At 42.1% G+C, this 115,343-nt stretch carries 102 protein-coding genes and 3 tRNA genes (2 of these 105 only partly in view); 56 read left to right on the top strand and 49 right to left on the bottom strand.

Annotation, left to right across the window (positions count from 1 at the left end; genetic code table 11):
- The 7 genes from lepB to QUD85_RS02455 all read left to right on the top strand — a co-directional run.
- A protein-coding gene (lepB, locus tag QUD85_RS02425; protein WP_093330383.1) for a signal peptidase I crosses the window boundary here: on the top strand, positions 1-8 show its end. It extends 889 nt beyond the left edge of the window; 8 of the gene's 897 nt are visible here — the last part of the coding sequence; its start codon lies beyond the left edge, outside the window; its stop codon occupies positions 6-8.
- Positions 9-701, top strand: a complete 693-nt coding sequence (gene rnc, locus QUD85_RS02430) for a ribonuclease III (protein ID WP_093330381.1) — start codon at positions 9-11, stop codon at positions 699-701.
- On the top strand, positions 691-1,602 hold the full coding sequence (gene era / locus QUD85_RS02435; RefSeq protein ID WP_093330377.1) for a GTPase Era: 912 nt from the start codon (positions 691-693) through the stop codon (positions 1,600-1,602). Before rnc ends, era begins: the two co-directional genes overlap by 11 nt.
- Positions 1,603-1,607: 5 nt before the next feature.
- Complete coding sequence (recO, locus tag QUD85_RS02440; RefSeq protein WP_177168907.1) at positions 1,608-2,303, top strand: DNA repair protein RecO; 696 nt, start codon at positions 1,608-1,610, stop codon at positions 2,301-2,303.
- Positions 2,304-2,305: 2 nt separating this feature from the next.
- The gene (gene pdxJ, locus QUD85_RS02445) at positions 2,306-3,037 is read left to right on the top strand and encodes a pyridoxine 5'-phosphate synthase (protein ID WP_093330371.1); all 732 of its coding nucleotides are present in this window, start codon (positions 2,306-2,308) and stop codon (positions 3,035-3,037) included.
- 1 nt (position 3,038) lies between these two features.
- Positions 3,039-3,419, top strand: coding sequence for a holo-ACP synthase (gene acpS / locus QUD85_RS02450; protein WP_093330369.1), 381 nt, complete (start codon positions 3,039-3,041; stop codon positions 3,417-3,419).
- An 82-nt stretch (positions 3,420-3,501) separates the two neighbouring features.
- Positions 3,502-3,747: a hypothetical protein gene (locus QUD85_RS02455; protein WP_093330366.1), complete on the top strand. Its 246-nt coding sequence runs from the start codon at positions 3,502-3,504 to the stop codon at positions 3,745-3,747.
- A gap of 9 nt (positions 3,748-3,756) precedes the next feature.
- On the opposite strand, the gene barA is transcribed toward QUD85_RS02455, so the two are convergent.
- Positions 3,757-6,525, bottom strand: a complete 2,769-nt coding sequence (barA, locus tag QUD85_RS02460) for a two-component sensor histidine kinase BarA (protein WP_093330363.1) — start codon at positions 6,523-6,525, stop codon at positions 3,757-3,759.
- 197 nt (positions 6,526-6,722) lie between these two features.
- Between barA and relA the strand changes: the two genes are divergently transcribed.
- Both relA and mazG read left to right on the top strand, forming a co-directional pair.
- A complete protein-coding gene (gene relA / locus QUD85_RS02465; protein WP_093330360.1) occupies positions 6,723-8,918 on the top strand; it encodes a GTP diphosphokinase in 2,196 nt (731 codons plus the stop codon).
- Between the two features lie 2 nt (positions 8,919-8,920).
- Positions 8,921-9,718 carry a nucleoside triphosphate pyrophosphohydrolase gene (mazG, locus tag QUD85_RS02470; protein ID WP_093330356.1) on the top strand — a complete coding sequence of 266 codons (798 nt, stop codon included), beginning with the start codon at positions 8,921-8,923 and terminating at the stop codon, positions 9,716-9,718.
- A gap of 46 nt (positions 9,719-9,764) precedes the next feature.
- On the opposite strand, the gene QUD85_RS02475 is transcribed toward mazG, so the two are convergent.
- Positions 9,765-11,051 (bottom strand): metal-dependent hydrolase family protein, encoded by a 1,287-nt coding sequence (locus tag QUD85_RS02475; protein ID WP_093330548.1) that lies wholly within the window; start codon positions 11,049-11,051, stop codon positions 9,765-9,767.
- Between the two features lie 113 nt (positions 11,052-11,164).
- Here QUD85_RS02475 and QUD85_RS02480 point away from each other — a divergent pair, with 113 nt between their 5' ends.
- Positions 11,165-11,833, top strand: coding sequence for a hypothetical protein (locus QUD85_RS02480; RefSeq protein ID WP_093330353.1), 669 nt, complete (start codon positions 11,165-11,167; stop codon positions 11,831-11,833).
- A 65-nt stretch (positions 11,834-11,898) separates the two neighbouring features.
- Here the strand turns inward: QUD85_RS02480 and QUD85_RS02485 are convergent, their stop codons facing one another.
- The 3 genes from QUD85_RS02485 to QUD85_RS02495 form a co-directional block, all read right to left on the bottom strand.
- A complete protein-coding gene (locus tag QUD85_RS02485) occupies positions 11,899-12,630 on the bottom strand; it encodes a YebC/PmpR family DNA-binding transcriptional regulator (RefSeq protein ID WP_093330350.1) in 732 nt (243 codons plus the stop codon).
- 237 nt (positions 12,631-12,867) lie between these two features.
- Positions 12,868-13,365: a tetratricopeptide repeat protein gene (locus QUD85_RS02490; RefSeq protein ID WP_093330348.1), complete on the bottom strand. Its 498-nt coding sequence runs from the start codon at positions 13,363-13,365 to the stop codon at positions 12,868-12,870.
- 117 nt (positions 13,366-13,482) lie between these two features.
- On the bottom strand, positions 13,483-14,355 hold the full coding sequence (locus tag QUD85_RS02495) for a LysR family transcriptional regulator (protein ID WP_177168909.1): 873 nt from the start codon (positions 14,353-14,355) through the stop codon (positions 13,483-13,485).
- 682 nt (positions 14,356-15,037) lie between these two features.
- Between QUD85_RS02495 and QUD85_RS02500 the strand changes: the two genes are divergently transcribed.
- The gene (locus tag QUD85_RS02500) at positions 15,038-15,697 is read left to right on the top strand and encodes a hypothetical protein (RefSeq protein WP_093330343.1); all 660 of its coding nucleotides are present in this window, start codon (positions 15,038-15,040) and stop codon (positions 15,695-15,697) included.
- A 282-nt stretch (positions 15,698-15,979) separates the two neighbouring features.
- On the opposite strand, the gene QUD85_RS02505 is transcribed toward QUD85_RS02500, so the two are convergent.
- The 5 genes from QUD85_RS02505 to mutY form a co-directional block, all read right to left on the bottom strand.
- Positions 15,980-17,137, bottom strand: a complete 1,158-nt coding sequence (locus QUD85_RS02505; RefSeq protein ID WP_093330340.1) for a hypothetical protein — start codon at positions 17,135-17,137, stop codon at positions 15,980-15,982.
- A gap of 631 nt (positions 17,138-17,768) precedes the next feature.
- Positions 17,769-17,844, bottom strand: a tRNA-Thr gene (locus tag QUD85_RS02510).
- 86 nt (positions 17,845-17,930) lie between these two features.
- Positions 17,931-18,006: transfer RNA gene (locus QUD85_RS02515), tRNA-Phe, on the bottom strand.
- A gap of 203 nt (positions 18,007-18,209) precedes the next feature.
- Positions 18,210-18,482, bottom strand: coding sequence for an oxidative damage protection protein (locus tag QUD85_RS02520; protein ID WP_093330337.1), 273 nt, complete (start codon positions 18,480-18,482; stop codon positions 18,210-18,212).
- Positions 18,479-19,558, bottom strand: a complete 1,080-nt coding sequence (mutY, locus tag QUD85_RS02525) for an A/G-specific adenine glycosylase (RefSeq protein ID WP_093330335.1) — start codon at positions 19,556-19,558, stop codon at positions 18,479-18,481. The genes QUD85_RS02520 and mutY overlap by 4 nt, the downstream gene beginning before the upstream one ends.
- 226 nt (positions 19,559-19,784) lie before the next feature.
- Here mutY and trmB point away from each other — a divergent pair, with 226 nt between their 5' ends.
- Positions 19,785-20,507, top strand: coding sequence for a tRNA (guanosine(46)-N7)-methyltransferase TrmB (trmB, locus tag QUD85_RS02530; RefSeq protein ID WP_093330332.1), 723 nt, complete (start codon positions 19,785-19,787; stop codon positions 20,505-20,507).
- Between the two features lie 50 nt (positions 20,508-20,557).
- Here the strand turns inward: trmB and QUD85_RS02535 are convergent, their stop codons facing one another.
- Together QUD85_RS02535 and QUD85_RS02540 are read right to left on the bottom strand one after the other, a co-directional pair.
- The gene (locus QUD85_RS02535) at positions 20,558-22,447 is read right to left on the bottom strand and encodes a putative bifunctional diguanylate cyclase/phosphodiesterase (RefSeq protein WP_093330329.1); all 1,890 of its coding nucleotides are present in this window, start codon (positions 22,445-22,447) and stop codon (positions 20,558-20,560) included.
- A gap of 140 nt (positions 22,448-22,587) precedes the next feature.
- Positions 22,588-22,956, bottom strand: a complete 369-nt coding sequence (locus tag QUD85_RS02540) for a hypothetical protein (RefSeq protein WP_093330327.1) — start codon at positions 22,954-22,956, stop codon at positions 22,588-22,590.
- A gap of 112 nt (positions 22,957-23,068) precedes the next feature.
- Here QUD85_RS02540 and QUD85_RS02545 point away from each other — a divergent pair, with 112 nt between their 5' ends.
- From QUD85_RS02545 to lhpI, 7 genes are all read left to right on the top strand, one after another.
- Positions 23,069-24,097 (top strand): S1C family serine protease, encoded by a 1,029-nt coding sequence (locus tag QUD85_RS02545; protein WP_093330325.1) that lies wholly within the window; start codon positions 23,069-23,071, stop codon positions 24,095-24,097.
- Between the two features lie 418 nt (positions 24,098-24,515).
- Positions 24,516-27,293 (top strand): TonB-dependent receptor, encoded by a 2,778-nt coding sequence (locus QUD85_RS02550; RefSeq protein WP_093330322.1) that lies wholly within the window; start codon positions 24,516-24,518, stop codon positions 27,291-27,293.
- Positions 27,294-27,413: 120 nt separating this feature from the next.
- Positions 27,414-28,457 carry a helix-turn-helix domain-containing protein gene (locus QUD85_RS02555; protein ID WP_093330319.1) on the top strand — a complete coding sequence of 348 codons (1,044 nt, stop codon included), beginning with the start codon at positions 27,414-27,416 and terminating at the stop codon, positions 28,455-28,457.
- Between the two features lie 160 nt (positions 28,458-28,617).
- Positions 28,618-29,238: a c-type cytochrome gene (locus QUD85_RS02560; protein WP_093330317.1), complete on the top strand. Its 621-nt coding sequence runs from the start codon at positions 28,618-28,620 to the stop codon at positions 29,236-29,238.
- Positions 29,238-30,449 (top strand): cytochrome-c peroxidase, encoded by a 1,212-nt coding sequence (locus QUD85_RS02565; protein ID WP_093330314.1) that lies wholly within the window; start codon positions 29,238-29,240, stop codon positions 30,447-30,449. Before QUD85_RS02560 ends, QUD85_RS02565 begins: the two co-directional genes overlap by 1 nt.
- 25 nt (positions 30,450-30,474) lie before the next feature.
- Complete coding sequence (locus QUD85_RS02570) at positions 30,475-31,992, top strand: parallel beta-helix domain-containing protein (RefSeq protein WP_093330312.1); 1,518 nt, start codon at positions 30,475-30,477, stop codon at positions 31,990-31,992.
- Between the two features lie 118 nt (positions 31,993-32,110).
- Positions 32,111-33,058, top strand: a complete 948-nt coding sequence (lhpI, locus tag QUD85_RS02575) for a bifunctional Delta(1)-pyrroline-2-carboxylate/Delta(1)-piperideine-2-carboxylate reductase (RefSeq protein ID WP_093330309.1) — start codon at positions 32,111-32,113, stop codon at positions 33,056-33,058.
- A gap of 56 nt (positions 33,059-33,114) precedes the next feature.
- On the opposite strand, the gene QUD85_RS02580 is transcribed toward lhpI, so the two are convergent.
- On the bottom strand, positions 33,115-33,333 hold the full coding sequence (locus QUD85_RS02580) for an EF-hand domain-containing protein (RefSeq protein ID WP_093330306.1): 219 nt from the start codon (positions 33,331-33,333) through the stop codon (positions 33,115-33,117).
- Positions 33,334-33,550: 217 nt separating this feature from the next.
- Here QUD85_RS02580 and QUD85_RS02585 point away from each other — a divergent pair, with 217 nt between their 5' ends.
- A complete protein-coding gene (locus QUD85_RS02585; protein ID WP_093330303.1) occupies positions 33,551-36,526 on the top strand; it encodes a TonB-dependent receptor in 2,976 nt (991 codons plus the stop codon).
- 86 nt (positions 36,527-36,612) lie between these two features.
- On the opposite strand, the gene QUD85_RS02590 is transcribed toward QUD85_RS02585, so the two are convergent.
- The 6 genes from QUD85_RS02590 to lptD are packed head-to-tail and all read right to left on the bottom strand — an operon-like array spanning position 36,613 to position 43,198.
- A complete protein-coding gene (locus tag QUD85_RS02590; protein WP_093330301.1) occupies positions 36,613-37,422 on the bottom strand; it encodes a symmetrical bis(5'-nucleosyl)-tetraphosphatase in 810 nt (269 codons plus the stop codon).
- Positions 37,423-37,426: 4 nt separating this feature from the next.
- Positions 37,427-37,819, bottom strand: a complete 393-nt coding sequence (gene apaG, locus QUD85_RS02595) for a Co2+/Mg2+ efflux protein ApaG (protein ID WP_245732121.1) — start codon at positions 37,817-37,819, stop codon at positions 37,427-37,429.
- The gene (rsmA, locus tag QUD85_RS02600; protein WP_093330294.1) at positions 37,812-38,627 is read right to left on the bottom strand and encodes a 16S rRNA (adenine(1518)-N(6)/adenine(1519)-N(6))-dimethyltransferase RsmA; all 816 of its coding nucleotides are present in this window, start codon (positions 38,625-38,627) and stop codon (positions 37,812-37,814) included. Before rsmA ends, apaG begins: the two co-directional genes overlap by 8 nt.
- Before the next feature lie 8 nt (positions 38,628-38,635).
- On the bottom strand, positions 38,636-39,619 hold the full coding sequence (pdxA, locus tag QUD85_RS02605; protein ID WP_093330291.1) for a 4-hydroxythreonine-4-phosphate dehydrogenase PdxA: 984 nt from the start codon (positions 39,617-39,619) through the stop codon (positions 38,636-38,638).
- A gap of 10 nt (positions 39,620-39,629) precedes the next feature.
- Entirely contained in the window at positions 39,630-40,928 is a 1,299-nt protein-coding gene (surA, locus tag QUD85_RS02610; RefSeq protein WP_093330288.1) for a peptidylprolyl isomerase SurA, read from the bottom strand.
- Between the two features lie 14 nt (positions 40,929-40,942).
- Positions 40,943-43,198 carry an LPS assembly protein LptD gene (gene lptD / locus QUD85_RS02615; RefSeq protein WP_093330286.1) on the bottom strand — a complete coding sequence of 752 codons (2,256 nt, stop codon included), beginning with the start codon at positions 43,196-43,198 and terminating at the stop codon, positions 40,943-40,945.
- A 273-nt stretch (positions 43,199-43,471) separates the two neighbouring features.
- Between lptD and djlA the strand changes: the two genes are divergently transcribed.
- Positions 43,472-44,278, top strand: coding sequence for a co-chaperone DjlA (gene djlA / locus QUD85_RS02620; RefSeq protein WP_093330283.1), 807 nt, complete (start codon positions 43,472-43,474; stop codon positions 44,276-44,278).
- Here djlA and QUD85_RS02625 read toward each other — a convergent pair.
- Together QUD85_RS02625 and rapA are read right to left on the bottom strand one after the other, a co-directional pair.
- Positions 44,267-44,944 carry a pseudouridine synthase gene (locus tag QUD85_RS02625; protein ID WP_245732120.1) on the bottom strand — a complete coding sequence of 226 codons (678 nt, stop codon included), beginning with the start codon at positions 44,942-44,944 and terminating at the stop codon, positions 44,267-44,269. The genes djlA and QUD85_RS02625 overlap by 12 nt on opposite strands.
- A gap of 4 nt (positions 44,945-44,948) precedes the next feature.
- Positions 44,949-47,849, bottom strand: a complete 2,901-nt coding sequence (rapA, locus tag QUD85_RS02630) for an RNA polymerase-associated protein RapA (protein WP_093330281.1) — start codon at positions 47,847-47,849, stop codon at positions 44,949-44,951.
- A 427-nt stretch (positions 47,850-48,276) separates the two neighbouring features.
- Between rapA and QUD85_RS02635 the strand changes: the two genes are divergently transcribed.
- The 7 genes from QUD85_RS02635 to QUD85_RS02665 all read left to right on the top strand — a co-directional run bounded on the left by QUD85_RS02635 (position 48,277) and on the right by QUD85_RS02665 (position 57,551).
- Complete coding sequence (locus QUD85_RS02635; RefSeq protein WP_093330279.1) at positions 48,277-49,656, top strand: PhoH family protein; 1,380 nt, start codon at positions 48,277-48,279, stop codon at positions 49,654-49,656.
- A 62-nt stretch (positions 49,657-49,718) separates the two neighbouring features.
- Positions 49,719-52,586 (top strand): ATP-binding protein, encoded by a 2,868-nt coding sequence (locus tag QUD85_RS02640; RefSeq protein ID WP_093330276.1) that lies wholly within the window; start codon positions 49,719-49,721, stop codon positions 52,584-52,586.
- A gap of 154 nt (positions 52,587-52,740) precedes the next feature.
- Positions 52,741-54,522: an acyl-CoA dehydrogenase C-terminal domain-containing protein gene (locus tag QUD85_RS02645; protein WP_093330274.1), complete on the top strand. Its 1,782-nt coding sequence runs from the start codon at positions 52,741-52,743 to the stop codon at positions 54,520-54,522.
- A 54-nt stretch (positions 54,523-54,576) separates the two neighbouring features.
- Entirely contained in the window at positions 54,577-55,155 is a 579-nt protein-coding gene (locus QUD85_RS02650) for a glutathione S-transferase family protein (protein WP_093330271.1), read from the top strand.
- A 138-nt stretch (positions 55,156-55,293) separates the two neighbouring features.
- Positions 55,294-56,028, top strand: coding sequence for a response regulator transcription factor (locus QUD85_RS02655; RefSeq protein ID WP_093330269.1), 735 nt, complete (start codon positions 55,294-55,296; stop codon positions 56,026-56,028).
- A 112-nt stretch (positions 56,029-56,140) separates the two neighbouring features.
- Positions 56,141-56,488 (top strand): response regulator, encoded by a 348-nt coding sequence (locus QUD85_RS02660; protein ID WP_093330266.1) that lies wholly within the window; start codon positions 56,141-56,143, stop codon positions 56,486-56,488.
- Between the two features lie 10 nt (positions 56,489-56,498).
- Positions 56,499-57,551: an HD-GYP domain-containing protein gene (locus QUD85_RS02665; RefSeq protein WP_093330264.1), complete on the top strand. Its 1,053-nt coding sequence runs from the start codon at positions 56,499-56,501 to the stop codon at positions 57,549-57,551.
- Positions 57,552-57,556: 5 nt separating this feature from the next.
- Here QUD85_RS02665 and mgtE read toward each other — a convergent pair whose 3' ends face one another.
- The 12 genes from mgtE to QUD85_RS02725 all read right to left on the bottom strand — a co-directional run bounded on the left by mgtE (position 57,557) and on the right by QUD85_RS02725 (position 66,905).
- On the bottom strand, positions 57,557-58,915 hold the full coding sequence (gene mgtE, locus QUD85_RS02670; protein ID WP_093330261.1) for a magnesium transporter: 1,359 nt from the start codon (positions 58,913-58,915) through the stop codon (positions 57,557-57,559).
- Positions 58,916-59,187: 272 nt separating this feature from the next.
- Positions 59,188-59,463, bottom strand: a complete 276-nt coding sequence (locus QUD85_RS02675; protein ID WP_093330259.1) for an HPr family phosphocarrier protein — start codon at positions 59,461-59,463, stop codon at positions 59,188-59,190.
- Positions 59,464-59,465: 2 nt separating this feature from the next.
- On the bottom strand, positions 59,466-60,320 hold the full coding sequence (gene rapZ / locus QUD85_RS02680) for an RNase adapter RapZ (RefSeq protein WP_093330541.1): 855 nt from the start codon (positions 60,318-60,320) through the stop codon (positions 59,466-59,468).
- Positions 60,320-60,775 (bottom strand): PTS IIA-like nitrogen regulatory protein PtsN, encoded by a 456-nt coding sequence (gene ptsN, locus QUD85_RS02685; protein WP_093330256.1) that lies wholly within the window; start codon positions 60,773-60,775, stop codon positions 60,320-60,322. Before ptsN ends, rapZ begins: the two co-directional genes overlap by 1 nt.
- A gap of 4 nt (positions 60,776-60,779) precedes the next feature.
- A complete protein-coding gene (gene hpf, locus QUD85_RS02690) occupies positions 60,780-61,067 on the bottom strand; it encodes a ribosome hibernation promoting factor (RefSeq protein WP_093330253.1) in 288 nt (95 codons plus the stop codon).
- Positions 61,068-61,095: 28 nt separating this feature from the next.
- Complete coding sequence (locus tag QUD85_RS02695; protein ID WP_093330251.1) at positions 61,096-62,592, bottom strand: RNA polymerase factor sigma-54; 1,497 nt, start codon at positions 62,590-62,592, stop codon at positions 61,096-61,098.
- A gap of 35 nt (positions 62,593-62,627) precedes the next feature.
- Positions 62,628-63,356 (bottom strand): LPS export ABC transporter ATP-binding protein, encoded by a 729-nt coding sequence (gene lptB, locus QUD85_RS02700; protein ID WP_093330248.1) that lies wholly within the window; start codon positions 63,354-63,356, stop codon positions 62,628-62,630.
- A gap of 1 nt (position 63,357) precedes the next feature.
- A complete protein-coding gene (gene lptA / locus QUD85_RS02705) occupies positions 63,358-63,858 on the bottom strand; it encodes a lipopolysaccharide transport periplasmic protein LptA (protein WP_093330246.1) in 501 nt (166 codons plus the stop codon).
- Positions 63,809-64,390 (bottom strand): LPS export ABC transporter periplasmic protein LptC, encoded by a 582-nt coding sequence (lptC, locus tag QUD85_RS02710; RefSeq protein ID WP_093330243.1) that lies wholly within the window; start codon positions 64,388-64,390, stop codon positions 63,809-63,811. The genes lptA and lptC overlap by 50 nt, the downstream gene beginning before the upstream one ends.
- Positions 64,387-64,932 (bottom strand): 3-deoxy-manno-octulosonate-8-phosphatase KdsC, encoded by a 546-nt coding sequence (gene kdsC / locus QUD85_RS02715; RefSeq protein ID WP_093330241.1) that lies wholly within the window; start codon positions 64,930-64,932, stop codon positions 64,387-64,389. Before kdsC ends, lptC begins: the two co-directional genes overlap by 4 nt.
- Positions 64,932-65,900, bottom strand: a complete 969-nt coding sequence (locus tag QUD85_RS02720; protein ID WP_093330238.1) for a KpsF/GutQ family sugar-phosphate isomerase — start codon at positions 65,898-65,900, stop codon at positions 64,932-64,934. Before QUD85_RS02720 ends, kdsC begins: the two co-directional genes overlap by 1 nt.
- A gap of 24 nt (positions 65,901-65,924) precedes the next feature.
- Positions 65,925-66,905, bottom strand: coding sequence for a calcium/sodium antiporter (locus tag QUD85_RS02725; protein ID WP_093330236.1), 981 nt, complete (start codon positions 66,903-66,905; stop codon positions 65,925-65,927).
- Between the two features lie 317 nt (positions 66,906-67,222).
- Between QUD85_RS02725 and mlaF the strand changes: the two genes are divergently transcribed.
- Genes mlaF through murA form a run of 7 tightly spaced genes read left to right on the top strand, consistent with a single transcriptional unit; the run spans position 67,223 to position 71,818 of the window.
- Complete coding sequence (gene mlaF / locus QUD85_RS02730) at positions 67,223-68,014, top strand: phospholipid ABC transporter ATP-binding protein MlaF (RefSeq protein ID WP_093330233.1); 792 nt, start codon at positions 67,223-67,225, stop codon at positions 68,012-68,014.
- A gap of 8 nt (positions 68,015-68,022) precedes the next feature.
- Positions 68,023-68,802: a lipid asymmetry maintenance ABC transporter permease subunit MlaE gene (mlaE, locus tag QUD85_RS02735; RefSeq protein WP_407705085.1), complete on the top strand. Its 780-nt coding sequence runs from the start codon at positions 68,023-68,025 to the stop codon at positions 68,800-68,802.
- A gap of 39 nt (positions 68,803-68,841) precedes the next feature.
- Positions 68,842-69,312, top strand: coding sequence for an outer membrane lipid asymmetry maintenance protein MlaD (gene mlaD, locus QUD85_RS02740; RefSeq protein ID WP_093330230.1), 471 nt, complete (start codon positions 68,842-68,844; stop codon positions 69,310-69,312).
- Positions 69,313-69,317: 5 nt separating this feature from the next.
- Positions 69,318-69,953: an ABC transporter substrate-binding protein gene (locus QUD85_RS02745; RefSeq protein ID WP_093330227.1), complete on the top strand. Its 636-nt coding sequence runs from the start codon at positions 69,318-69,320 to the stop codon at positions 69,951-69,953.
- A 1-nt stretch (position 69,954) separates the two neighbouring features.
- On the top strand, positions 69,955-70,242 hold the full coding sequence (locus QUD85_RS02750) for an STAS domain-containing protein (protein ID WP_093330225.1): 288 nt from the start codon (positions 69,955-69,957) through the stop codon (positions 70,240-70,242).
- A gap of 22 nt (positions 70,243-70,264) precedes the next feature.
- The gene (locus tag QUD85_RS02755) at positions 70,265-70,522 is read left to right on the top strand and encodes a BolA family protein (RefSeq protein ID WP_093330222.1); all 258 of its coding nucleotides are present in this window, start codon (positions 70,265-70,267) and stop codon (positions 70,520-70,522) included.
- Positions 70,523-70,558: 36 nt separating this feature from the next.
- The gene (murA, locus tag QUD85_RS02760) at positions 70,559-71,818 is read left to right on the top strand and encodes a UDP-N-acetylglucosamine 1-carboxyvinyltransferase (RefSeq protein ID WP_093330220.1); all 1,260 of its coding nucleotides are present in this window, start codon (positions 70,559-70,561) and stop codon (positions 71,816-71,818) included.
- Between the two features lie 148 nt (positions 71,819-71,966).
- On the opposite strand, the gene zapE is transcribed toward murA, so the two are convergent.
- Entirely contained in the window at positions 71,967-73,082 is a 1,116-nt protein-coding gene (zapE, locus tag QUD85_RS02765) for a cell division protein ZapE (protein WP_093330217.1), read from the bottom strand.
- A 183-nt stretch (positions 73,083-73,265) separates the two neighbouring features.
- Between zapE and QUD85_RS02770 the strand changes: the two genes are divergently transcribed.
- From QUD85_RS02770 to QUD85_RS02785, 4 genes are all read left to right on the top strand, one after another.
- Entirely contained in the window at positions 73,266-73,721 is a 456-nt protein-coding gene (locus QUD85_RS02770) for a YhcB family protein (RefSeq protein ID WP_093330213.1), read from the top strand.
- A gap of 128 nt (positions 73,722-73,849) precedes the next feature.
- The gene (locus tag QUD85_RS02775) at positions 73,850-75,190 is read left to right on the top strand and encodes a DegQ family serine endoprotease (RefSeq protein ID WP_093330211.1); all 1,341 of its coding nucleotides are present in this window, start codon (positions 73,850-73,852) and stop codon (positions 75,188-75,190) included.
- A gap of 116 nt (positions 75,191-75,306) precedes the next feature.
- On the top strand, positions 75,307-76,644 hold the full coding sequence (locus QUD85_RS02780; protein ID WP_093332494.1) for an IS4 family transposase: 1,338 nt from the start codon (positions 75,307-75,309) through the stop codon (positions 76,642-76,644).
- A gap of 70 nt (positions 76,645-76,714) precedes the next feature.
- Positions 76,715-77,767 carry a trypsin-like peptidase domain-containing protein gene (locus QUD85_RS02785; protein ID WP_093332459.1) on the top strand — a complete coding sequence of 351 codons (1,053 nt, stop codon included), beginning with the start codon at positions 76,715-76,717 and terminating at the stop codon, positions 77,765-77,767.
- Positions 77,768-77,796: 29 nt separating this feature from the next.
- Here QUD85_RS02785 and yacG read toward each other — a convergent pair whose 3' ends face one another.
- Positions 77,797-78,033, bottom strand: coding sequence for a DNA gyrase inhibitor YacG (yacG, locus tag QUD85_RS02790; RefSeq protein ID WP_093332452.1), 237 nt, complete (start codon positions 78,031-78,033; stop codon positions 77,797-77,799).
- Positions 78,034-78,277: 244 nt separating this feature from the next.
- On the opposite strand from yacG, the gene QUD85_RS02795 reads away from it, so the two are divergent.
- Positions 78,278-78,916, top strand: a complete 639-nt coding sequence (locus QUD85_RS02795) for a YitT family protein (protein ID WP_093332446.1) — start codon at positions 78,278-78,280, stop codon at positions 78,914-78,916.
- Between the two features lie 235 nt (positions 78,917-79,151).
- Here the strand turns inward: QUD85_RS02795 and QUD85_RS02800 are convergent, their stop codons facing one another.
- Genes QUD85_RS02800 through pepA form a run of 3 tightly spaced genes read right to left on the bottom strand, consistent with a single transcriptional unit; the run spans position 79,152 to position 84,010 of the window.
- A complete protein-coding gene (locus tag QUD85_RS02800) occupies positions 79,152-82,007 on the bottom strand; it encodes a valine--tRNA ligase (protein ID WP_093332444.1) in 2,856 nt (951 codons plus the stop codon).
- 50 nt (positions 82,008-82,057) lie between these two features.
- The gene (locus tag QUD85_RS02805; protein WP_245732157.1) at positions 82,058-82,498 is read right to left on the bottom strand and encodes a DNA polymerase III subunit chi; all 441 of its coding nucleotides are present in this window, start codon (positions 82,496-82,498) and stop codon (positions 82,058-82,060) included.
- Positions 82,499-82,501: 3 nt separating this feature from the next.
- Complete coding sequence (gene pepA, locus QUD85_RS02810; RefSeq protein WP_093332438.1) at positions 82,502-84,010, bottom strand: leucyl aminopeptidase; 1,509 nt, start codon at positions 84,008-84,010, stop codon at positions 82,502-82,504.
- A gap of 409 nt (positions 84,011-84,419) precedes the next feature.
- Here pepA and lptF point away from each other — a divergent pair, with 409 nt between their 5' ends.
- Positions 84,420-85,544, top strand: a complete 1,125-nt coding sequence (gene lptF / locus QUD85_RS02815; protein ID WP_093332432.1) for an LPS export ABC transporter permease LptF — start codon at positions 84,420-84,422, stop codon at positions 85,542-85,544.
- Positions 85,541-86,611, top strand: coding sequence for an LPS export ABC transporter permease LptG (gene lptG / locus QUD85_RS02820; RefSeq protein ID WP_093332421.1), 1,071 nt, complete (start codon positions 85,541-85,543; stop codon positions 86,609-86,611). The genes lptF and lptG overlap by 4 nt, the downstream gene beginning before the upstream one ends.
- 174 nt (positions 86,612-86,785) lie before the next feature.
- Here the strand turns inward: lptG and QUD85_RS02825 are convergent, their stop codons facing one another.
- Positions 86,786-87,289 (bottom strand): RDD family protein, encoded by a 504-nt coding sequence (locus QUD85_RS02825; protein WP_245732156.1) that lies wholly within the window; start codon positions 87,287-87,289, stop codon positions 86,786-86,788.
- 181 nt (positions 87,290-87,470) lie between these two features.
- On the opposite strand from QUD85_RS02825, the gene QUD85_RS02830 reads away from it, so the two are divergent.
- From QUD85_RS02830 to QUD85_RS02845, 4 genes are all read left to right on the top strand, one after another.
- Positions 87,471-87,557: transfer RNA gene (locus QUD85_RS02830), tRNA-Leu, on the top strand.
- 307 nt (positions 87,558-87,864) lie between these two features.
- Positions 87,865-88,125, top strand: a complete 261-nt coding sequence (locus QUD85_RS02835) for a hypothetical protein (protein WP_143047984.1) — start codon at positions 87,865-87,867, stop codon at positions 88,123-88,125.
- Between the two features lies 1 nt (position 88,126).
- On the top strand, positions 88,127-88,435 hold the full coding sequence (locus QUD85_RS02840) for a DUF6988 family protein (protein WP_093332414.1): 309 nt from the start codon (positions 88,127-88,129) through the stop codon (positions 88,433-88,435).
- A gap of 43 nt (positions 88,436-88,478) precedes the next feature.
- A protein-coding gene (locus QUD85_RS02845) for an IS3 family transposase (RefSeq protein WP_286218627.1) occupies positions 88,479-89,629 on the top strand; the annotation gives its coding sequence in 2 pieces (ribosomal slippage) (positions 88,479-88,713 and positions 88,713-89,629; 1,152 coding nt in all).
- Between the two features lie 390 nt (positions 89,630-90,019).
- On the opposite strand, the gene QUD85_RS02850 is transcribed toward QUD85_RS02845, so the two are convergent.
- From QUD85_RS02850 to QUD85_RS02865, 4 genes are all read right to left on the bottom strand, one after another.
- A complete protein-coding gene (locus tag QUD85_RS02850) occupies positions 90,020-91,357 on the bottom strand; it encodes an IS4 family transposase (protein ID WP_093332494.1) in 1,338 nt (445 codons plus the stop codon).
- A gap of 261 nt (positions 91,358-91,618) precedes the next feature.
- Positions 91,619-92,119, bottom strand: coding sequence for a pilus assembly FimT family protein (locus QUD85_RS02855; RefSeq protein WP_093328040.1), 501 nt, complete (start codon positions 92,117-92,119; stop codon positions 91,619-91,621).
- A gap of 215 nt (positions 92,120-92,334) precedes the next feature.
- Positions 92,335-96,744 carry a thrombospondin type 3 repeat-containing protein gene (locus tag QUD85_RS02860; RefSeq protein WP_093328038.1) on the bottom strand — a complete coding sequence of 1,470 codons (4,410 nt, stop codon included), beginning with the start codon at positions 96,742-96,744 and terminating at the stop codon, positions 92,335-92,337.
- Between the two features lie 441 nt (positions 96,745-97,185).
- The gene (locus QUD85_RS02865; protein ID WP_093328037.1) at positions 97,186-97,659 is read right to left on the bottom strand and encodes an Lrp/AsnC family transcriptional regulator; all 474 of its coding nucleotides are present in this window, start codon (positions 97,657-97,659) and stop codon (positions 97,186-97,188) included.
- Positions 97,660-97,795: 136 nt separating this feature from the next.
- Here QUD85_RS02865 and QUD85_RS02870 point away from each other — a divergent pair, with 136 nt between their 5' ends.
- Positions 97,796-98,389, top strand: a complete 594-nt coding sequence (locus QUD85_RS02870) for an OsmC family protein (protein ID WP_093328035.1) — start codon at positions 97,796-97,798, stop codon at positions 98,387-98,389.
- On the opposite strand, the gene QUD85_RS02875 is transcribed toward QUD85_RS02870, so the two are convergent.
- Complete coding sequence (locus QUD85_RS02875) at positions 98,386-99,408, bottom strand: porin (RefSeq protein ID WP_286219623.1); 1,023 nt, start codon at positions 99,406-99,408, stop codon at positions 98,386-98,388. The two genes, QUD85_RS02870 and QUD85_RS02875, sit on opposite strands and share 4 nt — an antisense overlap.
- Before the next feature lie 196 nt (positions 99,409-99,604).
- Positions 99,605-100,366, bottom strand: a complete 762-nt coding sequence (arsH, locus tag QUD85_RS02880) for an arsenical resistance protein ArsH (protein WP_093328031.1) — start codon at positions 100,364-100,366, stop codon at positions 99,605-99,607.
- A gap of 199 nt (positions 100,367-100,565) precedes the next feature.
- Between arsH and QUD85_RS02885 the strand changes: the two genes are divergently transcribed.
- The gene (locus QUD85_RS02885) at positions 100,566-101,735 is read left to right on the top strand and encodes an alkane 1-monooxygenase (RefSeq protein WP_093328029.1); all 1,170 of its coding nucleotides are present in this window, start codon (positions 100,566-100,568) and stop codon (positions 101,733-101,735) included.
- A gap of 14 nt (positions 101,736-101,749) precedes the next feature.
- Positions 101,750-102,967, top strand: a complete 1,218-nt coding sequence (locus QUD85_RS02890) for a multidrug effflux MFS transporter (RefSeq protein WP_093328027.1) — start codon at positions 101,750-101,752, stop codon at positions 102,965-102,967.
- A gap of 2 nt (positions 102,968-102,969) precedes the next feature.
- Here QUD85_RS02890 and QUD85_RS02895 read toward each other — a convergent pair whose 3' ends face one another.
- The 3 genes from QUD85_RS02895 to QUD85_RS02905 all read right to left on the bottom strand — a co-directional run bounded on the left by QUD85_RS02895 (position 102,970) and on the right by QUD85_RS02905 (position 104,888).
- The gene (locus QUD85_RS02895) at positions 102,970-103,428 is read right to left on the bottom strand and encodes a VF530 family protein (protein ID WP_093328025.1); all 459 of its coding nucleotides are present in this window, start codon (positions 103,426-103,428) and stop codon (positions 102,970-102,972) included.
- Between the two features lie 66 nt (positions 103,429-103,494).
- The gene (locus QUD85_RS02900; RefSeq protein ID WP_245732060.1) at positions 103,495-104,124 is read right to left on the bottom strand and encodes a DUF2182 domain-containing protein; all 630 of its coding nucleotides are present in this window, start codon (positions 104,122-104,124) and stop codon (positions 103,495-103,497) included.
- 137 nt (positions 104,125-104,261) lie between these two features.
- Positions 104,262-104,888: a DUF1326 domain-containing protein gene (locus tag QUD85_RS02905; protein ID WP_093328023.1), complete on the bottom strand. Its 627-nt coding sequence runs from the start codon at positions 104,886-104,888 to the stop codon at positions 104,262-104,264.
- Between the two features lie 104 nt (positions 104,889-104,992).
- Here QUD85_RS02905 and QUD85_RS02910 point away from each other — a divergent pair, with 104 nt between their 5' ends.
- The gene (locus QUD85_RS02910) at positions 104,993-105,751 is read left to right on the top strand and encodes an SAM-dependent methyltransferase (protein WP_093328021.1); all 759 of its coding nucleotides are present in this window, start codon (positions 104,993-104,995) and stop codon (positions 105,749-105,751) included.
- 1 nt (position 105,752) lies between these two features.
- Here the strand turns inward: QUD85_RS02910 and QUD85_RS02915 are convergent, their stop codons facing one another.
- Positions 105,753-106,283 carry a CIA30 family protein gene (locus QUD85_RS02915; RefSeq protein WP_286219625.1) on the bottom strand — a complete coding sequence of 177 codons (531 nt, stop codon included), beginning with the start codon at positions 106,281-106,283 and terminating at the stop codon, positions 105,753-105,755.
- Between the two features lie 184 nt (positions 106,284-106,467).
- On the opposite strand from QUD85_RS02915, the gene QUD85_RS02920 reads away from it, so the two are divergent.
- From QUD85_RS02920 to QUD85_RS02945, 6 genes are all read left to right on the top strand, one after another.
- Positions 106,468-108,579 carry a TonB-dependent receptor gene (locus QUD85_RS02920; protein ID WP_177168845.1) on the top strand — a complete coding sequence of 704 codons (2,112 nt, stop codon included), beginning with the start codon at positions 106,468-106,470 and terminating at the stop codon, positions 108,577-108,579.
- A gap of 65 nt (positions 108,580-108,644) precedes the next feature.
- Positions 108,645-109,691 carry a hypothetical protein gene (locus tag QUD85_RS02925; protein ID WP_093328016.1) on the top strand — a complete coding sequence of 349 codons (1,047 nt, stop codon included), beginning with the start codon at positions 108,645-108,647 and terminating at the stop codon, positions 109,689-109,691.
- Between the two features lie 218 nt (positions 109,692-109,909).
- Complete coding sequence (locus QUD85_RS02930; protein ID WP_093328015.1) at positions 109,910-111,637, top strand: DUF4856 domain-containing protein; 1,728 nt, start codon at positions 109,910-109,912, stop codon at positions 111,635-111,637.
- Between the two features lie 84 nt (positions 111,638-111,721).
- Positions 111,722-112,957 (top strand): imelysin family protein, encoded by a 1,236-nt coding sequence (locus tag QUD85_RS02935; protein ID WP_093328013.1) that lies wholly within the window; start codon positions 111,722-111,724, stop codon positions 112,955-112,957.
- On the top strand, positions 112,957-115,188 hold the full coding sequence (locus tag QUD85_RS02940) for a TonB-dependent receptor family protein (protein WP_322787104.1): 2,232 nt from the start codon (positions 112,957-112,959) through the stop codon (positions 115,186-115,188). Before QUD85_RS02935 ends, QUD85_RS02940 begins: the two co-directional genes overlap by 1 nt.
- An 89-nt stretch (positions 115,189-115,277) precedes the next feature.
- A protein-coding gene (locus tag QUD85_RS02945; RefSeq protein ID WP_093328011.1) for a sterol desaturase family protein crosses the window boundary here: on the top strand, positions 115,278-115,343 show its 5' portion. The gene runs 918 nt beyond the window's last position; the window shows 66 of its 984 coding nt (coding positions 1-66); its start codon is at positions 115,278-115,280; its stop codon lies beyond the right edge, outside the window.

Here is a 115,343-nt window from a genome sequence, read left to right on the forward strand (position 1 = left end):
TCGAATAATTGAATAAGTCACAACACGATTTATCAACATTATACAAAAAGCTTGGCTACGAGTTTCGTAACCAAGCTTTATTGATTCAGGCACTGACACATCGCAGCGCCAAAGGTAATCATAACGAGCGCTTGGAATTTTTGGGTGATTCTATTCTAGGATTTGCAATCGCTAAACAACTGTATGCGCAGTTCCCTAAAGTTGCTGAAGGTGACTTAACTCGCATGCGTTCGACATTAGTGCGTGGTGTAACGCTCGCTGAATTAGGCAAAGCATGGGGGCTAGGTGAGTATCTTATTCTAGGGCCTGGCGAATTAAAAAGTGGTGGTCGCAGGCGTGAATCAACCCTTGAAGATGCAGTAGAAGCTATTGTTGGCGCCATTTTTTTGGACAGTGACAGTATCGAAACCACAACTGAAATCGTGTTAACTTGGTTTGAACAACGACTTGCCAATATAAAGCCAGGACAAAGCCAAAAAGATCCAAAGACACAACTTCAGGAATACCTACAAGGTCGAAAAATCGCGTTGCCATGCTATGAAGTAATCAAGGTGACGGGACAAGCTCACAACCAAGAGTTTACGATCAAAGGGACGACCGAAGTGCTTGACGAAGAAGTCATTACCAAAGGGTCTAGCCGCAGAAAAGCTGAACAGGCGGCTGCAAAGATTATTTTAGAGCGTATTACCCATGACAAATAACACAACACGCTGTGGCCTAATTGCCATAGTGGGCAGACCTAATGTCGGCAAATCAACCTTGTTAAATGCTTTGCTTGGGCAAAAGGTGAGTATTACCTCACGTAAGCCACAAACCACTCGTCATCGTATTTTAGGCATATTAACCGAAGAGTCCAATCAAGCGATTTTAGTTGATACTCCAGGCTTACATACGGAAGAAAAACGCGCTATCAATCGCCTTATGAATCGCGCAGCATCAAGCTCGATAGCAGAAGTTGAACTGATAGTGTTTCTTGTTGAAGGTACACATTGGACACAAGACGATGAACTGGTGCTACAAAAAGTTAAGCAAAGCGGCGCTCCTTGTATTTTGGTGGTCAATAAAGTCGATAATGTTGAAGACAAAGAAGCCTTGTTGCCTCATCTACAAAAACTAGGAGAGATGCATAGCTTTGAAACTATAGTGCCGGTATCAGCTCTTAAAGGTGATAACGTCGACACCATAAAACAGATGTGCTTTGACGCTTTGCCTGAAGGCGATTTTTGGTTTCCAGAAGACTACATTACTGATCGCTCTAGCCGTTTTATGGCCTCTGAAATCATGCGTGAAAAACTCATGCGTTTTACCGGTGACGAATTACCTTACTCTACCACCGTAGAAATTGAGCAGTTTAAACAAGATGAATATGGCACTTTGCATATAAACGCACTTGTTTTAGTTGAACGCAATAGTCAAAAGCGAATGATCATTGGTAACAAAGGTGAAAAGCTAAAAACAATAGGTCAAGAAGCACGTCGTGACATGCAAAATCTGTTTGGTCAGAAAGTCTTTTTAGAAACTTGGGTTAAAGTAAAATCTGGATGGGCAGACGATGAAAGAGCGCTGCGCAGCCTAGGTTATGGCGACGACTATTCAGGTTAATGACGATGGCGGTGTTAGCTCCTCAACTTGCTTATGTGCTTCATAGCCGCCCTTATAAAGAGAATCAGTACCTATTAACCTTGCTCACTGCCAATGACGGCAAAGTAGGTGCCGTTATTTCTATAGGTACCAGCAAAACTTCAGCGTACAAAAAAGCCTTAATTCAACCTTTCACGCAAATAAACGTTACCTTGAAAGGAGGCCATGGTCTGCAACGTGTTACACACATTGAAGGCCAAGTATCATCAAAGCTACTGCGTGGTAACTTTTTGTATAGCGGCTTTTATATCAACGAACTACTAACAAAATTGATGCCAGAGTTCGTGCCTTGTGAGTTATTGTTTGAGCGTTATGTAACAGCCATCGAAAACCTAGACCAACAAGCACCATTAGAACCTAACTTACGACAGTTCGAATTGCTGCTATTTGCCGAACTAGGGCAAGGATTAGATTTTACCTTTGCCTTATCGAACCCTGAGCTAAATTATTCCTTTGACCTAGAAAAAGGCTTTCGAGCCAGTGAATCAGGTAAGGAACACCTAATTATTCCAGGATATATACTTGCCGAAATAGCGCAGCAAACGGTATTATCTGCGCAGGCATTAAATGCGTTAAAAAACATTAATCGAACGGTTATCAATGACTTGTTACATGGTAAGCCATTAAACAGTCGTAAATTATTTTCCCAAGCGAGAAGTTAGGCATGAATGATATTTTACTAGGTGTAAATGTTGATCATATTGCAACATTACGACAAGCCAGAGGCGTCAATTACCCTGATCCAGCACATGCAGCTGCGGTAGCTGAACATGCTGGCGCCGATGGTATCACGATCCATTTAAGAGAAGACAGACGTCATATCCAAGACCGCGATGTTTACGTTATGAAGGAAACGTTGCAAACGCGCATGAATTTGGAAATGGCGGTTACCGAAGAAATGTTAAATATAGCGTTAGAGGTAGAACCTGTTTTCGTTTGTTTAGTGCCAGAAAAGCGTGAAGAATTAACGACAGAAGGTGGCTTAGATGTTGCCGGACAACTTGATAAAATTACCGATGCCGTAGCGCGCCTTTCACAAAAACATATCCAAACAAGTTTATTTATTGACGCTGATCCTGCTCAAATCGATGCGGCAGTTGCTTCGGGCGCGCCCTACATCGAGATTCATACCGGGCATTATGCCGACGCAGAAAGCGAAGAAGAGCAGCTAAAAGAATTAGCGCGTATCGAAAAGGGTATTAAATATGCCCATCAAAAAGGGCTGAAAGTGAACGCGGGTCACGGATTAACCTACCATAATGTTAAACCGATCGCTGCCATCCCAGAGCTTATAGAGCTCAACATTGGCCACGCCATTATTGCACGCGCTGCCATTGATGGATTAGAGAAAGCCGTCAGAGATATGAAACGTTTAATGCTAGAGGCGAGGGCTTAACTTGTCTGTTGTTGGCATTGGCGTAGACATAGTCGACGTTGATCGCATTAGAGCTATGTCTAATGCGGTTAAAACAAAATTGGCAAAACGCGTATTAGTTGAAAGCGAGCTTGTGCGATATGAGCAACACAAATTTCCCGACGCGTTTTTGGCTAAACGCTGGGCTGCAAAAGAGGCCGCAGCTAAAGCGTTAGGTACAGGGATTGCAAAAAATGTGTCGTTCCAGCACTTTGAAATTCTTGCCAATGACAATAATCAGCCAATACTAACTATGTCGGGCGAAGCTAAGGCTGTGATGCAAAGTAAAGGCGGGGAACAGTGCTTCTTATCGCTTTCTGACGAGGAAAAATACGCCATAGCTTACGTTGTATTGAGCAAGTAACCTCTATTCAATCGCCCTAAATATTGCCTGTTTTTTAATCTCTACTATACTTTGTTTACAGAGTTGCTCAGTGGCAGATGTTATGGCTGAAGATAACAATCCATTTATAGACCGCAGAACCAGTTCCCCTGATTCGGATTACTGGTGGAGTCGCTTGTCTCTCGCTCAAAAGTTTTCTGCCAGTAACCTGGGTAAATTTGGTTATGAACTCGCCTTTATTAGAAACATGCAACAATCTAGTCAGGCAGTATTACTGTGTGCTGGTGGCATAGCCGTGGTGACAGACGAAGGCGAAATAGACACTTCGCCAAACATTCAATTACGCTGATAAGAAAAGCTAGGCAGACTGATATAGGTACTGCTTTGCGTCTTGTTCAACGCGTTCCATTTGTTCAAATATCTCGAAAAATTCAGGCTCTAAGTCGGTAATGTTAGTGTTGCGTTTTAGCTCTGTTTCGATTTGATAAGCAATTTTTGCTAGTAGCGGCACGCCGGTGTAACAGCATGCACCATTAAGTTTATGAATAATCGCTTTTGCACTTTCCGCGTCTTTTGCCTCTAATGCTTGTTCAAGGCGCTGTTTGGTGTTGGGTAGCGACTTGATAAGCCCTTCGAGCATTTCTTGCGCCAGATCCGTTTTGTTTCCAACTTGCTTCAATGCTAGTTGCCAATCGACAGCTGACGATGATGGCGATTCAGTAACTTCACCATCGATAATCGTTCCTTCGCTAATGGCAAGCGATTTAAAATCTATATTATCCAGATCACAATGCTCATATATGGTATGTCGTAAGGTAGATTCATCAATCGGTTTGGTCATGTAATCAGCAAAACCTTTTTGCATTAATTTTTCACGTTCACCTGATAAAGCATGGGCTGTTACGGCCACAATAGGTGTTTCATCGTTAAAGGTTTCGGTTTTAATTTTGTGAAGCGCAGTGATACCGTCCATCTCTGGCATTTGAATATCCATATAAATGAGGGCAAACCTTTCTTGCTTGCATAACGATAAAGCCTCAATTCCATTGTTAGCGGTAGCCACTTCAAGCACTTGTTCTGACAAGAGGGCATGGATTAATTTAAGGTTTGCTTCGTTATCGTCTACGGCAAGGACTTTTATGGGGACTTTTTGTTTCGTTAAGCCTTCACTTTGCTGACTATCTAGATTAGGTGCAAAAGCTTTGGCCAGTTTCGGCGCAAAAATTGGTTTGCTTAGGCAGCTTTTTGCGCCTGCGGCAATTAGCACTTCTTGGATATTCGGCGAGTTACTATTGATACCCACATGTATACTTGCAATTTGTTGTTTAACAGAAGCAATTAACTCTTTAAGCTCGTTGAGCTTGGTTGGTGTAACTGCATGACTAATCAGCGCGTAATCAAAGGACTCTTGTTGGTTCAATGCCTCAGTAAATCCTTCAATATTGGCCACGGGAGTTACTTGCATTTTCCATTGCGTCAGTAATTCGCTAGTTGCAATACGAGTATGGGTTAATGGTTCTAAATACAAGACCGTTGCGCCAGCTAAGGTTGGTATATCGAGACTATGGTCGGATACAATACTATTGATTTCACACTGACAAGAGAAGGTAAAGGTAGAACCGCGGCCTTGTTCACTGATAAAGCTGATGTCACCTTTCATTTCTTGTGCTAAACGTTGAGATATTACAAGGCCAAGACCAGTACCACCATAAATACGGGTAATACTTTTATCTGCCTGATTAAATGCCTCAAATATTTTGTTTTGCTGTTCAGTTGTCATGCCAATACCGGTATCGGCAACAGCAAAACTTAATAGAATATTATTGTCGTCAGTTTGAGTTGCTTCCACGTCGATAGTGACATTACCTTCTGAGGTAAACTTGATTGCATTCCCCGCTAAGTTGGTAAGTACTTGCTTAATACGCATCGCGTCGCCAATTAAGTTGTCTGATATTTGAGGAGCGATTCGTAGAGAAATCTCAATGTTCTTTTTATGCGCACTACTAGCAAGTAAAGTGACCGCATCTTCAATGGCATCACGTAAATTAAACGGGATGTGCTCTATCGTCATTTTGCCCGCATCAAGTTTAGAGAAATCTAAAATATCATTGATGATGGTAAGCAAATTATTTGCTGAACGTTCAATAGTTTGTAGATAATCTCGTTGCGTTTCTGTCAGTGGCGTTTTTAACACTTGGCGGGTAAAGCCGATTACACCATTGAGCGGCGTTCTTAACTCATGTGACATGTTGGCAAGGAATTCTGACTTTACGCGATTCGCCTCTTGCGCCTTGCGCTTGGCAATACCTAATTCAACGTTTTGAATTTCAAACTGCTCGAGACTTTCTCGCAGGTCAATTGTTGCTTGTTCAATGCTCCGCGTCATCTCATCTCGGTAGTTACCAAGTGACTGCGCCATAGCGTTGATACCACTTTTGAGGAAATTTAACTCGCCAATTAGCTGGCCAGAAATTCGACTCTCTAGCTTGCCTTCTCTGATTCTGTCTACAGCTTGTACCATAGACGAAACAGGCCGTGTCACTTGTTGAATTAACCTTAATGAGAAAAAGCCACTGATGATGGTGCCGATAATCACAATAGCTATGGCAACGAATAACTCATTTTGCTGGAGAAACCATACTTGTTTTTTGTCAAAGGCGATGGCGACATAGCCAATGATTTGATTGTCTTGCGCTGCGTCTCTGTCGGCGCCAACCTTGATGATAGGGGAACGAATGATAATACCACTATCTTTTTCCTCGGCTTGAGTAAACGTAGGTATTTGACGGTTATTTACCACCCTGAGTGAAGACACAGAACCGTGATAGATACTGGTCGCAAGTAACTGGTTGTCTCGAGAGAAGATAGCGATACTTGAAATAATGTCGGAATGGTTGCGGTGGATAAAGTCTATTTTTGTACGCAACTGTTCTCTGTTTTTATCCTCCACCGCTCTAACGGCAGTAATGGCAATTGGCTCTATAATACTTTTACCGTGTGAGGTAAGCATTTCATTGAGCTCTATATGTCGGTTGTATGCAAAGAACGCAGTAATGCCGGCACCAATGAGTATGGTCGGCAAAATGGTCAATAAAATCACCCAATCTTTTAGGCTTAGCTTATTCATTGCGTTTCTTGTTATCCCGTTATTCGGCTAATCATGGCATAAACCAAGTTAAAATTATAGTTTAATAGGCGATTTTAATCAGCCGCAAAAACCCGTTACAAAGTTGTTTTAATTTGAGTTTAATGCTTAAAAGGCGGGAACTAGATGTGGTACTCTAGTGTCTTTAATTTTACCCCCTTTATGTAAGCGAAAAGATCATGGTAGCTGTACGTAAGTCTCATCAAATGACACAAGCAAATTTTGCTCAATGGTTAGAGACTTTGGAAATTAACCAATCAAAAAGTGATGCATTGCAATCTACCTGGCATGCATTAAAGCCATTGTTTGAGCAAGAACCACAGTGCCAACTAAAAGCACTGGAAATGGTTGAAATTCTGGCTGCCTTGAATCTAGATAAAGAATCGTTAATAGCGGCAATGTTGTCGCCTTTAGTTGAATATCAATTGATCTCGCGAGATCAAGTGGTAGAAGACTATCCAAAAAGTATTCATACACTTGTTGCCAGCGTTATCCAAATGGATGCGATTAAGTCGTTGCAACAAGGTTCTAATAGCCAAGTCGCGGTTAATCAGATAGACAACATTCGTAAAATGTTGCTTGCCATGGTGGAAGATGTTCGCGCCGTGGTTATCAAACTGGCAGAACGTTTGTGTCACCTGCGCATGGTTAAAGATAGCGATGAAGAAACGCGTGTGCTTGCCGCAAAAGAAACGACAAACATTTATGCACCACTGGCTAATCGATTAGGTATTGGTCAACTTAAATGGGAGCTTGAAGATATTGCGTTTCGCTATCTGCATCCAGATACCTATAAAACAATCGCCAAATTGCTAGATGAAAAACGTTTAGACAGAGAACGCTATATGACCGACTTTGTCGCTAATTTACAGCAGCAATTGGACGATACTGGCGTAACAGGGGAAGTCTATGGTCGTCCCAAGCATATCTATAGTATCTGGAAGAAAATGCAGAAGAAATCGCTCGATTTTGATCAGCTATACGATGTTCGTGCGGTGCGTGTTATCGTTGATAAACTGCAAGATTGCTACAGCGCATTAGGAATCGTACATACCAGTTGGAACCACCTGCCTAATGAATTTGACGATTATGTGGCGACACCAAAAGCGAACGGATACCAATCTATTCATACTGTGGTGCTAGGTCCTGAAGGTAAATCTGTTGAAGTACAAATTCGAACAGATCAAATGCATCAAGATGCGGAGCTCGGTGTCGCTGCCCATTGGCGTTACAAAGAGGGCATGGCTTCAGGAAAAAGCAGTTCAGGTTTTGATGAAAAAATTAACTGGTTGCGCAAAATCCTGCAATGGCAGGAAGACGTGAGTGAAAGCGGTGAACTTATCGATGAACTGCGCAGCCAAGTATTTGAAGATAGGATATATGTATTCACCCCAAGTGGCGATGTGATTGATTTACCACAAGGGGCGACGCCGTTAGATTTTGCCTATTATATCCACTCAAATGTTGGGCATTGCTGTATCGGAGCAAAGGTTTTTGGTCGCATTGTGCCATTTACGCACAAGCTAGAAACAGGTGACCAAGTGGAAGTGCTAACGAGTAAAACACCAAACCCGAGCAGAGACTGGTTAAACCCAAATCTAAACTACATACATACGGCTCGTGCTCGAGCAAAAGTGCAGCATTTCTTCAAGTTGCTAGATCGAGACAAACATATTGCATTAGGCAAAGAGCAACTAGAGCAAGAATTATCCCGCTTGGACTTGTCCGGTAGTGATTTAACGCCCGCGATTGGACGTTTTAATGTGAAAACACTTGATGACCTGTATGCGGCTATTGGTTCGGGCAATGCTAGGCTTCAGCAAGTCGCAAATTTCTTGTTGCAACTCAAAGAAAAGTCGCAGCCAAAACAAGATATCGATCCAAGCGATCTTGTGCGTCAACAAAGTGCGCAACGCTTAAAGTCAGATGCAAATGGTGTCACAGTGTCTGGTGTCGGTAATTTGATGACTCATATGGCTAAATGTTGCCAACCCGTGCCAGGTGATGCGATTCAAGGCTTTATAACTCAAGGCAGAGGTATCTCTGTGCATCGTGCGGATTGCGATCAATTGGCTAACTCGCTTAAGCAACAACCAGAACGTAGCGTTGATGTTCAATGGGGCTTGCAAGAACGTCAAAACTATCAGGCGCGCATCCAAATGCTAGGCACTGATAGACAGGGTTTGCTAAGAGATATATCTACTATCATCGCCAATGAACGAGTCAGTATTGTAGGTATTGAAAGTAGCACCAATCCACAAAATCAAAGTATGAAAATGATTATTAATGTCGAAGTGTCCAATAGTGAAGCATTGGACAGACTGCGTTCAAAGCTCATGCAACTAGATGATGTTGCAGAGGTAAAAAGGCTATAGCTATGTTAAATGCACCCGCTTCTATAGAAAAATTAACGTGGATAATGTCGAAGTTGCGAGATCCTGTGAACGGTTGTCCATGGGATATCAAGCAAAGTTTTGACACCATTGTGCCTCATACCATCGAAGAAGCCTATGAAGTGGCAGAAGCTATAGCGGAAAAAGATTTTGAAGAGCTTGAAAAAGAGTTGGGCGATTTACTCTTTCAAGTGATTTTCTATGCACAATTGGGCAAGGAAGATGAACGTTTTGATTTTGATTCCATTGTAGCTACTGTGTGTGAAAAGCTGATTAGACGACATCCTCATGTATTTGCCAATGAGCAGTTGCAAACCGATCAAGAAATAAAAGCCAATTGGGAAAATGAAAAAGCAAAGGAGCGCGCCCAAAAAGCAGGGTCTGAAGATATCAGTGTGTTAGCAGATATTCCAAAGGCGTTACCCGCGCTGTCACAAGCGGCAAAAATACAAAAACGTTGTGCTAATGTTGGTTTTGATTGGGACAACATCAATGATGTATTGGCAAAAGTGAAAGAAGAAGTACAAGAAGTTGAAGAAGAATTAGATACGCCCGGCGATGCTTTAAATGAAGAGCTTGGCGACTTACTTTTTGCGGTTGTTAACCTGTGCCGCCATGCAAAACAAGACCCTGAATATCTATTAAAACAAGCCAATCGAAAGTTTACTAGTCGATTTAAAACCGTCGAGCAATTGGCGCAAGATAAACAACAATCGCTTGACGCGATGTCTTTGCAACAACTCGATCAATTGTGGGATATTGCAAAAAAAACTAATAGCTGAACACTATGCACCTAATGGTGCAGTAGCTATTGCTAGTGGCTCGTCTTTATTGTTTAACAACAACGCCAGACTTCATTACAAAGTTTACTTGCATTACAGCGTCAATTTGCTCAAGTGGATTAGCTGATACAGCAATGATATCTGCCTTTAAACCCTCTTGAATTTGACCCCTGTCATCAACGCCTAGCAATTCTGCGCCATTAATGGTTGCCGCTTGTATCGCGTTAAGTGGAGTCATACCTCTATCAACAAGCGCGACGATTTCGGCGGCATTTTTACCATGAGGTATGATGGGGGAGTCACTACCGACGGCAATTTTTACATCAGCGTCAATTGCTTGCTTTAATCGTTGCTTGGCAAGTGGCAGTACATATTCTGCTTTGCGTTTCATGGTAGGATCCATTTTACTGAGTAAAGGCTGAATGTACTCAATAAGTCCAGTGGTAGGCACTAAATAAACGCCTCTGTCGATCATCAATTCAATGGCACGTTTATCTATTAAAGAGCCGTGTTCAATTGAATCTACACCAGCTCGTATAGCCGCAATGATGCCTTCAGTGCCATGAGCATGTGCGCCAACTTTTATATGATGCCTATGCGCTTCCTCAACTGCGGCACGCATTTCCTCGTCGCTTAGTTGTTGCGCGCCAACCGATTTTTCAAGTGAAAGAACGCCAGCAGTAGCATGTATTTTGATGACTTTTGCGCCGTGTTTAATCTGATATCGTACCGCTTCCACAACATCGTCAGGACTATTTACAACACCATGCTTTGCGCCTACCTCAATTAATCCCTCGCTATATGCCATGGTAATATCACCGTGGCCACCATTTATTGTCACCATGTGACCTGCAGCAAAAATATCTGGCGTGTTTACCCAACCTTCTTCTTTAGCTTCCTCCAAGGCAACGTTAATGAGTTCTTGTGTAATATGTCCTTGTCCCATGTTGCGCACGGTAGTAAAGCCCGCATTAAGCGTGAGCTCGGCATTGCGCAGTGCTCTAAGGGCACCCTTAGACGCGTTTTCTTTGGTAAAAATAGTGTCCCAGGTGCCGTCGAAGTCTAAATCTAGGTGGGTATGCATATCCATAAACCCAGGCAAAAGAATTTGATCATTTAGGTCAATGACGGTTGCTTCACTTGGCATCGGGGTTGGATTAATCGCTTTGATCTTGCCTTGTTCGATTTGGATAACCGCTGGCGAAACGACTTTGCCAGTGACCACGTCAAGGTATCCTTTTGCCTTTATTATCGTACTTTGCTGTTCAGCATTGCTAGGCAGGGCGATAATTGTGAGTACACAAATTAGTGTAACAACATAAGATTTAAACATGATCATGGTCTCTTTATCCTGATGGTGTTACTGTTTAGCGTATCAGAATTTGCGTTAAGTGCGATAAAATAACCGCCTTAAAATAATAAGTAGAGATTCATCGGTAGGACAACGTGGTAAAGAAGTACGCATTCATCGGCATGGAAAGCCAAGGAATTTTTCTAAAGGGGAGCATCCCCGCACAACAAGCCCTAAATTTAACTGAAGAGCCGCTCCCTTTTCGTTATACAGATACAAGCAAAGCACGGGTCAATTGTGCCCTGTTGGTTGTTCAAATAGATGCACTTAAGACCTGGAATATTCCGTTGCTGAAATGGAGCTACCCAGAAGCAGTTTGGCTATTAGAACTCGATTATGGATATCTAGCTGTGGCTGCCCAAACTCCCTTAAAAATGGTGCCGGCGCTTAGCTTTATGGACAAATACAACACAAGTATCGGTCAAATTGAGATAGCAAATCATGACATCAATGCAGAAACGTCAGTACACACTAATAAAGCGAGATTTTCTGTGGTTAGTCATTCCCCTCAACCATCAGAAGCCAAGCTGATATCAACGCTTTGGACGCGCAGCAGTCGAGGAAAGTATTATCGAATTCCTTGGGGTGACAATACCCCGCAGTCCACTTTTTTAGTCGACGTAGCGGTGAAAGAAAGTGCATTGGCTGAGCAAGTGTTTGGTTGCCAAGTCATGTGGCACAAACAAGGGATTGCTTTTGAAAACAGGGTACATGAATGTGCTCCTGCATACAAAGATCATCCAATGAATGGAGTGGGGCAATAAAAAAGCCAGTTAGAGACTAACTGGCTTTCATCGGCTTAACGCCTTCGATACTGAACAAACTTAAATTAAGCTTCTTCTGGCAACTCTGCATTGTGATAGATGTTTTGAACGTCTTCACAGTCCTCAAGCATCATTAAGAATTTTTCAAAGTTTGCTAAGTCTTCTTCACCTGAAATCTGCGTGTAGACTTGAGGAACCCAAGTAATTTCTTCAACATCGATAGCAACGTCTGGCATGTTATCCGCTAACGCTGTTTTAATCTTGAAAAACTCGGTATGCGGTGCATATACGGTAATAATGCCTTCTTCTAGTTCGACATCAGTCACGTCAATATCTTCCATCATCAAGGTTTCTAGCACAGCTTCATCATCGTCACCTTTAAATGAAAATACCGCTTGATGATCAAACATGTGAGAAACGGTGCCGGTAGAACCGATTTTTGAATTTGTTTTGGTAAAACATTGACGCACATCTTTGATGGTACGGTTACCGTTATCTGTTAAACAGTCGATAATCACCATAGTGTTGCCTGGACCGTAGCCTTCGTAGCGAGCTTCTGCATAGTCTTCGCCACCGGTTCCTTTTGCTTTTTCAATCGCTTTTTCAATCACGTGCGCTGGCACTTGATCTTTCTTTGCTTTGTCTATCGTTCTGCGCAATGACAAGTTGCCGTCAGGGTCTACACCACCGTTCTTTGCAATAACGTAAATCTCTTTACCGTATTTTGAATACAGTTTAGTTTTATGCGCAGCTGTTTTCGCCATAGACAGCTTTCTGTTTTGGAACGCTCTTCCCATCTTAATAGACCCTAAAAAAATAAAACGTCCTGATTTTATCAGGCTTATTGTGCTTTTTTCCAGCTTTGAAGGCGTTAAATCGAATGAAATTTGTTACAAGTATCGCAAAGAGGGGCGCAACGTGAAGAATGTAGCATTAACGGAGCAAAAAAATTGGCCTTTCTAACAAAGCGAGCACTCAGTTGAAAGGCCATTGCAGAAACACGTGTTACTGCGATTATTTAGCTTTTGCCATGTTTAGTCATCGGCAACAAGCGTTGAGTCTTGCTCAACTGTTGCTTGAATGACTGACAAGTTGTGTTTTGTTACGTCATTTTCTTGAATATGCATTGCATCAGTTAAATCATCAATAGCAGCGACTCTATCGTTGTTTAAGTAATGCAAAATAGCTCTATTACTGTAGGTAACGGCTTTAACATATTGATCTTTTCTACTACGACCACCGGTCGCTTCTGATAAGCTTACTGCTTGATCGCAGTGAGATTTTGCTTGCTCGAATTGATTGAGCTTGATGTTGGCAACGCAATTAGCCGTTGCGATAGCGATTTCATTGCTTTCGCTTGCATTGGATACTTCTTCGAGTCCTTTTTCATAGTTACCCGCCACTATTTTTTTAGTGCCTGGGTTATCTGAAAAAACAGCAACCTTTAAATTGTCTGAATTTGCGCTAGCAGTATACGAACATAAGGCGAATACTAGGGCTATCGATTTACTAAGTGTAGATGTACGGTTCATCTTTCGTCTCCTTTTAGTGTATGAACTATGTACACTTTAGAAGTGACGCCTAAAACTGACAAACGATAAAAAAACACTTACGAGGTGAAAAAAATTCACCTCGCTATCATTCGAGAATTATTGCTGAAATTCTTGTTTTACCCATTCAGCAAATGTCTGCAATTCTGGCGCTGATTCAATGTTTTTATGCTGAATCAAAAAGTAGCGATCTCGAGTAATGAGTTCTTCTTGAAATAGTTTGACTAACATTTCTTCTTTGAACCACGTTTTACTGATGGGCAAGGGCACAAGCGCAATCCCCATACCTTGTTGAGCCGCTTTGGCAACAGAATACATACTATCGAATTGAATGATTTGTTTCGGATCAAAATTAGGGATATCTAACTGATCGGCCCATTTATGCCATGACCAAGGTCTCGCTTGATGCAAAATGAGGGGGACTTGGCTAAGCGCGTCATAACCTTTTGCGGCCCACTTTTTGTAAATACTTTTGTTACACGCAGGCACATATCTGATTGGAAACAATTCATGCACTATGCTTGCATTTGGCTTACCGCTGGCAAGTACAATAGACAAGTAGGCATTTTTTACTGCCTGATTTCCTGACTTAACCGTTTCTAGTTGCAAATTGATGCTTGGATTTAGCTCTGCCCACTCACTGAGTTTGGGGACAAAAAGTTCGTTAGCAAAAAATTCTGGTAGGCTAACCGTAATCGTCTTATTGACCTCGCTTTGAGTAAATTCAGCGATGGTATTTTCTAAATTTTCAACAATAGGTTGTACCGCATGATAAAACTTATCGCCTGCTGCGGTAAGCTCTATAGCACGGGTGTTCCTTTTAAATAAGCTAAAGCCCAGTTGTTCTTCAAGTTGCTTTATTTGATGACTGACCGCAGAAGGCGTGAGGAAAAGTTGTGATGCGGCATGTTTAAAACTTAAACATTTAGCGGCTATACAGAAAGAGCGAAGTCCGCGAATAGGAGTTTGAATTGGCATAATAGTGTCTTATAAAATAATCCGAATAAGAGAAAGCAAGTCACGTGCCATTTATCTCATAACGTTTTTACTGGGCTAGGGTAGCAAGTCATAGTAACGCGCGCACCAATATGGTGCAGGCAAGAAAAACGGTGCCTTATTCAGGCACCTAATCAACAGTATGAGAAAGCAATGAAACCTCAAGGTTTCAGAGCGTCTATCACCTTATAGTTTAATTAAACTACCGACAAATGATTGATTTTCACCTGACATGTGAAAAATTCTCACGCGTTTTAGAACAACGGGCTCGTGTTTTGCGGGGTTGGGGTGGGTTAAATGGCTAGTGCAAAAAAAAAAGAGGCCTTCATTAGAAGGCCTTTACTAAAAACAGTATGAAAGCAAAGAAATCGGGGAGATTTCAAGCATGAATAAAGCATAAAAAGTTTAGAGCTTTTGTACAAACGAAAGGAATTCATGCAATAGGTGAATTCCTTTCATTTATCTTAATCTAAATAGAAAAGTGTCTGTTTTCTTTACACTTCTAGATACTACTATTTGTAATTTTTTATTATGCTATTGATTTATATATATAATTAACTAAAGGTGCGATTATTGCATAGCATTACCTTTGGGGGTATTCCTCTTTTGACTTGTCGTCAAACTGTTTTTAATAAAAGAAAAACAAGAAGGTAGTATTATGAAGTTTAAGTTCTTGAGCATCGCTTTATTATTGTTTGTTAGTAATGTTAGCAACGCAGGATTAATCACACTCGATTTTGAAGGGGCGGGCAACTTTGCCAGTATCGACCAATTTTATAATGGTGGTACTGATAGTCTAGGTAATGCCGGTGATAACCTCGGTGTCAACTTTTCACCTAACGCGCTTTCTTTGATAGACTTTGACGCAGGTGGTTCTGGGAATTTTAGTAATAATCCCTCAGGAGATACCATCCTGTTCTTTACCCAAGTACCTTCATATTTGAATTATGAGGCTGGCTTTACTACAGGCATGTCATTTTATTATGCGGCAGCGTCTGATGTGGTGATTAGCGTTTTTGATGGCCTTAATGGTTCAGGAAATCTATTAGCGAGCATTTCTTTTGGGGCCAACAATAATGGCTTTAATTGTGACATTGATGAAGGCTATTTCTGTCAGTGGGATCTTGTAGGGTTGCGATTTGACGGGCTTGCAAAGTCGGTAGACTTTAGCGGCGGATTAAATCAAGCGGGTTTTGATGACGTGACGCTTGGCGCGTTGGAACTTGTTTCTATAAGAGTACCAGAACCGTCTACTTTGATGATTTTATTGCTTACCATGGTAGGACTGGTTTCTCAGCGAATAGTAAAAGTTAAGTAAGATAATGCAAAAGAAAGAAGCTCGACAATGTCGGGCTTTTTTTTGCCTGTTTGTAATCGAAGACGAGGGAAAATAGCACATTCATTTAAGCCCCAACCGAAGTTGAGGCTTGAATGAATGGTGCCGACTCGATTCTGGCGTCCTGCTTCACTGGTTTGAGTTAAAGCTAGTATTGTACTTGGTGCTTTTGTTAACTTACCACTAAAAGGAGAGTTATTTCATGCGTACTTTTTTGTTTGTCTACCAATAGTATAGAGCCTAAGGGGTTCAATAAAATGAACTTTATTTATCTTCTGGTTTATCAGGTTTAAAAAATCCGCAACTAGTGAGCATAGTAAATGTTGTATATGTGCACTTAACACTTCCATTTGGGAGGGTAGAGCAGGTTTTCAATCGTCTAGGGACCTCACAGAATTTAATAGGATCTATGTTGGTATTTGCATCTGCGCCAGTGAATGGGTCATTAAATGATCCTGAACCACCTGCTGGTGGTAATTGGTCTTCTGGTACTTCTTCACTCTCTTCTTCTAAGAATTTGCGTAAACAGTTAGAGATACCTACTCCGGCTAAATCTACGTCAGAACCAAACAACTCTGAATACTTTAAACCGTCAATCTTAGTAAACGTTTTATTTAAAGTAAGACTAAACACTGCTACATTGTTACTAGTAACGTCTCCCGCTATGTTCACATCAAATGCTAAGCGATTATTAAAGTCAGTCCCACGAGTAACTATTTGGTTTGCTTGAAAATATTGGAAGTTTACCGATACTGCAGCACCATTTGTTGCTAAATTTAATCCGCCTCCGGTAGGTAGTGGCTCTTGAGTGAATTCAACCGCTGTACTTCCGTTTATCGCAGCAGTTATTCGAGCAGCTAATTCCGATCTTATGGCTCTTTTTTCGTTTAAGCCTCGAAAATACTGTGTGGGGTGGTTCTTACATTCATTTCCAGCACTAGTACCATTTTCTGGACTAAAGCTAGTTATGGTAAAATTTGGTTCGGGAAACATTTCAGACTCGTCTATACTAGCATTGCTAATTGCAGCCTGCATTTCTTCGTTAAAGTCAAAATACATATTCATTAAACTTGTTTGATCGGTTGTTAAAGGGAACCGAAACAAGTTCACTACTGGACGGTTTTGAGAGTCTATCGTAGTTGTTACGACAAATTTATAAACATATCTGGTGTTAGTAACTGGAATTAATATATCTTGTCTCACTGCTTCACAAAATGAAGCTGTGGAGCCATTCCTATATATATCACAGTCGTTAACTGGAGCATTTTCTATAGCAATAGTTTCTGCTTCGGTAAGGGTACAATCTTTACAAGCAAAAGCTATATTTGGCTTTTGAGTTGATTCATCACCTCCTCCTATAGCATGGAGCTGTGCTGATATTGCAGCAAACGTTAGTAAACTTAATAGTGTTAGTTTTCTCATTTTTAATCCTTTAAATTTTTAAATCCATAAAAACAAAGTTTGTCCAATTTTTTATGCAACATCCTTGCTTTCTTGAACTTATGTTTATTTTATATTAAGTAGTTGTTTGTGTAATTTTTAAACAACTGATTTAAAAGTTAATTCATAGTAATCTCTAATGCAATACTGTAAAAAAAAAACAGTTACTTAGGTCTGAAATGTAAAATTTGTTAAGTTACGTGTGAGTCAATAGTGATGTTATCTACACCTCGTTGTTATAAGTGCTAACCAAATACCCAGAGAGGATTATCAGCCAGAAACACTGATCTAAAATTTTTGCATATCTAAACCATTTTATAAAAGACAGCCGACAGCCGGACTAATATTTCAGGAAAATATTAGAGCACACTTGTGTGGCCCAACCGGTAAATTATAGGGAAGTAATTTATATTCGAAGACGAGGATAAATGGCACATACAAAAAAGCCCCAACCGAAGTTGAGGCATGAATGAATGGTGCCGACTCGATTCTGGCGTCCTGCTTCATTCTACCTCCTACATCCCTGTAGTCGTGCCGGAGCAGACTCTGTTGTCACTACCATTTATTTTGCACATACAAAAAAGCCCCGCGATTGCGAGGCTTTGATGATAAATGGTGCCGACTGCCGGAGTCGAACTGGCGACCTACTGATTACAAGTCAGTTGCTCTACCAACTGAGCTAAGTCGGCACACTAAACTGTGTGCGATAAACAATGTTTACCTTGGCACCAAGTTACCGTTTACTATATTAGTTAACCATAACTTTATTAAGAAGTGGTGCCCAGAGGCGGAATCGAACCACCGACACGGGGATTTTCAATCCCCTGCTCTACCGACTGAGCTATCTGGGCGATTTAAAGTTTCTCAACTATAGTTGTCTCGTTTGGGTGTGTCCCTTGAAGACGGGCGCTATTAAACTGTTTTTCTGGCTCAGCGTCAACACTTTTTTTCAAAAAAAATATCGTTTGATGAAAAAAAAACCGTTCTGTTCAAATTATCTATAGTTTAGCAACAAGCGTTACCCAACTGTAACTCAATTTGAATAAAATCTAAGCTATTTAGTTTCAGGCACATAGCCTTCAATTTCAGGCTCTTTTCCTTCAAAAAGAAATTCCACCATGGCTTTCTCTAAAAAAGCACGGTCGTCAGGGTTCATCATGTTCATTTTCTTTTCGTTGATCAGCATAGTTTGCTTCTTTTGCCAAAGCGTCCACGCTTCTTGGCTGATATTATCGAAGATACGTTTGCCTACATCACCTGGATAAAGTTGAAAACCTAACCCCGGCGCTTCTTTGTTTAAGTGCTGGCAAAATACTGTTCTGCTCATGATGTTTCCTGTTGTTGAATCTGTTGGATCAATTTTACACTACTGGCTGCTAAGCCAACATTGTTAGGTTGCGCTAGATCATACCACCTTTGCTCGAAACTTTCGTTAATTTGATGTTCCTTTGTATGTTCAACATCCACTAAGATGGCTGTTATGTCTAAATGGAAATGGCTAAACGTGTGCCTAAAACCCTCTAAGCTACGAGTCGCTTTTAATGAAAGCCCTAATTGCTTCATGGCACTTTTTACGTTGTCACTTGCTGTGAGCTCCTCAAAGCCCCACAAACCGCCCCATATGCCAGTAGGCGGACGCTTTTTCATAAGAATATGATTATTGTGTCTCGGTATGACATAGGTAACCGATTTAACCGGGATTTCTTTCTTAGGTTTTTTTTGAGGGTAGTTCGACTGATTGTCTGTTTGATAGGCTAAACATATGTCTTGCACAGGGCATTGCTCGCATAACGGCTTAGTTCGTGTACATATAGTCGCGCCTATATCCATCATTGCTTGATTATAGTGCTGCACACCTTTTACAGGTGTTAGCTGCTCGGCAACAGGCCAAAGTGCCTTTTCATACTTAGCCTGACCATTATAGCCAGAAATTAAAAAAGCTCTGGATAGCACTCGTTTAACATTGCCGTCTAAAATGGCGTGATGTTGCTTTAATGAAAGACTTAATATTGCACCTGCGGTAGAACGACCAATGCCTGGCAGGGCGATTACTTGCTCGATATCTGTTGGAAACTGCCCGTCAAAATCGGCGGCGATGATTTGAGCGGCTTTGTGTAGATTTCTCGCTCGTGCATAGTAGCCCAAACCTGTCCAATGGTGTAATACGTAGTCTTCCGTTGCATTTGCAAGCGCAGATATCGTTGGAAAGCTCTCCATGAACTTTTCATAGTATGGAATCACTGTTTTTACTTGTGTTTGTTGCAACATGATTTCAGATATCCAAACGCGATAAGGCGTTTTATCTTGTTGCCATGGCAAATGTTTTCGCCCTTTAGCCTGAAACCAATCTAATATTTGTTGTTGAAAAAGTGTTTCGGTCTTTTTAGAAAGTGATGTGTTCATGGATTTACTGCATTGTAATTGTGGCTTAAGTGTATCAAAAAACTTTGTTGTGAATAGACTAATGCCAGTATTTAATAATCAATTTTAATAGGCATTAGAGCGCTTAACAGCGTTAAGGGAAAAATGAGATCTAATTTGCTACAGTAGACATATTGTATTTAGACGCAACTATGCGCATAATACGCCGCTTTTTTAACCCAAATATATCGATCAAATAGAGACAGGCATGAGCGAAAGAACCCACAAATCTTTGGAACAGGCTAAACAAGAAGGTAAGTACATTCGTACTGTCCGCAGCTTTGTAAAACGCGAAGGCCGCCTTACTAAAGGACAAGCCGTTGCGCTTGAGAGTCATTGGCACGAAATGGGTCTAACCCATGAGCAAGGCTTAGTCGACTTCACTCAGGTCTTTGGTAATGATAATCCCGTTGTACTTGAAATAGGCTTTGGCATGGGTAAATCCTTGGTAGAAATGGCAAAGCAGGCACCCGAGCTAAATTTTGTCGGTATAGAAGTTCATCGTCCAGGTGTTGGCGCATGTATTGCTTTTGCAAAAGAGCAGGGCGTTGAAAACCTGCGCGTTTATGAACACGATGCAATTGAAATTTTGGCCGATTGTATTGCTGATGACTGTTTGCAAACCGTGCAATTATTTTTCCCCGATCCCTGGCACAAAAAGAAACATCACAAACGTAGGATCGTTCAACCAAGTTTTATTGAAGCAATTCGCAAAAAATTAAAACCTGGTGGGGTATTTCATATGGCAACGGATTGGGAAAACTATGCCGAGTGTATGGTTGAAGATATGCAGCAAGCCCCAGGGTTTGTTAATTTATCTGAAACTAATGATTATGTGCCTCGTCCCGACAATCGACCGCTAACTAAATTTGAACAGCGTGGCCAACGATTAGGGCACGGTGTATGGGATATACAGTACCAAAAACAATAAGTAAAAAAGCCGCTAACGTTAGCGGCTTTTTTGTACCTAGAACCCTTGTGCTACATTTCTGCGCGTTTTCTAATAAAGGTTAAGAACTCATCATTTGGCAGTGGCTTCGCCCAAAGGTAACCTTGACCTTGGTCACACTGCAAACCAGCAAGTAGGTTTTTCGTGGTTTCGTGCTCAACACCCTCGGCAATTGTTTTCAGGTTCAAGCTAGAAGCCATTTGGATAATAGCCGTTACAATTGCTTGGTCTTGTGGATCTTGTTGAATCTTCTGAATGAATGATTGGTCAATTTTAAGCGTACCAACTTCAAGTTTCTTCAAGTAACCAAGGTTAGAATAACCTGTACCAAAATCATCGATTGAAATTTTTACGCCCATATTAGTCAAATACTTAAGTGTGTTGTTTAACTCTTGCGTATCATCAACTAACAACGACTCAGTAATCTCAAGCTCCAATTGGTTTGCTTCCAAGCCGTGAATCTCTAATGCTTTTTGTACAACAGATTGAATATCAGAACGTCTAAATTGTTTCGGTGATATATTTACCGCAACCGTTAAGTCAAACCCTTGAAGCTGCCAGTTTTTACAGTCACAAACCGCTCTATCTAGCGCCCAACGACCAATATCAATAATTAGTCCTGAGCTTTCAGCGTGAGGAATAAACAAGTTAGGAGGAATTAGTCCTTTTTCAGGATGAATCCAACGGATTAGCGCTTCAGCACCAATGACCGTACTTGTTGTTAAATCAATTTGTGGTTGGTAATACAATACGAATTCGTCATTTTTAAGTGCCTTACGAAGGTCACTTACAATTTGCATATGTTCTTGCACATTGCTGTTCATATGACGGTCAAAGAAATGGAAACAGTTTTTACCCATATCTTTTGCATGATACATAGCTGTATCAGCATGCTTCATAATTGTATTAAAGTCATAACCATCTTGCGGCGCAATCGCGATACCGATTGAACATGAAGTAACTAAGTCTCTGTCACCGACGCGAATAGGCTTTATAACCGCTTGTCTTACACGCTCTGCTAATTCAGACATGTATTGTTCATTGTTGTTAAAGTCAGCAATGATTAGAAACTCATCGCCACCTAAACGACAAACAGTATCTGAATTACGGACAACATCTTGTAAACGATTTGCCAATTCAATAAGCAAAGTATCGCCCACTTGATGACCCATAGCATCATTCACCGACTTAAAACCATCGAGATCAATAAACATAACGCACATAGATTGCTTATTGCGATCTAGGTAGGTCATGCTTTGTTCGAAACGGGTTTTGGCAAGGATGCGATTAGGTAGGCCGGTGAGTGCGTCGTGATGCATCAATTTTTCAATTTCTGCTTTCGACTCTTTTACGCGAAGATACTCTCTCGAGAGTTGTCGTAATACTTTTCTAAAGTCTGCAGAAAGGCTCCAAACAGAAAAGCTGATTAACGCGATAATTAAGCTGACTAAGAGGGCAGCATTTTTATCGGCAACATTGACCTGATTTACGTAGATGCCGGTTTCATTTACGTAACCATTTGCGAAAACGACAATGATAATAAATGTAAATAAACCAACGAAGAGTCTGCCACTACCTATCATAGCAGCAAGGATTAACACACTGGGGTAGGCCAGCATAATTTCGTCACGTAGGCCTTGGAAACTCCACATAAAGAATGTCAGCAAAACCGTGACGGTGGACAAAAGAATCGTGGAGGCGAACTTCAAGTGGCCTTTTTTAGCAACGAAATAACATGAGGTTAAAAGTAACATCGCTACGAACAATGCGATGGCTTGCTCCCATGCTCCAATGGCAATTCGTTGTACTGCAATAACGCCAAGCGTGATTTCCACGGCCCAAAACACCTGGAAAATTCGCTCAATCTTGAATTTTAATTCCGATAAGATCTCATTTGAAGGCGAGTCTGTTGAATTATTCATTATTTACCCTACTACTAACTTCAAACTATCAAGGTATCACATAACTATGACACGATATTTTCGACATTGGTAGTAAAAAATTCGTATCAAAGCGGAGGTTGATTAATTTTTAAGTTATAAGTGATTGTAAGTAAATAATATTATGCAAGCGCTTTAGAGGGTTTAGAGGTGTTTAGCTGTTGATTAAGATACTGCTTTTGAATGAAATACAGATGCTGACAAAAGCGCCATTTTCCGGCTTTTTGAAGACTTTCTTGATTTAAGATCTCGTAATGCAACGCAAGTTGTAACACTCTCACACTATAGGCAGACCAGTACATTTTCGTTGCCTCTAAATGTGCATCGGTTTGTTGCTCTGGTGGTAAAGAGGATAGGTGTTTTTCTACAGCAAGTGGCGCTATTTCATTATTTAACCAGTCTTTAAATGCATTGAATCGACGTGCTCTAACAAGCTGATAAATCATAAAAATGACGACTAACAATGCCATACTGGCAACAACTTCCAACATAAACAGCTCGCTATTTATTAAATGGTAAAAAATAGGTTAAAAAGTAGTTAACTTTAATTCGCTATCAGGTAGACTGAAGACATATTCTTCACTCGCGCTTTCAGGGAATCTTATGAAGCATCTTATCAGTTTAGTGTTGGCAATGTCATTGTGCGCTTGCGCCACGGCAAATGATTCAATTAAGCAATTGTTTAAGTCCGTTAATCCAAGTGTTGTTGAATTGCATGTCAAAGCTTTGTCATCTCCGCAACCAGGAGAGGTTAAATTCCATGCGGCTACGGCGAGTTCGCTCGGTTCGGGAGCGCTGGTAACAAGTTCTGGTCGCATACTTACGGCCTCTCACGTAGTTGATAGGGCAACAAGTATCGAGGTGATTTACAGCGACGGTACAAAATCTCGTGGTCATGTTGTTTGGGTCGATCCAATCGTTGATCTGGCTATGATTCACGCGGAAAACGTGCCTGAAGGTATATCTCCGTTACCGCTGGCAAAATCTGACAGTTACAGCATTGGCGAGCAAGTCGTCGTCATCGGCGCACCTTTGGGCGTTAGTCATAGTCTGTCAGTGGGTTACTTAAGCGGTATTCGTGATGGTCAGGAAATTCCAGGTACCAATATAAAGCCACGCTTATTACAAACCGACGCTGCGATTAATAAAGGGAACAGTGGCGGCCCAATGTTTAACCTTAAAGGTGAAATCATCGGTATAGTGTCTTATATCTTGTCGCAAAGTGGTGGTAGCGAAGGGCTAGGTTTCGTGGTTTCCGTGGATACCGTACACGATGTAATTAATAGTGACCCGATGACATTTTTGGGCTTTATTCCTACCTTATTAAACCCAGAGCTTTCTCAAGCAATCAATAATCATGCAGGTTATGGCATTCTCATACAGCAAGTTATTCCAAATACGCTTGCAGATGTCCTTGGCTTCAAAGGCGGCACCATTAGTGTGTTGATCGGTAGAACCCCCATTTTATTAGGTGGCGATATTCTGCTTACCATTAACGGTATAGAGCTCAAAGACTTGGAATCAGTAATTAAGGCGAAGCAAGCTTTTGTTAGTACGCCAATCGGTCAAGAAATTACTTTCACCTACTTAAGAAACGGTGAAGTAGAAGAGCTAGTTTGGGTCAAAGACTAAGCTAACACACGTAAATAAAATGTAAAAAAGCACCATATGATTGGTGCTTTTTTGATCGTTTAACTGCTCCGATCTCTCCCGATTTTACAATTGTTTTACAAACATTTGCTGTGGTAATAGCTAGAATGCACGCCATCTACGACTAAATATGTGAATTTGCTTGATTAATTAATTTGTAAATATTTAATCAATGGCTTTAAACGCTCGTTTAAATTTAATAGAGTAAATGAGGCTAAAAATTCAAGTTTATGAAAAAAAATATACGCCTATTAAAAGATTAAATGGGGTTTTTTATAAATCCGTCAGTGTTTTTTAATATTAAATAAGTATTAATTTCTATCGGTCAATATAGTGGTTTCATGAGCAACTAAAATATAACAGCTCATGATTTCTAAAGAAGTCCTATTTGGGGGAGCGTATGTCTCAATACATGCATCAGAATAAAAAATTTAACATCAAGAAAAGCTTGATTACAAAAGCAGTAGTTTCTGCTCTAACACTATCAAGTTTTGCGGCTACAGCTGAAGAAGAGCAATCTACAGAAGCAACCGCAGCAGAATTAGATATTATTACTGTAACCGCGCAAAAGCGTGTTCAAAATGTCATGGAAGTACCAATTACAGTAGGAGCTGTCAGCGCCGATACAATAGAAGAAACTGGATCAATTACGTTAAGTGACATTGATAAGTTTATTCCAGGCTTTGAATTCGACGACGGAAATATGACGCAAGCAGGTATTACAATGCGTGGTATTTCAAGTCCAAACATTAGTGTTGGTGGCGATCCGTCATCTGCGTCATTCTATGATGATATATATATGCCTCGTGCTGCTCAAAACGTTATCTTTTCAGATATGGGACGCGTTGAGGTGCTAAAAGGACCTCAGGGTACGCTTTTCGGTCGAAATGCGGCGATGGGTGTGGTCAACATGGTACCAAACTCACCTACAGAAGATTTTGAAGGTTTTGTAAAGGGTACCTTTGGTACAGATGAGCTGCAACGATACGAAGGTATGGTAAACGTGCCATTGACGGATAGCTTTTACATGAGAGCTAATGCCCTTTGGAACATGCAAGGTGGTATCGTAGACAACGTTGCAGATCCTGCTTGGAACGACGAAGTTGATACATGGGATCTTGGCGAGAGAGATCACAAAGCAGGTCGTTTATCTTTCCTATGGGAAATGAGCTCTGCAACTGACTTCCAATTAAGTTATGACTTTGATGACCTGGCACAAGCTCCGCCTATGGCAATAGGTCTGAGTGAGTATGCATACAATGGCGGCCAAGACATCTTTGGTGACAAAGCTGCTAATGATGTTCGCAATGGTATTGAGTCGCGTGACATGCACGCAGTTACGTTCAAAATGAATCATGCATTCAGTGATGAATGGTCCATGAAGTACGTTGCAAGTTACCGAGCTTGGGAAACTGAAGCTAAGCAAGATGAAGACGGCACAGCAGATGCACGTCGCTATTTAGATACTAACAATATTGAAGATTCAAATATTTTCTACACTGAACTACAAGTAAACTATGTATCAGATCGCATCAATGCGGTAACAGGTTTCTCTTACTCGAAAGAAGATGTGAGCCAAACAACTGAACTAAATGTAACAAGCGATACCATTGCAACATTAGTAACAGGCGAGCTTAACAGTGCGATTGATGGCGTTGTACAAGCAGGTGTTGCAGGTCAACTTGGTTTAGATATCAACACAGCGACACAAGAACAACTTGATGCTGCAGCGTCTGCAGCATTTGGTCCTGACGTGACTTTCCAATCTGCCGTTGCAGCAATTAAAGATATCCAAGGTATCGAAGAAATGGAGCATATGTGGAACCCAGACGAATGGTCTGGCACTATCAATGCTCTTGACGCAGCAGCGCCAGAACTAGGTCTTGTAAACAGCTTATTAGGTTTGTTTGACCAACTTGGTATTCCACATGGTGGCGCTATTACACCTGAACTAGTCGCGGCAACAGGTAACTTGACTTACGACGCGATCTCAACGCAAGTGCCTGCGCTTGTAGGTTCTCCAAACTACTACATGCCAGAAGTATTTGGCCCAGGTTTTGGTGGTCTTTGGTACCAAGAAACCGTAAGCAATACGGGTGATTTTACTAACTGGGGTGTGTTTGCAGACGTAGACTTTGCAATTACAGACAAGTGGAATGTTATCGGTGGTATTCGTTATTCTAACGACAACAAGAAGTTTACTTGGGATATCCCATTAAACTCTTTCGCAACGGTACCAGTAAATAGCTTAATCGCTGCTCAAGGCTTACCGCCAATTCCAATTGAAAACCTTTTATTACCAGAGCAGTACTTTGCACTTAAACCATTTGGCGGTGTAATGGCTGCAGAAGATAGCTGGGACAAAATCACAGGTCGTTTAGTAACAAGCTATAAGCTTAATGACGATGAAATGATTTTTGCATCGTATTCAACTGGTTATAAGTCAGGTGGTTATGATTCACTTGATCCGCAGTTGGATGCTAATGGTGTGCCACAAGCATTCGATCCTGAAGATACAGCTAACTTTGAACTAGGTTATAAAGCGGTTCTTTGGGAGCAAGTTGTCGCGAATATCAGTGGTTATTACTTACAATTAAGCAACCAACAAGTATCAGTTAGCTCAAAAGAGCCGGGTGATACGGCTGCCGTACCGCGTATTATTAGTATTGACCGAGACCTAACAGGTTTTGAGTTTGATTTACGTTGGATGGCAACTGATAGCTTAACCCTTGGTGTGATTACAGAAATCCGTTCAACGGATTCGCATTTCCCAGAATACTACAACAGTACTGGCGATTTAATCGAAGCACAAACTACATCAAGTAATGCAGCGCTTAACTACACGTTAACGTTAGACTTCATGCCTGACTTTGGTGTTGGAACAACAAATTTCCATATGGATTATGTATTCCAAGAAAACACCAATGCATCTAACCCTGGTTTAGAAGATTATTTACTAGCGATTCCAGAGTACTTTGTTGACCGTCAAGATCTAAACATGCGTCTTTCTTGGGCGAATGATGATGACAACATTGAAATCGGTCTATGGGGTAAAAACCTACTAGATAAAGATTACTTAACAGGCGGTGGCGGTTTAGCTGCGTCAGAGTTAGGTACCCCTGTAGGTCGCATAAACCGAGGCTTAGAAGCTGGTATTGATCTTAAATACTCATTCTAGTTACGTTGTACATACAAAAAACCCGGCTATTTGCCGGGTTTTTTTATGCCTTTTCTTGCTTTTTAATCTGGTCGGTTTAACATGAGCGCTTTGTTTTCAATTGCTTAACGCCCAATTTTTATGATTGATTTTACCCTGTTTTTAAATCAGATCTCTTTTGCGCAAGTGCTACTATGTGGCCTGTTGTTGCTTCCCTATTGGCGTCAAAAAACATCAATTGCGTTGTTTGCTTTACTTATGTTTTGTGGAGCAGGCTACTTAGTTGATGACGTATACCCTTCGTCTAATTCTGCGGTAACCATTTTAGCGTTTCTAGCTGGCAATGCTTTACCTGGTGTATTTTGGTTAGCAGCGCTTAGTGTATTCGGTGAACAAACACAGCTTAAACTAAAGCATTATTTGTTTGCATCGTTAACACTTGTGGTGCCTACCATGGTGCGTGTTATTGAGTTTATCTTTGGCGTAAAAGTCGCTGATGACGAAACGCTGTATGGCGTAACAAAATATGGCATGTTGTTGTTTGAATTGTTGTTAGTTACCCATGCATTAGTAACGGCAGCCATTTTTTGGCGAGACGATTTAGTCGAAGAACGACGTTTAATCCGTGGTAGTGTAATTACCTTGTCGGCATTCTACATTTTACTGGTTATCGTATTTGAGCAATTGTTAAAGGTAGATTGGCCAATTTTAGGTTTAGTAAAAGCGTTAGCTTTGTTTGCATTGATGCTAACCATTACCTTGCTGCTGTTTAAGCTCAAAGAATCTAGCCTGTTTGAAACAGTTTCATTGGAAGACAAGACGAAAACTAATGTAGAAAAAACGCCGTCAAAGGAATTAGTTCGCATTGTCCATTCAATGGAAGAAGAAAAGCTGTACCGTCAAGAAGGTATCACTATCTCTTCATTGTCTAAGCACTTAGCTATCCACGAATACAAACTCAGAAATTTGATCAACGGTGAAATGAATTACCGAAATTTCAATGACTTCTTGAATCATTACCGCATTGTTGAGATAACAGAAAATCTGGCCGACCCTAAATTGGCTAGCACGCCGGTATTAACGCTTGCATTGGAAGCCGGATTTCGAAGTTTAAGTTCATTTAACAAAGCATTTAAAGCAAAACATGGCATGACGCCAACTGAATACAGAAAGAATCTTCCTTAATATTCAATAAGTTAAGGCTGACGTATTATTGCGTCAGCTATTTTCTAGATTACGTAAGCTTTATTTACACTATCCTTTTAGAATGCTAATACGTGTTGAGCTATAGTTTTCAATAAATGAAGCTAGCTCTAAACAACAAATTCTAAAAGGTGCGTAAGCTATGAACATTTCAAAAAATATTCTAATTACTATTAGCTTAGTAACGCTTTTTACCGTACTCGACTCGAAAGCGAATGAAGAGGCGAAAGCACTTTATCAACAATGTGTTGCTTGTCATGGTGAGAATGGCCAAGGTGTTGAAGCGTTAAAATCTCCACAAATTGCCGGGCAAGAAGACTGGTATATTGAGAGGCAACTATTAGCCTTTGCTAACGGTCATCGAGGCGCTGATGCAAAAGACAGCTATGGCGCTCAAATGGTCGCTATTGCTAAGACATTAACAAAAGAACAAGTAAAAACTTTGTCAGCTTACGTTGTTTCAATGCCGGCTACAGATATTGTTGAGTCGTTAGAGGGCGATCTGAAAAAGGGCTATAGCGCATATCAAGCAAAATGCGGTGTTTGCCACGGAGCAGCAGCCGAAGGCAACAAAGTACTAAATGCGCCACGCCTAAACAATTTGACTAATGAATATTTAGTGCGCCAAATGCAAAACTTTTCAACCGGTGTGCGCGGTGTTCATAAAGATGACAAATATGGTCGCCAAATGGCGATGATGTCTAGGACGGTTTCTGAACAAGAAACAAAAGATATTCTTGCATTTATAGGCAGCCAAAAGTAATGCGTAGTTTTTTGGCTGTATTAGTGACCCTAGCATTTTCATTGCCTTCGCAGGCAAATGAAGTTGATGCTGGAAAGGCATTTTCTTTAAATAGTCAATGCCCGGCGAGCTTTTCGCTAGAAAACGGTGTTTGTCGCTTAGTTAGCCAATATCAATTCTATGATTCAGTACAAGGGCGCGGTGTCGGTGGCACGCAAACGTCATTGCCGCCATACAGAGACGGATTTTCACCAAAGCAAATCGATTTAGGTCGAATCTTGTTTTTTGACCCACTGCTATCAAAAGACGGTTCAATTTCTTGTGCTAGCTGCCACCAACCAGACAAAGGTTTTAGTGACGATTTAGATCGCAGTATTGGTGTGACTGGCGAAAAAGTTGCACGTAGCGCTCCAACGCTTTGGAACGTGGCTTTTTTAGATAAATTCTTTTGGGATGCACGCAGCAATACGCTAGAAGAACAGGCGATGGGGCCATTGTTTGACCCCAAAGAAATGGGCAATACGCCAGAAAAATTGCTTCACGACTTAAATAGCAATGCTGTTTATAAATCATTATTTGCCGAAGCGTTTGAGCACGGCGGTGACATAGAACTAAACCAAATCTATAAGGCGTTAACGGCGTTTCAATCAAGTTTGATCTCACTAAATAGCCGTTATGACCAATATGCACATGGTTATCATCAAGCACTAACAAGCCAAGAAATCAAAGGCATGAACGTTTTTCGTTCTTTTGTTGCACGCTGTGCTGAATGTCATCAACCACCGCTATTTACGAACAACCAAGTAGCTGTGATTGGAGCGCCAGAGCCAGAAGGTCAACCGTTTGATATCGGCGCAGAAAAAACCTTTAACCATTTTAAAATGAAAGGTGGTTTTAAAGTACCGACATTACGAAACATCGTGAAAACTCCACCTTATATGCATTCAGGTCGTTATGACAATCTAAGAGAAGCCGTCGCTTTCTATAATGATGGCCGAGGTAATGCAGTGCCAGAAGATATGACACTTTACATCCATTGGCATATCACTTCACCAGAACTGACGGAAGATGAAGTAGATGCAATAGTTGCATTTCTTGGTGCGCTAACAGATGAAAGTTTAACCCCACGAATCCCTGATACATTGCCGTCTGGTTTACCACCAGTCGATAGCAATTATCAGCAGTTAACAAACACTAATAACAATAATCTAAAGCTCAATAATGGGCATTAAGTAGCTAGAATAAGCGGAGAATATTATGAGTTCAGGAAAGGTAATCACAGCTGTACTAATTGTCGCGGCATTTGCCGGCGGCATGTACTTCGGTGGTGGCAGTCAATCACCTGTTATCACTAGTAGTGCAGGTGGCGCAAGCTACGGCGGCGGCTATGATCAAACCTCAGATGCTGATGCGAATGTAGAAAGTAGTACCGTTGTAAAACGCAAAGATACAGGCACGGTTATCGTCGTGAATGATGGCGAGTCTATCATGGCTGCTGTACAAAAAGCTGTACCAGGTGACACCATTCAGGTTATGCCGGGTAAGTACCATGAAACAGTGTATATCGACAAAGATGACATTAAATTAGTTGGTGTTATCCAAGAAGGTAAGCGCGCTACATTAGACGGTGAGAAAAAGTTGAATGATGCCATTTTGTATTCGGGCAACAACTTTATCGTAGAAAACATGCAAATTACCAACTACAAAGGTAATGCAATCATGGGCCAAGCGGGTAACAACTTTGAAATTCGCGGCAACGTAATTGTTGATACAGGTGTTTACGGTATTTTCCCGCAATTGGGTAAAAATGGTATCGTTGAAGGTAACATTATTTCAGGCATCGAAGACGCTGCAATTTATGTTGGTATGAGTGACAACATTCATGTTGCTCACAACGAGGTATTTGATAGCGTTGCTGGTATCGAAATTGAAAATACGCGCCATGCGATTGTTGAAAATAACTATGTTCACAACAATACCGGCGGTATCTTAGCGTTTATCACTCCGGGTCTGCCAATCAAAACAACCTACGATGTTATTATCCGTAATAACTTTGTTGTTGATAACAACACTAAGAACTTTGGTGCGCCAGGTTCAACGGTAGGTGGTATCCCAGCAGGTACAGGTATTTTGATCATGGCGGCTGACGACGTTGTTGTTGAAGGTAACATCATTACCAATAACAAAACGGCGGGTATCATTATTACAGACCATCACAATGCGCCTAACACGACGATTGACCCAGAGTCAGATCCAGCACCAGATCGCGTGATGATTCTAGACAACTTAATGATGAACAATGGTTACGATACTATTGACGAAGTTAAAGCCTTGATGCTGACTGAATTTAAAACAAACGACAATGCAGATATCGTGCGTGTTGGTAAGAGTGAAGGTAGTTGTATCATCAACCGTCATCGCTATGTACATGTAGGTGTAAAAGGCTGGAAAGAGTGTGAATTTACTAATACGAAAAACGTAGATACATACTTACTTGACGAGCCTGTGCCACCACGTGTTATCGACCCTTCAGAGCGCGGTAAAGTTGTTTACTTAGGTATTTGTGCAGGTTGTCACACATACACAGGTCGCATGATTGGTCCTCCAGTGCAAATCATTCAAGCGCTTTATATGGATAATCCTCAAGGCCTAGCTGACTTTATTGCAGCGCCTACCAAAAAACGTGACGATTACCCAGAAATGCCTCCGCAAAACTATCTCGATCCAGAGACGCGTTTAGCAGTGGCTGAATACATGCTGTCTCGTAAAAACTAAATTGTTTTTATGTTAGAAAAAAGCTTCAATGGCAACATTGGAGCTTTTTTTTTGCCAAAGATTGAGCTTAATATCAATAAAGGTATACTGTATGCAATGTTATGGTTAGAGAGAAATCATGAAAACTATTGCTGCAGACGCGATTAATCGCGCCCTTTCTTTTCCTATGTTAGTTGATGCGTTAGATCGCGCGTTTGCTAGTAATATTACCGTACCTCCCAGGCTTCACTATGACATAGAGAATCCTACAGCGAGTCGTGAAACAACCTTGTTAATGATGCCCGCTTGGCAAGCAGGCGATGTCGCTGGTATTAAACTGGTTACAGTTGCGCCAGATAATGCAGAAAAAGGTCTAGCGTCTATTTTAGGCACGTATATTCTTTTGGACGTCGATACCGGACGAATGAAAGCGATGATGGATGCTCCGTCGTTAACCGCGAAACGCACTGCCGCTGCTTCTGCGTTAGCGTCTCGTTATTTATCTAGCAGTGACAGTAGTACGTTACTCATGGTAGGTACTGGCACGCTATCGCCAGAGCTTATTCGTGCTCATGTAAGCGTAAGACCAATAAAGCGAGTATTAATATGGGGGCGAAGTGAAGAAAAGACTCAAGCGGTAATCAGTCAACTATCTGATTTACCTTTATCTTTTGAGATTGCGCCATCACTTGAAAAGGCGGTTACTGAGGCAGATATCATTTCAGTTGCTACGTTAAGCCAAACCCCATTAATTAAAGGTGCTTGGTTAAGTCCCGGTCAACATCTAGATATGGTTGGTGCATATCGTCCAGATATGAGAGAAATGGACGACGACTGTTTACTTCGAGGCCGTATCTTTGTCGATAACGTGCCAGGTGCAACTAAGGAAACGGGTGATATTGTTATTCCATTAGCGCAAGGTGTGATCAGCGAAACAGATATTGAAGCAGATCTATTTGACCTTGCACAACAAAAATATATCGTCGACAGAAAGCCAGCTGATATTACGGTATTTAAATCGGTTGGTCATGCGTTAGAAGATTTAGCAGCGGCTAAATTGGTGGCGTTGCAAGAAGGGATTGAATAGCGAACTGCATTTTGCCGCGCTAATTGCGCCATTAGTGCGGCTTTTCTTGTATCAGGTTATAAAGCTAAGTCTATAACCATTTCTTTAAGTTCGTCTTTTGAAATACTGTTGTCATGATTTTTGTCAAATTGATGAAAGATACTCTCACAGCGACGAATACCTTTTTCTTGTAACAACACATCGATTAACTCAACAAATTCACTGCGGTTAATCACACCATCTTGATCCCGATCAAAGACTTCAAATAGCTCATCAACCCATTGGTTTAGATCCACTTTAACTTCCTTCGTCAATTATTTTGTTAACGTCACTTTAACGTTTATCACCTGAAATTTAAAGGCGTAAAAGGCGGATAGCGGTTTATTTTCTGCAACATTTTATTGCATTAGTGAAATTCAAGGAGTTGATTGTTATAAAAATGTACAATATACTCGGGTTACATATATTGTATACAATATATGTTTATAACAAAAAATAACTAGGGAATTCACAATGTCCACAAAAATTAAAACGGGATTTACGCCTAAAAAAGCGTTAACGGCGATAGCGGTTAGTGCTGCGTTAACAATTGCTGCACCAGCGGCAATTGCTGCCGACGCATTTAATGGTGTTGTAAAAGGTGTCATTGTTGACGGTCAAAATGAAGCGACAGCAGGCGCGACAATCACGTTGACACATAAAAGTAAAAACATCACGCGTACTATCACAACAAATGAGAAAGGTGAGTACACGTTACGTAAGTTACCAGTTGGTGAATACAAAGTAACCATCGCTAAACCAGGTTATGACACAGTAGAAGAAGGTTCGCTGCAAGTGACACTAGGTAGTTCTATTGTATTTAATGGCCAGTTAATTGCTGAAGGCAGCGACGTAGAGCGTATTTCGGTTATTGGTTCTCAAATAGCGCGTGTTGATATGGAGTCTTCTACAGGCGGCATCGTGGTAACAGCTGCTGACTTAGATCGTTTACCGGTAGAGTCAGGCTTTGATGCAATAGCATTGCTTGCGCCAGGTGTAAATTCTAACTCTACATTCGGCACAGCCAGTATTGGTGGTGGCTCTTCTGCAGAAAATGCGTATTACTTAAACGGTATAAATATTACCTATATTAAAACGGGTATTGGTTCAATAAACCTGCCATGGGAAGCGGTTGCACAAACTGAAGTCATGACCGGTGGTATCGCGCCAGAATTTGGCGGTGCTTTAGGCGGCATTGTTAACGCGGTCTCTAAATCTGGTTCAAATGAATTTGAATTTGGAGCATATGGTCGTATTGACCCTGAGGCAACGCGTTCTCACCATGATAATTTATTAACCAATGAAGGCGAGTATTTCAGTAACAGTGAACAAGATGAAAATACCTTTACACGTCTTTCTATCTGGGCAAGCGGCGCAATCATTGAAGACAAACTGTTCTTCTATGCTATGTATGCACCGCAAAAAAATAAATATGATGCTGCTGGCAGATACACCATTGATATTGGTGAAAACGTTTCTGATCGCTATTTAGGTACGTTAGATTGGTACATTACCGACAATCACTCAATTACAGCGACGGCTATTGGTTTTACTAATAAAGGCGAAGGTAAAACCTACGACAACGACTGGGAAACACAACAGGTTGGTGACGAGCTAAGTGAATTCAAATCTCGCACAGGTGGCGATATCTTTGGTTTAACTTATTCTGGGGTATTAACAGATGATATCTCTATTGAAGTCGTTGCCGGTCGAACAACGGACAAGACCTATAATTCCGTCACAAGTTCGGATCCATTGGTATGGTCACAGATCTTAGGTAATGGCTGGGAAAAAATATCCCAAGAAACAGCATCGTCAATTACCGAAAGTGAATTTATCCGTGATCAACTGCGTGCAGACTTAAGTTGGATGATTGGTGATCACGATTTAAAAATCGGTTTTGATTACACCAATATCCAGGTTGATTATCAAAACAAACCCAACGGTGTAGGCGACAGAGCGGGTTGGTGGGATGTATGGAATGGCTACGATGGCAGCCCAACAGGCAACAGCGATCCATTTATTCGCCAGCGAATTCGTACTGACTTTACAGACTCAGAAGTTAACTCTCTAGCATTCTATGTTCAAGATACTTGGACCGTTACCGATCAATTGGTTCTTAACCTAGGTTTACGTTACTCGAACGTATACAACACAGTGTCTGATGGCCGCAAATATGTTGACGTAAAAGGACAAATCGCACCGCGCGTTCAGGCTATTTATGATTTAACGGGCGACGGTACATCGAAAGTTTACGCGACTTACGGCCGCTATTTTCAGCCAGTTTCTGCCAATATGAACATCACGCAAGGTGGTGCTCGCCGTGATGTTAGACGTTACTATGAATTGGGGCAACTTGATGCTACCGGTCAAGTCGTTCTAGACGCAGATGGCGCGCCGAATACAGGAGCCTTCATTACTGAAGATGTTGTGCAAGAAGGTATCAGTGAGCCAAGCTTAATTGCTAGCCAAGACATGGAATCTATGTACTCAGATGAATTTACCATTGGCTATCAAGCTGAATTTTTAGATGGTGAACTGGTTTATGGTATTCGTGGTATCTACCGTGACTTGAAACGCTCTATCGAAGATACAGATTACGCGCCAGTGATCAGAAAATACTTTGATGAAAATGGTATGACAGGTGCACCAAGCTACGCATACATACTAAACAATCCAGGTTCTGATCTAGATATTTCTTACGACTTTGATGGTGATGGCACCGTTGAACGAGTGTTTATACCAGCAGACTATATTCAACTGCCGCCGCCTGAGCGTAAATATGGTGCTATTGAAAATACGCTAGCAGGTAACGTCGGAGATACCTTCTACTACAGCGCTTCGTATACATGGTCGCATAGCTGGGGTAACACGGAAGGCTTAGTTCGAACAGATAATGGTCAAGCAGATCCAGGTTGGACAACGTCGTACGACTATGCTGAATTGATGGACAACTCAAATGGTAATCTACCAAATGACCGTCGCCATTCAATTAAGTTTAATGGTTCATACTACTTCACAGAAGCATTCAGTGTAGGTTTTAACGCACGCATTACCTCTGGTGCACCAATCAGTAAATTCGCTCGCCACCCTTATGGCGTAGACAGCTGTGCAGCTGGTTCTCCTTGGGAAGAATGTAATGGTGCTTACTATGATCACGTTTCATTTTATGATGCCTCAGGTAACCCAGCACCACGTGGCTATTTTGGCACCACAGATTGGATCAAAGATCTTGATTTAAGTGCGATGTATGAAACAGACCTAGCTGGCGGCAATTTAATGCTGAAAGCGACGGTATACAACGTGTTTAACTTTGACACGCAAACAACAGTTCAAAACACCCATGCACGTGACGGCGCAAACGGCATTGAAGTTAACCCTAATTGGGGTATGACAACAGGTCGCTTAGGCGCTAGATATGTTAGTTTTGAAGCACGCTATAGTTTCTAACTATTCTCTGATGTAGTTTGAAGAGCATGTAAAACGAAGGTAAAAGGCCACCTTACTCCCGGGTGGCCTTTTTTTTTATTGTTAAATTAACTATGTGCTGGTTCAATAAATACCGCTTTGTCATCCCACCGCAACAGGGTCATATGACCACCCCATACACAGCCAGTATCTAATGCATGTAAGTTAGAAGTATTGGTTTTCCCCATTAATGCTGCCCAATGCCCAATGACCCATGATGTGTCTTTAAGCTCAGGTTGCATCGTATACCAGGGCTTAATGTTAGTTGGTGCCGATTGTGGGGAGGTTTTACAATTAAACTCAAGCCTGCCATCTAAATAACAATAGCGCATGCGAGTAAATGCATTGATGGTATAGCGAAATTTGTCTAACTTTGATGTGGCTTGATGCCAATCATCTGGTTTCTCGCCATACATGTCAGCAAGCCATTGCTGAACATTTGAGCTGGCTAATTTCTTTTCTGCTTTTCTTGCTGCTTTGACGGCTTGTTCAACAGACCACTGCGGCGATAAGCCGGCATGTGAAACATAAGCTTGCTGATCTCCAATCTGCCTTAGCAGAGGTTGCTCTGCGAGCCAGTTAGCATAACTGTCGACATGTTTGCTTGCGATAAGCTTGTCGAGTAAATCTGAGGTTTTGGCTTTTTTGATGCCTGCACATATCGCAAGGAAATGAAGATCATGATTCCCCAATACCATACGCACGTTATCTTTGATGCTATAGAGAAATTTGAGGGTCTTTTTAGAATCTGGTCCGCGAGCTATCACATCACCCACTGGCCACAGTGTGTCTTTGTCTAATGAAAAGTCAACTTGCTTAAGTAGCGCCTTAAGTTCGCTATCACATCCCTGAATATCGCCAACAAGGTATATCGCCATATGCTTAGTTTAATATGTTAGGTACAGCCAGCCTGAAGACGGGTATATCTACTTTCAGCATTTCGCCTGCTTCTGTTTTCATTTCGTAGAAGCCTTGCATCGTGCCAAGTGGCGTTTTTAAAATACAACCACTGGTGTAAGTAAACGGTTTTGAAATGGTTAAGTGAGGTTGTTCGCCAACTACACCTTCGCCTTGAACGGTACTTGTTTTACCATCGGCATCAGTAATTAACCAACTTCTATTGATCAGCTGCACAACATCATCGCGATGGCTTTTGATGGTAATAGTGTAGCTATAGACGTAATGATTGTCTTCAACAACGCTTTGCCCAGCGATAAAGTCACTGACAACACTGACTTCGATACCATGGCTTTGTTGACTACTTAGATTATTCACCGTCGATATCCTTCTTACTATCCAAAAAATTAGCTAAATCAACGTATTGTTTAATCGTTACGTTTTCAGGGCGCAAGGTTGGATCAACACCACATTCAATGATTTCCTCTGCAGTTAATAGCTTTTTAAAACTATTGCGTAAGGTTTTGCGACGCTGATTAAATGCAGATAAACACACTTGATTCAACGTAGCTAAGTTTTTAGCAGGGTAAGGGATTTCTCCGTGTGGTATCAATCGTACAATCGCCGAATCTACTTTCGGTGGTGGCGTAAATGCCTCTGGACCAATTTCCATAACTGGTATCACTTTACATTGATACTGCGTCATGATCGAAAGTCGACCATAAGCTTTGCTATTAGGTCCGGCGGCCATGCGCTCTACAACTTCTTTTTGCAACATAAAGTGCATATCTTGCACTTTGTCTTTAAAACTAAGCAAATGAAAAATCAGCGGTGTTGAGATGTTATACGGCAAATTACCAAAAATGCGTAATGGCATTTCATCGGCTAGTGAAGCAAAATCGAATTTAAGCGCGTCGATCTCGTGAATAGTCAAATGAGGCGCTAAAAACGGGTGATGGCGCAAACGATGGGCTAAATCTCTATCTAACTCTACAACGGAAATGTTGCCGGCGCGCTCTACAACTGGTTCGGTCAAAGCACCTAAACCTGGACCAATTTCTACTAGGTTTTCGCCAGGCTCTGGGTTAATCGCGTCCACGATTTGGCTAATAATAGCGTCATTATGCAGGAAGTTTTGACCAAAACGCTTTTTTGCTTGATGGCCTAAATGAGTTTTTTTATTCATTCGTCTCTCTAAGACTGGTTATTCGCAAGTTCTATCGCGGTCGAGATAGCTTCGACAAAACTCCCTGTATCTGCTTCTCCAGTACCGGCCAGTTCAATAGCCGTGCCATGATCTACAGATGTTCTAATAAAAGGTAACCCCAAAGTGATATTCACAGAGTTGCCAAACCCTTTATATTTTAGCACGGGTAAACCTTGATCATGGTACATGGTTAAAATAGCATCTGCTTGTTGCAAATATTTTTCTTGGAATATGGTATCTGCCGGTAAAGGGCCGACGATATCTATGCCTTCATTGCGCAAGATATCAAACGCAGGTTCCATCACTTCGATTTCTTCTCGTCCTAAATGGCCACCTTCACCTGCATGAGGATTGATACCACAAGCAAAAATACGAGGCTGCTCGATACCAAATTTTTGTTTAAGGTCGTCATGAAGAATCCGACTTACTTTGAGCAAACGTTCTTCAGTAATAGCGCGAGAAACATAGGCAAGAGGAATATGTGTGGTCACAAGCGCTACGCGCAATCCTTCGGTGGCAAGCATCATCACGACATCACTTAGGTTTGCCTGCAACGCAAAAAACTCAGTGTGACCACTAAAGGCAATACCTGCTTGATTAATTAGACCTTTATGTACAGGACCTGTAACAACTGCGTCAAATTCACCAGACATATTCTTTTCACTAGCCACGCGCAGTGTTTCAACAACATAGTTACCATTATTCGGATTTAATTCACCGGCAACAACATCATCGTCTAATGGAATATCTAGCACTGTTATTTGGCCAGCTTGCTGTGGCGCAGGTGCTGCAGCTGCATCGTATTCTTCGATGGTAATATCTATATTCAGCAGCTTGGCGCGTTCTGCCATCATCGTTTTTGACGCAACAATGATGAGCTGTTCACTCCAACTTTGTTGTGCGATAGCAAGGGCTAAATCGGGCCCTATGCCAGCCGGTTCACCTGGCGTTATAGCAATTTTTTTTGTCATAACGGGTTAATTATTCTTCCACATCATAAATTTCAATATAAGCTTCATCACGCGTTTCTTTTAACCAGCGTGCGCTTTCAATACCAAACTTACGATTGAAAATCATTTGATAAGCGCGGTTAGTATTCATTTGCGTGGTAGCATCTATGTTGCGGCGGCCTGTAAGCTCTGCAATATGCCAACCAAATGAAGAACGAAACGGTTGTGATACTTCTCCAATTTGCAATTTTGCTAGGGCTTCAGAAAATGCTGGATCATAGTTGCTCGGCTCTGCCCAACCTAGCTCACCACCTTTAACGCCTGTCGGGCCTTCAGAGTGTTCTTTTGCCATTTCACCAAAGGTTGCTTCACCTGATACGATTTTTTCGCGTATATCGATCAACGTTTGTTCTGCTTTGGCTTCGCTGAGAATAATCGAAGGTTTAATTAAAATATGGCGAGAATCTACTTCTTCAATTTCCGTGATTTGACGACCCCGGATGTCTAAGATTTTGATAATGCTATAACCCAAACCTGTACGGATTGGTCCAATAATTTCACCTTTGTCTTTACCTTCTATTACTTCTGAAAACAAAGACGGAAGTTCAGTGATTGCCTTCCAGCCCATATCACCACCGTTTAGGGCATTAGCGTCACTTGATGCTGTGATTGCTATTTTTGCGAAATCACTACCTTTGTTAAGTAGCTCAATTGTCTTGTCAGCACGCACTTTGGCATTGTTCATATCTTCTTGCGTCGCTTTTGCTGGGAACTCAATCAAAATATGACCTAAACGATATTCTTCACTATTGGCGCTTTGCTCTTTCATCGCCTCAATCAAGTTATCTACTTCTTGTGGGCTAATATAAATGCGACGTCTTACACTTGCGCGGCGAACCTCACCGGCAATAAGCTCGGTGCGCACACTTTCTCGGTAAGTTTCGTAATTTGCGCCGCTGTCGTTGATTGATACTTGCATTTGCTCAAGTGTCATACCTGATTCTCTTGCCATGTTAGTCAAGGTTTCATCAAGCTGTGCATCACTCACTTTAACACCCATACGCTCGCCTAATTGAGTCATTAGACTATCGTTAATGAGTTTATCAACAACCTGTGTTCTAAGAACACGATCAGAAGGCAATGCTTGGTTGTCTTTTTGGGCTTGTAGTTTAATGTTGTTGACTAGATCTTGTACTTCAGATTCTAGTACTACGCCTGAATTTACTATAGCGGCAACACGATCAATTTCTTCTAATTTCGCTTGTGCTAGAGACAATAGCGACACATATAGGGTGGTCGCTAGGGTAATAAGCTTTAGTGACTTTTTCATAATAAATACTGCTGTTAATTGTTGAGGAAGTATGGGCGCTTGTAGCCAAAAATACTTTCATCAAACATTTCGGTAATATCTTGAGCTTTAATGTCAAACTGTATCATGAATCCGGTGTCAAATTCACCGGCATTTTGATCTACAGTTGTATTATCATCAAATTTAGCAATGATATGACGATGATAAGCAACACGAACAGACCAACAACAGCTGTCATATTGCAAACCCGCATATCCTTCAATACTGCGTTTAAGCTGCAAATCGCGCGTATATCGCCCGACAAACGTCCAATCTTTCGTGATTGGGAAGCTGGTCAATAATGACGCTTGCTCCAGTACGTTTAGTGAGACATTGCGAGCATAGCGATGGTTCAATTGAATTATACTATTTTTGTTGAATCGATAGTCGACACTAAACTGACTTTTATTGGTTTCACCAAGTGCCGTGTCATATTGGATATCGCTTGAAAATTGCCAGTTTTCTCCAAGTCGCAAAAATAAATCACTAGCGATGGCAGATTCACTAACAGAAATCGGTTGGTTGCTGGTTGGGTCAACAAAAATATCATCAAGATAAACGATTTGACCTAAGCTTAAGTGGAACAGTTCTTGGTTACTTTGATCGAGAATTCGACTGGTAACACCCCAAGAAACCTGATTTGCTTCTGCTATTCTGTCTAAACCACTGTATCGAGTATCTCTAAATAGACCATTATAATCATCTTGTAATTGCGTAGTATCGTACAAGCCAATCGTACTTTGGTCTTCATAAGGAATGTATAAATACTGTACTTGCGGTTCTAATGTTTGCGTATAACCATCGCCAATCAATGCCGTGCTTCGGTCAAAATTGACACCACTGTGTAGCCTTATTTTAGGCAGTGTTCTTGACACTGAAGACTCTAATTCTGGCAGCAAATCAATGTTAGTCTGGCGATAATTGGTTTGTAGTACTTTAAATTCTGAGTTTAAAAACCAAGCAGGGGTCACGTAAGGAAAGTTAAAGCCTGCTTCAATATGCACTCGCTCTGCTTCCGGCAGATTTAAGTTATTAGTGACAAATTGACTGGCTTCAGTGAACAATTCAAAGGTGCCAGGCATAAACCCTAACTCTTGATAAAAGTTAAAATCAATCTGCGGCAGTAACTTGTAGTTCGGCTCGTAGTTACCTAGAACTTGGAAATCTTGTGCGCGAATACCCATCGACCAGTTATCAGAAAAATAAGCTAACTCACCAATTTGATACATGTACGGATCATTGTCGCTATATTGTTTACTGCCGATATCAACAAGGTAGTTGTCGTCACTAATGGTGGTTACGTCGACGTATGCGCGATAATTTTCGCCAAAGTTACCGGTATGTTGCCATCGGGCAAGGTAACGAGGGTCGTCATTTAAATACTTTTTGTCTTCATTCAAATATTCTAGGTCGACTTGTCCAACATGTTGTTCGAGTAGATATCTAAACTCTGTAATTAACCTAAGACCTCGTTTGGACATGTAATGCGGCGTAATGGTGGCGTCCATATTAGGTGCGATATTCCAGTAAAATGGCGCCTCAACTTCAATACCAGACAACGACGACGATTTAAACTTAGGGTAAAGTAGGCCGGTTTGACGATCGTCTGTTATCGGAAATGAGTAATAGGGCAAGTACATGACTGGCACGCCCATTAAATTGAATTTAGCGTGATATGCTTTACCAAAGGTTTCGTCGGACGAAAGCTGGATTTCCGATGCTTTTAATTCCCATACCGGCGTTTCACCATAACAGGTGGTAAATGAAGATTCATTTAAATTTAGCGTACCGCTTTGCGTGACGATAATTTGGTCGGCACCACCATGCCCTGCAATACCCGTTAACTGATAATTTGTGCCAAGCAGCTCTGTTTCTTCGCCGCCATTGCGCGCTGCGAGTTGCTCAGCAAAAATATTTATGCCTTGATTTTGGTAATGAATGTTGCCGGTCGCGATAACTTCAGACTTGTCACGATCTATGGTCACTGCGTCCGCTTTGATGGTTTGATCTTTGGTATATAAATAAACGCCACCAGTGAATTCGCCAATCTTGCCAGATTGCATATTTTGGTTTTGCGCTTTGATACGATAAGACTTGCCACTTGGCAAGGTTTCGCCTTCTGCCAAATTAGGATATTGCGGCACAGGGCAAAACTTTACTATCGATTCAGAGTCGATAACTTCTTCGCCGAAAACGCTGTAGGGAAGCGACATAGAGGTAAATAGCACCAGCGTTTTTATTGTTTTGGACATTAATAACTCAATGTAAATTGGTTTCTGTTGTAACCCAACGGATTCTACCGCAACTATGGTATATTAATTTGAATTTGGGCATATTTTGAGTATTTTATATCAAACTGCGCAAATAATTAACTGTTTAGCGCAGTTTAAACAGATAAAATACAACACCTTGAGTGGTTAAAAAGTGTAAATAATCATCTACGCTCAGCTAATCACTTGAAATTTGAGAATGTAAGCCGCATTTACCCCTCATTCGCGGCAAAACAAATGCTACATGGGAATTAAATGCAAATTGCAGGAAAAGTATTAGGTTTCTTTTTTGGGTTATTGATCAGTAAAGGTAATATTTTTGTTGGTTTTATTGGCGCATGGATTGGTCATCGTTTTGACAAAGGACTTGGCCTCGACTTTAACAACCTTTACAGCGAACAAGAAAAAGTTAGACAACAAATATTCTTTTATACTGCATTCGCTACCATGGGGTATATCGCCAAAGCTAATGGACGCGTCAGTGAACGTGAAATAGCGTTTGCGAGTGCGTACATGGATAGGCTTCACTTAAATGCCGATCAACGACGTGAAGCCCAGGACGCCTTTCGCGAGGGAAAAATGCCGGGATTTCCACTACGTGAAAAGCTCGCAGAGCTTAAGCGAACTGTCGGAAACAGACATGATTTACTGCTGCTGTTTATGGAAATTCAAATTCAAGTGGCCTTTGCAGATGGCGACCTTGATACTAGTGAACGTCAAGCATTGCATAGTATCGCTGGGCAACTTGGATTTTCGTCTCATGAACTAGATCGTCTGCTTGAAATGATTATTGCAGGCGCTAAGTTTCACCAGCAAGGGGGTGCTAAAGGCGCGCAAGCGAGCTCACCCAACCAAATCGAAAACGCTTATAAGCTACTCGGTGTAACGCGTGGCAGTGACGAAAAATCAATTAAACGTGCCTATCGGAAATTGATGTCGCAACATCATCCAGACAAGCTGATAGCCAAAGGGCTACCGGAAGAAATGATCGAAGTTGCGAAGCAAAAAACACAAGATATTCAAGCTGCTTACGAATTAGTTAGCGCTGATCTAAAACGGTAAATCTGCCTCAAACGTCAACCATTCATTGGATGTGGGTTGATACAAGCACAAGCTTTTAGCATGCAATTGTAGTCTGTCGGAAAGTTGTTTTGCTTGTGGACAGGCGTAAAGCCGGTCACCAATAATCACGTGTCCGAGCTCGAGCATATGTACTCGCAGTTGGTGTGAGCGGCCGGTAATAGGTTTGAGCTTTACTAAGGTTGTTGGCGACGTCAAATGCGTTTCTTTTGTTAACACCTGATACTGCGTTTTGGCCTTTTTACCACGTTCATGGTCTACCATTTGCTTCGGCCTATTGGGCCAATCGCATATTAATGGCAAATCAACCTCGCCTTGTTCATTGTTAAGGTGACCAAAAACGCGCGCAATGTAGTACTTTTCTGTAATACGCTTTTCAAACTGCCGGCTAATAGCGACATGTGCCGCTTTGTTAAGTGCCATTACAATAATGCCAGAGGTTGCCATATCAAGCCGATGAACAATAGTCGCGCTAGGCAATACGCGCTTTACTCTGTTTTCTAAACAATCTTGGTGCTCAGGTAACCTTCCTGGCACCGAAAGCAGGCCTGAAGGCTTGTTTAGCACCACCATATCTTGATCGCGATAGATGATATCGAGATACGGGGATTGTGGTGGTTGATAAACAAAATCTGGATTTGCTGGCACAATGCTACTCAGTGACGACAATCAATCGAATGGCTTCAAAGTTTAACTGACTTTTAGCTATATAGTGAACCAATGACGCTTGTTTTTGTTCTATAAAATCAATTTCTTCTTGTCTTACACTAGGATTGATTTCCGCTAAGGCTTTTAATCGCGATACTTCCTGAGACAATGCTTCTTCCATTGCCTGTTGAGCCGTTGCTTTTATCTCACCTGTCATTGCTTCAGCATGTGCCTCAGCTTTGGTCACTAATGGTATAACCGCGGCTTTTAACGCTTTAACTAACTGCAACGCTACTTGTTTTTTGACTGGTGTCAGCTGCTTATCAAGTACCGATTCAGGTACCTTATCTGCTAAATTATTGCCGCTTTTATCCACCAACACGCGAATAGGTGTTGTTGGTAAATATCTGCCAAGTTGCAATGCAGCAGGCGCTGTTGCCCCTAAGGTAAATATACATTCGATAAAAAAGGTGCCCGCTGGAAGCGCTGGGTTTTTAAGTAGACCTATTGAGGCATTTCCTACGTCATCACTTAACACGAGATCCATTGCGCCTGTGACCATTGGGTGGTCCCAAGTTAGCAATTGATAGTCTTCACATGCTAGTGCAGTGTCTCGGCTAAAGGTGACTGTAGTGCCATCTTCAGGCAAACAAGGAAACTGTGCCGACAACATATGTTCTGTTGGTTGCAGCGCGATGGCATTGTCAGATTTGTCATCTTGACCAACACCAAAGACATCAAATACTTGGAACATGAAAGTTGGCAGGGCAGTATCGTTGTCTATCGTAGCTATTTCTTCAACCAATGCTTGTGCTTTGCCTCGGCCAGAAGAATTTAATTCCAACAGTTTATCTCTGCCTGATTCAAGATCTTTTTTAATGGTTAAATGATACTGATGGCATTGCTCAATAAAGCTTTGAGCGGCTTGACCATCAAAATCTTGGTTGACGACTAATTCCGTAAACTGTTTATGATACTTTTCATAAACGGTCCTGCCAGTGATACATGTATGCTCAAACGCTTGCAACGATTGTTGGTACCAATTAAATAAAAGCGCCTGACTGCTGTGTTCAAAGTAAGGCACATGGATATTGATGGTTTGCTTTTGCCCGATACGATCTAAACGGCCAATACGTTGTTCCAACAAATCAGGGTTTGTAGGTAAGTCAAACAGCACCATGTGATGCGCAAACTGGAAATTTCGTCCTTCACTACCTATTTCAGAGCACAGCAATACTTGGGCACTGTCTTCTTCTTGCGCAAAATAAGCCGCTGCTTTGTCACGTTCAAAAATACTTAAACCTTCATGAAAAACAGCACTTCTAATACCTTCTTTAACGCGCAATGCTTCTTCTAATGCGATTGCGGTTTGTGCGTGCGCGCAGATAACTAGCAGCTTTTCTTTATCTAATTGCTGCAGTAACTCGATGAGATAGTTAACGCGCGGGTCTATTTTGGTCCAGTCTGCATTGGCACTTTCAAGATCGTACAGGCTCTCAGGCGTATGTAGCAATCCAAAACGTTTGCTTGCAACAAATTCGTCCTGTGCTTTGTCTGCAAACAAGTTATTGATCGACTCTTGATACTGTTCTGGCATCGCTAATGAGGTTGCATGTAAAAGGCGTTTTGGAAAGCCTTTGATGGTGTTTCTGCTGTTACGAAACAGTATACGGCCGGTACCATGCCTATCTAACAATTGATCTAAAATTTTGTTTTGTGCATCGAGTTGCGTTGCTTCATCAGCTATTAATGAGGCTGCGTAAAGCTCACAGTCCTTAGCTGATAACAAGTTGGTTAATAAGTTTGATTGCGCTTCATTTAGCGATTGTCGAGCCAACACCGCATTGGCAACTGCCGCAACTTCAGCGTAATGGCTCTCTTCTTCTACAAAGGTTGGGTAGTCATAAAAACGATCAGGGTCAAGTAACTTAAGTCGAGCAAAGTGACCTTGGTGACCTAACTGATCTGGTGTAGCTGTAAGCAATAAAACCCCAGGAATTGTCTGCGCTAATTGCTCAATACACAAATATTCGATGCTTGCCGCTTCTGGTTGCCAAGCAAGATGATGCGCCTCATCAACCACCATTAAATCCCACTGTTCGGCAATAATGGATTCATACCACTGGGCGTTGTTAGCGATGAAGTCTAAATTAACCAGTACGAGTTGTTCTTCGCTGAATGGATTTTCTTGATCGCTCTCTTGGCAACGAGACTCATCAAAAATACTAAATGCAAGATTGAATCTACGCAGCATTTCAACGAGCCATTGGTGCGTTAACGAGTCTGGTACTATGACCAAAACACGTTGGGCTCGGCCAGTGACAAGTTGTTGATGAATGATCAAACCCGCTTCAATGGTTTTACCTAAGCCAACCTCATCTGCAAGCAAAACGCGAGGCGCAAATCGGCTACCAACTTCGTCGGCGATATAGAGTTGATGCGGTATTAAACTAACACGCCCACCGGATAATCCTGTTAGGTGAGATTTTTGCTGCTGATATTGGTGTGCAAGGCTAGCTTTGCGCAGGCGAAACCAATCGAGTCGATCGACTTGACCATTAAGCAATCTATCTTGTGGCTTGTTAAATTTAATGAAGTGATCAATCATCACTTCTTTTAAAGCAACGTGTTCTTGTGTATCGACACGCTTTCCTTCATAGGTAAAGACACCGTTACTTTCGATGACTTGCTCCACACGTAACAACCAACCTTCATGGCTCGGTACAAGATCATCTTTTGCGAAAACAACGCGGGTTAATGGTGCTTCTTTAATGGCATACTGTCGCATGTCGCCAGTGGCTGTGAATACAATAGAAACAAAACGGCCTTCTACCGCCGTAACAGTACCTAATCCTTGATCAGATTCGCTGTCACTTATCCACCTTTGCCCGACTTGAAACGCCATTAATATACTCCGCATCTAAAAAAAGCGCGCTATGATACTCCTTATTATAGTTAAGCTCAATCGACATGGAGATTTAGTTTTCTTTGGCGCTTGTAGTCGCTATCTAAGCGCATGAAATCGACACTTATTGTGATAGTAACCTGTATTTTTTTACACATTAAATTCATTCCTTTAACCCAATTAAAAATGCATAAAATCAGGCGCTTAAAAAATCATCTTTGATGTAGTTTTTGTCACTACAAGATAAATTAAAAAAAGTCACTTGCTAGTTCTGTCGCATAATGTCAAAGTGGAGGTGAGAGAAAAATAATAATGATCATCAAAGGAGAATTATTTGTTCACTCAGTTTTAATTCGCGCAGGTACCTCTAGCCTGCAACCGCCGGTTACTGTACCTGTTAAGTAATGACTTCTTAAGGAGTGCGTCTATGGCGGAAGAAAAAATCACCTATATATTAGACACCAATATATTACTGCACGAACCCTTCGCATTTTTATCATTCAAAGAACACGACGTCGTCGTACCCATGACAGTTCTCGAAGAACTGGATTCAATAAAAGATCGCAAAAAAGATGTCAGTCGCGACGCGAGAGTAGCGATACGCGCATTAGAAGATACCCTACAAGATGCCACACCAGAGGAGGTTTTAGCTGGCGTTAAGTTGCCTGAAAATTCGTCAGAGCAAGCCACCGGGCATTTATCAATATTTAATGACTATACCTTGGATAGTACCGCATCGACATTAACCTTTAATGAAAATGATAATCGCATTATTGCGTGTGCGCTCCATATTCAAGAACAAAAACAACCACATAAAGTAGTGTTGGTAACCAAAGATATTAACATGCGTCTGAAAGCGAAAGGGGCGGGACTCGCGCATGTTGAAGATTACAGAACTGACCAACTGATTGATGACATTCAGTTTTTAACGAAAGGGTATTATCGCTTTGAAGGTGAATTTTGGCAGCAAGTGAAAGATTGCGAAAGTGAAACTGAGGGTCGAAATACAACACATTATGTCAGTCGTGATATCTTGCCACAAACCTATATCAATGAGTATTTGGTCGATCAAACTAATGAATTTGCTGGCAAAGTGGTGAATTATGACGACGAAAAATTAGCGGTATTAGATTTAGGTTATGAACGCCTTATGGGCAAAAATGCTTGGGGTATTCATCCCAAGAATATCTATCAAGGCATGGCATTAGATGCGCTACTTGACCCTAGTATTGATCTAGTCATTTTAACCGGTCCGGCGGGCTGCGGTAAAACCCTACTGGCTTTGGCTTCTGCCTTAGAGCAAGTGGTTGAAAGGGGACTATACGATAAGGTGATTGTCACACGCTCTACGCCAGAAATAGCTGAATCAATAGGCTTTTTACCAGGCACGGAAGAAGAAAAGATGGCGCCTTGGTTAGCCGCAATCACTGATTCACTGGAAGTGTTGCATAAACAGGATGAAAACATGAGTTCAAGCATGAACTACATCATGGAGAAGGCGAATATTCAGTTTAAATCGGTCAACTTTATGCGAGGGCGAAGTATTCAAAATGCTTTTGTATTGCTAGATGAGTGCCAGAATTTAACCGCATCACAGCTTAAAACCATTATTACGCGCTGTGGTGAAGGCACTAAATTGGTGGTCTCGGGTAACCTTGCGCAAATAGATAGTAACTACCTTACTGCGCTGACTTCAGGATTAACTTATATCGTTGAACGCTTTAAAGATTTTCCTGGTAGTAGTACCATCAACTTAAATGGTGTTGTCCGAAGTAACCTTGCTTCTTTCGCAGAAGAAAACTTGTAAGCCTTGTGCTTATGCAAAAAGGTCCGGCAACAGCCGGACTTTTTTATTCATAGAACAATATTATGGTCGATTATTCAGGGTTTAAGAAAGAGGCGTTCTCCCGATATAGGGCGTCTATTTTTTTGTGGTTTTGCTTTATTGCCATTATCGCGGTATCTGTTTCGGTATATGGTTATTATAGAGAGCTAGACAATATTAATGAGCAAGCGTTGGTACAGCTCGATATTGAAGCGCAAGAGCTTAATGAAGATTTTGCCTCTGCAGTCAGTGCGTTGCGTGGATTGCAAACCTATGCCAAGTACAATTTAAGTCACCCGCAGATAGTTGCCCCACAATTTCCAGATCTGATTCAAAACGGCGAAGATTACTACATAGATGTCCCTAAAATGTCGCAAACTAAACCGGGCGTGCGATTTATCGGCAATATTACCGGCAGTGGACAAATTGATGCCCTTGATCAAGCCACTAAGAGCGAAATATCGACGGTTGCTAGTCTCGCGCCTACCTTGCTGGCGGTTAATGAAACGCTACCCATCGTCACTTGGTTCTACTATTTTTCACCGCGCAGATTCGTTGGGCTCTATCCTTGGCTGGATCATGAAAGTTGGAAGTACCAAGATCATTTGTTAAACGATCCAACGATAGTAAATGCACAAGCTTTGCCGGAAGAGGTTTATTGGTCGCCCCCTTATGTTGATGCTGGTGGCACTGGGCTCAATGTTTCACTCGCTATTAAGGTGCCATACGGTGAGCATAAACCAGGCGTGTTTTTGTTTGATCTTTCACTGGATAAAGTGCAACAAAACTTACCTAAAATTCAATATGCTCAACAGACAATCCTTTTGATTGATAGGCGTGGCCAAGTGGTTGCTTTTAATAGTGAAAAATCACCACAAGGATTATTGCGTTCAGTGTTCGATTGGCAACAAGTAGTGCCTACGGTGTTGAAGCGAAGTCAACAGCAGGTTATCGACTTGCAGCAACCCCAACTTAAAGAAAAGAATTACCGTATAAGCAAAAGTGTACTCGATGCCAATGGTTTTATGTTGTTGAAAATAGACTATTTGCCAGCGTTTAAACGACCCGTTTTCAATCGCTACGTATTTCAGTTTTTATTATTATTTGCAGCGCTTTCAATTTTCTTTTTATTGAGTATGAGCTTAACGCGCAGAACATTTATCAAGCCAACGCGTGATTTTATTGGTCATATCGAGAACTGTGCACAAGGTGATTTTGGCAAGATAAAAGCCCCCAAGGGCTGGCGACACTGGTTTACTGTCGTAGAAGATATCTTTAGCCAGAACAAAAGTTTAATGCATCAACTGCAAGATCAAAATGCGCAATTAGATAATCTTGTTGACGACAAAATAGCGGAACTCAAAGTTGCTAAAGAGCAAGCCGAAGTAGCCAACATGGCGAAAAGTCAGTTCCTAGCAAAAATGAGTCATGAGATACGCACGCCAATTAATGCGACCCAAGGGATGATGTCGCTGTTGGAAAAAACGGATCTAAATGCAGCGCAACGTCATTATCTGCATCATGCGATGACAGCGTCGGGGTCGTTGTTACATCTGATAGATGAATTGCTCGATTTTACCAAGATGGAAGCAGGTAAAATGACGCTTCAGGCAGCCCCTTGTGTTGTTGATGAACTCATTGACAAGACGCTCAAGTTTACGATGCAGGAAGCGAAGGAAAAGGGGTTAGATGTACAGGTTGAGATAGACAAGGATATCCCGATAGAAGTTAATACCGACGGCGACCGTTTAGTGCAAGTGATGAGTAATCTTATTCACAATGCAGTAAAGTTTACAGCACAAGGGTATGTTCGACTGTCTTTAACCACTCTTTCAAAGAATGCTGACAATACGCATATTCGATTTGAGGTAAAAGATACTGGTATCGGTATCGATGCCAAACACCAGGCACATTTGTTTGATGTCTTTAGGCAGGCAGATGAGTCCATGACGCGAAAATATGGCGGTTCTGGTTTAGGGCTCGCTATCTGCAAACAAATTGTTAATGCCTTTGGTGGTGAATTAACTATAGAAAGTGCGCTAGGTGAGGGCACCTCATTTCTATTTGATATTACCTTAAGGCACGCCGCTGATCGCAATATTCAATTACCTAAAAATGTCGTTTTCTATGACTACGGCTTTAATTGCGGTGAAAGTTTCGTTGCACTTATTGAAGCGACAGGATGGCAGTATCGCGGCGCAGAAATTGCCGATATCGTTTGTATGCCTGCATTTGAACAACTTACCGTAGTGTTGCTTGATGAAACCGCATTTATCCAGCTATCACTTGAAGAGCAGCAAGCATTTTGTAAACAGTTTATCGACGTGCCTGTGGTACTTGCTCTTTATCAGCCAAGGTTACACTTGCTCACCAGTGAGTTTATTCAAGTATTAGATGAAAGTGGCTTGGATTATATTATGCTTGATGCACCAATGTATCGCGGTAGCATATTATCGGTCGCACAAAAACTTCAGTCTGTCGTCGCTCAAGTCGAGCAAACAACCAGCGAACAGGTTGTTGATGTATCTGCAGAACCTCTTTCAGGGCTATCTGTTCTTTTAGTCGAAGATAACATTGTTAATCAAATGGTGGCGAAAGAACTACTTAATCATATGGGCGCACAAGTAACTATTGCAGAACATGGCGCGCGCGCAGTTGACGTACTTAAACAGCAAAGTTTTGACGTAGTGTTAATGGATATTCAAATGCCTGAAATGGATGGGCTCACTGCGTCAAGAATCATTAGAAAAGAACTGTCGTTGACGCAACTGCCGATAATAGCGATGACAGCCCATGTCAGCGACGAAGATAAAAATCAAAGTCTAGCCGCTGGAATGAACTATCACATATCGAAACCGATAGATGCTGAACAGTTGAAGTCGGTTATTTTAAGTTTGTTGGCACATCAATGAGTTAACTAGTTAGCTATGGTTTTAGAGAAAAGAAAGCGACCATTGGTCGCTTTTTTTTTTGCTTTATCAAGCGCGACAAACTTTACTTTATAAACGGATATCAGGTATATTCAAACAAGCGTTTTAATTGATTGTTTAGATTTGGAGCAAAGTGATGGCAGAGTATCGCGTTCCGTTAAAAGATATGAACTATGTGCTATTCGATGTGTTAGGCGTTGATAGCATGTGGCAGGGCAGCGAAGCATTGGCTGAAGCTGTTGATAAAGATACAGCACAAGCAATATTAGAAGAGTGTGCTAAGTTAGCTGAAAATGAAGTTGCACCAATCTCCCGAGAAGCAGATGAAATCGGTGTTACCTATGATCAAGGTAAAGTCACGACAGCGCCAGGGTTTAAAGAGGCATTTCAAGCGTATACAGAAGGCGGTTGGTCAGCCCTAGGTGGCGACCCTGAATATGGCGGTATGGGTATGCCCAAAGTCATTACTGCCTTGCATGAAGAAATGTTCTGCGCTGCGGATATCTCATTTTCACTTTATCCGGGCTTAACGGCAGGAGCGGCGTTATCGATTGCAAAACACGGCAGTGACGCGTTAAAAGAAAAATACTTACCCAATATGTACGCAGGTACATGGACGGGTTCAATGTGTTTAACCGAAGCACACGCCGGTAGTGACCTAGGCATGATCCGTACGAAGGCGGTCCCTCAAGAAGATGGCAGCTATTTAGTAACGGGTAATAAAATATTTATCACGGCAGGTGAACATGATATGTCAGAAAATATCATTCACCTTGTACTTGCAAAACTACCCGACGCTCCAGCAGGTTCTCGTGGTATTTCTTTGTTTTTGGTGCCTAAAATTCATGTAAATGATGATGGTTCACTAGGCGAAGCAAACCAGGTTTCATGTGGTGCGATAGAGCATAAAATGGGGATCCATGCATCAGCGACGTGTGTCATGAACTTTGATGGTGCTAAAGGCTATCTTGTTGGTGAAATTAACAAGGGCCTAGCGTGCATGTTCACCATGATGAACTTCGAACGTATTGGTGTGGGTATCCAAGGTATCGGTGCGGCAGAGCGTTCATACCAGAACGCGTTAGAGTACGCTAAAGATCGTATTCAAGGGCGTTCTTTAAGCGGCGTGAAATCACCAGACGCAGCCGCAGACTCTATCATGGTGCATGGCGACGTGCGACGCATGCTACTTAATATGAAAGCATTTAACGAAGGTTCGCGCGCTTTATCGACATATATCTCATTGCAGCTTGATTATGCCACGTTTGCATCAGGCGCTGAGAGAGAAAAAGGTGATGCCCTAGCGGCATTGATGACACCGCTAGCTAAAGCGTTTTTCACTGATGTTGGTTTCGAATCTACGGTAGCTGGCCAACAAGTATTTGGTGGCCACGGCTTTATTCGAGAATGGGGACAAGAACAATTGGTACGTGATTGTCGTATTGCGCAAATCTATGAAGGCACCAACGGTATCCAAGCCATGGACTTATTGGCACGAAAAGTCGCCGGCTCTAAAGGGGCATTAATGGACTTGTGGTTAAAAGATGCCAATGCCTATGTTGATAGTGTTAGTGATCCATCACTAACCGAGTTTGTTGCAGATTTACGTCAAGCGCTAACAGACTTAGATACAGTGACTAAGAACTTGTTGCTAAGAGCTGCAGACAACGCTGAGGAGTTAGGCAGTGCAGCGAATGATTATCTGCATTTATTTGGCTACACCGCTATGGCATTTATTTGGTTAAAAATGGCAGAAGTGTCAACAACGAATATGGAACAAGATCCAGCGTTTCATCAATCGAAGTTAAAAACGGCGCGCTATTTCTTCCAGAAGTTATTGCCAAGAAGGCACGCACTTATTGCGACAATTGATGCAGGCGCAGAAACATTGTTTGATATTGAAGACGATATGTTTTAAAACTAAGGCGAGCAAAATGCTCGCCTTTTTTACAACTGATACGAGGAAGTAACGATGTTAACCCTAATTGGATCAGGACCGTCTCCTTATGTAAGACGTATTCGTATTCTGCTAGGTCAATTCGATTATAAGTTTGTCAATCTAGACATTTATGGTGACCAACAAGACATTGAAGTATTGAAGCAAAACAACCCGGCCAATAAAATACCTGTACTCAAAGATGAAGATCTTACGTTGTACGATTCTCGCGTTATTTATCGTTATTTAGGTGAAAAGTTTGCCATAGCGCCGCTGAGTTGGCCGCAGGAGAATTTACTAACGTTAGTTGACGCTACTATCGATTCTCTTATCGTGTTGATATATGGTAAGCGTTCTGGTTATGACGTTGAGTCAGATGTGATGATATTCCAACGCCAACAAGAAAGGCTACCGCAACTTTTTGCTGCATTAGATAAAGCCTGCGCTGAAGGTAAATTTGACAATTGGGACTATCCTGCAATTTGCCTGTATACCTTGCTTGACTGGTCGTTGTTTAGAGAGCTCTACAAATGGCAAACATTTGAGCATTTACAAAAGTTTTATCAATCGAGCCTATCAGAAGCGTTTGTATCCGATACAGACCCTCGCCTATAGACCATTCTCTGGCGCGTTTGTATTTGTATATAAACGCGCACGTGGTTACAAATTAACCGCAAAATATAACACTCCTTAACAGATGTAAAATCTATTAACTTTTACAATTGCCTTACACTTTTTGGTTGTGAGGTTTTTATGATTCAAGAACAGAACACGCGTCAAGCAGTTAACGCTGTTCATTCAGTTTTGCTTATCGAGCACGACCGTATGATCGCTTCGTTGCTAAAGTCTTCTTTAGAAAAAGCAGGCTATATCGTTTATCAAACGCAGCAAGGAGAGCAAGCAAAGCTTGCCATGATGAAACATCAGCCTGATTTGGTGGTTATGTCAATGAACTTATCAGACATGAGCACGTTAGAGCTATGTGCATCATTAAGAAGCTTTTTCCATGGCCCAATTATGGTGCTGAGCGACGACAAGTCGGAAGCTGAGCATATCGCTGCTTTTGAAGCAGGTGCAGACGATTACTTGGTAAAACCAGTATCGCCAGCAATTATCAAAGCGCACTTGGAAGCATTGGCTAAACGCTATAATGCACAGAATCAAAATCAATCTAACTACAAGGTTGAAGTTGGTGATATCGTGCTTTATCCGCTAGCACATGAATGTAAAGTGAATGGCAATAGCATTCGATTAAGTGATTTTGAATTTAAGTTATTGCTGCTTTTAACCAGCAATGTGGGTAAGGTGTTAACACGAGACCGTATCTATAGCTTATTGCTAGGTCGCGAGTACAATGGTTTAGAACGTACCATAGATGTGCGTATCTCTAAGCTGCGTGACAAGTTATCAAGCGAAGGGATGCGTGAAACTCAAATTGAAACAGTTTGGGGTAAAGGTTACATCCTTAACGAACGCAAAGCTGCTTAAGCAGAAAATGTTTAAAAAAGGCGCCAATAGGCGCCTTTTTTATTGCACCTTGCGCGATTTTTGCTCATATTAAATACAGTTAACTTATCGCTACAAGAGTGAAAGAGGGTATATGCCAGAGCAAGCTAAGGTGCTGTTAATCGTTGATGACGAACCTAGTAACATCGATATTGTGAAGCAGTTGATGCCAGCTCAATATAAGTTAAAAGCTGCAAAGTCAGGTATGTTAGCTGAAAAAATATGCGCTAAAGCGATGCCTGATGTCATCTTAATGGACGTGCAAATGCCCGAGCAGTCTGGCATTGAAACCGTAGCACACATTCGCGCGCTACCAGATGGCGATAAAACGACTATAATCTATGCAACAGGTAGTCCGCTGCCTGAAGGGACACCACCCGAGCAAGGAGTACTGCTCAAGCCTATAGAAAAAGAACAATTTTTAGCATTAATTGAGGCGTGAGGAAGATACATTGAGTGAACTACAAACCATTCTTGTTGTAGACGATAATCCAGATAATATTGACGTTCTTACCGGTATATTGAGGCCTTATTATAAGGTTAAAGCGGCAATCAATGGCAAATTAGCATTAAAAATAGCCTCATCAAAAGCCAAACCAGATTTAATTCTACTTGATATCATGATGCCCGAAATCGATGGTTATCAGGTATGTAAGGAACTAAAAGCCAACCCTGTAACACGCCATATTCCGGTAATATTTGTCACCGCAAAAACTGAAATTGAAGATGAAAAACAAGGCTTTGAATTAGGGGCTGTCGATTACATCACAAAACCGGTTAGCATGCCGATTGTGTTAGCTCGTATCAAAACACATTTAGCTTTGTACGATCAGCAAAGAGCCTTAGAAGACCAAGTTAAAGAGCGCACAGAACAAATTGAACATACGCGCGCTGAAATTATTAAACGACTTGGCCGAGCGGCAGAATACAAAGACAATGAAACCGGCATGCACGTTATTCGCATGTCTTACTATTCAAAGTTCTTGGCGCAAAAAATTGGCTGTGATGATAGTTGGACAGAATTATTGTTTAACGCCGCCCCGATGCACGATATAGGCAAAATAGGTATACCCGATGCGGTATTACTTAAGCCCGGGAAGTTAAACGATGAAGAATGGGTGATCATGCAAAAGCATGTCCAGTATGGCGCCGATATTTTAGGAACTGACGATTCAGAATTACTGTCACTAGCGCGAGAGGTAGCTTTGTATCATCATGAAAAATGGAATGGTAAAGGTTATCCGCATGGCTTGAGCGGCGAGGATATTCCATTAAGTGCCAGGATAGTTGCTTTGGCAGATGTATTTGATGCTTTAACGTCGGTGCGGCCTTATAAAGAAGCTTGGCCGATTGAAAAAGTAGAAGCGCTTTTTAAAGAAGAAGCTGGGCAGCACTTTGATCCTGCACTAGTGCCAGAGTTTTTAGCATGTATGCCGCAAATCAAAGAGATAATGTCGAAATATTCGGATGACAAAGAAGCAGAAACATTTGGCTTAACTGAGTAGCTGCATTAGCCAAGGAGTAAGGTTGCTGTCCCTAAAAATGCAAAGATACCGACAACGTCTGTACAAGCCATTAATATAACGCCCCCTGCCAGTGCAGGGTCAATTTTCATTTTCTTTAAGAACAGCGGTACGGCTACGCCTGCAATCGCGGCACACATCATATTAACCATCATGGCAAAGCCTATAACAGCGCCTAGCATAATATCTTGACGCCACAAGGTCACGATACCAGCTATTAGCGTCGCCCAAATAACCCCGTTTAATATGCCAACAGAAAGCTCTTTAGTAAAAAGTGCCTTGGCGTTTGAGTCACCTATATGTCCAAGCGCTATACCACGCACAACAAGCGTAAAGGTTTGATTGCCAGCAATACCACCCATACTTGGTACTAAGGTATTTAGTACCGCAAGGATCGCCAATTGCCCAAGAATATCTTCAAACATACTTGATACGGATACAGCAAACAGTGCGGTACATAAATTGACTAAAAGCCAGACCGAACGTTGCTTTGTACTTTTAACTACAGGGGCAAAGGTATCAGCTTCGTCGTCAAGACCAGCCATACTCATCATCGAGTGCTCAGCATCTTCTCGAATAATATCGATAACATCATCAACGGTAATACGACCAAGTAAATGCCCTTGTTCGTCGATGACAGGCGCAGATAACCAGTCATAACGTTCAAACAACTGTGCGACATCGGTATCCGGCATGTCAGCCGCTATTGCTTCAATGTCTGAATCTATTAAGGTTGATACCACTACATCGGGTTTGGTTGTAACTATGGTGGCGAGTGTTACTGCACCAATGAAGCGATCGTGTCTATCAACCACGTAAAAAGAATCGGTTGACTCTGGTAGTTCACCTTTTAGTCTCAAATAACGCAATACCACATCAACCGTCACATCTGGACGAATGGTGATGGTATCGGTATTCATGATACCGCCAGCGGTTTCCTCAGCATAAGACAGCGCCGCTTCAACTCTGCCTCTATCTTGAGAGTCCATAGAACTCAACACTTCTTGATAAACTGAATCTGGCAGGGTTCTGAGGACTTCGGCTAAGTCATCGACGTCCATGCCTTCTGTGACTTCCGCGAGTTCCTCAGGTGCAATACTTTTTAGAATACCCTTACGAACTTCTTCACTTAGTTCTTCTAGTACTTCACCTTGGTCATCGGCGTCGACAAGTTGCCATAAGATCATACGGCTTTTTGCTGGGGAGGATTCTAGTAGTAGGGCAAGGTCGTATGCGGGCATGCTTTGCAAAAGTTTACGCACGTAGACAAACATACCGCTGCCTAACGCCTCGTTTACTTGCTGCAATCGCTGCTGACTGTATTCTTGCTCTGAAATTTCCGGCATATCCCTACCTTGCGTTCACCGGGTTAAGACCTGCTGCCTACTAGGCATACGTTAAATCAACATTGTTGCACTTAGATGACAGCAACGAGCACTGAATTAACGCTTATTATTGTTTGCAAGTTTATCTTAACTCACTGGTATTTTCAGCTTTTTTCTTATGCTGTTAGGGATTTCAAGGTGGGTTTTATAGGTGCGGATAAAAAGTTCTGATAGCAGGGAGAGTGGCAAAAAACGTGAAAAAACACGAACGTCTAAGATAACGAGTTGAAAGGTTATTCTTCTTCGTCGAAATTGTCGCTGAACAACTGGCATACCGCGGCAAGGGCTTGCGCCGCATCTTTACCTTCGGTTTCAACCGTGACTTGCTTACCTTGGCTACCCGCTAACAACATAATGCCCATAATTGAACTCGCGTCTGCCGTGCTACCGGCGAGTGTTACTGCAACCTTAGATTCAAATTGTTGGCATAATTGCGCTAATTTAGTGGCGGCGCGAGCGTGTAAACCAAGCTTATTGGTTATAATCACATCGCGTGAAAGTTTCGACATAGCTAAGTACTTTTTACATCAATATCGCGATGACGTGTTTGAATGTCATCATATTCTTTAGACAGCGCTTCAGCGAGTTTTTCTGCACAATATACACTGCGATGTTTACCGCCTGTGCAACCTATCGCAATTGTTAAGTAGCTGCGATTGTTTCGCTCCAAGTGAGGTAGCCAGGTACTCATAAACCCCTGGATTTGCCAAATAAACTTAGTCACGATCGGCTCAGCGACCAGAAAATCTTGCACTTGTTTGTCTAACCCTGTGTAGGCACGCAGCTCTTTCTCCCAAAACGGGTTGGGTAAAAAGCGTGCATCAAACACAAAGTCAGCATCTTGCGGCATACCGTGCTTAAAGCCAAACGATTGAAACACAATCACCATATTGCCGGACTTTTTCCCGAGTATCCGTTCGCGAACGGTATCAGCGAGTTGATGGGGCGTAAGCTGACTGGTGTTAATGAAATGATTAGCACGTGATGAAATTGGTTCGAGTAAACTTTTCTCCGCTTGTATTGCTTGATCAAGCGCCATGTTCTCGCGAATCAGTGGGTGCAAACGCCTAGTTTCACTAAAGCGTTTGGTTAAATCACTGTCGTCAGCATCTAAGAAAATGATTTGCAGCTCGACCGTCTCAGGTAAGTAATCTAGTACATCTGATACGTCATTAGGATCGGCCGGTAAGTTTCGAACATCAATACTGACTGCTACGTGCTCATAGTCATTGATAACAGAGTGCGTAAGCGCCGGCAGTAAATTGACAGGGATGTTATCTACGCAGTAATAACCCAAATCTTCTAGAACACGCAGAGCTACTGATTTACCTGAGCCTGAACGTCCACTAACAATCAGTAATTTCATCATTTATCAGTCGTCGCTAATAGTTCGTACAATGCTTCGCTAGAATCGCATTGGCGAATGAGTTTGCAAAATTGTTTATCAGAAAACATTTTTGCAATGTCTTGCAAGGTTGATAAATGTTGATTACATGCATCTTCAGGCACAAACAAAGCGATGAATATATCAACGGGACGATTATCAATTGCATCAAAATCAACCCCACTTTCAGAGGTTAACAACACAGCTGTTGGCTGGTTACCACAGGGCAGTTTGCCATGAGGTATGGCAATACCATTGCCGATGCCCGTGCTACTTGTTTTTTCACGCTCGATGAGACACATCAATAATTCATGTTGGCTCAAACCATGAATTTGTTGTGCCGCTTTTTCACATATCTCATCTAAAATGCGCTTTTTACTTGTGCCTGTAGCATTACACACTATCGCATCTGGCGATAACAGCTGTTGTAGTTTCATAAGGTTAATGTTGTTTTAGTTTGCCTTTGTATTTTAATACTTGGCGGTCAAGTTTATCTACTAGTGTGTCGATAGATTTATACATATCTTCACTATCAGATTTTGCATGCACTTCAGTACCATTAAGGTGCAACGTAGCTTCTGCAATTTGATTTAATTTTTCGACAGTTAAAACAACATATACGTTGTTAATATGTTCGAAATGACGAGCTAATTTTTCAAATTTTTCGTCAACATAGTCTCGCATTGAATCCGTAACTTCTACGTGGTGACCTGATAGATTAATTTGCATAAACCTTTCCTCATGTTGATTTACTTGCTTACAGTAAACTTTTTCGTTGATTAGAAGGTGGGATAGACAAAGACTCTCGGTATTTGGCTATCGTTCTGCGTGCTACGTTAATGCCTTGCTCCGCAAGCACTTCCGCCATTTTACTGTCGCTCAGAGGTTTTGCTGGATTTTCTGCAGCAACGAGTTTTTTTATCAGTGCGCGTATCGCGGTTGATGAACACTCACCACCGTTTTCGGTACTGACATGGCTTGAAAAGAAATATTTGAGTTCAAAAATGCCGCGAGGTGTATGCATGTATTTCTGCGTGGTGACACGAGAAATGGTTGATTCATGCATATCGACCGCCTCTGCAATGTCGTTTAACACCATCGGGCGCATTGCTTCAGGACCATGCTCAAAAAAACCTTGCTGGCGCTGAACAATACAGTTAGACACTTTTAGCAGCGTATCGTTTCGGCTTTCTAAACTTTTAATAAACCATTTGGCTTCTTGCAAATGGGAACGGATAAATTGACTATCGTCTGTTGATTTCACCGATTTAGACATCGCAGCATAGTGCTGGTTAATTGACAGCTTAGGTGCTGTGTCAGGATTAAGTTCTACCACCCAACGACCATTTTTCTTAGTGACGGATACGTCCGGGATAACGTATTGCTCTTCTTCATTGATCACTGTTTCGCCAGGGCGAGGATCTAAGGTTTGAATCAGTCGCATCACTTCTCGAAGTTGATCTTCTTTCAATCGAGATTTGCGCATCAGTTGACGATAATCTTTGGCACCGAGTAGATCGATGTAATCGGTAATCACCATTTTACTCTCGTCAAGCCATGGGGTGTCATTGTCAAACTGGTTTAATTGAATCAACAAACATTCAGCTAATGAGCGGGCACCAACGCCGACAGGATCAAACATATTGATGCGTTTTAACACCGCTTCTACTTCATCTAACTCAACTTCTTCAAGCCCGACACTCTCGAGAATATCGTCTGTACTAATGGTGAGATAACCGGCGTCATCTATGGCGTCGATAATAGCGGTAGCAATGATACGGTCAGTGTCAGTAAATGGTGTTAGCTCCATTTGCCAAAACAAATGATCTTGTATCGAGTCAGAGGTGGCACCTTGGTAACTGTAGTCATCGTTGTTTGGCGCTAAACCGGTATTTGAGGTACCAGCACTAAAGCTTTCATCCCAAGTGCTATCGACAGATAGCTCCTGGGGTATATCATTAGCTTTCATTGCATCGGTTGTAGAAATTTCATCTGCAGTTAGCGCCGCGTCTTCACTGCCATCACCGGTAGCTTGCTGTGTTTGCTCACTATACGCACTCTCAAGATTATCCATCGCCTCATCGTTTTGCGAGGCCGAATTTTCGTCCATTTCAAGTAATGGGTTGGTATCTAACGCTTCTTGGATTTCCTGTTGCAAATCCATGGTCGACAATTGCAACAATTTGATCGCCTGCTGAAGCTGCGGCGTCATCGTTAAATGTTGACCAATTTTTAGTTGAAGCGAAGGGCGCATAGGGTGAATTTGTTCCTTTTACTGCTTACTGTTAACTATAGCTTGAATTGCTCGCCAAGGTATACATCTCGAACCTGCTGATTAGCCAAAATTTGATCTGCATTACCTTCTGCAATTAATTCTCCGCGACTCACTATGTAAGCGTGTTCACAAACATCTAGAGTTTCACGTACGTTATGGTCAGTAATGAGTATACCGATACCACGATTTTTCAAGTGAACAATGATGTTTTTGATATCACCAACCGAAATTGGATCGACACCTGCAAAAGGTTCGTCTAGCAAGATAAATTGAGGGTTAGCCGCAAGCGCACGTGCTATTTCTACTCGGCGACGTTCACCGCCAGACAGCGCCATACCTAAATTTTCGATAATATGGCCTATATTAAATTCTTCTACCAACTGATCTAGCGTTTGTTCACGCTCAACATCAGTTAAATCTTTGCGCGTTTGTAAAATCGCCATGATATTGTCGCGTACACTTAGCTTTCTAAAAATAGAAGCTTCTTGTGGTAGGTAGCCAATACCTGTCCTTGCGCGCTCGTGCATAGGTAGCAAGGTTAAATCTTTGTCATCTAAGGTGATGCTACCTTCATCGTTTGGTACTAAACCAACAATCATGTAAAACGACGTAGTTTTGCCTGCACCATTGGGGCCTAAAAGCCCTACAATTTGGCCTTGGCTTACTTTTAAACCAACATTCTTAACGACTTTTCGGCCTTTATAAGATTTTGCTAGACCTGTTGCTGTAAGTGTTGCAGCCATATTAATTCTTCTTTGGTAGCTCTTTAATTGTGGTAACTGTTTCGTTGTCACCTAGGCTTTTAGCTGTTTGCTTTTGGGTCAGCGTGTTGTAGGTGATAAAGTCTGCTTTAACCTCGATTGCATTGTCACTAAGTTGCGCATTACCGGTAATAGTGACAAGGTTTTTCGCAGGTTCATAAACTATCTTTTCGGCTTCCATTTCAACAAAATTATCTTCTAAGGTTTTTTCAAATCTTGCTGGTTTACCCTGCGCAGTATATACCTGATCACCTGTTTCAATATTTTGTTGCGCTTGCACTGTGTCAGCTGTAATTAACAATGTGCCTTGAACAATGCGCACATTATCTTGATAAATTACGATACGCTTTTTTAAATCACCTGATTGCTCATTAGACGTAATCTTCACCGGTTCAAAGGGCGCTTCGCTTGCTTCTTCTTCGGCTAGAACAAGATTAGTGTTGAGCAGCAAGGCTGCGAGTATCATGTGTAATTGTTTGGTCATGCTGTTGTAATGTCCAAATTTTAGTATTTAAGTTAACCGTTAATCCTGAGCCATAAACGGTAAAACCATCACCCTCGATAACTATCGCTTTGTCTGATGTTGCGATACTGGTCGTTAAATCGAGTTCTATATATTCACCTGTAATAGCTTGTAGCATACTTGATTTATCTTCCGTTGATAATCGCACATTGTTATTAAGTATAACGCGCGTGTTTTCTTCAAGTTGACCTGCTGCTGCACTCATCTTCCAAGGTAAGCCAGCATTGGCTGAAAACAACGTATAGTTTGGTTGTTCAAAGTTAGTCACATCACTTGTTGAAAAGTGTTCCATTCTGTCCGCATGTACAGTGTAAGTCAGTTCTCCACTTTCATCATACACATCGGTTTGTAGATTCTTTGCTATAAAGTCAGGGCTTTCTTCGATAATTGTCTGGTTTTGTTCTTGCCCATCTTTAAAATGCCATTCAAAAATAGCATAGATCAACGCAGCTGTTGCTAGCGCAGTAAGTGTTAAGCCGTAAAGCCGATTCATACGCTAGCGCCACGTGCGGCAGCCAAAGTGCCTTGCAGTTGCATAATGGTGTCGCATACTTCGCGCACACAACCAGAGCCACCGTTAATAGACGTGATATAGTCTGCGCCAGCCTTTACTAGCGGATGAGCATCGCCTACGGCTACGCCCAATCCAACGTGTTCTATACACACTAAATCAGGCATATCATCACCTATATAAGCAACTTGCTCAGGCGCTACTTGGTATTTTTCTAAAATTGATGTCAGGGCTGGAAGTTTATCTTCGGTTCCTTGAACAATGTCGGTAATGTTTAATGACGTCATGCGCGTTTGCACGATATTTGAGGTTCTACCTGTGATTACCGCCACTGGCACGCCGCTTGCGATTAATGCTTTAACGCCAAAGCCATCTTTTGTGTTAAAGGTTTTGAGTTCTTCGCCATCATTGCCCATGTAGATCTTACCGTCAGAAAATACGCCATCAATATCGCAAACAAGTAATTTAATTTTGGCAAACTTTTCCGCCAATTGCTCAGATATATCTGTATATAGCGTTTGCATTAAAGTACTCCTGAAGTCAGTAAATCGTGCATATTCATTGCACCAACGGGTTTATGATGATCATCAACAATGATAAGGCCATTAATTTTTCTGTCTTCCATTACCTTTAAAGCCTCTGCCGCTAACATGTTCTCATTAGCGGTAATCGGTGAACGTGTCATCACCGCATCTATCTTGTCTTCTTTGATATTGATATTGCTTTCTAAGATTCTACGCAAATCGCCATCGGTAAACAGTCCGACCAGTGTATTGTTGTCATCAACAATAGCCGTCATCCCTAGGCCTTTTTGTGACATCTCTAGTAAGGCGTCTTTAACTGTGGCGGTATGAGAGACGATTGGTAGACGTTCGCCTTTGTGCATAACATCGCTTAATTGTAATAATAAGCGTTTGCCTAAACTACCACCAGGATGAGATAAGGCGAAGTCATCTGAGGTAAAACCTCTCGCATTAAGCAACGCTACGGCTAGAGCATCGCCCATTACTAGGGTTGCAGTGGTGCTAGAGGTTGGCGCAAGGCCTAATGGGCATGCTTCTTTTTCAACCGCGATGCAGATATGAGTGTCGCTATATTTTGCCAGGGTAGAGCTTGGGTTGCCTGACATGGCGATCAGAGTGGCACCTATGCGTTTAATTACGGGAATTATGGTAAGCACTTCAGCTGTTTCGCCAGAGTTTGAAATAGCCAATACGACATCTTCGTCGGTAATCATACCTAGGTCGCCATGTGACGCCTCACCAGGATGAACAAAAAACGCGGGTGTGCCAGTACTTGCCAATGTAGCTGCTATTTTACCGCCGATATGACCAGATTTTCCCATGCCAATTACAACGACACGGCCTTTACAGTCGTAGAGGTACTGACAGGCTTGTACAAAGTCTTGGTTAACGTATTTAACGAGGCCTTGGATAGCTGCTTGTTCTATCTCTATGACATCTAAGGCTAATTTCTTGAAATCTTTTTCCATCGTGGTGCCTAATTTCTGCCTTTTCTAAGCATGACTTTGAAACAAAATGACTTGATATGCAATAAAAGTTAGTAATAAAACTGCGCCTTTTAAGCGCGTAATTCTAAATCGTCCGAACGTGCGACTAAAACAAAGGAAAAACAGGAGACCGGTTACACCTAGCATGTAAGGCGCATCACGCACCGCTGCTTTAGGGTCGATATCACCGGGTGCAAATAAACCGGCAAGCGAAAGCACAGCTAAAATATTAAAAATATTAGAACCAATAATGTTACCTATAGCTAAATCGTCTTCCTTTCTAATAATACTCATTACGCTGGCAGCGAGCTCAGGTAAACTTGTCCCAATAGCGATAATGGTTAATCCAATTACTAGGTCACTTATGCCAAATTGCTTCGCGATAAAGACGCTAGACTCCACCAAAAAATGTGCGCTTGCCGGCAGAATTATCATACCCACAACAAGCCATAACAATGCGCTTGAATTAGTCACGTTATCAGGGACTTCATTTTGTGCGTCGATGAGTAAAGGGTCATCTACCTGTCTCCCTTTTGCTCTGTGCAAGGTTATAAGTAGCAAGGCAATGATGTAAACGAAAAAGCCAACAAACAATACTATGCCTTCCGTACGTGAGAAGTGTGCGTCTGACACCATCCAGTAAGCAAGTAGAGTTATTGCAAAAGTGAGAGGGATTTCTTTTTTAACGGTTTCAGAAGACACAGCGAGCGGCGCCATAAGTGCGGTAATACCAAGCACTAGGCCAATGTTGGTGATATTTGAACCAATCGCATTACCAATACCTGTGTCTGCATTCCCTTGTAAACCAGCCGTTGCGGCAACCATCATTTCCGGAGCTGACGATCCCATTGCAACAATGGTTAATCCAATGATCATCGGTGATATGCCAAAATTTCTTGCAACAGCAGAGGCGCCAAAGACAAATTTATCAGCACTCCATACAAGCGCGGCAAGAGATACAATTAATATGAGAACCTGAATTAACACGGTAAGCAACCCGAATAATTATTATGTAAATGCTATTCCTTAAATTGTCGCCCTTAGTTGAAGAAAAAAAAAGAAAAAATTGAAAATTTCCTCATTTCCTTCATCAGTTGACGGAAAAAAGCACAATTAAAAAAGAATATGAACTTATTAACCTTGAAATACTCCATTAATAACCACACTTAGTGCTAAAACAACTTAGTGCAAATGAATTACTATAAGTTTTTGCTCTGCAGTGCATTTCGCTTTGTGCTAGGTTAGAATCATCTCAACACAGACTTGCTAGGTCGTCATAAGGAATTGAACAAAAAGTATTACCTATGTCAGATACCTTAATCGATATTCAAAATATGACATTTAAACGCGGTTCACGCGTGATATATGACAATGTCAATATGACCATTCCCAAAGGAAAAGTAACCGCTATTATGGGACCAAGCGGGATTGGTAAAACTACATTGCTGCGCCTTATCGGTGGGCAATTAAAACCTGATCAAGGCAAAATCTTTATCGATGGTCATAATATCCCGAGTTTAAGTCGCAGCGATCTTTATACGGTACGCAAGCGTATCAGTATGCTGTTTCAAAGCGGGGCATTGTTTACCGACATGAGCGTGTTCGACAATGTTGCGTTCCCATTGCGTGAACACACCCAATTAAGTGAAACCTTAATTGAAAAGATGGTGTTAATGAAGTTAGAAGCCGTAGGACTTAGAGGTGCAAAGAACCTCAAACCTGCAGAGCTTTCAGGCGGTATGGCAAGACGAGCAGCCCTTGCCCGAGCGATTGCATTAGATCCTGAGCTCATTTTGTATGATGAACCATTTGCGGGACAGGACCCTATATCTATGGGGGTTATTGTGCGTTTAATCAGACAGCTTAGTGATTCGCTCGGCTTAACGTCAGTGGTTGTATCGCATGATGTGCAAGAAGTTATGAGTATTGCTGACTATATCTACATTATTGCTGAGCGAAAAATAATTGGTCAGGGTACACCAGAAGAAATAAGACAAAACGCGTCACCTTTGGTGAGGCAATTCGTGCAAGGAGAGGCTGATGGACCTGTACCATTTCACTTTCCTGCCCAAGATTACAAAGATGAACTGTTGTAGGTGAATAAGTGATAAAAAGTATTTCCACTCTTGGAGCAAACACGGTTTCATTGATAGCAGGCTTGGGACGCGCATGTATGATGTTGGTTTCATCTTTGCTCCATGTACCCAACGTCCGAAAAGGTACGCCATTGCTGATAAAACAGCTTTATCATGTGGGTGTTCTATCATTAATTATTATTTTAGTATCTGGCTTATTCATCGGCATGGTGCTGGCGCTCCAAGGCTATACCACGTTGGTGGATTTTGGCGCTGAATCGAGTTTAGGTCCGCTTGTCGCGCTGAGTTTGCTACGAGAGCTTGGTCCGGTTGTAGCAGCACTGCTTTTCGCTGGGCGAGCGGGCTCTGCCTTAACCGCGGAAATCGGGTTGATGAAAGCGACTGAGCAGCTATCTAGTATGGAAATGATGGCTGTTGATCCGTTGCGACGTATTATCGCACCAAGATTTTGGGCAGGATTTATTTCCATGCCATTGCTCGCTGCAATCTTTTCGGCTGTGGGTATTTTAGGTGCGCACTTGGTGGGTGTTGAGTGGCTTGGCGTTGACCAAGGGACGTTTTGGTCTGCAATGCAAGCGAAAGTTGAATTAAGAGAAGACATATTAAACGGTGTTATTAAGAGTTTAGTGTTCGCGTTTGTGGTGACTTGGATAGCGGTATTTAAAGGTTATGACTGTGAGCCAACATCGGAAGGGATAAGTCGCGCAACAACAGCAACCGTTGTTCAGTCGTCTTTGTTGGTATTAGGTTTAGATTTCGTATTGACTGCATTGATGTTTACCAACTAATGATGCGTGCAGTTAAAATTTTGAGAGAGTGGTGAAGACATGGTGTCTAAGAAAATTGAATTAACAGTAGGCTTTTTTGTTGCGTTAGGGATAGCAGCCCTACTGATGTTAGCGCTGAAGGTTGCTGATAGCGGAATGTCCGGTAATGGTGAAACCTATAAGTTGTACGCCAAGTTTGACAATATTGGTGGCTTAAAAGTGCGCTCACCGATTAAAGTCGGCGGTGTTGTTGTTGGGCGTGTTGGTGATATAACCCTTGATAAAGAAGACTATGTGCCGGTTGTAACGCTTGAAATCTACACCCAATATACAGATTTTAGTGACAGTACGTCAGTTTCTATCCTTACTGCCGGTCTACTGGGTGAGCAGTACCTCGGCATAGCGCCAGGTTTCATTGACGAAGAAAGTGAAATGTTAGAAGCGGGCGATTATATTGAAGACACTAAATCGGCGCTGGTATTAGAAGAACTTATTGGTCAATTTTTATTTAATCAGAATCAATCGGAATAGTTATTATGAAGCGTTTTTTTCAAGCCTTTTTTGTTGTTCTTTCCTGTTTAGCTACCCCTGTATACGCAGTAGACGGTATTGATGAAACAAACCCTTACTTGTTAGTGCAACAAGTTGCAGACAAAACGTTTACCCGTTTAAAACAGCAACAAAATGCCATCCGCGCCAATCCTAATCTGTTAAAAGATGTTGTGCGCGAAGAGTTAATGCCTTACATCAACTACAAGTATGCAGCGGGACGTATCTTAGGTCCTCAATATAAAAAGCAAAGCAAGGAAGATATTCGCGCTTTTATTCCAGCGTTTAGAGACTACCTTATTACCTCTTATGCTCAGGTGTTCACACTGTATAACAATCAAACGGTAGACTTCGAATCGGAGAAACCTATTAAAGGGCGTATTGTGCAAGTTAAAACGGTGATTAACGATCCTGCACGCGGCAAGATAGACATCATTTTTAAAGCACGTCTAGAAAAGAAAACACAAACGTGGAAAGCTTATGACATGATCGCAGAAGGCGTGAGCTTATTAGACGCGAAACAGAAAGAATTAAACAGCATTATCCGTCAAAAAGGGCTAGCGCACGTGACTGAAATGTTAAAGGAAAAAGCCGCACAAGATATCGTCTTTAAAGAGCAATAACATGCAAGTTAATATCGATAAACATCTAGCCTTGCTTAGTGGTGAATTAACACGAGAAACTGTGCCACATATCAAACAAGGTGATTTTGACAAATTGCTTGCACAAGATAATGCCACCATAGATTTTGCCAATGTGTCTCGCACCGATACCGCGGGGCTGGCTTGGATATTTCTGCAGATGTCTGTTGCAAATAGGCTAGGTGGTAAATTGGTACTAACTCATTTATCAAATGATGTGTTAAAGTTAGCAAAATTAAGTGGTGTTGAAGCACTACTGCATTCCAAATAACGAAGACTTTAGTAGGTAGACTGTGGAAGTTTCTGAAATAGAACAATTACTTAATGACGCTTTAGCGTTAGATGAACTACATGTGAAGTTTGACGGTTCACAATGTGTTGTGATCGCGGTGTCAGATGAAATTGCAGCATTAAGTCGTGTAAAACGTCAACAAGCTGTATATGCGCCATTAACCGAAGCGATTAATGCGGGCACAATTCATGCTGTTACCATAAAGGTTTTTTCTACGTCAGATTGGCAACGTGAAAAAATGTTTAACTTACCTTTATAATCCCTCCTGAATAATTAGATAAAAAGATAGATAACATTGGACGCTTTTAAAATTAATGGTGGAAATCCACTAAAAGGTGAAGTCACCATTTCAGGTGCAAAAAATGCAGCGCTACCGATCCTTTTCTCGGCGCTATTGTCACAAACACCCATTCGTATTAGCAACGTACCGCGTTTGCGAGATATCGAAACAACCAATAAACTGATAGCGCAGTTCGGTGCAGACGTACATTGGGCAGATGACAATGATGTTGTTATTGATGCGAGTAACATAGAACATTGCTTAGCGCCTTACGACTTAGTTAAAACCATGCGTGCCTCTATTTTAGTATTAGGTCCATTGTTAGCGCGCTTTGGTCATGCAGAGGTCTCGTTACCTGGTGGTTGCGCGATAGGTGCACGTCCTGTTGATCTGCATATTCAAGGTTTAAAAGCCATGGGTGCAACTATTGAAGTAGACAATGGTTACATCAAAGCAACCAATGAAGGCCGCTTGAAAGGTGCGAACATTTTCATGGATGTTGTTAGTGTTGGTGCTACCGAAAACTTGATGATGGCTGCTGCTCTGGCTGACGGCGTAACAGTGATTGAAAATGCGGCACGAGAGCCTGAAATTGTTGATTTGGCTAATTGTTTAAATGGTATGGGCGCAAAAGTAGAGGGCGCCGGTACAGATACGCTAACCATTACTGGTGTTGAAGCGCTTAACGGTGAGCATCACAGTGTTATGCCTGATCGCATTGAAACTGGCACCTACTTGGTGGCTGCTGCGGTCACTCAAGGTGATATTAAGTGTTTAAAAGCAGATCCGCATGCCCTTGATGCGGTCATAGCAAAGTTACAAGAAGCGGGCGCTCAAGTGGACTTTGGTGATGACTGGATCAGTTTGAAGATGGAAGGTCGACCTAAAGCTGTTAACATCAGAACAGCGCCACATCCAGCGTTCCCTACTGATATGCAAGCACAGTTTGTTGCACTTAATGTGGTTGCAGAAGGTACAGCTAAAACCACTGAAACCATCTTCGAAAACCGATTCATGCACGTGCCTGAACTGCAACGTATGGGTGCGAACATCAGTTTGGAAGGTAATACCGCTATCTCAACAGGCGTAGATCAATTGACCGGCGCTCAGGTAATGGCGACCGATTTACGAGCATCTGCCAGTCTTGTTATCGCTGGATTGGTGGCAACGACCGAAACACAAGTGGATAGGATTTATCACATTGATAGAGGCTATCAAAAAATTGAAGACAAGCTGCAAGGGCTTGGCGCAGATATTGTGCGAATTTCAGTATAAAAAAAGGAGCCTAGGCTCCTTTTTTTATGTCGATAAAAGCGCGGTTTTTAGGAACAAGGAGCGTGACGAAATGGACCGCGTTGCTTAAGGGAACAAGGAACGTGGAGTTCTTTCAACTCACTGCACGTAGCCAATAGCGCTAGCAATTTTAAGGCAAGTGCTCGCTGGCTAGATAATCGGTTGATTGCATCTCTTGCAGGCGCGATAAACAGCGCTTAAATTCAAAGGCTAAACCTCCGTGGCTGTAAAGCTCTTCCATAGCCACTTCCGCGGAAATTATCAGCTTTACTTTACGCTCATAAAATTCATCCACTAGCGCGATAAAACGACGCGCCGTGTCGTCGCAATCAACGTTCATCTGTTTTACGTTGGCAAGTAATACAGTATGGTAAAGCTTACTTAATACCATGTAGTCACTTTGGCTACGCGCACTTTCACACAATACCGAAAAATCAAAATGGACAATGCCTTCCGCTTCACGTTCAGTCCTGAGCGGGCGATGATTCACTTCAATAATTTTACCTGAGCTGCCTTGGTCAATGGCCAACTGGTTAAAATAAGTGGTCATGTTTAACTGGGCTTGGTTGTCCAGCGGGTGATGATAAATTTCTGCTTGTTCTAACGTACGCAAGCGATAATCGATACCGCTATCAACATTAACAACTTCACAATGCTCATTAATCAATTCAATGGCAGGTAAAAATCTCGCACGTTGTAAGCCGTTTCGATAGAGCTCATCGGGAACAATGTTAGATGTAGCAACAAGCACGACTTTATGCTTAAACAGTTCCTCAAATAGAGTACCTAAGAGCATTGCGTCAGTAATGTCAGATACAAAGAATTCATCAAAACAGATAATAGACGTTTCTTCGGCGAAACGTTTTGCGATAATTTTTAGCGGATCTGATTGCCCAGATAAGCTTTTTAGTTCTTCATGAACACGGTGCATGAAGCGGTGAAAGTGCACACGCATTTTATTGTTAAATGGCAGGCTTTCGTAGAAGGTGTCAACCAGGTAGGTTTTTCCGCGACCTACACCTCCCCAAAAGTATAACCCTTTAATTTGCGCCTGCGGTGCCGGCGTGACAATACGTTTCCAACGATTAAGCACTTTCTTAAAGCCGCTGACTGGCAAAGGCTTGTGTTGCAAGTCTTGATACAGTCGTTGTAAGTGACGAACTGCATTTTCTTGCGCTTGGTCATAGTGAAAGTCGTCGCGCTTTAAATCTTGTTGGTATTTTTCCAACGGAGAAAGTTTAATCATTTGGTTATAAAATCGATCTAATTACTTGAAAAAATCCAAATAAGGAACATATTGTAAGTTAAGGTCTAATGACCTTTTTAGCCATTTCGGGTTATAGTAGCACTATTGATACGAATTTCTTGTATCAATGACTACAGGCATATTTTCACTAATTTTCTCATTTATTACAACGAAGGAAGGCTTATGGATGTTGTTATAGGTTTAATTGTTTTTGCTTTAGGTGCAGTCGCCGGCTTTTTCGCAAATCATTTTCTATCAGATGCGAGCCGTGAAAAGCAAAAATATGCTGAAAAAGCTTATAAAAGTGAAGCTGCGTTAGCGAAGTATAAGCAAGACGTTGCCGAGCATTTAGAAAGCTCTGCAAAATTGCTTGAGCAAATGAATGAAACCTGCCAAGTGGCAATGAAACAAATGTCACAAAGTACTCAATTGCTTAAGCAAGCTACACCAAAAGACGCTGCTTCTATGCCGTTTTTCTCTGAAGAAACGCAAGAGCAATTAGCTAAGACAGTTGCGTTGCGTCATGACCGCTCTAAGAAAGACGAAGAGCAAGTAACACAGGCTCCACTAGATTATTCGGGTGAAGCGAGTGGCTTATTCAATGATAAGTCACAAGTTGTTACAAATAGTGAAAACTAATTCTCTGAACTTCTCGTATTGCCTTTGGTCAATGATATCGTACATGCATTAAAACGCATGCGTGATAGATAAAGGCCAAAGGTTAGAGCCTTTTATTCAGCAATAATTGATTAGGAGTCTTATTCAATATGAAGAAAATCGCTGTTTTCGTTAGTGCCGCCTTATTAACAAGTACTGCTTCGTTAGCACCTCTTCCAGCAAGCGCATCTCTACCGACCGAAATTTTTAATCAATCTATGCCAAGCTTGGCTCCGATGTTGGAAAAGACGACGCCTGCCGTTGTTAGTATCGCTGTTCGCGGTACCCAAGAAGTACAGTCGAGAGTGCCAGAAATTTTTCGCTTTTTTGGTCAGCAAGAGCAAGGACCAAGAGAGCGCCCATTTCAGGGTTTAGGCTCTGGCGTCATCATTGATGCAAAAGAAGGGTATATTGTTACTAACGCTCACGTAGTTGATCAGGCCGACGAGATTCAGGTGACCTTAAAAGATGGCCGCCAATTTGACGCTAAAAAAATTGGGCAAGACAAAGACAGTGATATTGCCTTGCTTCAAATCGATGCGAACGAGTTAACAGCTATTAAAGTAGCTGATTCAGACGCATTACGTGTTGGTGACTTCACTGTTGCTATTGGTAATCCGTTTGGTTTAGGTCAAACCGTTACCTCAGGTATTGTCAGTGCTTTAGGTCGCTCAGGGTTGAATATCGAAAACTATGAGAATTTCATTCAGACCGACGCTGCAATAAACAGTGGTAACTCTGGTGGTGCGTTAGTTAACTTGCGCGGTGAACTTATTGGTATCAATACCGCAATTCTGGCGCCAAGCGGCGGTAATGTCGGCATTGGTTTTGCTATTCCTAGTAACATGATGAATAACCTTGTTAGCCAACTTATCGAGTATGGTGAGGTTAATCGCGGCCGTTTAGGTGTTTCAGGTTACAGTGTAAATAGTGACGTAGCCAAAGCGATGGAACTAGATACTAACCAAGGTGGATTCATACAGGAAGTAGAACAAGGTAGTGCTGCCGAAGATGCTGGTATTCAAGCGGGCGACGTTATCATTAAAGTCAATGGTAAATCGGTCAAAACCTTTGAAGAAATCCGCGGAAAAATCGGCTCATTAGGTGCAGGTAAAAAAGTACAGCTAACCGTTGTTCGCGACGGCGACGAAAAATCATTTACCGTGACATTAAAGAAAGCGCAGGGCGATGATATCGCTGCAGAGCGCATTCACCCAATTTTCCAGGGCGTTGAACTAGAAAATCAAAGTTCGGGTATCTTGGTGAAAGAAATCGCACAAAATAGTCCTGCTAGGCGCGCTGGCTTACAAGTTGGTGATGTCATTCGTGGCGTTAACCGAACTGAAACTGATAATATTGCGCAGTTGAAATCATTTTTTGAAGACAACGATGGCATGGCGGTATTAAATGTTAATCGGGACGGTCGAAATTTATTTGTTCGCATCCAATAGGATTGTTTTAAAAGGCCCATTTAACGGCAATGCTGATCTATTAAGAATGTGATCAGTTGACCGATCCAAATGATCGTGCAAAATCCGTAGTCAGTTTTCTGATTACGGATTTTTTTATGCCTGCCTTCACCCAGTTTCACGATTTTATCGAAGAATCCCCAGTAGATATTGCCAAGTTAACCACCTTTTGTGAGCACATTCCTGACGATTGGGTTTATCAAGCGACAGGGTTGTCAGCCAAAGCTACAATCCGAAGACGGCGTTTGCCCAGTGATATGGTGCTTTGGTTGGTAGTTGGTATGGCATTTTTTAGAAACGAACCGATTGCTGAAGTAGCAAGGCGTATGAACATATGTGCTGAAGGCTTAGCTGATGAAAAACTTTTAGCTAAAAGTGCATTAACCGAAGCGAGAAAACGTCTTGGCTCTGAATCGATGGCATGGCTATTTAGGCAATGCAGCAACCAATGGGGATTAGAGCGTTACCCAGGTGACACTTGGCACGGCCTTCAGGTTTTTGCTGTTGATGGGGCTTTATTTCGCACAAATGATACGCCTGAATTACGTGAGCATTTCGGCTCTGGAAATACGAGCACAAATCGGCAAACGCCATTTCCTATGTTAAGGCTCGTGACGCTAATGAATGTTCGCTCTCATGTGATTGTTGATGGCGATATAAGCCCTTATCGAAAAGGTGAAATTCCTCTCGCAAAGGGGTTCATGGATAAGTTGCCAGATAACTCAGTTACCCTACTAGACAAAGGTTTCTATAGCGCAGAGCTACTTCTGGGTATAAACAAACTGGGAGACAACAGTCATTGGCTTATTCCCGCAAGAAAAGGTTTAAAGTACACGCTGCTCGACAAGCAAGAAAGTAATGACCAATTGGTCGAGATGAAGGTCTCCCCTCAGGCAAGAAAGAAGAATCCTGACTTACCGGAAACTTGGAAAGTTAGGGCTGTAACGTATGAAGTTGCTGGCAAAGTAAAAACGGTATTCACATCATTACCTCGTGATAAATACAACGCTCAAGATGTTGCCGAGTTATACCATGAGCGTTGGGAAATTGAGCTAGGTTACCGAGACATCAAATCATCAATGCAACACAATGCGATCACCCTTAGAAGCAAAACAGTTGATCTTGTATATCAAGAGTTATGGGGACTTGTGCTGGGTTACAACCTTGTTCGAAGAGAAGCTAGTCAAGCGGCCGTTTCTCATCAAAGAGCTCCTAACGAAATTAGTTTCAAATATGCTTGCCAGTTCATCGCCAGTCAATTGAAAGTGATGGCAAAAGCGCTATCACCTGGTAATACACCAAAACGATTAGCTCAGCTTCGAGGTGACTTGACCATGCTCTTCAAAGAAAACCGCCCTAGGCCATCAAGACCTAGGGCGGTAAAGATATCAAAGACCCGTTATCCAATTAATCGCAATGCTGCTCCACTAAAGTGAACAGCATTGCCATTTAACGGGCCTTTTTTTATGATAGACTTAAACAAATTTTAATTGTCAGTACATTCTTTTGAAAGCCTTAGATATTATAAAATATGTATTTAAATCAGCAAGCTATGGCGTTTTTATTGCGGTGTTGCTGTTGTTGTTCTTTCCTAAGTTGGCCGGTAATGTCGACGTATTCAGCGCTTTAACGAAAGCCGATGGAAATGGTCAACCTTTATCCTATGCCAAAGGGGTAAGTGTTGCGAGCCCGGCGGTCGTTAATATCTACTCCAAAGACTTTCAATCGTCGTCAGCATTTACCACCAGAGCACGCAATGTACAGCGCCTAGGTTCTGGCGTGATCATGGATCAAGCAGGGTTTATCTTAACTAACTTTCATGTTGTTCAAGGGGCAGATCAAATTGTTGTTGTTTTGCAAACTGGACAGCAATTTCCTGCAGAATTGATTGGTTACGATTATTTAACGGATCTCGCTGTATTGAAAGTTGCTGCTACTAACTTACCGGTCATACCACAAAATCTCGCATTGCAATCGAGAGTAGGGGATGTTGTGCTTGCAATTGGCAACCCACTCGATTTGGGTCAAACCGTGACCCAAGGTGTTATAAGTGCGACAGGTCGTAATGGGTTAAGTAGTAATTATTCAGAGTTTTTGCAAATGGATGCGGCGATCAATGAAGGTAATTCGGGCGGTGCATTAATTAATACCAATGGCGAACTTGTTGGTATTAACTCGTCTAAATTTAAGCAAAATAACCGTTTAAATCCGGTACAAGGTATCTTTTTTGCCATTCCTTATGAACTTGCATATAAAGTGATGACACAAATCATCGAAAAAGGGCGCGTCGTGCGCGGCTGGTTGGGCGTAGCTTCGGATTTTTATGAACCTAACTACAAAGGGTTTATCGTGCAAGATGTTACGCCAAATAGCCCAGCGTCAAAAGCGGGTATTAGAGTGAATGATTTGATTTTTTCTATCGACGGTAAACCGATAGATAGCATTCCACAAGCGCTCGACATTGTCGCGGAAACAGCGCCTGGTACACGCATAGATATTGGTTTGTATCGAGGCGATAGGAAAATTTCAGTACCAGTAATTATTCAAGAACGATTCTAAACGAAAAAGCGAGCCAACGGCTCGCTTTTTTATTCCGGCTCAACAAAGAACTTATTGTGCTGTAAAAATTCTGATTCCAGTTGATCAAGCATTTCTTCGGTTAATTCAACTTTGTCGTTTACTGGCTGAGAAATTTTATGATTCTCTTCCGCCCAATCACCTAAATCAATCAGCTTACATCGTTCGCTACAAAAAGGTCTAAAACTGTTTTCAGGTAACCATTTCACTTGCTTTTCGCAGGTTGGGCAATTTACTTTTAACGTCATTTAATTCGTCAATGTGTGCTTATTTGATGAAGCAAATTATAAAGCTTTCGAAAAATTGCGCAATTTTAACAGACGCGAAAGGTCGATATTCATAAGTAATGCCTACTGTATAGTTAACTGTACAATAGAGTAATTACTCTGTAATAAAATTAAGAATAAATACTCTAATCTTGCTTTAAATGGTGATTTTACCCCGTTATAATGCGCGCGATTTTACTAAATATGTAATTTAATTTCATAAATAATGACTACCGCGACAAACGACACCTTTAACAGTTCACCTTCACCGAAGCAAAATCACTCGCCACTAGAGGACTTTTTTGCATATTTTTGTGGTGGATTATTAGTAGCCTTAGGTATTTTACTTTTCAATAAGGTTGGCATTATTACTGGTGGCGTAGCAGGCCTTGCTTTGATCACCACTAAAGTAATACCGGTTAGCTTCGGTTTAGCGTTTTTCTTTATTAATTTACCTTTCTTTATTCTAGCGTGGATGCGCATGGGTAAACGATTTACGCTCAATAGTTTATTTTCTGTTACCTTAGTATCTGTCTTTTCTGACTATCTATATTTGTTTGTGGAAGTATCAGATATTACGCCTTTGTTTGCTGCCATTATGGGTGGTTTCTTGATTGGTATGGGCATGCTTGCCTTCTTTCGCCATCGCTCAAGCATAGGTGGCTTGGGGATATTAGCTATTTATGTTCAAGACGTTTTTAAGTTGCCTGCAGGTAGATTCTTAATGATTGTCGATGCCGCTATTTTGGTACTTGCTTTTACGGTTATGACACCTCACCTAGTACTACTATCAATACTTGGCGCTGCATTTCTTAATGTAATGATAATGCTTAACCATAAACCGGGTCGTTATCAGATCACATAAAAAAGTATTAGTGCTGCGAGCGACGAGCTTTGGGCAGCGTGATGAAGAAATCCACGTCCTTTGTTCCCTGTACTTTAAGTAAAGCGACTCTTTGACGGAGGAGATCCCGTGTAACGACATCACGGGATGACGGTGGAAGAAATTTGTAATTAGCTACGTGCTTCGAGCTACGTGCTGTGAGTATAACCCTCATTTCTAGATAAAAAAAAACGGGCTTTCGCCCGTTTTTTGTTAACTACATCTCTGCTATCTGAGCCTTTTGCTCTTCGAGTTTAGCGAGCGCTGTTTGCGCTTCGTTCAGCTTGTCTTTTTCCTTATTGATAACAGCTTCCGGTGCTTTGCTAACAAAGTTTTCGTTGTTTAGCTTACCTTCGACGCGTTGTACATCTTTGGCTAGCTTTTCGATTGCTTTGTTAAGGCGCGCGAGTTCGGCTTCTTTATCAATTAAACCTGCCATTGGGATAAGCAATGACATATCACCAATAACGGCAGTGGCCGATGCTGGGCCTTGCTCACCTTCTGCTAACACATCGACACTGTCGAGTTTGGCAAGAGACATTAAGAATGGTTTGTTTTGCTCAAGCTTACGAGCATCGTCAGCACTGACATTTTTCAGTAATACTGGCAATGGCTTACTTGGTGCTATATCCATTTCGCCGCGAATATTTCGAATTGCGACGATGAATTGCTTAACCCACTCTAAGTCTTCGATTGCCTGCGCATCTAGTTTATCCTGCTCAAATTGCGGGAAAGTTTGTAGCATAATGCTGTCGCCCTTCGCTGCAAACGAGGTTAGCGGGTAAACCTGTTGCCAAATTGTTTCAGTAATATAAGGCGTAATCGGATGCATTAATCGCAACAAGCCCTCAAGCACATTCACTAATGTATGGCGTGTACCACGTTGCTCTGCTTCATTGCCTTTGAACAACACCGGCTTAGTTAATTCTAAATACCAGTCACAGAACTGATTCCAAGTGAATTCGTAAAGTGCTTGTGAAGCTAAATCGAATCTAAACGAAGCAAAGGCTTCGTGCACCGTTTTTACCGTTTGTTGGAACTGACCGATAATCCAACGATCAGCAAGAGAAAGCGTCATCTCGCCGCCATCTTTACCGCAATCTTGTCCCTCAGTATTCATCAGTACATAACGTGATGCGTTCCAAAGTTTGTTACAGAAATTGCGGTAACCGTCTAAACGTTTCATATCCCAGTTGATATCACGACCGGTAGAGGCAAGTGCCGTTAAGGTGAAGCGCAATGCGTCTGTTCCGTGGGCTTCAATTCCGTCTGGAAACTGTTTACGAGTCGCTTTTTCGATTTTCTTAGCTAGCTGTGGCTGCATCATGTTGCCGGTACGCTTTTCTAGTAAATCGTCTAACGAAATACCATCGATCATATCAAGCGGATCAATAACATTACCTTTTGACTTCGACATTTTTTGGCCGTCATCATCACGGATAAGACCAGTCACATAGACTTTCTTGAAAGGTACTTGCGCTGTGCCATCTTCGTCCTTTATAAAATGCATCGTCATCATGATCATGCGGGCAACCCAGAAGAATATGATGTCAAAACCGGTTACTAGTACATCAGTAGGGTGGAACATCTTTAATTCTGGTGTTTCTTCTGGCCAACCTAGGGTAGAAAAGGTCCATAAAGCGGAAGAAAACCAAGTATCAAGTACGTCATCGTCTTGAGACAGGTTAACTGAAGCATCTAAACCGTGTTTTTCACGCACTTCTTCTTCGCTGCGACCAACATAAACCTTGCCTGAATCATCATACCAAGCTGGAATACGGTGACCCCACCAAAGTTGACGTGAAATACACCAGTCTTGGATATCACGCATCCAAGCAAAATACATGTTTTCGTATTGCTTAGGAACAAACTCGATATCACCATTTTCAACGGCTTTAATTGCAGGCTCTGCAAGCGGTGCTACACGCACATACCATTGGTCAGTTAGAAGCGGTTCAATAATAACACCACTACGATCGCCATATGGTGCAACTAGGTCGTGGTCTTTAATGCTTTCTAACAAGCCAAGCTCGTCGAACTTAGCAACAATGGCCTTACGGGCGTCGAAACGATCTAATCCTGCAAACTCGGCAGGTAATGCAACGTCAAAGTCATCAGAAGGTTCACCATTGGTGTTGTACACTTCTGCTTCGCTTAGTACGGCGGCATCTTTATCGAAAATGTTGATCATGGCTAAGCCACAACGCTTACCCACTTCGTTATCATTGAAATCGTGTGCTGGTGTAATTTTTACACAACCAGTGCCCTTTTCCATGTCAGCATGTTCGTCGCCAACAATAGGAATTAGACGATTAACAAGTGGCAGTAACACGTGTTGGCCAATAAGGTCTTTGTAACGCGGATCTTCCGGGTTTACCGCAACGCCGGTATCACCCAACATGGTTTCAGGGCGAGTTGTTGCAACCACAAGGTAATCTTTACCCTCGGCAGTTTTTGCACCGTTAGCTAGTGGATAGCGTAAGTGCCACATGTTGCCTTTTTTGTCTTTGTTTTCAACTTCAAGATCGGAAATTGCTGTGTGCAGTTTTGGATCCCAGTTCACTAGACGTTTACCGCGGTAAATAAGGTCGTCTTGATATAAACGAACGAAGACTTCTTGAACAGCTTCCGACAAACCGTCATCCATAGTGAAGCGTTCACGTTGCCAATCAATAGAGTTACCTAGACGGCGCATTTGTTGGCTAATTGTGCCACCCGATTGCGCCTTCCATTCCCAAATTTTGTCGATAAACGCGTCGCGACCGTAGTCGTGTCTAGTTTTGTTTTCCTCGGCACCAATTTTGCGCTCTACCACCATTTGTGTGGCAATACCAGCGTGGTCAGTACCTGACTGCCATAGCGTATTTTTGCCTTGCATACGTTGATAACGAATCAAGGTATCCATAATGGTTTGCTGGAAGGCATGGCCCATATGCAGGCTGCCAGTCACGTTTGGTGGTGGAATAGCGATACAATAACCGTCGCCTTCACCTGTAGGGCTAAAGTAGCCTTTCTCTTCCCAGCTTTGGTAGAGCTGTTGTTCTATATCAGAAGGATTAAATGTTTTTTCCATCAGATTGTCCGAAAATATTAATGCATTACTACAATATTGACTTTAATGCGCTACAAGGCTTGTGCTGTCGTTACGTTTACGCCATGTTGACGTAAAAATTTGAAGCGTTCTCTTGCGTCTTGTTTGGCCTGCGTTGGCGCAGGCACGAAGTCAATTATCTGCTCAAAATGTGCAGCAAAGTTTGGAACCGTGCTAGACAAATTGATTAAAACTTGGCGCGAATTACTGGGCGCTTGCCAGCTAATTTCAACCCATGCGCCGGTATCTGGGCCTTCACCAGGTAAATTGTGTGGCACAAAACTATCAGCGTCGAACGACCATAGCAGTTCATCTACTTGTTCGGCCGTTGCGCGATCGTCTGTGTAAACAAATGCTCGTTTATTGGCGCGATAACACGCGAGTGCTTGCAAGCAAGCTTGCTGCAAAGTGTCCTCTGCTTGCGTGTTATCGGGCAACAAATAAAACGTTGCATTTATTTGCGATGCATCCACCAATTATTCGCCTTGTTCTTGTCCACTGCGATTCAATAAAAATTGCGTCAACATGTTCACAGGGCGACCAGTAGAGCCTTTGTTTTTGCCACCACTGTTCCAAGCTGTACCCGCTACGTCTAGGTGAGCCCAGTGGTACTTCTTGGTGAATTTAGACAAGAATGCTGCGGCTGTAATTGTTCCTGCAGGACGGCCACCTAAGTTAGTAAAATCCGCAAACGGACTTTCTAATTGCTCGTGATATTCATCCCACAGTGGCAGGCGCCACGCTCGGTCACCACTTTGATCTGACGCATTTAACAATTCATGCGCTAGCGGGTTATGTGTACTTAATAGGCCTGTGGCATGCTTACCTAAGGCAATCACACAAGCGCCGGTAAGTGTTGCAACGTCGATGACACACTCTGGTTCATAACGCTCGACATAAGTGAGCGCGTCACATAGCACTAAACGACCTTCAGCATCGGTGTTTAGTACTTCCACTGTTTGGCCTGACATTGTCGTTAAAATGTCGCCTGGGCGATATGCGTTGCCACCTGGCATATTTTCGCAACCAGCAAGTATACCGATAACGTTAATTGGCAGGTTTAATTCTGCAAGCGCATGCATTGCACCAAGTACACCTGCAGCGCCACCCATGTCAAACTTCATCTCGTCCATGCCTTCGCCTGGCTTCAATGAAATACCACCCGTATCAAAGGTCAGGCCTTTACCAACGAGCACGATAGGTGCGGAATCGTCATCGATACCTTTGTATTTGATAATACTCATAATCGATTCATTTTCACTGCCGCGGCCAACAGCTAAGTATGATCCCATACCTAGTGCTTCCATTTCTTTTTCACCGATAATTTCAGTGGTTACGTTGGCATACTCGTCTGCCAGAATATTCGCTTGTTCTGCCAAGTAAGCAGGGTTACAAATATTTGGTGGCAAATTAGCGACATTCTTACAGGTCGTTGTGCCTTCTGAAATAGCTAGTCCATGGTTGATCGCACGTTCGCCTATAGCTAATTCGCGACGAGTTGGCACGTTGAATACGATTTTACGAAGAGGACGACGAGGCTCAGCTTTGCGCGTTTTTAAAGAATCGAAGCTGTATAGGCAATCTTGTGTTGCTTCTACAGCTTGGCGCACTTTCCAATATGTGTCGCGTCCTTTAACATGAAGTTCAGATAAAAAGCAGACAGCTTCCATAGAACCCGTTTCGTTCAACGTATTAATCGTTTTACTAATGATTTGTTTGTATTGACGCTCATCTAGTTCACGTTCTTTACCACAACCAACAAGTAAGACACGCTCACTCAAAATATTAGGAACTTGATGTAGTAAAAGCATTTGCCCAGGCTTACCTTCTAGGTCGCCACGGCGAAGCAAGTTACTGATATAGCCTTCACTAATTTCATCTAGTTGTTCGGCGATACCAGAAAGTCGACGTGGTTCAAATACACCTACGACGATACATGCACTGCGTTGCTTTTCAGGGCTTCCGCTTTTTACACTGAACTCCATACGTTCTCCTTAGTACTTATAATCATGAATCGGCTGATATAAGCGAGTAAATTTATTATTTTGTGGCTTTCAATTATGTTGCTTATTGCAAGCCATCACTTTGTTCAAAAGTGCTATATTATAGCTTCTGTACGCTAAATGATCTAATTTAGCTATACATTAATTTGTTATAAAAACACCAAGTTTACTCAAAATATAACTAATTAGCACAATAAATCTAAGTTATTCAGCAGATTTTTTAATCAGAAAAGCGTTTTTTTTAATTATTTTTCAATTTCTTTACCTGGCTTTTCGCTTGGTGATTGAAAAGCCCGCCTTTCTAAGCCAAAATAATATGTAGCAATCGGCAATGCCGCCTACTGTTATTGATAAAACAAAGCAGTTATTAAAAAAAGGCTGATCAAACCCAGTGATCATATTTAGATATTTACTAAAGGACGTTGCAAAAACGCAGTTTGCTGTGTTTTTTGTACTGATGACGATCTTTATCAGCCAAAAATTCGTCTCGATATTGGGCGACGCTTCTGAAGGTGGTATACCTGGCCATATGGTGATGATCTTCATCGGTCTAAAAACACCTGATCTTGCCGGCATGATGCTTCCTCTCAGTTTATTTTTGGGTATTTTGCTTGCCTACGGCCGTATTTATGCCGAAAGTGAAATGACCGTACTACATGCCTGTGGTGTTAGTGAATGGTATGTTGTGCGTATCACCCTAATTCTCGCTTTTATTACCGCAATGTTAACCGGCTTATTCACCTTGTACTTGGGCCCAATGGCATCCGAATACGAATATCAGGTTAAGGAAAAGTTGGCCGCAGATTCTGGCTTAAGCACATTAGTCGCAGGGCGATTCCAGCGAACTGGAAATGAAGACGCTGTTGTCTTTATTCACGACAAGGACCGCAATAGTAATGAATTACAAAAAGTATTCGTTGCACAGCTGCCAAAAAAAGAAGATGACAATACCAGTATTATTCAATCGAGTTTAGTGTATGCAACCGCGGGTAAAGTGATCGAATCAGAAGGTGGTTCGCAAGAGCTTATTTTGGGTAAAGGTAAGCGTTATCAACAAGATGAGAACAATAGTGAATTCTCTGTGGTGTCGTTTGATGAATACCATATTCAAATACAAGACCAAAAAGTAGAACAACGACGCCGTAAAGTCAGCGCCGTATCAACTATCGATCTGTTTACAGAGGAAGGGCCTGAATATAAAGCGGCAATCCATTGGCGACTAGCCTTTCCTATAGCCTGTTTAATTCTAACTTTTGTCGCTGTGCCACTTAGCGTGGTGAATCCAAGGCAAGGTAAATTTGCCAAGCTTGTGCCAGCATTGCTGCTGTTTTTAACGTATTTCCTCATTTTAACATCGCTTCGTTCTGGCCTGGAAAGTGGCGTAATTCCAAACACCATTGGCATGTGGCCGGTCCATGCAGTTGCTGGGTTGCTCGGTATCTCCTTGCTAATGCGTGAACGCACCAGCGGCCGCCGTTTAAAAGCAAAAGTTAAGCGTAAGCGGGGGGCTCAATAGTGCGTATTTTAGATATGTATATTGGCCGCGTGTTAGCGTCGACAACGTTTATTACATTGTGCGTTTTTGTCAGTGTGTCAGGCATTATTAAATTTGTTGAGCAAATGCGAGCGGTAGGGCGAGGCAACTACGATCTTGCCCATGCAGCGCTTTATGTGTTTTATGCTATTCCACGTGATATTGAAATATTTTTTCCAATGGCGGCACTTATTGGTGGCTTAATTGGCATTGGCATGTTGGCCAGCAATAGCGAACTGGTTGTTATGCAAGCAGCGGGACTATCGCGATTAGCCATCATTAAATCTGTGATGAAAACCGCCATCATTCTTATCTTATGCTCGATGGCAATCGGCGAATGGTTAGCACCTAAGGGTGAAGCTGCAGCTCGAGAAATTCGCGCGCAAGCGATATCTGGCGGCAGTTTGATTTCCTCTTCATCGGGTATTTGGGCGAAAGACGGAGATTATTTTGTTCATATTGGCGAAGTGCTTGATAAAGGCGCATTAAAAGATGTTCAAATTTATAAGTTCGACCAAAACCTGCAACTGACCAGTTGGCTGCATGCTGAAGATGCCAATTACATTGGTAAAAGCTGGCAACTAACAGAAGTCACCGACACCTATTTATCGGACACACAAGTAGAAACAAAGCAGTATCAAGACTATGTGTGGACATCCACGTTAACGCCTGACAAATTGGGTGTGGTAACCGTAAAACCAGAAGCCTTGTCGGTACAAGGTCTGTTCGATTACTTAGATTATCTTGAAGCCAATGGCCAAGATACCAGTCGATACATGTTGGCGTTCTGGCGCAAGGTTATTCAACCATTAACGGTTGCTGTCATGTTACTTGTTGCCTTGTCGTTCATCTTTGGTCCTTTGCGCTCGGTGTCAATGGGCGCAAGAATTATGATGGGCGTGTTCACCGGTATATTGTTTTATATCGCCAACCAAGTGATGGGTTCAATGGCGCTTGTTTACAACTTACCCCCCTTGCTCGGTGCGTTGCTCCCTAGTGCAATCTTTGTCGCTGTCGCGGTTTATTTGATGCGGCGGAAAGTGGGTTAAAAAGGTAATAGGGGCACGCAGCGAAGCTGCAGGGTACGAGGAGCAAGAAAAACGTCGTCATCCCGTGACGTTGTTACACGGGATCTTCAAGAAAAAGGTATAAGGAACGAGTAAAACCTTGTTCTACCCGCAGCACGCAGCTCAAAGCACGAGGCAAATAATTGGTACCACTAATTATAAGCGCCCTCTATTGGCTTCCAGTGAAAGCACAACAACTTCAGTGTCTGTTAATCTATCTTGCAAACTTAGCTTGTTTTTACGATCGAAAATCACCAGCAAATTACCGAGTCCTAATAAGGTTGGCAACAAGCGTTTGAATCCTGTTTTTTTGCTGATCAAGCTACCGTCTTGATTTTGCAGTTTTAAACGCCAAGCTCGCATGCCTAATGTCTGGCCACTGCGTGCCCAAAAGAATACAAAAAACAAGGCGACCCACGCGATGTTCCAGCCATAAACAAGGGTGTTGTAAACAATTGAGGAACGCTGTAGGTCGATGGCGTGTTCAAAGCCTTGATTCGGAATCACTTGGTAGGCAAACAAGGCGCCAAAAATACCAAAGCTAATTCCACCAGCAACCATATACACGGCTACAGCAAGTAGAAAGTCATACACCCAAGCACCAAATCTACGCATAAAACCGGCGCGAGGAAATTCTCCAGAAGTAGGGGAAACAGACAAGGTTCATTCTCATTGATAAGCAATGCAGCGATTTTATCATTAGCAGACAGATCTGTTAATAGTTCGATTGCCGCACAAAAAATCGCCGGTTAATCGAGACGATGCAATAAAACGGTTGCTATGCGTAATTGATCTCGTATAATGCCATTCTCTTTAGGAGCAATCCTAAAAGTCATGTGTTGCCGGAGTGGTGGAATTGGTAGACACGACGGATTCAAAATCCGTTGCCTTTGCGGGCGTGACGGTTCAAGTCCGTCCTCCGGTACCATTAACCCTTATAATTTAAGGGTTTCAGGGGTCTTTTTTGTTGTACCCAACATAAAACCCAACAAAAAGAAAAAGTCTAATTTAACTCCCATTTTTTCCTTTACAAATACCTAAATAGAGTTTCTTAAACTACTACATTAGTCATACATTCGTGTTTTCCAATTTTTTACTTAACCTTTTGTTATTGCTGACATTTATTAGAGCATCAAAAGTTTTTGGTACTCATACATTGCAGTTTACAATTGCCACTTAAAACCGAGGTGATTATAGTAGTCGAAACGGTGAAGAAAGGAATCTAGACGTAACTTATGCAAAGAGACGCGAAATACTTTGGTAAATGTGATCATTGTTGTGGTTGGTTGGATTTTATATACGACATACCGCAAGAGAGAAATGACTTTTGCCGCTGCCCATACAGTATCAAAACCGTAACTGTTCGTAGAAATGTGCCAGAAGAGAACTTCTTAAGTCTTCCTGACTATATGAAGCCTGTAAAGCCTTACCCGTGGCTTATTCGTTATTCAGTGAAGGTCGCAATACTTTGTTTGCTGATATGGTTGTTTGTGTAGCATGAAAGCAGTACACCCTTTAGCAGACTTATTGAACCAGTCACAAAAACTATATCAAGATATAGATAAAATCTTTGATGTAGGACCCTATGACCTAAACCGAAGAACAATTGCCAGCAAGTTGATAGCGCAGGTAGCAGTCGAACATTGGTCTAGCCTGATGCTCCTAATTGAAAAAGAAAACTATACAACGGCTATAGGTGTGTTTCGCTTGCAACTAGAATCAGTTGTTAGAGCTACCTGGCTGTTGTACGCCGCTTCAGACTCACACATTAGGAAATTGACTGATGGTAAGGCCCTAGTTCACTAAACAGTTCTTAGCTTTATAATATATAAAACTAAGAGGTGTAATAATGAGCCGTCAGCGCTATACAGAAGAATTTAAAATCCAAGCAGTCAAACAAGTAACAGAGCAAGGTCACTCGATGACTTCCGTTGCTGAGCGATTGGGAGTCAGCTACAAGTCCATTCATGATTGGGTAAAAAGATATTCCAAGCCCGCCAAGCAGCGTCAAGTAGATGATGCCCAATCTGATGAAATACGTCGCTTAAAAGCCGAATTAAAGCGGGTTACAATGGAACGTGACATCTTAAAGGAGGCCGCCGTGTACTTTGCAGGGGAGTCAAAGAAAAGTACACGTTCGTGAAATCTCGACTCAAGCAATATCCTGTCGAGTTAATGTGTCAGGTTCTTAACATCAACCGCAGTGGTTTTTATGCCTGGCAGAAAAAGCCATTGAGTAATCGTGCAATCGAAGACCAAAGGCTGTTGGGCAAGATTAAACAATTCTGGCTCGAAAGTGGCTGTACCTATGGTTATCGCAATATCACGATTGACTTGAAAAATGATGGTGAGATATGCGGTAAAAATCGCATCCATCGGATAATGCGAACCAATAAAATTAAAGCTATCAGAGGTTACAAACGCCACCGAGGCTTTGGAAATAATAAACAACATCCCGCAGCGCCTAACACTTTAAATAGGGAGTTCAAGGTGAATAAGCCCGATCAAACGTGGGTGACAGATTTCACATATATCCGCACTTACGAGGGGTGGCTATATCTCACGGTTGTGATTGACTTATTTTCTCGAAAAGTCGTTGGCTGGACGATGAAAAGCAGCCCCAAATCTGACCTAGTAATCGATGCTTTACTGATGGCCGTATGGCGTCGAAGACCACAAAGTAAGGTGCTGGTTCACTCTGATCAGGGAGTCCAATATACCTCCTCTGATTGGCGTAGCTTCTTAAAAGAGCACAACTTGGAAGCTAGCATGAGTCGGAAAGGTAATTGCCATGATAACGCCGTGGCGGAGAGCTTTTTCTCATTGCTCAAGAAGGACAGAGTTAAACGTAAGATCTATAAAACCCGTGACGAAGCAAGGGCTGAGATATTTGACTACATTGAATGTTTCTACAATTCAAAAAGAAATCATGGTACAAATGGTGGTGTTTCTCCAAACGAATTTGAGAAACGTTATTTTAAGGAGCTAGAAACTGTCTAGAATTCTGGGGCCTTACCACTTCAAACGTAACAATATAAGAAAAAATACGATTTCGGCGAAGTAATAATTCGGCGAAGTAATAAAATGTTGAGAAAAACAATCAAAGGCACTATAAACCAAAGCATTTTTTTGTTGATTTGTTTATTTTTGTTCAATGCCTACGTTTTCATCGAAATTTTTTATCTTAAAAGAGTTTCTATGGGCTCAGGGGTCACTTATTATTCTGAAAGCCCTATGGCATTCTATTTCGGTTCATTTTTAGAACTGAGTATGATTTTGATAATTGATTTCTTAAGTATTCAGACGATGCGAGTAGTGTTTAAGTACCACTTTAGGCGAAGATCGAAGAAAAATTAATGCAAAGAAGCCTCGCAATAGCGGCAATGCTGTTCACTTTAGTGGAGCAGCATTGCGATTAATTGGATAACGGGTCTTTGATATCTTTACCGCCCTAGGTCTTGATGGCCTAGGGCGGTTTTCTTTGAAGAGCATGGTCAAGTCACCTCGAAGCTGAGCTAATCGTTTTGGTGTATTACCAGGTGATAGCGCTTTTGCCATCACTTTCAATTGACTGGCGATGAACTGGCAAGCATATTTGAAACTAATTTCGTTAGGAGCTCTTTGATGAGAAACGGCCGCTTGACTAGCTTCTCTTCGAACAAGGTTGTAACCCAGCACAAGTCCCCATAACTCTTGATATACAAGATCAACTGTTTTGCTTCTAAGGGTGATCGCATTGTGTTGCATTGATGATTTGATGTCTCGGTAACCTAGCTCAATTTCCCAACGCTCATGGTATAACTCGGCAACATCTTGAGCGTTGTATTTATCACGAGGTAATGATGTGAATACCGTTTTTACTTTGCCAGCAACTTCATACGTTACAGCCCTAACTTTCCAAGTTTCCGGTAAGTCAGGATTCTTCTTTCTTGCCTGAGGGGAGACCTTCATCTCGACCAATTGGTCATTACTTTCTTGCTTGTCGAGCAGCGTGTACTTTAAACCTTTTCTTGCGGGAATAAGCCAATGACTGTTGTCTCCCAGTTTGTTTATACCCAGAAGTAGCTCTGCGCTATAGAAACCTTTGTCTAGTAGGGTAACTGAGTTATCTGGCAACTTATCCATGAACCCCTTTGCGAGAGGAATTTCACCTTTTCGATAAGGGCTTATATCGCCATCAACAATCACATGAGAGCGAACATTCATTAGCGTCACGAGCCTTAACATAGGAAATGGCGTTTGCCGATTTGTGCTCGTATTTCCAGAGCCGAAATGCTCACGTAATTCAGGCGTATCATTTGTGCGAAATAAAGCCCCATCAACAGCAAAAACCTGAAGGCCGTGCCAAGTGTCACCTGGGTAACGCTCTAATCCCCATTGGTTGCTGCATTGCCTAAATAGCCATGCCATCGATTCAGAGCCAAGACGTTTTCTCGCTTCGGTTAATGCACTTTTAGCTAAAAGTTTTTCATCAGCTAAGCCTTCAGCACATATGTTCATACGCCTTGCTACTTCAGCAATCGGTTCGTTTCTAAAAAATGCCATACCAACTACCAACCAAAGCACCATATCACTGGGCAAACGCCGTCTTCGGATTGTAGCTTTGGCTGACAACCCTGTCGCTTGATAAACCCAATCGTCAGGAATGTGCTCACAAAAGGTGGTTAACTTGGCAATATCTACTGGGGATTCTTCGATAAAATCGTGAAACTGGGTGAAGGCAGGCATAAAAAAATCCGTAATCAGAAAACTGACTACGGATTTTGCACGATCATTTGGATCGGTCAACTGATCACATTCTTAATAGATCAGCATTGCGCAATAGCGGGGCTTTTTAATGTGTGCAATGGTCCAAGGTTATTGGAAGGGTGGTCCTGTTAAATTGGAACTGCGGTCCTGTTGATTTGGATTGCTGGCCGTTTTGGGTGGAATATACAGTTAGAATCAAATAAGCCCCAGCGGGCGCTGAGGCTTATTGAAAAAGAGTGCTTAGCAAGACGAGGTTTCGATCATGACCTGATCGTCGGCCCCTTGTGCGTATCTTACATAGCAATTTAATGATTCAGGTTTATCGTTGTAATAAAGATAAAAACCTAAATCGGTAACACCTGGTGCTAAGTCAAATGTCTCTGGCATATCAAATAGTGCATTGACTTGTTCTTCCAGCCGAAAAACATCAAATGCCGGCTCAATGTCATTGATAATGCCAATGTCTACACCATTAATCTCAACGTAACCCTCTGTGCGAATTGGTCCTAAATCACCATCAGGCACAGGTTTTACATTGTTTCTATTTAGCGCTTTTGCGGCAAACAAATCGAGACCACTCTCGATTGCACCTTTCGCGCCGTTTAACACAGCAATCTTTGCGTCTTTGTTTATATCAACAAACTTCGGGGCAGCGACTACTGATAAAATACCAAGAAGTACAATAACTATCACAAGCTCAATTAGCGTAAAGCCTTGCACTTTTGTGTTGACTGCTTTCATGTTGTTTATCTCTGATAAAACTGGCTACTATTTAGCCGGCGCGCATTTTGCGCTTAATCAAAACTAAAGCAATCTATTTTTTGTAAAAGGTATAGAAGAAGGTGTAATGTTTTGTACGTGATCCCGTTAATACTATTGGACGGCACAGCTAATAAGCAAAAAAAAGCCAGTCACTTCACAGTGACTGGCTTTTTAAAATGGACTGTATTTTCAGACTAGTGCGCTAGTTCTAAAATACCCCAAACTTCTAAGTTATTGACTGGCAATACAACGTCGCCATCGGCGTTAGTTGAAAGCGTCAATGGAGTACTTGTACCGTCAGGTAAGTGCAAGGTTGCACCTGTAACTACCTCTGGGAAGTAGCTTTGTGGAATCGCAACCTCTACATTGTTTAATGTAGGTGTAACGCCACCAGCAAACGGACGGTTAACCAAGTGCACAACATAAGGTGCAGCAGCATCTGTTTCATGGATACGTGAAACTGCTGAAACAGTCTCATTTGATTCCGTGCCGTTAATGCTAACGGTTATTTCGATCCCTGATACAGTGCCACGTTGGCCAATATGTCTTACTTTATCGCCTTGTTGGTCTAGCAACGCTTGTTGCTCGGCGGTTAAGTACTGCTGGTCACCATCGAAGAAGATATGGTCAAACTTGTCAAAATCTTCAGGACGCGGAACAACAGGGTAACCTTCATCACCAAACACGAGTAAGTCGAAGTTAATATTACCTTCTGTTAGTAGCTTAGTACTTGATTGGATTTGGTTACCACCATCAATAAACCCTGCTTTCATTGAAGAGTACATTGCATGTACTAGACCTACTTTAGAATACGAGGTGTAATCATCTAGCAAATCAGCTTGTGCTCTTACAAACAAGTAGATATCGCGGTAATTGTCTGCACCTGGCGACCAAGTCCATACTTCACCACCTACCCAAACGTTAGCAGGAATAGAGAATAGGCCACCATATGCATACGCTTGTGCTACCCAGCCTCGGCCGAAACGCGGTGCATCTTGTAAGCGAAGTTCGTCGAATTCCCATGGATAAGGGAAGTAAACTAGTGTTTTATCGACTGCTTGAGCACCTTTTAAGTGAACCAAGATGTTAGTCGGCAATTCTGAAATCGTTGTTCTTGCACCTAGGTTTAATTCACCTGATAAGAACGTAAGATTTTCATTGAACACGTAACCTCGAGATTCAAACAAATGGGTACTTGCACCAATTTCAATATCTGGCTGTTGCTGGCGAATGTAATCTAACACCTCAGCAAATTTCTGATTCCATACATCACGGTTAAAGTAGATGTAATCTTCTTGCAGTGGAATATTACCAGACAGTGTATCACCCGCATTTGACCAAGAGGTGTGAGTTACACCTTGTGCTCTTAAGAAGTCACCATAGTCAAAGCTATTGATATCGTTGATACCTAATGCCGCTAGTTCTCCAGTGCTGTATTTTTTGCTCAACCATACACGGAAGTTTTCCATTGCATAAGGCGAGAAGTCACCACCAAAATCACGCATATCAGTTGAACGCGTCGAGTTTGTTTGGGTGTCAAACATTAGCTTATCTGGATTTGCTTTTAGGATCTGGTCTACTTGAGATTTCATAAATGGAACAAACGCTGGGCTGTGATTACTCAGCCAGTTGTTGTTATAACCATCATGACTTAAATAGCCCATAAACGTCATTCTGACATTTCTATCGTCCAGCGTACGAACATAATGAGGTTGCGGGTTTGTGGTATATTCAGTGAACCAACCATAGCCCCAGTCAAACTCACCACGTGCCGTATACTCATAACCTTCAGCTTGGAAAGCATATACAGCATCTACAGCCCAATCCATGATGACAGTATCGTCATAAAAATCATGCTCAGGCGGGTGTCCCCAGAATGCACCGGTTGCACCAAAGTTATCATAACCTTCAAGTTCTCTGTTTTGAGGGTAGGTATACCAAACATCCGACTTAAGTACTTTCTTGTTTGCAGGTATTTCTACCGGCTTCTTAAGGTAAGTAACGTCTGTTTGTGGACCTTGGATTTCAGCAACAAAGTGATCGTCTGGATTGTAAATTGGCGAAGGAATTGCGGTTACATCACCTAGGCGAGTAAAACGCACTCTATCACCACTCCACTGCCAATCAGAGCCGCCAATAGCTTCAACTCGAACAACCTTTTCACCTGCTTGTTCAACAACAAAAGTGCCGCCGTAAAGTAGGTTTTCAGATGATACGTCCCAACTGCCGGTGCCGCCAAAGTAGCCCCAGGCAACTGGCCAGCCATCAACATCAACACGTGCGCCATAGCTGCCATCATTTGCTGCAGAAATGGTGATGTAAGCGCTATATGTGCCAGGCTCTTCGAATGTCACCATATAGTCACCATAGTCACCATTGGTCACCCAGTTGACTCCTGTAGCTGTTGGGCTAAAGCCTTCAACGCTATCACCACCAACGCGACCGTTAGTGCTTGTGAAAACGAAGCTTTCTAGCTCTACGATAATGTCCCCTTCTTGTTCTAAGTCTGGGTTACCAGTTTCTTCACCTACTGAGGTAAAAATGCTTTCACTCAAAGTAGAAGGATGAACAAAGTTAGTACCACCGTCGACATCGATACCAAAACCAATACCGTCAACTGCGCCGCTGCCGCCATCAGCATTACCGATACGCAATTCAATTTCATGGGTACCTGGTGTTAGGTTTAAGTCAGTTGTTTGTGATGAAGCTTCCCAACTATCATTTGAAAGTACTAGCACACCATCAATGTATAAGCGGACGCTGTCGTCAATGTGTTCATAAAATGAAATATGACCGTCAGCATCGTAGATAAAGCCGGTATAAACTTCGGTGGTATTGCCTTTAATGCTGTCTTCTGTTTGTAACAGATCGGTAGTGCGTTCCCAGTTAGGGTTAGTATCAGAAACATTCATCGCGCCAGCTAGTTCGCCGTACAACAAACCTGGTTGAGGTGTACCAGGGTCCGTTCCGCCACCTTCTTGTGAAGAAGAACAACCTGTCGCATTTGCTGTTTCGCCACTTGGCGTATTAGCACATTGGTCGATATCGTCAGTTACACCGTCATTGTCTGAATCTAGTTGTGATAATGCACAACCTTGACTGTCAACGGTTAAGCCAGTTGCAGTGTTTGGACACATATCCAAGGTATCTGCTACACCGTCATTGTCTGAATCAGCTGGCGGAGTAACAACAATACAACCTGTACCGTCAACCACGCTACCTGCTGGTGTTGATGGACATTGGTCGATGTCATCAGATACACCGTCATTATCAGCGTCAAGTTGCGAATCTGCACAACCTTGACCATTTACTGGCGCTCCTGCTGGTGTATTTGGACACATATCTAAGCTGTCTTCTACACCGTCATTATCTGCGTCAACAACTGCAACAATTTCACAGCCATTAGCGTCAACTTGTGCACCTGCTGGTGTGTTTGGACATTGGTCAATGCTATTGTCTACGCCATCATTGTCAGTGTCGTTATCGACGATAATTTCACAGCCATTGGCATCGACTTGGGCACCTGCAGGTGTATTTGGACACGTATCAACGCTGTCTAGAACGCCATCATTGTCTGCATCACCATCAGTGGAACCGCCATCAAGCGGCGTGAAAGTTAAAGCGTCACCAAACCACATCCAGCTGAATTCGTTAATTTGGCTACCACTTTGCACTCTGATGGTATGTGCACCAGCAGAGATGTAGGTAGAGTCGGTTAACTCAAAATCTTGGAAAACAGCTTGGTTGCCAGTATCTACTGGAACTTCGTTGATTTGGACGTTATCAACAAACAAGATTGCTGTTGCATGGCTAGTTTGGCCAGATGCTAACATTTCGATGCGATAATTACCTGATACTGGGAAGTTGATGTTGTAGTCAACCCAGTCGGTTGTTTGGTTACTATCAACGACAGTATGTTTATCTTCAGGATAACCACGCTCACCGATGATCATACCTTGCGCTCTAGGGTCATCACTTCCCGTAGCGTTGAATGCTTCCATTTCGATAGTAAATGGTGTGCCTGGTTGTCCAGTGTTTCCGTCGTCAGGATTGTCAGGGTTGTCAGGGTTGTCAGGATTGTCAGGGTTGTCAGGGTTTTCTGGCGTTTCCAGTGTTAATGAAAAGGCATCTAAATTCCACTGCCAATCGTGCGTACCAGCACCAGTGATCTTAATGCGGTTAGTGCCTTGTGCTAATGAAATATTGTTAGTGGCAGCCAACGCTTGGAAGTTGTCCCAATGTCCTAGCGGAACATTTGTTGAGCCAGCGGATTGCCAATTTCCGTCGACAAGCACTGAAATTTCTATGGCGCTTCCGCTCGCTATTGACGTACCAATTAGGTATTCAATGGAATACTCACCAGCGGTTGAAACGCTAACATCGTATTCTGCAAAATCTCCACGGTTTACAAAATTTATAGCTTGAACTCCATTTACGCTGTAAATGTTTATCGGTTGAGGGTTACCGTCTTGGTAGGTACCACCGATAGTCGAGTAGCCTTCAGCTTCGACATTTGTTGTCTCTGCAAAAGCTGTCGACGCTACGCCAATCCACAATGAAGTGGACAGCATAGCGCTGACTATTTTTTTACTTGAAGTAATCATGCTTTCATTTTCCCTATAGTCGGGGTTATTAGTATTATTATCTGTTGCCGACTTCTACATGTGCTGAGTTCTATATACACATGCATTGCAACAACTATTTACAATCGGTTTAGTTAACAAAAATATGATAACTGTTAACAATTAACCAAATGAAGTTTAAATAGTAGTCAATCGCAACCGATTTAAATAATAAAAAATTGCTCCATAATGTTATAAATTTGACATTGCTGGTGAGTTATACGAATAAGTTAGTATGTATTAATTACGGAAGGTACTGACTGTACTGGTTTGTTGAAATAAGCAGGGCGGTTTATTTTATTTTCAATTACGGACCGAGTATGCCTTAAAATTGAGAAAACAGAGATTACGTTGACGTTAAGGAGTCAACATAAAGCTATGTTGGTAAAAACTAAGGAAACTGGCTTAAGTAACGGGCAACGTTTAGATGTGTTCAGGCAAATCAACGGGCAGCGCTGTGGTATGTTTAACTTGATCAAGCACAAATAGGGTTTGTGCGTCTTTAATGTCTGGGAAGCTACGTAGCGTTTTTAGAATAAATTGCGACAATTCCTTGTTGCTTCGTGCTACTACCTTCATTAAATGATCATATTGCCCCGATAAAGAATAGCATTCTAGGATAAGCGGATGTGCTTGCACTGCGTTTTTAAAGCCATCAAATTCAGCTTCATTGTTTTGATTTATACTCACTTGTACGAAGGCTACAACACCAAAGCCGGCTTTTTCGGCGTCTAACATTGCGCTATACCCCATAATAATACCTTGCTCTTCTAAGTGCTTTGTTTTGCGTAAGCACGTCGACTCCGACATATGAGTTTGTTTTGCCAATTCAACAATAGACAGGCGTCCTGATTGTTGCAACGCAGTAAGTAAATTTTTGTCCTGTTTTGAAAGCATGGAGGTATCCGTCAATCTATGGCTATTTTTTGAAGAATAGCACCATAAATAACGACTTTGAAGTAAGAATTGACGACATCTTTCATCAGATTTGACATAGGATCTAATAAACCATTCGTTAAAGTGAATACAGACAATGACAAACAAAACGCAATATCATGTTGGCGAGCTCAGTGATAGCCAACCAAGTACTACGCAATACAATCCTTCTGCTTTTTCAAAAGCGAAACATCCAGAACCTTATCGTTTTGAGGTAAATTTAAGCGCGGAAGCAAGCACTAAACAGAAAAAAACAGGGGTAGTGTCAGTTAATATTCCAGGGTTTAGCCCAGTAAAGCTTTACTGCGATGAACAGCCACCTGTTGGCGATGATACGGCGCCGCCGCCACTCGCGTTCTTCTCTGCTGGTATTGGCTTTTGCCTGATGACTCACCTAACCGATATCTTAACTGCCCGTAAAATTCAGGTGGACAGTCTTAAGTTAGAACAACGTATTGTATTTAGAACAAACCTAGGTCACATGAGAGAACACGGTTACATGACTGATGGCGGCTGCGATGTTGTAGAAACGCATGTCATTATCGATAGTCCAGAATCACAAGAACGCATTAAAGATCTATTGGATGAAGCAGAGAATGGCTGTATGGCGCATTTTGCACTGCGAAATCCTATCCCGTGGTCAACTAGGCTTGTGTATAACGGTGAAGAAGTTATTAGTCGCCAAGGCTAGAAATAATACTCGACACCAAAGCCTGCGTACTTTTGCTTGATGGCGGCTAGTGCAGGATCATAGTCGGTAGCAAGGTCACTTTGTTCTATCGAAAAACCACTATAAAACGCATAAAGTTTGGCACGCTCATTCAACGTATAATCAAACCCCAATGATAGACCGGCATTTGTACCTTCTTGGTCAAATGTCGCGCTTTGGTATTGCGCACGTACAACAAAAGCCTCGTGCACGTATCTCAGTGATGCATTAAAGCCATCCATTTTTTGTTGTGTCGTAATATTTTTTTGTGTGTGGTAGATACCGCCAAGAATAAAACCGCCACCAACGTCGACTTGGCCTGTCGCTCTGGCTACGTCATAACGGCCTAGAGAACCATTTACCCTCGCCATTAAACTGGTTACGCCTACATCAGCAGATAGGGCAAGGTACACAGGACCATTTTCAAAACGTGAATCACCGTAGACCAAGGCGTAAGATGATTGAGTCTCTTCTTTTTGTCCTAATGCATTTTGCTCGGGGGCAATATAGGTTATCCAGACACGAAAATTAGCCACTGACGAGGACTTGTAGGTAATTGAGTTCGATGGACGATTTTCACCCACAAATAAGCCTACGATATCGCCCTCTAAATCGTTGAAAATATCTGTGCGGCCCACCGACTGTTTTAACGCGCTATCGTTTCTGCCTAAATAGAGTTCGCCAAACCAACCATGAAAGCCGACATAAATATTGCGATGCTCAAACACATTGTCTTCGTCACCATCCATATCGACCTCAAATTCCGCTCGATAGAACACGTCGATATCCTCTGCAATGGCAAGTCTACCTTTAAAGCCAATACGAGAGGCATTACTTTTAAGCTCGGTAAAACTTCCTTCACCATCGTCGGAGGATTGAAGCGATATATTTGCTTTACCGTAAATTGTCACTGTATCTAGTTCTGAATCTGCTTGCGCCGAGGACAGATAGCCCAATAACAGGCCACTAGCAAGAGCGACCTTAGTGAGGCTTTTTGTCATTTGATTGTCAGCAACACGGTTGTTCATACGTTGGTAAAAATGTAGTCATTGTTATAGAAAGTATTGTTAATCATAGAGAAAAATTAACGAGAAGCACAATTTGTCTTTATTTTTTAAACACAACTAGTTGCAATAAGTAAGCATGATTTAACGCTATAAAACAAAAAGCTCAACCAGAGGCTGAGCTTTTTAACGATTAACAACACTCCGTTTTAGTGGCTTTAGTTGGCGGGCAACAGGCTGCCTTTACTTTCGGTTTTTCAACAACTTGTGCCTGCTCTACTTTGGCCTTGGTTTCCTTGGCCGCAGCTTCACAGCGTTCGCTGTAGCGGTCTACTAGCATCTCTTTACGATCGCGAGTAAGCAAGGTGAACTTCATTAGTTCTTCCATTACATCAACGATGCGCTCGCGAAAAGCAGAGGCTTTCATCGACCCATCGTCGTTAAACTCTTGCCAAGCCTTCGCCACAGACGATTGGTTAGGGATAGTTAGCATGCGCATCCAGCGACCTAGGATTCGCATATTATTTACCGCATTAAAACTTTGCGAACCACCGCTTACCTGCATTACAGCAAGTGTTTTTCCTTGAGTTGGTCGAACAGCACCTTCACTTAGTGGGATCCAATCTATTTGATTTTTCATTACGCCAGACATATTGCCGTGGATTTCTGGTGAAGACCAAACTTGCGCTTCAGACCACTTAACGAGTTCTCGCAGTGCTTGCACTTTCTCATGTTCAACAGAAATGCCATTGTCAAACAAAGGTAAACCTTTTGGATCAAAAAACTTCACGTCGGCACCGAAGTAGGTCAGTATGCGGCCTGCTTCTTCTGCGGCGAATCGGCTCATCGATTTTTCTCTCAGTGAACCATATAAAATCAGCACGCGCGGTTTGTGAGTGCTTTGTGTAACATTCTCGTCACTAAAATTAAAGGTTTGGTTTTGTAAGTAGTTCATATAGTTTCCAGTCTTTGAACGTTTTGTCTATTAGACGAACGGCAATGTGAAAAGACGATTTAATCATTGGAAACTTCTATATTGGTGCGATTCTTAATTTATCAATGCTAATTATCTGCAAGTTGTCGCCCTTTGTTTCTGGAAAATAATAGTTTTCGTGCGTAAATTGTAATAAGGGTTTTAATGCGTAGAGACAAATATGGCGCTGTTGCATTTTTGCAAGTTTTTATCGATACATGTTGTTGGACTGTTTTCGCTCGTTGCCATTTTGATGGGCGGCCAATTTATCAGCTGGGGCCTGCTTGCAGTTGTGCTGTTTTATGTCTTGGGTGATATGTTGTTTGGTGAAGACACATCAACGGCTGAAGTAAAATTTCCCAACCTTTATACGCTACAATTGTGGTTAGCTCTGCCCATACTAAGTTTATTGGTGTTCTCTTTTATTTGGAGCGTAAGTGCCGGAGATGCCCTTGGGTTTGGACAATGGCTCGGCGTACAGTTCAATTATGATTTTATAACAGCAAAAATAAATACGGATACAGCACACCATGTTTCAGGCTTGGTGCTTACCGGATTAATGATAGGACTACTTGGCACCATTACCGCACACGAACTTGTTCATAGAACCTGGGATAAGTTTTCTACGATAGTGGGCCGATGGCTTTTGGCCTTTAGCTTTGATAGCAATTTTTCTATTGAGCATATCTATGGTCACCACAGATACGTAGCCACTGAAAACGATCCGGCGACGGCACCGAGAGGTCGCAACGTTTACGCCCACATCATAATTTCTACGATAAAAGGCAACGTTAGTGCTTGGCGAATAGAAGCAAAACGATTAATGGGTAAAAAAATAGCTGTATTTTCCTATCAAAATCGCGCTATTCGCGGCTATTTGATGAGTGTTGTTTTGCTTGTGATAGCTTATTTTATCGGGGGTATTGTTGCTCTGCTGTACTTCGTCGCCTGTGCCCTATGGGCAAAAGCACTATTAGAGATAGTGAATTATATGGAGCATTACGGCCTGATTCGAGCACCTAAAAATAGGGTACAACCCTACCATTCTTGGAACACCAACAGACGATTAAGCTCTTGGACAACGTTTAATTTAACGCGTCACTCTCATCATCATGCACAAGGTCGTGTGCCTTATCATGATTTGCAACCTTATCATGATGCTCCGATGATGCCTGCGGGCTATCTAACTACAATTATTATCGCTATGGTGCCCCCATTATGGCACCGAATCATGACGCCAAAGGTACTTGAATGGGATAACAGCTTTGCCAATGAAGCCGAAAAAATAATGGCGGAACAAGCTAATGTTACCTGTGGTTTGAAAGGCTTTACTAACGCCGATAGCAACTAAAAAATAGAGCCGCTATGTTTTCTCGTTTTCAACATAAATCACTACCATTAACTGAATTTGTCGCCCTGATGGCGCTAGTAATGTCTCTAGTGGCCTTGTCTATTGATGCGGTGTTGCCTGCTCTCGCTCTGATGGGGCAAGACTTAGGCGCCACAGATTTAAGCCAAACGCAAAAAATCATTACCTACTTGTTTGTTGGGTTAGCGCTAGGGCAGTTGTTGTTTGGGCCGCTTTCAGATTACATCGGTCGCAGGCCAGCAATGATAGCGGGCTTCATTATATTTTTTATTGGCAGCCTGATGGCACTATTTGCGCTAGATTTTGACACCTTGGTGTGGAGCCGGTTTATTCAAGGCATTGGCGTAGCAGCGCCACGCGTATTATCGATGGCAATCATTAGAGATCAACATAATGGCAGGGCGATGGCCAGAGTCATGTCATTTATTATGATGTTTTTTATTCTCGTGCCTATGCTGGCGCCGATGTTTGGACAATTAGTGCTAGTCTTTTTTGGCTGGCATGCAATCTATCTTGCAATTGCACTGATCGGGCTGGTTTCGCTTCTCTGGTTCTTATTAAGGCAGGCTGAAACCCTTGATAAAGAAAATAGACAAACCTTTTCCATAGTTGGCTATTGGCAAATGGCAAAGCAAGTGTTTACTAACAAAAAAGCCATGGGATACACACTAGCCGCAGGTATTATGTCGGGCCCGTTTGTCTTTTACCTCAGTTCAGCGCAACAGTTGTTTCAACTAGAGTATCAGCTAGGTGACTATTTTGTAATTTACTTTGCTGTACTCGCATTTTCTATCGGTATTGCATCGTTTGTAAATGGTAAATTGGTGATGCAAGTTGGTATGCGGCCAATGGTTAACAGGGCTCTAATAGTAACGCTTGTGGTGTCTGTTTTATTTGCTGCGCTTAGTACCTTTTATCAGGGCTTACCTGCGCTTTGGAAAACGTCCATTTATTTGCTTCTAGTGTTTTTCTGTCTAGGTATTTTATTTGGCAATATGAACGCATTAGCTATGGAGCCATTGGGCAAGGTAGCTGGATTTGGCGCGGCGATCGTTGGCTTTGTATCAACCATGTTGTCGGCGCTATTAGCGCAATACATTGGTACTTTTTTTCAATCTGGCGTGATGCCATTAGTGGTGAGTTTTTGCATCGCCTCATCTGTATCATTGGTGGTCATTTGGCTCATCAATTTTTATGAGGCGATAGACAGTTAGTATTACCTGTGGTTAGCCCAAGGGTCAGCGGGTAATGGTTTTTCTGAGCGACGACTGTTGCTTCTTCCACGCTTGTTGCCGCGATCTCTTTGCTGTGCTTTACGCATGCGTTTTTCGCGTAACCGTTCGGCATCTTCTAAGCTTAATTCTTTTGGTTCGCCCGCTTTTTGATCCATAGGAATAATGCGATCTCGTGGTGGCAACTCAAATTGTTCGTCACTTGCGCGCGGTAAACTCTTAAATTGGTATAGATAAAAGCTTTCGACTTTATGACGCGCCCAATCTGTTTTTTTAAGAAACTTGGTGCTGGCTTTAACGCTCGGATTATTTTTAAAGCAATTTAAATTCAAATAAGCCGACAAAATATCGAAACCGTAATGTTCCACCAGTTCGGTGACGATTTTTTCCAATGATTGGCCATGCAAAGGGTTATTCTGATATTGCTCTGTACTGTGCGTCATCTTAGTGTGTGTTCAAAGGGGCTATAGCGTTATTATAGCCTTTTACGTCTAAGATAAGAAACACGATTATTGCAACAGCAAATAGATACCAAAGATGATCAGCGCTGCGCCTACCGTATATGAAAATGCCTTGGCGTTGGGGAAAGTTTTCTCAAGAATAACAAGTAGCGTCAGCGCGATGATAAGCGAAATATTCATTACGCCACCAACAAACAATAGCGCCATTAAAAACCAACAACATAAAACACAGTAGCTACCGTGTTTAAATCCAACGCTTAGTGCGCTTAATTTATTGTTATTCCATCCCTTCATCACGACACTCATCGGCGATCTGCAAAGCTGCAAACAGCGCTGTTTTAAGGGAGAAAACTGATAAAACCCTGCAACAATTACAATGCCTGCGCTAAACACTTGGCTGGCACTATCCATCATTGGAGTGAGTAAAGTAAAGTGATGTAATCCCCATTGTAAAAAAGTGACAAGTACAGAGTATAAACACCAAGCGAGCAGATAGCCCGCGGCAAAAACTGAGATAGGTACGTTGCGATGGTGAGCCTGCGTTTGCCGTTGATTAAATTTTTGTACAAGCAATAACACCGGTAGCGCCGAAGGTAGCATCATGCCAGCCATCATCACAGCCCACATGACATACAACATGACAATATCGTGCGCTTGCCATTGTGAAACTGGCTCCATGTTCATAGTCATGCCAAATAGCATATAGTGCCAACACAGATAAATGGTCAGTAATATAAAAGTAAGGCCGAAGGTTCGGCGCAACATTGATTCCATATTGTTATTCTTAGAAAGTCTTTATTGTTCAGTTTACTGTGCTACGCGGTAGGCCAATTGACAACAGCATTGGCGGCAAAGGTATCTGAAAAGGCAAAATTAAGCGCACCACGATTTATGTGCATATGGTCGGTTTTCCCTATTTTACCATCGTTCCACATAAAGCCGCCACTAGGGAAGGTAATATGCACATGGTTTTCCTCGCCAGTCACCGGGTTAAGGTGAGGGGTTTGCTGCGCGGAAACGACACCTTCTATATTGACCGAAGAGCGATAATCGTCTTCATTGACGTCAATGTCGGCCATAATTGGCCCTTCAAATGCACTGAATAACGTCGCTATTGCAGCTACCGGCATCCCGCCTGCTTGGCCAGACATTATTGTGGCTAGTGCTGTTACTTGTTCTGGAGATGCTTGGTTATCGATAAATAAAACACCGGTGCCGTTGCCATCATGCATAGCGCCAGGCCACGAGGCTGCAAACACCATCTTTATACCGGTTAAATTAAGAGTCTGGTAGTGGCCTTCAATCACTTGTAAGCCTAGTATCGCTTCACAGCCACCATTTTCGCTTGTTGGGTGACCACCGAATTGACATCCGCATCCGTGACTACAACTACAATTTTCTATTTGGTGCATTTTTAATGCCCACTCGAGTTGCTCTGACATATTGTCTCTCCTTTTTATCTTTAAAAAGTATAGTAAAGGTTCGGCAAATCAGCACGTTTGTGTAACACTTAGGCTAATTAGCAATATTCACGAAAGGGCGCAATGTGACAGACTTTGATTTGTTGATTCAATTACATATTAGACAATTAAGACAAGGGCCTGGTGGGCAGGATGAAACTTTACTTGCTGCCCGTCTTGCTGGTGTAAATGCTGAACAACGACTAACCATTGCTGATATTGGTTGTGGCACAGGTGCAGCAGCGCTTACATTGGCAGAGCATTTTAACTGCGATCTAACCGCCATAGATTTTCTGCCGGCATTTATTGAAGAACTAAAGGTAAGGGCAGAGCAAAGAGGCGTGGCAAATAAAATTACCGCTCAAACCGGTGATATGGCTAATTTGCCATTTGAAGAGCAACAATTTGACGTGTTGTGGTCAGAAGGTGCGATATACAATATTGGTTTTAAGCAAGGGATAAAAGCTTGGCGAAAGTTCTTAAAACCTGGTGGCAAGATCGTATTGTCAGAATTAACGTGGTTAACACAGAACCGCCCTTATGAATTGACCAATCACTGGCAAAAAGAATACCCCGAAGTGGCAACTGCAGGAGAGAAAATCGCTCAGCTTGAAAGAAATGGCTACAAATTATTGGGTTATTTTCCGTTGCCAGAATATTGCTGGGTCGACAATTATTTTCAACCTTTGGTAGAACGCTTTGACTCATTTAAAGCGCAGTTTCCAGAAAAATCGTCAGAGGTTGATGCGCTTATTGAAGAGCAACAACAAGAAATCTCCATGTACCAAAAATATAAAGCTTACTGGAGCTATGGCGTTTATGTTGCCGAGAAAATCGCGTCTTAGCTTATGGCATAAAGCGAATATCTTTAATGGTAAGCGCAAAATCCCCCGGCTTTTTGTCAGCTAACATAAAGCCTACGCCTATCACTTGTTGCCAAGCAATAGGATCCAGCTCTGTAAGCAAGCGTCCACGGTATGTCGCGATAAATGCGTCCATGGGCAACATGATAGTTTGGTATTCCTCTGTCGTGGTGAACATGTGTCGGTATGAGACTTGCCCCGAATAAAGGCGAGAATACAAACGCAGTTGGTAGTCTCTACCGTCACCTTTAACAGTAATAGCGACTTTGGAAGCGGCTTTGTTTATTGGTTTTATAGCGGCTCGAATACTGGCAAATCCGCCATAGTTTTCTAACGATAGATTGCCACGAAAGATAGCTTCGTTATTTTCTTCAACAAAACTAGCAGACGAGCGTCCGCCCATCACGGTGTCGTTGACAATTTGCCAACGCAATTGATGTTGGTTGGAAAAATCTGTTACCAGCATATCGCCTGCGGCTGGCGTTATCAGTAAAGTGGCTATGGGTATAATCATCTTCATATCTCGTTGCTGCTGGTTTTAGTTATACGCTGCCATTGCATGTTTGAATCACTTTTTTGTCGACTTTTTTGTCTTTTCTGGTCAATAGGGTGATTGAAGCTGATCAAAAGTGGGCGAGTGGACGTAAAATCGCTACAATATGCTCGCCTTGGCGAATTCACTATTAAATAGAAGTACAATGAAGTTAACAATAACAAACAAAATTCAACATGTGTCGCTGACGTTACTCAGCGCTACCGTGCTCAATCAAGCCCTGTTCACATCTACTTCTGCAACCGCGCAGGAGTCTGCCGATAACAACGAAATAGAAAAAATTATCGTTACCGGTACACGTCAGGAGCAAGCGTTAAAAACCAGCGTATTTAGCGGTGATGAAATCAATGCTCAAACCCTTGAGATGATTGCGCACACGCATGTGCAAGAAAGTTTATTGCGAATTCCTGGCGCTAATTTTGCCCGTGGCAATGGCCAAGAATATTTACCGGCGCTGCGTTCTCCCGTACTAACAGGAGCTGGTGCATGCGGTAGCATTTTGTCTGCCGAAAATGGTGTACCGCTGCGCGCTTCAGGCTTTTGTAATATCAATGAATTGTTTGACGCAAATACCGAAATGGCGCAAGCAATAGAAGTGATTAGAGGCCCAAGCACGGTAGTTTTTGGTTCCAACGCGATGCATGGCATCGTTAATGTGATCACGCCCGATGTTGCACAAAACGATGGATATCTAACCTTAGATGCCGGTCCAAATAACTATGCTAGAGGCAAACTTTCACAGTCATATAGCCAAGGTAATCATGGATTTAGAGGTGATTTTTCATACACGAATGATGGCGGCTATCGCGATAGTGCAGGCTTTAACCAACAAAAAGCTACATTAACGCATGAGCTTGATTTCGAACAAGGAAACGCTAAAACCTGGTTTAGCTATAGCCATCTTGATCAAGACACTGCTGGCTATTTAGTGGGTGAAGACGCATACAAAGATGAATCACTGAGAAAAACGAATCCTAACCCAGATGCTTATCGAAACAGCACAGCGATGCGCCTCGCTTCACGCTGGCAGTTAAATGCTGGAGACACAATATGGCAGATTACGCCATATCTAAGACATACTCGAATGGACTTTCAAATGCATTTTTTACCGGGAACACCGGTAGAAGAAAATGGTCAGGATAGCCTTGGTCTGCAAAGTGCAATGTTTACCGAGCTTAGCGCCGATGTGCAATTTACTGCAGGATTAGATGTTGAGTTTACCGATGGTTTCTTAAAGCAAACACAAGCTGAGCCAACGCAAGGTAGTGACTTTTTACAAGCCACTATTCCGCAGGGTAAACAATATGATTATCAAGTAAACGCGTTTGTTGTAGACCCATTTGCGCGAATCGACTGGCAATTAAATTCGCAATTGTTAATAAGCGCTGGTGCTCGTTTTAGCTATACCTTGTATCAATACGATAATCTTATGCTTTCAGGAAGAACAGATGAGTTTGGTAACCCATGTGGTTTTGGCGGCTGTCGCTATAGTCGACCAGAAGATAGCGATGATAACTTTTTTACTGTCTCACCAAAACTGGGTGCTGTATATGAACTAAGTGATACCACACAAGTATTTGCCAACGTATCGCATGGCTTTAGAGCGCCCCAGGCAACCGAACTTTATCGTTTGCAGCGCGATCAACAAGTAGCAGAGCTAGATCCAGAAGAAATTGTTGGCAGTGAACTTGGTTTAAGGCAGCAACATCAAAACTTTTCGTGGGATTTAACGGCGTTTTGTATGAAAAAGTCGAATGTCATTTTTAGGGATTCGGATTTCTTTAATGTCGATAATGGCAAAACGAACCATCAAGGTCTTGAGCTTGGTGCTGATTACCGCTTTCTTGAAGATTGGCAATTGTCACTAAGCGCCAGTTATGCAGATCATACCTACGATCAAGACAGAGTGCTCAATGGCGTGAATATTAATGGCAACCAAGTAGATTCTGCGCCTAAACACTTTGGTAGTATGCAGTTGAGCTGGCAGCCAATAAATTCATTGTTTGCCGAGTTAGAGTGGGTGCACCAAGGTGACTATTTTACCGACCCGGAAAATTTACATAGCTATGAAGGCCATAACGTTTTTAACTTTAGAGGCACATATGATATAAACGCACATTTTCAACTAGCATTAAGGCTGCTTAATATCACTGATGAACTCTATGCTGAGCGCGCTGATTTTAGTGGTTTTTCAGGTGACCGGTATTTTCCAGGTGAACCAAGACGTGTCTATGTTGGATTGACTGCGCGTTGGTAATAAATCTAAGTATTTTAGTAAAAAACATCTAAACTAATAATAAATCTAATAAAATTTGAGAATCTATGTTTAAAGGTTTGGTCGCAATATTAATGACAATTGTGTGCTTGAGTGCACAAGCAACTGAGCAAAAATCGTCAGAGCAATTAAGCGCTGAAGATGAGGCAGTATTGTGCAATTGTGACCAAGGACAAGAGTTGCCAAAAACAGAGCAATTTGCCACGGTAAAACAAAAGAAAATTGGTGAACCCTTGCTGGACGAGGACGGCAACCCCGTTAAGTGGGACAGACCCTTACCTTTTTTCGCACAAAACGTGTTAGATCTTGGATTTGACCTACCAAAACCATTTGGTATTGCCATAGTGCCCAACACGGTTTCTCAAGATTTATTACTCACTGATTTATTTGTTGGTATCAACGGCAGTGAAAAGATTCCGATCGATTTTGTGCAGTTTGGTACAGCAAGGGCAGAGAATGCCAATTTGCAGCTTAAAGCCGATGTCTGGGTGTTTCCTTTTTTGAATCTCTATGCCACCTATGGCGTAATGGAAGGTTCTGCAGACGCACCTATTCAGATCAAAGGCAATGACCTACTCGAATTTTTGGGTATCAACTGTGACGGTTTGTTCGCGCCAAACGCATGTGTACGCACCTTCGCCGGTATTGCTAAACCTGAGTATACAGGCTCAAACTACTCTATAGGTTTTAACTTGGCGATGGGGTGGGATCGTTTCTTTGTCACCTTGCCAGTTACCTACGTAGTGACAGACCTTAATATACTCCAAGATGATGTAACGGCCATCAATGTGTCTCCGCGTATTGGTATTTCAACTGATGCCGCTCACTGGGGGACGCTATCGACTTTTGTCGGTATTACTTATTTGCATGCCGAGCTCGACGTTGCAGGTTCGCTTGCTTTAGATACTTCTGATATTCCTGGGCTAGATGATGTGACAAACCTAGACTTTGTTATTAACCAAGAGAACAAAGATAAAATTAACTTTTTGATTGGTTTTAACTGGGATGTTACCAAGCACTGGTCGTTTCATGCTGAAGCTGGCATTGGTGGCAGCAGAGAAAATTTTATCGCCTCAACAACCTATCGCTTTTAACACTTTTATTTTGATTTAATTTTTATCGTATTGTTGTGTTAATGATCAAATGTAAATAAATAGTAAAATAATTTGAGTTGTAACTTATTGATAATGTTGCAGACTTTTATATTAAATAAATTTATTAAACTAAATGATACTAATTCTTATTTACATCTGCATGTTCATTTACTACACTAGCCACATAAAAATACAGTTCAATAACAATCGGTTTCAAAATGACGTTCAAAAAGACTCTTATTAGCAGTGCAATTATCGCTTCTACTGCTTTGTTATCAGCATGTGGTTCAAGCTCTTCAGATCCAGAAACAACGCCTCCTCCAAGTAATTCTGCACCGACAGATATTACCCTTAGTTCAAACACTGTAGCCGAGAATGCTATGGCAGCAACTATCGGTACTTTATCGGCAACAGATAGCGATGCAGGCGATACCTTCACGTTTACTACCGCTGATGAACGTTTCGTCATTTCAGGTGATGAATTAGCACTGGCTGAATCTGTAGTTTTTGACTTTGAAGTTGACCAATCAGTTGACGTAACAGTTCAAGTAGAAGATAGCGCGGGCAATACTTTCTCTAAAGCACTTACTATCGAAATTACCGATGAATTAGATTTCTATGGTTTTGCTAGTAAGTTTGTTGACGGTGAATCTAGTGTTTCATATAGCGGCCAAATCGCTCGTCATGCATTAATTGCAGAACTAAACCACTTTATTGGTGAACAGTTACAGTCAGAAATTGACGCAGGTAATATCGCAAGTCGCCAAGACGTATTAGATCGCCTTGACCGTTTGTTCCGCACAACTGAAGAGCAATGGGACAACTTCCCAATTACCTTCACAACAGGTACAAAACAAACATTCTTTACTGACATCGCAAGCTATAAGAGCTTAGTGGGTAAAATTGCTGGTAACGATGCAACAGGTCAGCACAAAGACTGGACAGTTGCAGGTACTATGACAGGTTGGGATTCAGATACTACACCAGAAGGCTTAGTTGACATTCTATTCGGTCAATTGGCTGACAATGCTGAACAATATATTTTAGGTAACCAACGTTTAGACGCAGATGGTGCAATTATTACCAAGCTTTACCTGAACGCTGATGGCACAGACCTTAAACAACTTATTCAAAAATTCTTGTTAGGTGCAGTTGCATACTCGCAAGCAATGGATGACTACTTTGGTGACGAAACTGAAGGCAAAGGCTTAACTACAGACAACGTATCTGCGGTAGATGGCAAATCTTACAGCAATTTAGAGCATCAGTTTGACGAAGGTTACGGTTACTTTGGTGCGGCGCGTAACTACTTGTCATATAACGACAATGAACTAGCGGGCAAGGTTGAAAGTGAAGAAGACGGCCGAGCTGATTGGAACGGTAAGCATGACACAGACGGTGATGGTGTAATCGATTTACTATCAGAGTATAACTGGGGTAATTCAACCAATGCTGCCAAACGTGACCGTGGCACTGTAGGTAATACAAACCCTACAAACTACACACAAGATATTATGGAAGCATTACTCGCTGGCCGTAGCTTAATTAATGAAAACGCAGGAATGGCGTTATCAGCTGAGCAAATGGAAGAGCTTGTAGGTTATCGTGATGCGGTATCAAAAGGTTGGGAACGCGCTATTGCTACAACAGTTGTTCATTATATCAATGACACAATTGCTGACTTAGAGAACCTTGGTACTGACGATTTCAATTTAGAAGATACAGCTAAACATTTCTCTGAAATGAAAGGTTTTGCGCTTGGATTGCAATTTAACCCTTATTCTGAAATTTCAGATGCGGATTTCGATGAGATTCATCGTTTAATGGATGTATCTCCAGACCTAGATACGACAACTGTCGCGACATATATCGAAGACCTTAAAACGGCTCGTACCATGATTGCAACGTCGCTTAGTCTCGATGAAGAAAATGTACTTAATTGGTAATGTGTTAAACAAACCAATAAAGGATTAACTAAAAGCTTGGATGGCAACATCCGAGCTTTCTTCGTTTTTTAACGTAGGTGTTTTGTGAATAAAAGAACCAATAAATTATCTCTAGTAGCGCTAGCTTGCAGTTTGTCTTTAACTGCCTGTAATCAAGAGACTACTAGTACGCTTGGCCCAGATTATGGCAACAATAACGACACAGATACTGACTTCGATCAGATCGCGCTTGTGTCCAACTTAACTGACAATGTGATTACTCCGACGTTTGATGAGTTTTTACTTCAAGCTCAAGCTCAAACGGTTGCAGTTGACGCTTATTGTGCAGCAGAGAAAAGTTTTGCAGCGGGTAGTGGCGATCAAGCAAGCGTAGATTCGGCAAAATCTGCGGCGCAGCAAGCTTGGCGCGACAGCATGAATGTGTGGCAGCAAGCTGAGATGATGCAACTTGGTCCTTTGCTAGAGCAAGATGGGCTGGTTCGTAACAACATCTATTCTTGGCCAATCGTAAATACCTGTTCAATAGACTATGACGTTGTTTATTTTCAAGAAGGTACGGTCAACGGCCAACCTTATAACATTGCAACGCGCACGCCTTCTAGAAAAAGTATGGTGGCGATTGAATACTTGCTGTTTAACAATAATTTAGCTCACAGCTGTGATGCGGGTTCTCCGCCTGACTGGAATAGTTGGACTGATAGTGAGCGCGTCATTGCACGTTGTGAATTTGCCACAGAAGTTGCCCAAGACGTTGCAAATAATGCGCAAACATTAGTCGATGCTTGGAATGCTGAAGACGGCTACGCACAAGCGTTGAAACAAGCAGGTACTGAAGCAAGTAGCATTGAGTCGGCGCATGACGCGGTTAACCGTATCAGTGATGCTATGTTCTATTTAGACAGTAAAACTAAAGATGGAAAGCTAGCGACACCATTGGGCTTGTTTAGTAACGAATGTGGCGGTATCGCGTGCCCTGAAGCTGTTGAAGCGCCTTTCAGCATGCATTCTTATGACAATATCCAAAACAACCTAATTGCCTTTGAACGTTTACTTACAGGTGATGGAGGTATTGGATTTACTGATTATTTGGTAGATGTTGGCGACCAGGACACGGCGGACACAATGACAGCCGATGTAGCGACAGCGATTGCCAATGTTTCTGCGAGTGAAAATTCAATGCAGCAAGACTTAATTAATGACGAAGTAGGTGTGCAGCAAAAACATGCCGAAGTAAAAGCAGTAACTGACAAACTTAAGGTAGATTTTATTAATAGCTTAGCACTAGAACTACCGAGCACGTCAGCAGGAGATAACGACTAATGATGTTTAGAAAATCAGCAATCACGTTAGCGTTACTTTCTACTGTCTCTATGCCTCTAAGTGTTACAGCTGAAGAGAATGTAAATGACGATGCTTCAAACACCGCAAATGAGGCCTTAGTTGAGCGTCTGCAAATCATTGGTCACGGCGATAGACTGCGCACAGAAGCGGGTTCAGCAACGTTAATTGGAGAAGTTGAATTAGAAAAATTTAAGTTCGATGATATCAACCGCATTCTTTACAGTGTGCCTGGTGTGAACATCCGTGAAGAAGATGGTTTTGGCTTAAGGCCTAACATTGGTTTTCGTGGTGCAACCCCAGAGCGAAGTAAGAAAATCACGATTATGGAAGATGGCGTTCTAATTGGTCCTGCGCCATATTCAGCGCCAGCCGCTTACTATTTTCCAATGACCAACAAAATGACTTCCATTGAGGTATTTAAAGGTCCAGCGGCAACTAAATATGGTCCTAATACCGTTGCTGGCGCGTTGAATATGACGACAAGACAAGTACCGGAAGATAGCGAAGGTCAAATAGAAGTTGCTGCAGGTAACTTTGGTTTTGGTAAAGTGCAAGCGCATTACGGTAACACCATTGGCCGTTTTGGGTTTGTGATCGATGCTGTTCATTTGCAATCGATAGGTTTTAAAGAGCTTGATGGCGGCGGCGATACCGGCTTTGACAAAAATGATGTGATGGCTAAGTTTAGCTATGATTTAAGCTCTGATTCTTTGAATCAGCTTGTTTCTGTAAAACTTGGTTATAGTAGTGAAACTTCCGATGAAACCTATTTAGGATTAACTGACGATGATTTTGGTGCTAGCCCAAACAGACGTTATGTGGCTAGCCAAAAAGATCTAATGGATTGGGATCATCAACAAGTGCAGTTTACCCATTTTATTGGTAATGACACCTTTGATGTAACCACACATGTTTATCGCAATGACTTTTCTCGTTCTTGGTTCAAGTTAAATGGCTTTAAGGGTGGATTGGTAAATGCGGATGTACAAGAGGTACTAGCCAATCCGTACGACGATGCTAATTTCCCTTTTTATCAAGTGTTGACGGGCCAAAGAGATAGTGTTGAAGAGTATGAAAAAATCATCCTTGGTGACAACTATCGCGAGTATTACTCGCAAGGTATTCAGTCGGAATTCCATTATGCCCTTAACCTATTTGGCTTCGATCATAAGTTAAACGGTGGCGTGCGTTTTCATCAAGATCAAATACAACGCTTTCATACCGAAGACGCATTTATTATGCAGTCTGCACAGTTAATATCCGACGGCAGTGATACAGTTGCAACCACCACTAACTTAGAAGAATCGGATGCTATTTCTGTCTTTCTTCAAGATACATTAACGTTTGATAAATTGGCGCTGACCTTTGGTGTTCGTGGCGAATTTATTGATAGTTATTATCAAAACAAAAAGCCAGGACAAGAAGGCGATTGGCTTAAGAAAAGTACTCAAATTTGGCTGCCAAGCGTAAGCGGTTTTTATACCATCACGGATAGTTTTGGTTTACTGTTTGGTGTGCATGAAGGCTTTATTCCTACAAGTCCACAGGAAAGTCCTGAAATAGACGTAGAAAATAGTATTAGCTACGAGTTTGGTACACGTTTTAACAATGGTCACACGCAATTTGAAGCTGTAGCGTTTTTTAATGATTATGAAAACTTGAAAGAAAGCTGTTCGTTTTCCGCGGCATCAAGTTGTGGTGATAGCTTAGATCAAGAGTTTAATGGTGGCGAAGTTGACGTTTATGGTTTGGAGCTTTCAACATCGCATAGCTTCAACGTAACTGATTCTATCGAATTGCCGTTGAGTTTGGTTTACACCTACAGTCATGGCGAGTTTAAATCAGATTTTTCTTCTGACTTCCCTATGTGGGGAGATATTACCGCTGGTGACGAACTGCCTTACTTGCCAGAACATCAGGCGAGCTTAACTATTGGTTTGGTTGGCGATGTATGGGAATTCAACGTAATAAGTCGCTATGTTGGTGACATGTTAGAAGCCTCGGGTGAAAACGTGACATTATCTGGTGTAAGTACCAACTCACTTGTTACTGTTGATTTGGCCGCGAGTTATGATCTTGATACTTTGGGCAAGGTTTACATTAAAGTAGACAATGTGACCGACAACCAAGAAATAACCAGCCGACGCCCTTACGGAGCAAGACCTAGCAAACCACAGATGGTACAAGTAGGTTATCAGTATTCCTTTTAGTGAAACTGCGCCTAATTATGAGATACTATTAAGGCGCTTTATAGCGCCTTTTTTATTGGCTTGGCAATGTTTACAGACTTAATGTTGAAATGATAGATTTTTTACACACTAACTTCGCTGACTTGATCAGTTACTTAGATGACGCAAACAAGCGC

Origin of the sequence: Thalassotalea agarivorans (assembly GCF_030295955.1) — a bacterium.
In the GTDB taxonomy this organism is placed as follows: Bacteria; Pseudomonadota; Gammaproteobacteria; order Enterobacterales; family Alteromonadaceae; genus Thalassotalea_D; species Thalassotalea_D agarivorans.

Excerpts from the sequence above, each read along its gene's own strand:
- QUD85_RS02660 (WP_093330266.1), top strand. The coding sequence starts at position 56,141 with ATGCCAGAGCAAGCTAAGGTGCTGTTAATCGTTGATGACGAACCTAGT.
- QUD85_RS02890 (WP_093328027.1), top strand. The coding sequence starts at position 101,750 with ATGTTTTCTCGTTTTCAACATAAATCACTACCATTAACTGAATTTGTC.
- kdsC (WP_093330241.1), bottom strand. The coding sequence starts at position 64,932 with ATGCAAACGCTATATACAGATATATCTGAGCAATTGGCGGAAAAGTTT.
- QUD85_RS02675 (WP_093330259.1), bottom strand. The coding sequence starts at position 59,463 with ATGTCGAAACTTTCACGCGATGTGATTATAACCAATAAGCTTGGTTTA.
- QUD85_RS02545 (WP_093330325.1), top strand. The coding sequence starts at position 23,069 with ATGAAGCATCTTATCAGTTTAGTGTTGGCAATGTCATTGTGCGCTTGC.
- QUD85_RS02540 (WP_093330327.1), bottom strand. The coding sequence starts at position 22,956 with ATGTTGGAAGTTGTTGCCAGTATGGCATTGTTAGTCGTCATTTTTATG.
- QUD85_RS02795 (WP_093332446.1), top strand. The coding sequence starts at position 78,278 with ATGACTACCGCGACAAACGACACCTTTAACAGTTCACCTTCACCGAAG.
- lptA (WP_093330246.1), bottom strand. The coding sequence starts at position 63,858 with ATGACCAAACAATTACACATGATACTCGCAGCCTTGCTGCTCAACACT.
- QUD85_RS02720 (WP_093330238.1), bottom strand. The coding sequence starts at position 65,900 with ATGGAAAAAGATTTCAAGAAATTAGCCTTAGATGTCATAGAGATAGAA.
- QUD85_RS02940 (WP_322787104.1), top strand. The coding sequence starts at position 112,957 with ATGATGTTTAGAAAATCAGCAATCACGTTAGCGTTACTTTCTACTGTC.
- QUD85_RS02745 (WP_093330227.1), top strand. The coding sequence starts at position 69,318 with ATGAAGCGTTTTTTTCAAGCCTTTTTTGTTGTTCTTTCCTGTTTAGCT.
- recO (WP_177168907.1), top strand. The coding sequence starts at position 1,608 with ATGGCGGTGTTAGCTCCTCAACTTGCTTATGTGCTTCATAGCCGCCCT.
- QUD85_RS02870 (WP_093328035.1), top strand. The coding sequence starts at position 97,796 with ATGACAAACAAAACGCAATATCATGTTGGCGAGCTCAGTGATAGCCAA.
- QUD85_RS02500 (WP_093330343.1), top strand. The coding sequence starts at position 15,038 with ATGAAGTTTAAGTTCTTGAGCATCGCTTTATTATTGTTTGTTAGTAAT.
- QUD85_RS02775 (WP_093330211.1), top strand. The coding sequence starts at position 73,850 with ATGAAGAAAATCGCTGTTTTCGTTAGTGCCGCCTTATTAACAAGTACT.
- QUD85_RS02905 (WP_093328023.1), bottom strand. The coding sequence starts at position 104,888 with ATGTCAGAGCAACTCGAGTGGGCATTAAAAATGCACCAAATAGAAAAT.
- QUD85_RS02560 (WP_093330317.1), top strand. The coding sequence starts at position 28,618 with ATGAACATTTCAAAAAATATTCTAATTACTATTAGCTTAGTAACGCTT.
- QUD85_RS02920 (WP_177168845.1), top strand. The coding sequence starts at position 106,468 with ATGAAGTTAACAATAACAAACAAAATTCAACATGTGTCGCTGACGTTA.
- QUD85_RS02565 (WP_093330314.1), top strand. The coding sequence starts at position 29,238 with ATGCGTAGTTTTTTGGCTGTATTAGTGACCCTAGCATTTTCATTGCCT.
- lhpI (WP_093330309.1), top strand. The coding sequence starts at position 32,111 with ATGAAAACTATTGCTGCAGACGCGATTAATCGCGCCCTTTCTTTTCCT.
- QUD85_RS02455 (WP_093330366.1), top strand. The coding sequence starts at position 3,502 with ATGGCTGAAGATAACAATCCATTTATAGACCGCAGAACCAGTTCCCCT.
- QUD85_RS02835 (WP_143047984.1), top strand. The coding sequence starts at position 87,865 with ATGCAAAGAGACGCGAAATACTTTGGTAAATGTGATCATTGTTGTGGT.
- hpf (WP_093330253.1), bottom strand. The coding sequence starts at position 61,067 with ATGCAAATTAATCTATCAGGTCACCACGTAGAAGTTACGGATTCAATG.
- QUD85_RS02875 (WP_286219623.1), bottom strand. The coding sequence starts at position 99,408 with ATGACAAAAAGCCTCACTAAGGTCGCTCTTGCTAGTGGCCTGTTATTG.
- QUD85_RS02800 (WP_093332444.1), bottom strand. The coding sequence starts at position 82,007 with ATGGAAAAAACATTTAATCCTTCTGATATAGAACAACAGCTCTACCAA.
- QUD85_RS02485 (WP_093330350.1), bottom strand. The coding sequence starts at position 12,630 with ATGGGAAGAGCGTTCCAAAACAGAAAGCTGTCTATGGCGAAAACAGCT.
- QUD85_RS02655 (WP_093330269.1), top strand. The coding sequence starts at position 55,294 with ATGATTCAAGAACAGAACACGCGTCAAGCAGTTAACGCTGTTCATTCA.
- djlA (WP_093330283.1), top strand. The coding sequence starts at position 43,472 with ATGCAAATTGCAGGAAAAGTATTAGGTTTCTTTTTTGGGTTATTGATC.
- pdxJ (WP_093330371.1), top strand. The coding sequence starts at position 2,306 with ATGAATGATATTTTACTAGGTGTAAATGTTGATCATATTGCAACATTA.
- QUD85_RS02505 (WP_093330340.1), bottom strand. The coding sequence starts at position 17,137 with ATGAGAAAACTAACACTATTAAGTTTACTAACGTTTGCTGCAATATCA.
- lptD (WP_093330286.1), bottom strand. The coding sequence starts at position 43,198 with ATGTCCAAAACAATAAAAACGCTGGTGCTATTTACCTCTATGTCGCTT.
- QUD85_RS02865 (WP_093328037.1), bottom strand. The coding sequence starts at position 97,659 with ATGCTTTCAAAACAGGACAAAAATTTACTTACTGCGTTGCAACAATCA.
- QUD85_RS02780 (WP_093332494.1), top strand. The coding sequence starts at position 75,307 with ATGCCTGCCTTCACCCAGTTTCACGATTTTATCGAAGAATCCCCAGTA.
- QUD85_RS02555 (WP_093330319.1), top strand. The coding sequence starts at position 27,414 with ATGATTGATTTTACCCTGTTTTTAAATCAGATCTCTTTTGCGCAAGTG.
- arsH (WP_093328031.1), bottom strand. The coding sequence starts at position 100,366 with ATGAACTACTTACAAAACCAAACCTTTAATTTTAGTGACGAGAATGTT.
- QUD85_RS02475 (WP_093330548.1), bottom strand. The coding sequence starts at position 11,051 with ATGTTTAAATCTTATGTTGTTACACTAATTTGTGTACTCACAATTATC.
- mlaF (WP_093330233.1), top strand. The coding sequence starts at position 67,223 with ATGTCAGATACCTTAATCGATATTCAAAATATGACATTTAAACGCGGT.
- QUD85_RS02915 (WP_286219625.1), bottom strand. The coding sequence starts at position 106,283 with ATGATTATACCCATAGCCACTTTACTGATAACGCCAGCCGCAGGCGAT.
- QUD85_RS02640 (WP_093330276.1), top strand. The coding sequence starts at position 49,719 with ATGGTCGATTATTCAGGGTTTAAGAAAGAGGCGTTCTCCCGATATAGG.
- rapA (WP_093330281.1), bottom strand. The coding sequence starts at position 47,849 with ATGGCGTTTCAAGTCGGGCAAAGGTGGATAAGTGACAGCGAATCTGAT.
- QUD85_RS02840 (WP_093332414.1), top strand. The coding sequence starts at position 88,127 with ATGAAAGCAGTACACCCTTTAGCAGACTTATTGAACCAGTCACAAAAA.
- yacG (WP_093332452.1), bottom strand. The coding sequence starts at position 78,033 with ATGACGTTAAAAGTAAATTGCCCAACCTGCGAAAAGCAAGTGAAATGG.
- ptsN (WP_093330256.1), bottom strand. The coding sequence starts at position 60,775 with ATGAAACTACAACAGCTGTTATCGCCAGATGCGATAGTGTGTAATGCT.
- lptB (WP_093330248.1), bottom strand. The coding sequence starts at position 63,356 with ATGGCTGCAACACTTACAGCAACAGGTCTAGCAAAATCTTATAAAGGC.
- QUD85_RS02490 (WP_093330348.1), bottom strand. The coding sequence starts at position 13,365 with ATGAACCGTACATCTACACTTAGTAAATCGATAGCCCTAGTATTCGCC.
- rapZ (WP_093330541.1), bottom strand. The coding sequence starts at position 60,320 with ATGAAATTACTGATTGTTAGTGGACGTTCAGGCTCAGGTAAATCAGTA.
- QUD85_RS02860 (WP_093328038.1), bottom strand. The coding sequence starts at position 96,744 with ATGATTACTTCAAGTAAAAAAATAGTCAGCGCTATGCTGTCCACTTCA.
- QUD85_RS02850 (WP_093332494.1), bottom strand. The coding sequence starts at position 91,357 with ATGCCTGCCTTCACCCAGTTTCACGATTTTATCGAAGAATCCCCAGTA.
- lptC (WP_093330243.1), bottom strand. The coding sequence starts at position 64,390 with ATGAATCGGCTTTACGGCTTAACACTTACTGCGCTAGCAACAGCTGCG.
- QUD85_RS02770 (WP_093330213.1), top strand. The coding sequence starts at position 73,266 with ATGGATGTTGTTATAGGTTTAATTGTTTTTGCTTTAGGTGCAGTCGCC.
- QUD85_RS02930 (WP_093328015.1), top strand. The coding sequence starts at position 109,910 with ATGACGTTCAAAAAGACTCTTATTAGCAGTGCAATTATCGCTTCTACT.
- QUD85_RS02550 (WP_093330322.1), top strand. The coding sequence starts at position 24,516 with ATGTCTCAATACATGCATCAGAATAAAAAATTTAACATCAAGAAAAGC.
- zapE (WP_093330217.1), bottom strand. The coding sequence starts at position 73,082 with ATGATTAAACTTTCTCCGTTGGAAAAATACCAACAAGATTTAAAGCGC.
- pepA (WP_093332438.1), bottom strand. The coding sequence starts at position 84,010 with ATGGAGTTCAGTGTAAAAAGCGGAAGCCCTGAAAAGCAACGCAGTGCA.
- QUD85_RS02885 (WP_093328029.1), top strand. The coding sequence starts at position 100,566 with ATGGCGCTGTTGCATTTTTGCAAGTTTTTATCGATACATGTTGTTGGA.
- QUD85_RS02585 (WP_093330303.1), top strand. The coding sequence starts at position 33,551 with ATGTCCACAAAAATTAAAACGGGATTTACGCCTAAAAAAGCGTTAACG.
- QUD85_RS02520 (WP_093330337.1), bottom strand. The coding sequence starts at position 18,482 with ATGAGCAGAACAGTATTTTGCCAGCACTTAAACAAAGAAGCGCCGGGG.
- mazG (WP_093330356.1), top strand. The coding sequence starts at position 8,921 with ATGTTAAATGCACCCGCTTCTATAGAAAAATTAACGTGGATAATGTCG.
- QUD85_RS02650 (WP_093330271.1), top strand. The coding sequence starts at position 54,577 with ATGTTAACCCTAATTGGATCAGGACCGTCTCCTTATGTAAGACGTATT.
- QUD85_RS02895 (WP_093328025.1), bottom strand. The coding sequence starts at position 103,428 with ATGACGCACAGTACAGAGCAATATCAGAATAACCCTTTGCATGGCCAA.
- QUD85_RS02855 (WP_093328040.1), bottom strand. The coding sequence starts at position 92,119 with ATGAAAGCAGTCAACACAAAAGTGCAAGGCTTTACGCTAATTGAGCTT.
- mutY (WP_093330335.1), bottom strand. The coding sequence starts at position 19,558 with ATGAACACATCACTTTCTAAAAAGACCGAAACACTTTTTCAACAACAA.
- QUD85_RS02535 (WP_093330329.1), bottom strand. The coding sequence starts at position 22,447 with ATGAATAATTCAACAGACTCGCCTTCAAATGAGATCTTATCGGAATTA.
- mlaD (WP_093330230.1), top strand. The coding sequence starts at position 68,842 with ATGGTGTCTAAGAAAATTGAATTAACAGTAGGCTTTTTTGTTGCGTTA.
- QUD85_RS02925 (WP_093328016.1), top strand. The coding sequence starts at position 108,645 with ATGTTTAAAGGTTTGGTCGCAATATTAATGACAATTGTGTGCTTGAGT.
- QUD85_RS02645 (WP_093330274.1), top strand. The coding sequence starts at position 52,741 with ATGGCAGAGTATCGCGTTCCGTTAAAAGATATGAACTATGTGCTATTC.
- QUD85_RS02635 (WP_093330279.1), top strand. The coding sequence starts at position 48,277 with ATGGCGGAAGAAAAAATCACCTATATATTAGACACCAATATATTACTG.
- rsmA (WP_093330294.1), bottom strand. The coding sequence starts at position 38,627 with ATGAATAAAAAAACTCATTTAGGCCATCAAGCAAAAAAGCGTTTTGGT.
- QUD85_RS02900 (WP_245732060.1), bottom strand. The coding sequence starts at position 104,124 with ATGGAGCCAGTTTCACAATGGCAAGCGCACGATATTGTCATGTTGTAT.
- barA (WP_093330363.1), bottom strand. The coding sequence starts at position 6,525 with ATGAATAAGCTAAGCCTAAAAGATTGGGTGATTTTATTGACCATTTTG.
- QUD85_RS02750 (WP_093330225.1), top strand. The coding sequence starts at position 69,955 with ATGCAAGTTAATATCGATAAACATCTAGCCTTGCTTAGTGGTGAATTA.
- QUD85_RS02695 (WP_093330251.1), bottom strand. The coding sequence starts at position 62,592 with ATGCGCCCTTCGCTTCAACTAAAAATTGGTCAACATTTAACGATGACG.
- pdxA (WP_093330291.1), bottom strand. The coding sequence starts at position 39,619 with ATGACAAAAAAAATTGCTATAACGCCAGGTGAACCGGCTGGCATAGGG.
- trmB (WP_093330332.1), top strand. The coding sequence starts at position 19,785 with ATGAGCGAAAGAACCCACAAATCTTTGGAACAGGCTAAACAAGAAGGT.
- QUD85_RS02590 (WP_093330301.1), bottom strand. The coding sequence starts at position 37,422 with ATGGCGATATACCTTGTTGGCGATATTCAGGGATGTGATAGCGAACTT.
- era (WP_093330377.1), top strand. The coding sequence starts at position 691 with ATGACAAATAACACAACACGCTGTGGCCTAATTGCCATAGTGGGCAGA.
- mgtE (WP_093330261.1), bottom strand. The coding sequence starts at position 58,915 with ATGCCGGAAATTTCAGAGCAAGAATACAGTCAGCAGCGATTGCAGCAA.
- QUD85_RS02570 (WP_093330312.1), top strand. The coding sequence starts at position 30,475 with ATGAGTTCAGGAAAGGTAATCACAGCTGTACTAATTGTCGCGGCATTT.
- relA (WP_093330360.1), top strand. The coding sequence starts at position 6,723 with ATGGTAGCTGTACGTAAGTCTCATCAAATGACACAAGCAAATTTTGCT.
- surA (WP_093330288.1), bottom strand. The coding sequence starts at position 40,928 with ATGAAAAAGTCACTAAAGCTTATTACCCTAGCGACCACCCTATATGTG.